Genomic DNA, 111,358 nt, shown 5'->3' on the forward strand with positions numbered 1-111,358 from the left:
CTCCGGCCAGAAGCGGCGCGAGGAACACTTCCTCGATGTCCGCCACGCGGGCTCGCAGTCTTTCCAGCCAGGCTGCCAGCGGACGATTGGACTCGATCTCGTTGCTCCTGTAGGCGCACAGGAGCAGCAGCTTCAGGCCTGACTCGGCAAGCAAGGCGTGGTCGATGGCTTCGAGCGTCGCACTGTCAGTCCACTGAAGGTCATCCAGGAACAGGATCAACGGCAGCGGTTCCGAGCCGAAGACCTTGAGAAACCGGCTCAGCGTCGTCTGGAACTGGACCTGATGGTCGCGCGGCGACAGCTCCGGGAGCGATGGCTGCGGACCGAGAAGCTCCAGCAGCTGGGGCGCCATGTTCGCGATGATTCGGCCGTTGGCGAGCACGGCCTCGTTCAGCCGTGCTTGCCAGGCTTCACGCTCGACGGGAGGCAGCGAAAGGAGCGGGTTCAGGAGGGCCTGAAGGGCCTGCGCCAAGGTGGCATGGGGTACGCCGGATTGGTACTGGTCCGCCTTGCCCGAAGCGAAGAATCCGCTGCCTGCAGGCATCGATCGCTGAAACTCGGCGACGAGGGCCGATTTGCCGATGCCCGAGTACCCGGACAGCAGCACGATCTTGACCCGGTCTTGCGATGCCGCCTGTGCGAGCGCGTTTCGCAGCGCTTCGAGCTCGCGATCCCGTCCATAGAGTCGCTCCGGCACACGCAGTCGACTGCGGCTTTCCGATGACGCGAGCGCAAACGCATCGATCTGCCTGCGCGTCGACCAGGCGTGCAAGGACAGCCGCAGGTCCGCTTCCACCCCCGCCGCGCTTTGGTATCGGTCCTCGGCTGCCTTGGACAGCAGCTTGAGCACGATGCGCTCCAGCATGGGCGGCACGCTGTCCACGATCGTCGTCGGCGCCGGCGGCGGCTTGGCGAGGTGCGCATGGATCAGCTCGCGAGCGTCCGCGGCCATGAAGGGCAGTCGCCCCGTCAACATTTGATAGAGCAGGACGCCGAGCGAATAGAGATCGCTGCGGGCATCGACGCCATGGTTGATTCGCCCGCTGATCTCGGGCGACGCGTGGGACAGCGCCGAGGTGCCGGGGCCTTCCCCCGCGGCCGTCGACGCATTGCCGTGCGAAGCGGCGGCGTTGGCAAAGCCGCTGAGCCAGGCGTGCCCACTCGACATGTCGACGAACACGTTGACGGGGCGAAGATCCCTGTGCACGAGTCCGGCGTCGTGAAATCGTCGAAGCGCTTCGGCGACCCCGACCGCAACGCGCAGAAAGCGGTCGATCTCCCAAGGCTCGCCGATGGCGTGCTCGAGCAGCAGGCCTCCGGGATCCGTCATCCGCAGTTCCTGCCGTTCCTCGGTGGCAACCAGCGCAGAGGGCACGGTGGCCCAGGACGTCTGCAGGCTCGCGCGCAACAGGAACTCATGCTGCATCCGCTGGAGCGATGCCAGGCTCGGATGCGCGCGCGTGCGGCGCGAGAGGTAGCGTCCCGCGGCGCCGCCCGAGTGCCGCATCAGGCGCGCGTCCCCATCGTCGTGCAGCTGAATCTCCGTCGCCGGGGCCGCGGCACCGCTCAGGATTTGAACGGGAGGATCGTCCATGCCCGGATTGGACGCGAATTTCCCGATGGATGGTTTGCCTGCCGCCGATTTCTCCGGACGACGGATGTCAGCTGACACAAAACGCGGTCAAGGCACCGCGGGACCGGCGCTCAGGGCTCTACTGACGCCCCCTGAACGACAGGGGGTAGGCGCTGGTACGGAGCGTGAGCATCGGGTCCGCGGCCTCTATGCCTGCATGCGGCACGCCCGGCAGGAAGAGTGTCTGCTTGTCGGTCGCTGCATCGTCCGCGAGCGTCACGACGGAAAGTGTCCCCAGCTTGACCAGCTTTCGTTCGTCGGGCCACGCGATCGAAGGATCCTCGATCCTGTCGCCGTCGCTGGCAATCTGGGCGAACCAGTCGAAGGCAATGGCGCCCTTGGCGAGCCGTTGGGACAATTCGTCGCGCAAGTAGCCCGGTCCTTTCGCCTTCAGCGCCTCCGTCGTCAGGTAGTGCTCGCCGTCGCGCGGCACGAAGCGGTATCGGACGAAGACCGACTTGCCGTCGCCGTTGGTGAACTTGAGCGAATTGACACCGTAGTAGGCCGCCGTCGCGTACGAAACCGGCGGTGGCTTCTGAGTGGTCAGGAAGGTCTTGGCGACCGGATGGTCCGCCAGGAACCGCTCCACCGCCGTGGGATGGGGGGGCGCATCGCCGCCCGAGGCACCGATGCTGCGCAGCAGGGCGGCGAACTCGTCGCTCGTCGACGTCGGGAAGCCGTTGAAACTGTGGGTGACGACATCGAATTCCTCACCGTCTTTCGCCTTCACCTTGACCGCGAAGCCTCGCGGGTTGGCTTCGGGGATGGTGTCCGGGATATCGGGAATGCCTGTGAAGTCGGAGAAGCGGACGGTCATCGGCAACGGGCCGCTCGCAAAGATCGTCGCCTTCGACAGCGACCTGGCATTCGCGTCCGGGCTGAAAGTTCCTTTCAGGATGACGCCCTTGGCATGGACTGCGCGGGCGTGGTGGACGCCGAAGGCCGCGTGCAACGCATCGACGAGGTCTCCAGGGGACTGGTTCGGAACCACGGATTCGGGGGCAGCGCCTGCCTCGGTCGGCGTGGCGACAGCCATGAGCCCCGCGATCGCCACGGCGGTCCCTGCACCCAGTTGCGCCGCGCGAAGGCAGAGCTTGTTCTCGGAGTAATTGACCTGGTCGCGCATGTGGGCTCCTTGCGATGGTTGATGACGTGACGACCATCTTCCCGGGGGCCCGCCCCTCCCGTCTTTGACGGAACGGGGTTCATTTGGCGAATCCGTGCGCAGGCCTGCCGTTCGAAGCGCTGCGGGTCAGGAAACTGTCGACGACCCCAGCCGCGCGCCGCCAACGATGGCGCGCTGGGCCCACCAGTTCCAGCATGCGCCCGCCGCCATCAGCACGCAGGTCGCAAGGAACACCGTCGGCATGCCGAAATGCCCGCCCACGAACCCGCCGACCAGCGGGCCAACCACCTGCCCGGTGTATTGCGCCGAGATCGAATAGCCCAACATGCTTCCGGCCACGCCCTCCGGCACGCTGTGGCGGATCACGCTCGCGATGCAAGGCAACAGTCCGCCGAGGGCCAGCCCCATCAGGAAGCGCAGCAGCACCAGTTGCCAGCCGGCGGTCACGAAGGCCTGCGGCACCAACAGCACGGCAGACACGGCCAGGCAGCCGATGATCACGTTCCAGTGGCCGACCCGGTCGGCCAGACGCCCCAGATGCGCGGCCGAAAGCACGCTCCCGAGCGCCGCGGCCGACATCACGAGCCCGGCCACCACCGTCACCCGCTGCGGATCGGCCACCAGTTGGGCGACATAGACGGTGATGATCGGCTCGATCGACATGTTGGCCAGCATCAGCAGCATGCCGGTGAGCAGCATGGCGGCCACCGGGCGCTTGTCCGGCACGCCGGCCCAGCCGCCGGGCGGCCGCCCGGCCTTCGCCACGCGCGGCGGCCGGCGCTCCTCGCGCACCAGAACCAGGGTCGCGAGGAAGGCGACGAAGATGACCGCGCCGGCGCCGAAAAAGGTCCAGCGGATACCGATCAATGGCGGCAGCACGCCGCCGATCAGCGGCCCGACCAGGCTGCCGGCCATGATCGCGGACGACAGCGTGCCAAGCGCCCAGCCCGATCGCTCCTTCGGCGTCTGGGTCGCGATCAGCACCGTCGAGCCCGAGGCGTAGCCGCCCAGCAATCCGGCAAGAAGGCGCAGCCCGACGAGTTGCCAGACGTCCTGTGCGAGGCCGATCAGGGCCATCGCCACCGCCATGCCGAGACTGGCGCGGATCAGCATCAGCTTGCGCCCGTAGCGGTCGGCGAGCCGTCCCCACAGCGGCGCCACCAGCGCTGCGCTCAGGAACGTGGCGCCATAGGCCGCGCCCGACCATTGCACGATCGCCGCGTGATCGTGCACGCCGAGTTGCTCGACATAGAGCGGCAGGAAGGGCAGCAGCAGCGTCATCGCCACGATGGTGGTGAAGGAGCCGAACATGCACACGGCCAGGTTGCGCCGCCAGTGTTCGGGAGCCGCGTCGGGGTGGGTGCGGACAGCTTGGGTGGGATCGTCGGATGTCGTGGCTGCCATGAGTCCCGAATTGTCCCGCCGCTGCCGCAGGCGCGCGCATGCCATGTGGCGATGGGAGCCATCGCGACTCGATCCGGGCAGGCAAACAGGCCAACCGTGACGGATTCCGCAAATCGACCGTCGGCGGCGAGTTCATGCGCCCGGGGCAAACCCCATCGGACATGCAAGCTACTGCCTCACGTGTCATGAGCCTTCGCTGGCCCTCCGAGAGTGCGCTTCACTTTGTCATTGCCGCCAAGCCTCGATTCATCCTCGGTGGCGCCGATCGATGATTACCTTTCGGCAGTTCATCTTCCTGGCCCTGCTCTTCTCAATTCAAATCGCGGTCTTCGGCTGGATCGAGTGGCGCTGGGGCGCACGGCGGATCGAATGGCGCAAGGTCTTGCTCGCGGACCTGATCACCGTGCTGTTCTTCGCCTTCGTGACCCGGCAGGCGGCCAGCTACCTGAATATCTGGACGGCTGTCCAAGGCCCTTGGCCCGCAGTCATAGGATCCTGGCCGCTCCCGGCGCGTGTGCTGCTCTACCTGCTGGTCGCGGATTTTGGCGCCTACTGGATGCACCGGCTGGTGCACCTCAAGCCCCTGTGGGGCGTGCACCGCTGGCACCATTCGCCAACCCACATGTACTGGCTGGCGGGCAACAGGACTTCCATCCTCCAGCAGACGATCTTCAATCTTCCCTACATCTTTGCCAGCCCGATTCTCGGCGTGTCGCCCTTCTGGCTGGCCAATGGCCTGTTCTTCTTCTATGCGATGGCCAACGGCTGGATGCACATGAACGTGAGCTGGCGCCTGCGCGGCGTCGACTGGATACTGGTCACGCCGCAAAGCCATCACATCCACCACAGCGACAACCCACTGCACTATGGAAGCAACTTCGGTGTCCTGCTGTCAATATGGGACAGGATGTTCGGCACGTTCACCAGTCCGAAGGACACGCATCCTGACACGCTGAGGTTCGGCATCGGTGAGAAGGTGCCCATCGCGAAGCTTACGATCGGGCTCTGACTGCCGACTCGATGATGACGGTGCGCACGAATCGGCGTCGTAGAGCGACGGTCACCGCTTCATTGGCGCAGGAGAAATCTCATGGACGGCAGCAGCAGCGACAAGCAACGACCCGACAAGAAGCAGCCCGCGAGTCTCTCGTTCGACAGCCAGGCCGTGCACGCCGGGAACAGCCCGGACGCCACGACCGGCGCGATCGTGACCCCGATCGTGATGTCCAACTCGTACGAGTTGCCTGACGACCCCTCGGGGCTCGACTGGTCGGATTCGCAGAGGCTCTTCTACACGCGCAATTCGGGCCACAACCAGCTGTGTCTCGAGCGCAAGCTCGCAGCGCTGGAGCGCGGCGAGGACGCCGCCGTGTTCTGCACCGGCGTGGCCGCCCTGCACGCGATCTTCTTCACTTTCCTGAAGAGTGGCGACCATGTGGTGGTCAGCGACGTGACCTACGAGGCCGTCGCCCGCCTATTCGGCGAACTGCTTCCGCAGCGCTACGGCATCGAGGCGACATTCGTCGACATCAGCGACCTCGCCGCGGTTCGGGCCGCGATGCGCCCCGGCACGAAGCTCGTCCACGCAGAGACGATCGCCAATCCGACCACCAAGGTCGCCGACGTCGCAGCGCTGGCCGCCATCGCCCATGCGGGCGGCGCCATGCTGTCGATCGACGCGACCTTCACGCCGCCCCCGATGTTCCGCGGACTCGAACATGGTGCCGACCTCGTCGCGCATGCGCTGACGAAGTACATCAACGGGCACGGCGATGCGATGGGCGGCGCGGTGATCGGCCGCGCGGAACTGATCCGACGACTGAAGAACGATGCGCTCGTCGACGTCGGCGGCGCCATCTCGCCCTTCAATGCCTGGCTCATCATGCGCGGCTCCATCACGCTGCCGCTGCGCTTGTCGAGGCACCTGTCCACCGCGCAGGTGGTCGCCGAGTTCCTCGACCAGGACGACCGCATCGCGTTCGTGGCCTATCCGGGACTGGCATCGCATCCGCAGCATGCCTTGGCGTCGCGCCAGTTCGGCGGCTCGGGCCATGGCGCGGTCATGGCTTTTGCCCTCGAAGGCGGGCCGGAGCTGCAGAACCGCTTCGTGGCGAGTCTGCGCCTCATCACCTCCGCGGTGTCGCTCGGCCACGATGAGACCTTGATCGTGCACGTCGGAAAGGATGCGCGTCGCGGCTCGAGAAGCTATCCGGAAGCGTTCCGGACGTATGGGCACCTGCGGCTATCTGTTGGACTGGAGGATCCGGCGGACCTGATCGAAGATATCAACGCCGCGCTCGACGAAGCGCTGGGGCCCGTTGGCACGCTTGTTGCAGTGCAGCAGGAAGGGCGCCCTGCGACTTGAGCGCCGTGGAGTGCGTCCATGCGATGGTTGCTGATGATCTGGATGGTCCTGGCCTGCGGTGCGGCCCGCTGCGAGGACGCTCGCCCGGTGCCCGACATCATCGGCGTGCTGCAGCTGTCGCAACAGAAGCAGCTCGACGCCATGACGCCCGCCGATGCGGCGAGTCCGCGCGCCCTGAAAGTGCGCGAGTCCTTCGACAAGCTCCTTCTCGGCCTCGCCGATCCCGCGCTCTCGAAGGCGGAGTTGCGCGTGGTGCGTGGCGAGGTCGTGGGCGAGACGCTTCAAGGCCACATCGTGGTGGCCAATGTGGCGCTGGCGGATTTGCCCGAAGGCGAGCGCATCTTCATCCTTGCGCATGAACTGGGGCACGTGGCGCTCGACCACTGGTCGCAGATGGGGCTCGTCTACGCGAAATGGGTGCCCGGCCTCGTCGAGCAGCAACACACCGATGCGGTCGCGGACCGCCTGGGCCGTGATGCTTCGGCACTGGCCTATCGGCAGGAATACGAAGCCGACGCCTTTGCCCTGAGAACCCTGCGCGCCCTCGGCCTGCCGGAGCAGCATATGGTCGCGGCCTTCATGGACCTCGGCCTGCGCAACGACACCGCGACGCACCCCGGCACGCGCAAGCGCCTCGCGGCCTTGCGTGCGTTGAGCTCGAACTGACGTTCGGCGCGGCCGTCGCAGCCCGCCGGATCGCTGCGGTCATGAATCCCCATCGGTCTCGGAACGCTTGAGTCCAAGCCAACGCGTGGCGTTCTTCCATCGAAGTGCCTCTTCGACGTCGTCGCCCAGACCCAGCGAGCGCACGCGCCCCGCCGGGTCCCGATCCATCACTGCGAAGGGGTAGTCCGTGCCGATCATCACCTGCGTATCACCCACCATCGCGACGAGCGCGCGGATGGCCGCCGCGTCGTAGAGCAGGTCGTCGTAGAACATCCTGCGGGCCGCCTCGTTCGGCGCGAGCGGAATCGCGTCGCGCAGCGCTTGCGTCGCCTCCCAGGCGAACTGCATCCGCGTCACCAGGGCCTGGATCGACCCCGCACCATGGCTCATCGCGATGCGCAGCTTCGGATGCCGCGCGAGGATGCCACCGGTGACGAGTGAGGCCGCGGCCAGGCCGATCTCCCCCGGAAAGCCGACGATCTGCTCCAGGAGCGGCGGACCGACCAGGCGATCCATGCCGGCCGGCCGCAGCGGATGCACGAAGACCGCCGCACCCCAAGCCTCGGCGGCGTCGAAGAAGGGCTCGAAACGCGGATCGCCGATGACCACGCCGTTCACGTTGCTGCCGAGTTCCACGCCTGCAAGCCCCAGCGTGTTGACCGCGTGATCGAGTTCCGCGATGGCGCGGCCGATGTCCTGCAGGGGTACCGCAGCGAGTGCGCTGAAGCGCGACGGGGCATCGGCCACCATCGCGGCCAGTGTCTCGTTGAGATAGCGCGCCAGCACGGCGCCGTCATCGGCGTCGAGCCAGTACGAAAGCAGCTCCGGCATCGGCGACAGCACATGGCGGTCGACGTCGATGCGGTCCATGTCGTCGCGCCGCAGCGCCATGTCCCAACTCTGCTGCGGCACGGTGCGATACACCTTGCCCGAGATCATCACATGCCGATGGCACGGCTGCGCCTGCGCCATCGAGGGCCATGGCGAGTCGAGCCGCTTGCCGACATAGGCCGGGAAATCGTGCGGAATGACGTGCGTGTGGATGTCGATGCAGCCGCAGCGCCAGCGTGGTTGGGCGGGTTCCATGTCTTTTCTCCAGGGTGAGCGATGTCGCAGGTGCGGACCAAGGGTTACTCCCTAGTTCGGGAGTTGCTTTCGATGATTGCAAAAGCAACTTTATTGTCTTCTAATCCGGTCACAGCAAAAGGTTGCTTTAACAACTTTCTTGGAGCAGACAATGACTGCAGACGCCGCCACCCTGACCCGCCCTACCCTTCCTCCGCGCACCCAGGAGGTGGGCCTCGTGCGAACCCCGTCGCTCGACGAGCTTCTGACGCGCGCCGCCGCGCTGGCCCCGGTGGTTCGCGAACGCGCACGACAGACCGAACGGGACCGCCGCGTGTCGGCCGAGGTCACCGACATGCTGCGCGATGCCGGGCTGTACCGCGTGCTCCAGCCACGCCGCTTCGGCGGCTACGAGTTGGACATCGAAGACCTTCGCCGCCTGGCCTTCGAGGTCGGCCGGGGCTGCACCTCGACCGGCTGGTGCTACGGGCTGAGCGCCGCCGTCTCATGGGTCATCGCCATGTTCCCGGCCGAGGCCCAGGAAGAGGTATGGGGCGACTCGCCCGACGCGGTGGCCGCTTCCTGCATCGCCCCCACCGGCAAGGCACGCCCCGTCGACGGCGGCTTCATGCTGAAGGGCCGCTGGGGCTTCGCGAGCAACTGCGACAACGCAAGCTGGCTTTCGCTCGGTGCCATGGTCGACACGGGTGAAGGCCAGCCGCCGCGGCCCATCTTCCTGCTGGTGCACGAGCGCGAGTACCGCGTCATCGACAACTGGCACACCGTGGGACTGGCAGGCACCGGCAGCAAGGACATCGGGATCGAGGACGAGATCTTCGTGCCAGCGCACCGCACCGTGGGTTTCCGGGAAGTCCTCGAGCAGGAAGCGCCGGGCGCGCAGGCGAACCGGGCGCCGTTGTACCGCGTGCCCTTCCTGAGCGGATTTCCGCCGCTGCTGGCAAACCCCGCGGTGGCTGCGCTGCGCGGTGCCATCGACGAGTTCGTCGAGACCGTTGCCGCACGTGCCACGCGTGGCGCCTTCGTCGGCGGCGGCCACACGATCGCCAACTTCGGCCACGTGCAGACGGCCGTCGCCGAAGCCGAAGCGGCCGTCGATGCGGCGCAGCTGATCCTGCAACGCGACCTGCGCGCCGTGTCGGACATGACGGTCTGCGACGACAGGCCCAGCGTCGAACAGCGCATCGAGTTCCGCCGCGGCCACGCCTATGCCGTGCGGCTCTGCGTGAGCGCGATCAACGGCCTGTACGACGTGGTCGGCGGCACCGGCATCCAGCTCGACAGCGGCGTGCAGCGCGCATGGCGGGACATCAATGCGGTGGCACATCACATCAGCGTCAACTGGCACACGGTCTCGACCATGTACGGCCAAATGCGCCTGGGCCTGCCGCCGCGCGGGCAGTACTGAATCACACGGAGCGACGAACATGATCCGTTACCAGAAACTCGGTCGCATCGAACTGAACGTGACCGACCTCGGGCGCTCGCGCCGCTACTACGAAGAAGTGGTCGGCTTGCAGTACGTCGGCATCGGCGCGGAAGGCGAAGTCCTGTTCCGCTGCGACCAGGACCACCACAGCCTGGCACTCCATTCGGCCGCCAGCGCCGGCCTCCGCTGCGCCGGCTTCATGCTCGAGAGCATGGCGCAGTTCGAACCGCTGCTGGTTCGCCTCGACCAGGCCGGCATCGAGGCGCACGAGATGCCCCCGCAGGCCTGCGAAGCACGCAAGCAGAAGCGCGCGGTCCGCATCTTCGAACCCCTTGTCGGCGCCGTCATCGAGTTCTATGTGCCCGAGGACGATTCAGCGCGCCCCTTCAAGCCGACCGTGGCGCGCATTCAGCGGCTCGGCCACGTGGTCTTCAACACGCCGCAGCCCGAAGCCGCGTTGCGCTTCTGGCGCGAAGTGCTCAACTTCAAGGTCTCGGATTCGGTCGGCGACATGATCACCTTCCTGCGCTGCTGGCCGAACCCCTACCACCACGGCATCGGCATCGCCAAGTTCAACCAGCACAGCCTGCACCACGTCAACTTCATGGTGACGGAGGTGGACGACGTGGGCCGCGCGCTGAGCCGGCTGCGCAAGGCCGATTCGGCGGTGGTCTTCGGGCCAGGGCGGCATCCGGCGTCCGACAGCCTGTTCCTCTACTTCCTCGACCCGGACGGACTCACGATGGAGTACAGCTTCGGCATGGAAGCCTTTCCCGAGACTTGCGCGCGCGAGCCGCGCGAATTGCCACTGGCGCCCGAGTGGCTGGACCAATGGGGTTCCATCAGGGATCCTCGCTGCTTCACGGGCGCCGGCGCCAATGCGCCCTTCGAAACCAGCGAGGTGAACTGAAATGCACACGATCCACACCGCACCGCAATCGGTCGATCCCCGCGAGTTGCGCAACGCCCTCGGTCGATTTGCTACCGGCGTCTGCGTGGTCACCACCATCGGCCAGGACGGCCGCGCCGCCGGGCTCACCGTCAATTCGTTCAGCTCCGTCTCGCTCGATCCGCCGCTCGTCGCCTGGTGCCTCGGTCGCAAGGCGCCGAGCCTGAATGCCTTCTCGGCCGCCGCGTACTTCGCGGTGCACGTGCTCGCCGCCGACCAGCAGCACATCGCCATGCATTTCGCGAAGCCGTCGGAGAACAAGTTCGCCCTGCTCGAAGGCGAATTGCAGCAGGGCATCGGCAACGTGCCGGTGCTGGCCAATGCGCTGGCACGCTTCGAATGTCGCAAGTCGGCAATGACGGACTGCGGCGACCACGTGATGTTCTTCGGCCAGGTGGAACGCTTCACCTACCAGAGCAGTGCGCCGCTGGTGTTCCACGCGGGCCGCTTCGTCGAAGACGCCCGCGCGGCCTGACAGCCACCGGCCGCCGCGTGCGGCCCTGGTCCACAACAACGATTCGGAGACTCGACATGCGCACTCAATTTCGCAACCCCTGGTGGATCGTGCTGGGCTCCGTGCTCGGCCTCGTCGTCGGCAACGTCACGGTGCTGCAGTTCTCGGCGTCGGTGATGATGAAGCCGATCATGGCGGAGTTCGGCTGGAACCGCAGCGTGCTCTCGGCCGCCGTGATGATCGGCTCGCTCTGCGCAGCCGCGTTCACACCGGTCATCGGGAAGCTGATCGACCGGCATGGCGTCAAGCCCATCACCCTGGCATCGATCACGCTGTTTGCGCTGTCCACCGCTGCGATGGCGCTGGCGCCGGGCGTGGCCGCCGTGTTCATCGGCATGTTCTCGGTGCTCGGTCTCTTCAGTGCGGGCCAGGCACCCCTGCCCTATGCCAAGTCGATCGCAGCCGCATTCGACCGCCGGCGCGGGCTGGCCATGGGCATTGCGATGACGGGCGTGGGCCTGGGTACCGCGCTGGTGCCGCGGCTCGCGCAGGTCTACCTCGACCAGTTCGGCTGGCGCGGCGCCTACGTCGCGCTGGGCGCGACCGTCTTCGTGATCGCGTTCCCCGCGGTGGCGCTGTTCATCGGCGAGCCCGCGCGCCAGCGCGATGCGTCCGCGGCGCCGTCGCTCGCCCTTCCTGGCCTCAACGCCAGAGACGTCGTGCGCACGCCCGATTTCTGGATCCTGGCGTTCGTCTTCCTCTGCATCCCGGTCGTGGCCAACGGCATCATCGTCCACCTGGTGCCGTTGCTGACCGATCGAGGCATTGCGCCGCAGCAGGCTGTGAGCATCTTCTCGAGCATCGGCGCTTCGCTGATCCTGGGCCGGCTCGTTTGCGGCTACTTCCTCGACCGCTTCTTCGCGCCCTATGTGGCGATCGCCTTCATCCTGATCCCGATGACGGGCGTGATCACCTTGCTCGCCAGTTCGGACCCCGCGCTCACGACCCTGGGCGCGGTGATGGTCGGCCTGGGCCTCGGCGCCGAGGTCGACTTGATCGGGTACCTGCAAAGCCGCTACTTCGGCTTGCGCGCCTTCGGCCAGGTGTACGGCTACCTGTTCGCGGTCTTCACTGTCGGCAGCGGCGTTGGTCCCTTCGTGATGGGCGCGACCTTCGATGGCACGGGTTCCTACCGTGTGGCCTTGATGGGCTTCGTCGTCGCACTGGCGCTGGCGGCGCTGGCCCTGCTTCGGCTGCCGAGGCGCTATGCATATCCGGTGCAACACGCCACGTCGACAGCCGCTGCGCCGTCCGGCGAATCCGCGCCGCTCGCCCGCACGGCCTGATATTTCTCTTGTTCCCAAGACTCATGAAACTGATCACCTACTCCCACGAAGGCAAGACCTCGATCGCCAGGCTCGAAGGCGACCTCGTCATCGACCTGCCCGCCAACGACGCGTCACTGCCCACGACCATGCTCGAACTGCTGAAGGCCGGGCCCGAGGCGCTCGCGAAGGCAAAGGCCATCGCGACAGATTCCGCCCGAACGCTGCCACTCGCGAGCGTCAAACTCCTTGCGCCAGTGCCCAACCCGTCCAAGTTCCTTGCCTTGGGCATGAACTACAGGAAGCACGTCGAGGAAGCGACCAAGGTCGGCGTGAAGACGCCCCCTACGCAGGTGTGGTTCAACAAGCAGGTGTCGTGCATCAACGGTCCCCACGGCGACGTGCACCTGCCGCGGGTCTCCGACAAGCTCGACTACGAGGTCGAGCTCTGCGTCGTGATCGGCAAGCGCTGCCGCCACGTCCGCCGCGAGGACGCGCTCGACGTCATTGCCGGCTACATGGTCTGCAACGATGTCTCGGTGCGCGACTGGCAACTGGCCGTGCCGACCATGACGGTCGGCAAGTCCTTCGACACCACCGGACCTACCGGGCCGTGGATCGTCACGCCGGACGAGATCGCGGACCTCGACGCGCTGCGCCTTCGGCTGTGGGTGAACGACCGGTTGCGCCAGGACGACGTGGTCGGCTCGATGATCCACCGCGTGGCCGACCAGATCGCCTACCTGTCGACGGCCTTCACGCTGGAGCCGGGCGACCTGCTGGCCACCGGGACGCCTTCCGGCGTCGGCGTGGCGATGGAACCGCCCTCGTTCCTCAAGGTCGGCGACGTCGTGCGTGCGCAGATCGACGGCCTCGGCACGCTCGTGAATCGCGTCGTTGCCGAGCCTGCATGACGGGTTGAAACCGCGGTCGTCGTCTCATCGATGCCACCGCCTGATCGGTGAGCGCTTCTTTGCATCTTCTGCATGCGGAGCCCGCTGCCTACGATCCCCATCCCTGAAAGCACAAGCTACGCGCACGACAACATGAAACCCAACTTGCAAGCCCTGGTCGCCGATGCACGCAACGCCCTGAACAGCGAAGGCGAACTGATCGGGCCAGACGAGCTGACCAGTCCACGCTTCGAGCTGTTCAGTGCGGCGAATTCCATCTGCTCGCAGAAGGTCCGCGCCGTGCTGGCGCACCACGGACAGGCCTACCGATCGCACGCGATGGACCTGTTCGGCGGGCAGACCTACCTGCCGGCCTATGTCCGGCTGCGGATCCTCGGATGCGACGACATGGGCGCCGCGCTGGTGAGCCGGCACGCGGGCAGCACGTCGGTGTCATTCGGAGGCGGTTGCGATGCCGCGGTGGTCCCGACGCTGATCGACTGGGAGACGGGCGAGATCGTGGTCGACTCCAAGCGGATCTGCAACCACCTCGACGCCGCCATGCGGGACGCCCCGACAAGGCTGCGCCCTGAACGCCTGGCGGCTCGCATCGATGAAGAAATCGACCTCATCGACAACCTGCCGAACTACCAGATGTTGAACGGCCTGCCGCCCGATCGGGACCAGAGGCCAGGGGCACTGCGCGGCAGGACGGGCGTCGCCTTCGCCATGGGCAAGGTCGAGCGTTGCGACCGCTACCTTGCGCAGTGTGCTGACGAGGAAGCCCTGGTGCGTGCCTACACGGCCAAACGGTCCAAGGAGCTCGATGCGGCGCAACAGCTCTTCACGGAATCCGCGATGCGCGATGCCTACGACCAGGCCGAGCTGGCCTGCCTCTCGCTCGAGCAGAAGCTCAGCGCATCGACGACCGCGTGGTTGCTCGCCGAGCACGTCACCATGGCCGATCTGTTCTGGGGCGTCGAGCTGATGCGCATGCACAACCTCGGCGCCGACACGTTCTGGAAGGACGGCGCCCGGCCGGCCGTCGCCAAGTTCGCCGAGCGCACGAGAAGCCTCGATGCCATCCGGCAGGCCATCGTCGACTGGCCCGGCGCCTTGTTCTGAGCCCGTGCCGGCAACACCATGCGATCGATGCCGCGCCGTGGTTTAAGCTTCCGGCCACTCCAGTTCATCTGGAGGGCAGTACCCCCGTCTCCGACATGCCGCGCAGCCCTTCCCCTCCATCCGCAGCCAAGCCACTCCCCGCCAAGCGCGTTCCCCAGCGCACCGGACACGGTGTGTTCTACGACCTCGACAGGTCGGTCGGCTACCTGCTCAATCGCGCGGCCAGCATCATTGCGGCCCGCTTCAGCGACGACCTCAAGGTGCATGGCGTCAACCTGCAGACGTGGCGGGTGCTGGCGGCGCTGAACTTCGAGAACAACCAGTCGCTCACCGACCTGGCCAACCACACCGGCGCGGAGCTGTCGTACCTGTCGCGATCGGTGGTCGCCGCCGAGAAGCGCGGCCTGGTAGAGCGCGTGGCGTCGAGCGCCGACAAGCGCGCGATGGTGCTGGCGCTGACGCCCGCCGGCTTGGCGCTCGTGAAGGAACTCTCACCCCACGGCCATCGGATCGAGGAAACATCGGTCAAGGGCGTGTCCAAGGCGGATGTCGAGACGACCCTGCGCACGCTGCACGCGATCTATCACAACCTGGTCGACAGCACCGAGGCGACGACCGACGTGAACCGGAAGCTGACGGTGGCGCGCCGGGTGAAGCGGCGCGGGGCGGCCGACTGACGCCCGAGGGGCGCCGCACTCGGCGCGGCAACGATGCCTCGCCCGAAGGCGGGCCGGTTCAATCCTTCGCCTGATCTACCAGGCGCATCAGCGAGAACGCATTGCCGCAGCAGACCTTGCGCAGGTCCGCGCTCGACAGGCCCGCTTCGCGCACGGACCGCATGCCCTCACGGATGAACATCGGGCCGCCTTCCGGATCGAAGGGACAGTCGCTCGCGAAGACGACGTGGTCGGGACCGAAGAAGTCCAGGCCGCATTTCAGCGCCGCGGTCGAGCCGTTGAGCACCGTGTCGCCGTAGAACATCTTGAAGTAGTCGATCGGCGCCTTGCGCAGGTTCTTCAGCACATCGGCCTCCGAGTTGTCCGCGCTGCGCGATCCGAGCTGCGCCCAGAGTGTCTCCGCCCGCCCCCCGAAATACGGCAACATGCCCCCGCAGTGGTGCGTGATCAGCTTGAGTTCCGGCAGCTTGTCGAACAGGCCCGAGAACACCATGCGCGACATCGCCACGCTGCTCTCGAAGGGCCAGCCCAGTACCTGCCAGATCTCGTACTTCGACTTCTCCTCGTCGATGTAGTCGGCCTTGGTCGCCGGCCGCACCGGGTGCATCCACACCGGCAGGCGATGGTGCTTCGCCATCCGCTCGAACACGGCAAAGAACTCCGGATGGTCGAGCGCCCGCCCGTTCACGTTGGTCAGCACCTGCACGCCCTTCGCGCCCAGCTCGCCGATGGCGCGGTCCATCTCGACCAGCGCGGCCTCGGGGTTGTTCATCGGCAAGGTGGCAGTGAACGCCGGAAACTTGTGCGGCCACTTCCGGCACATCTCGGCCATGCCGTCATTGGCGATGCGCGCCAGCGCCGGCGACGCGTCGGGTCCGGCCAGCATCTCGGGCGACGGCACCGCCAGGCTCAGCACCTGCTGCACCTGCGGGAACTGGTCCAGCATCTCGACACGCGCCTCGATGTCCCACAGCATGCGCAGGGTGGTCATGCGCTTGACCATGCCGGCGTCCTTGCCGAGCTGCTGGACCTTCTCGAGGTATTGCAGCGGCATGACGTGGTTGTAGATGTCGATGAAGACTTCGGGTTGACTCATGGTTTTCTCTTGCTTCCTTATTCGGCTTCGATGTGGGCGTCTGCCACCACCTTCTTCCAGCGCGCGATGTCCGAAGCCATCAGCTGGCGCAATTCGGCCGGACTGCTGGTCCTGACCGTCAGGCCCAGGTCGGCCAGCTTCCTGCGGACGTCGTCCTGCTGCATCACCTGCAGGAAGTCATGGTTCAGGCGTTCCACCAACGGCGCCGGCATCCCTGCGGGGCCGAACACGCCGTACCACGCGTCCACGCCTTCCAGCGCCGGGATGCCCTGCTCGCGAAAGGTGGGCACGTCCGGCACCAGCGGCGAACGTTCGGCCCCGGTCACGCCCAGCATGCGGACCTTGCCGGCCTGCACTTGCGGCAGCACCGACTGCACCGTCGCCAGCATCATCTGCACCTGCCCGCCCATCGTGTCCGTCAGCGCGCCGGAGAAGCCCTTGTACGGCACGTGGACCACCTCGATGCCGAGCGCGGACTTCATGAGTTCCATGCCCAGGTGATGCGGCGTGCCGTTCCCGGGCGATGCATAGTTCAGCGAGCCGGCCGGGTGGCTCTTGATGTACGCCAGCAACGAGCGCATGTCGTTCACCGGCAGGTTCTTGTTGACGATCAACGCGAAGCCTGCGGTCGCGAGCCGCGCGATGGGTGTGAAGTCGGTGGCCGGGTTGTAGGGAAGCGACTTGTACAGCGATGGCGTCGCCGCCAGGGTATTGATGGCCATCAGCAGCGTCTGGCCGTCGGGTGGCGCCTTGGCCACGCGGTCGGCGCCCAGGTTGCCGCTCGCACCCGGTCGGTTGTCGACCACCACGGGCTGCTTCCACAGCTCGCCCAGGCGCGGCCCGATGATGCGCGAGATCGTGTCGCTGCCGCTGCCCGCCGTGAAGGGCACGACCAGCGTCACGGCGCGTGATGGAAAGGCCGCCGCACCGGACTGGGCCATGGCCGGACCGCCACAGGCGATGGCCGAGGCCATGAGCATGGCCTTGCGTCGTGTGATCGCGTTCACCTGTTTCTGTCTCCGTCGTTCTTGGAAGGCGATGGTACGCAGCCGATCCTCATGTCGACAGATCGCATTTTCGGCAGGTCGATGCCGAAAACGAATCAGCAGCGCCGGCAAGGCGCTCGAGTCCGAACTGCGAACCCGGTTGTCGCCAATGCAGCACCGGGCCCTCGACCGAGGGCTCGCACGGAGATACAAAACGCGCGCCACAGCTTAGTCTTGCGCATCCATTCGACACGCACGCACAGCGCATGAAGCTCAATTCCCTCCGCGATTTCATGGCCGTTGCCGAACGCGGCAGCCTTCGGGCCGCCGCGCGCCAGCTCGACGTCACACAACCCGCCATCACGCGAAGCATCCAGGAGCTCGAGAAGGAGTTGGGCGTCGTGCTGCTCGAGCGCCGCGCCAAGGGCGTCTCGCTGACCAAGATGGGCGAGGTGTTCCTGCGCCGCACCCGCGCGGTGCACTGCGAACTGGAGCGCGCTCGCAGCGAGCTCGACCAGTTGCGCGGCGAGATGAATGGCCACATCTGCGTCTGCCTGTCGGGCGTGGCGCACATGGCGATGCTGCCCAGCGCGATGGCCGCGTTCCGCCAACGCTTTCCCAACGTGCAACTCAACATCATCGATGGCCTCCTGCCCAGCGTGGAAGCCGAACTGAAAGACGGCATCGTCGATTGCTATGTGGGCCCGACACTGGGCGAGGTCTCCGGCGAGCTGACCGCCGAGAAGCTGATGGACAGCTACCGCGTCATCGTCGGCCGGCACGGCCACCCGCTGGCCAACGCGAAATCGCTGCGCGACCTGGTGGACGCCGAGTGGGTGACGACCTCCGTCACCTACCGGGCCGAGGAAGAGCTCGCACCGCTCTTCGCCAGCCATGGCCTGCCGCCACCGCGCCTGATCGTGCAGGCCAAGTCGGCGCTGACCTTCCTTTTCACCGTCGCCTATTCCGACCTGTTGATGCTGTTGCCCATCCAGTGGACGCAGACGCCGCTGTTCCGCGATGCGCTGCAGCCCATCCACGTGGCCGAGCGGCTGCCCTCGCCGCCGATCTGCATCGTGCGACGCAACAGCCTCCCGCTCACGCCGGCGGCGGACTACTTCTGCGACATGATCCGGCGCGCGAGCCGGCACGTGGACGCCACGATCGAGATCCCGCCGCCGGGCCAGCTTGCCGCGTCGCGCCGCGCCGCCGCGTCCTTCACCTGACCTGTTGGCGCTGCGTGCCCAGCGGGCCGCCCGACAGCGTCATCACGTCGCCGTGCTGCAGGAAGCGCGGCGGCTTCATGCCCAGGCCCACGCCTTCGGGCGTGCCGGTGATGACCACGTCGCCCGGCAGAAGCGTCATGAAACGGCTCAGGTACGACACGATTTCGGCCACGCCGAAGATCATGTCGGCGGTGCTGCTGCGTTGCCGCGCTTCCCCATTCACGGCCAGCGCCAGTTCGATGCGCTGCGGATCGGGCATCTCGTCGGTGGTCACCAGCCACGGGCCGATCGGGCCGAAGCCGTCGAAGCTCTTGCCCTTGCCCCACTGACCACCGCGCTTGATCTGCCAGTCGCGCTCGGACACATCGTTGGCCAGCACATAGCCGGCCACATGGTCGAGCGCGCGCTCGACGCTCACCTGTCGCGCCAGGCTGCCGATGATCACGCCCAGCTCGACTTCCCAATCGCCTTGGACCGAACCTTCCGGCAGCACGACGTCGTCATCGGGACCCGCCAGCGAAGTGATGGCCTTGGTGAACACGACCGGTTCGGGCGGAAGGTCCAGCCCGGCTTCCATCGCATGCTTGCGATAGTTGAGGCCGATGGCCACGAACTGCCGCACGCCGGCCACCGGCACGCCGATGCGGGTGCCGTCCGGCACCAGGGGCATGCGCTTCAATTCGATGGCGGCCAGCGCCTGCAGCTTGTCGGGAGACAGCCAGTCGGGCGTCAGGTCGGGCACCAGCAGCGAGAGGTCGCGCATCCGGCCTTCCCCGTCCAGTGCACCCGCTTTTTCGTGGCCGGGCTGGCCGTGGCGAAACAACTTCATATCGTCAGCTTTCTTGAAAAGAAAAAAGGGCCGGGATCCATTGCGGGAAGTCCTGGCCCTGCAAGGCCCCGCGCGTGGTTGACGCGCAGGAGCCGAATCGGCGCGCCTTGGCCGCGCGCCACCTTGGATCATCAGAACGAGTGGCTGATGCCCAGGTCATAACCCCGGGCGGAGGCGGGCGCATAGCCGGCCGCGGCAACGAACGCACCCGTCGGTTGCGGCGGCACGCCCATCACCATCGGATCGCTCTTGCCGTTCTTGATGTTGGCGAAGGCCGCAGTCGCATAGAGCAAGGTTCGCTTCGACAGGCTGTAGGTCATGCCCAGGGAGAACTTGGAAATCGAGGCATCCTGGTTGATCGCGGACAACAGCGGCGCGTCGGTGCTGAACTTGACGTAGCCATAGCTGGCCCTCAGCCGCAGCGGGCCGAACGGCGCGGAGATGCCGACCATCGCGCCGTCGTAGTCGTTCGAGCTCGACGCGGCTGCGCCGGGCAGCGCGAACTTCGAGTCCACGGTCGCACGCGAGATCTCGCCGTAGAGCTTGACGTAGCCGAAGTCGTAGGTGGCGCCGAGATTGACCGTCGTGATCTTGGTGTTGGTCAGCGGGCTGGTGTAGGGCGCGACCGCGTCGATCGCGGTGCTGACCTCGTAGCTGGTGGAGACGTCGAGCTTGCCGTCGGCATAGCCGACGCGGCCGGCGGTGACCTGGCCGCGCTTGGAAGGTGTGTCGGGCTGGAGCGAGCTGTTCACGTTCTCGGCAAAGTTGGCCATCGCCTGGCCATAGAACCCGCCCAACGTGGCCGGCGTGAAGTAGCCGATGGTGTTGTTCGCGAAGATGTAGTTCGCTGGCCCACCGAACGGTCCGTTGAGCAGCCCGCCGCCCGGCAGCGCGGTGAACACGGCGATGCGCGCATTCACCATGCCGATCAGGTTGGCGCCAACACCGGCATTCAGGAAGGGGTCCGTTACCGTGTCGACCCAGAAGGTCGGCGTGATGTCGCGTCCGAGGCGCACCTCGCCGTAGGGGCCGGACAGGCTTACGGTCGTGCGCCGCGCATTGAGCGGCATCGTCCCGTCGTCGGCATTGAGCGAATACTCGAGCCAGAAGTTCGCGGCAAAGCCGCCCCCGAGGTCCTCCGTGCCGCGAAAGCCCCAGCGGCTCGGCACGAAGTTGCCGCTGGTCATCGCGGTCTGGCTGAGCGTGATGGATGGCGCCCGGGCCGGCGTGATGGCGCCGACGTTGTCGCTCTTCATGCTGTAGTAGCTCACACCCGTGTCGACGATGCCGAACAGGGTGACCGAGGACTGGGCGAGCGCAGCGCCCGCGAAGCCCAGGAATGCCAGTGATACCAATGTCTTCTTCATTTCCGTTGTCTCTCTTTTTTCTGATGGCTGTCGAAAGGAAGTCGCGACTCCGTTCGTTCTTCGGGCGCGAGCCGGCCCATCGCGTCCCGTCAGGGAGCGCGAGCGGTGTGCAGTTGCGTGCGGGTGGGGGGTGGCCCGGAGGCCTTGTCAGCTCACGCCGACCTCGTAGTCGATGTGGCTGAACTGGCCGTCGAACAGGGCGATCGCTTCAAGCACCTTCGGCCGAAACGCGGCGCGCTCCGGCGAGGCGAGCATGCGGTCGATGTCGGCGCGGCTTTCGAAGTCGACGACGATCTGGCAGCAGATGTCGGGCGGGTTGTCTTCGCGCTTCCTCGGCCAGAGCGCCCGTGCATTGCGCACGCCGGGCAGCGCGCGCAGCCCGGGAACCAGCGACCGGTTCATCAGCGCCTCGAATTTCTCTTCCATGCCGGGCCTGGCCTGGCCGACCCAGAACGCGGAGCGGATCCACATGGCGCTCAGCCCCCGAAAGCCGGACGGGCCGGAACGAAGCGCGTCATGCGCCGTGCGACGCGCTGGCGCCAGTCGCCGTAGGGCTCGTAGCCTTCGCTCTTCTCGCACAGCGACTTCGTCAGGGCGACGATGTCCTCGTTGCTCTGGCTGAAGTCCAGCGGGATCAGGAAGGGCTGCGTGATGTACCAGTCGGTGTCGACGAAGAACTCCAGGTTGTTGCCCTCGGGGTCGTGCGCGTAGATGCTCCACGCGATGCCGTGGTTGGCCGGGAACAGGTTGCCGCCGCCCGCGGCCTCGAGCCGGCCCAGCATGTCGCGCAGGTCGTCGAGCGAACCCATCTTGAAGGAGATCTGGTTGATGCTCGGACCGAACTGCGCGTTGGCGGTGTTGGCGGGCAACTGGTCCGGGCGGCCGGTGGCCAGCACGATCTGGTGATGGTCGTCGGGGCTGCGCGACAGGAACACCAGGTCCATGCCTTCGGCATCGCCGCGGTCGGTCACGGTGAAGCCGAGCACGCCGGCGTAGAACGCCTCCATGGCGGCGATGTTCTTCACGCTCAGCCCCATGTGGCTGAACATCAGGTTGGGGGCGGTTTTCGCGGTCAAGGTGTCTCCTCTATGTTGGGGTGACGCGATGGAAGCGTCACGGTCGGCGAAATGTATGACGGCGCTTACACGGCAACGAGATGGAGAAATGACGGGATTGATCAACTTCCGGCATCGCCTGCGCGCGCTCGTTCCCGTCAGTGCGCGGCCTCTGCCGCGCACTGCAAGGCGAAAGCCAGCTGCTGCAGTTGCAGCGCTCGGCCGACGTGATGGAAGTCCATGCAGTGGCCGGTGCCGCGCACCATCGCGGCATCCACGCGCGGGGACTTCGACAAGGCCCTGGCGAAGCTGTCGACCTCGCCCTGCCCGCAGATCCAGAGCCGATCGATCTCGGCCTGCCGGTAGTGCACCGGCACCGTGATCCTGCCCAGCGTCGTGGGCGCGTTGTGGCTCCATGTGCTCACGATGTCGACCAACTCGGCCTTCGGCGCGCCGGCGCCAGCCACGGCCGTCGAGAGGCCCGGCATCGCCGGATCGAAGCTGCCTTCGGGGCCGAACATGAACTGGGCCTTGGCCTCGGCCGGAAGCTCCACGATCGGGATGTCGGGCAGGCTTTCCCACAGCGGCTTGTGTTCGGGTGGCGTGTTCATGCACACGCCGGACACCGCAAGGCCGATGAGGGGCAGGCCGTCCGGCTCGCTGGCGATCGTCGCCGCGATGGCGCCGCCGATCGAATGCCCGACCAGCACGATGCCGCGCGTGCCGCCGCCGTAGCGCTCCCAGGCCTCCTTCAGCGCCTTCGTAAGCACGCCGGCCTGGCCGCGGATGGTGCCTTCGGCGGCCGGCAGGATGGGGCTGTCGACATAGCCCGGGCGGTCCGGCGCGATGATCGGAATGCCGTTGGCCGCGGCCTGCGCCATGAGCGAGGCGCCGGGCACATCGAAGTAGGCCGAGGTGTACGTGCCGCCGTGGATCGCGACGATGAGGGGCGTGTTCGCGGCCAACTGCCCCGCCACCAGCCGATGCCGGCCGGAGAGCCCGCCGAACAGCGATGCGGTGTGTTGCGTGGAACTCATGGTGTCTCCTTCTGGTTGTCGTGTCATGGCAGCGCGTCCGCCTGCAGCCTGCGCAGCGCCGCCGGCGAGTAGTAGTCGCCCGCACGCACCACGCCCGAGATCTTGTGCATGTTGGCCACGTCCGCCAAGGGGTTCGCGTCGAGCAGCACGAGGTCGGCGTGCTTGCCGGCCTCCACCGTGCCCATCGTGCTTTCGCGGCCGAGGAAGCGGGCGCCGTTCAGCGTGGCGATCTGCAACACCTGCAGCGGCGTGAGGCCGGCCTGCGCGAAGAGGTCGAAATCCTGATGCAGCGAGAAGCCGGGGACGACCCAGAGCGAGCCGCCGGTGTCGGAGCCTGCGAGCATCGGCACGCCGGCATCCTGCAGCAGTTTGGTGAACCTGAGTTGCAGCACGAAAAAGCGCTTGTAGACCTCGCGGTTGTCGGGCGAGATGCGCTGCGCGAACTGCGTTCCGAGCTCGTTCCACATCTGGCGCACCGGCGGCGGCATGAAGCGGTTGTTGAGGTCGTTCCTGTAGGCCGGATCGTCCGCGACCTGCATCGTGCGCAGCCGGATCAGCGTCGGCACCTGCCACGAGCCATCCTTGACGAGTTCGCCGGCCAGCTCCTTGCACCGGCCTTCGTCGAAGCTGTCGATGACGCGCTGCATGCTTTCGAACTGGTGCGGCTTGGTCATCATCATCGGGTTGGCGATCATGCGGGCAAGCATGGCCTGCATCGCCGGCGTGGTCGGCCCCACCTGCGGCGGCTCCGAATGCGTGTGCGCCACGAAGTCGCGGATGGGCGCCTCGTCGCGCGAGCAGCCGAGCAGCATCACCTCCAGCGGCCCGAGGTGCTCGATGGAATGCATGATCTTCGCGCCCTCGCGCACGTCGATGTCCATGTTCATGTGACCCGAATAGGTCAGGCCCTGCGCCTTCGCCTCCTTGCCCGCGGCATAAAAGTTCCTGCTCGACAGACCTACCGTCTTGATGAAGTCGGCCCCTTGGGCCTTCTGCTTGCGCACTTCGGCTTCGGCCGCTTCGGGTGTGGGCGTGAGCGTGTCGGTCAGGATGGTGCCGGGCAAGGCCAGAAGCTCCGGCGCCTGCGGGTAGTCCAGCTTGCCCGCGGCGCGGGCCTGCAGCAGTTCGGGCGAGCCCGACATTTGGCGATAGCCGGTGACGCCGTTGGACAACATCAGCTTGAGCGTGGGGCGCGGATCGGGTGCGTTCAGCGGATGGGCGTGCATGTCGAGGTAGCCCGGCACGACGAACTTGCCGCGTGCATCGACCGTGACGGCATTGCCACGGACTTCGATCGAGGAAGCACGCGCGATCCGGGAGATCTTGCCGTCCTGGATGACCACGCTCATGCCGGGTGCAAGGCGGCCGTCCTTGACGTCGACGACGGTCACACCTTCGATGACCAGGCCCTGGTCGACCACGGCCCTCGCCGGCGGCGCGGCAGCGACCTGGGTGCCCATGGCCATGAGCATCAGGCCGAGCCAGGTGGCGGGCGCGAAGGCGCTTCGATGAATCACACGATGTTTCCGAACTGGCACTGCTTGTCTCCTAGGGGTGTTGCGGGGCGATGGCATCGGCGCGATCACAGCGGGTACTGCCGCTTGTTCTGGCTCACCGTCACCAGGTTCAGGTCGGTGAACATGTCGATGGCCCACCGTCCGAATCGCGCCCAACCGCTGTCCTTCACGCCGCCGAACGGGATTTGCGGCTCGCCACCCATCGTGGGGCCGTTGACGTTGACCATGCCCGACTGGATCTGTCCGCCAAGCGTGATGCCCTTCCACACGTCCGCGGTCATGACCGAGGCGGACAGGCCGAAGTCGGTGCCGTTGGCCTTGTCGATGGCCTCCTGCTCGGTGTCGAAAGGCTCCACGATCACGACCGGGCCGAAGATCTCTTCACGGTAGATCGGCGCGTTCGGCGGCACATCGACCAGCACGGTCGGCTCGAAGCAACGACCCGCACACGCGCCGCCGGCCAGCACGCGTGCGCCCGCGGCCACCGCCTGCTCGACGCCCTTGCGCACGTTCGCGACGGCACGGTCGTTGATCAGCGGGCCGATCTTGTTCGCGGGGTTGGCAGGGTCGCCCGCCTTGATCGCCTTGGCACGTGCGACGAAGCGTTCCAGGAAGGCGTCGAACAGGGGACGTTCCACCAGGACCTTGCGCGTGTTCATGCAGATCTGGCCCTGATGGAAGAAGGCCGCGAAGATCGCCGTGTCCACGGCGTAGTCGAGCTCCGCATCCTTCAGCACGATCATCGGGTTGTAGCCGCCCAGTTCGAGGGCAATGCGCTTCAGGTGCTGGCCGGCGCGCGCCGCCAGCATCGCGCCGGTCGCGGAGGAACCCGTGAAGTTGTACGCGCGCACCTTGCGGCTTTCGAACAGCTTGTCTGCGATCGGTCCGACCTGCCCGGGTGCATGGGTGACGACGTTGAGGACGCCGGGCGGGAATCCGGCCTCGGTCAGGATCTCGCCCATCAGCAGGCCGGCACACACCGGGGCGTCCTCCGAGGGCTTGAGCACCACCGTGTTGCCGCACGCGAGCGGCGCGACGACGGTGCGGAAGCCGAGGGCGACCGATCCGTTCCACGGCGAGATGCCGCCGATGACGCCGAGCGGCTTCCGCAGTGCCATGGCGAACACGCCGGGTGTGTCGGACTGGACGATCTCGCCGCCCGGCAGGTACGGATAGCCGGCCGCCTGGCGCAACAGGCCGACAGCCCACTGGATCTGGAAGCGCGCGAAAGGCGCGGCGGCCCCTGTCTCCTGCGCCATCAGCAGCACCACTTCGTCCGCACGGCGCTCCAGGATGTCGGCCGCCTTCAGGAACAGCGCCTGGCGCGCGCGCGCACCCATCGCCGCCCATGCGGGGAATGCCTTGTCGGCGGCATCGATGGCACGCTGTGCATCCGCGGCGCCGGACGCCGGGATGCGGGCGAAAACGTCACCGTTGAAGGGGTTCAGATCGTCGAAGGTGCGGCCCCCTTCTGCGTCGATCCACTCCCCTCCGATCAGTTGGCGAAAGTGGCGGGGCGTCCCGGCTGCGGTTTCTGTCATCGCTTGCTTCGTCCTTTGTTGACCGTCATGCCGCGCGCCTGGCGTCGGCTTCTTCCATGAATTTCGCGAGGTTCTGGTTGAACTCGTCGGATACGAGTTGCGGAAAGTGATGAGGCGACGCGATGTCGAGTCGCGAGCCACCGCCAAGCTCGGCCACCGTGTCGCACACGGCATCGAATGCCGGACTCCATCCGCCGGAGATCACGAGGAGCGGGATTCCGGCCCGCCTGACCGTTTCGAGCTGGCGGGCGAGCGTGTCCTTCGACGGCAGCCTGAGCCTGCGGATGGCGATGCCCATGCGCCGGAGTTCCTCGGGGTCGGAGCCGCCGCGCAATTCGGGCGGGATGTTCACGAGCTTGATGAAGCGCTGGATCCGCGTGGTCGGCGAGAAGCTCAGGAACAGCGCGTGGACCATGCCGAACACGAAGCGCCGCACGGCCGGCTTGCCGATCGCGAGCGCGGCCATGGCGGGTTCGATCACGGTCAGCGAGCGGACGGCTTCGGGGCGCTGCGCCGCGGCGGCGAGCGCGACGCAGCCGCCGAAGGAATGGCCGACGAGGTGCGCGCCGTCGCCGAGCAAGTCGGCCACGAGGGCGCCGTCGAGTTCCGCGTCGTCCGGCCGACCAGGGTCCGGACTCCGGCCATGGCCGGGCCGGTCCGGCACCACGACTTGCCAGCCACGGCTCGCCAGGCGCTGCTGCGCGGCGAAGTGGGTGTCGCCGCCCAGGCGGCTGCCTTGCGCACTGCCGTGCACCATCACGACCTTCGGGCCCGAATCGCCCCAGCGGGTGAGGTGCATCATGCTGCGCCGCTCATCATGTCGTTGAAGCGCTTCGTCACGCCGACCTCGTCGGCCCGCTGCGCGTCGCGGCGCACGCGGGCGCGTTCCACCAGGACCTCGACCGCATCGGTGCCGAGCACCTGCAGGGTCTCGTCGATGAACTCCTTGAGCGGCATCGCGCGCGGGTCGGTCATGTTGACGTCCATGAGCTGCGTCTGCACGTAAGGCGGCGCAATTTCCAGCACCGCGACCTTGCTGCCCTGCAGCCGGTAGCGCAGCGAGAGCGTGTACGAATGCAGCGCGGCCTTGGTGGCCGAATACAAGGCCGACGATGCGAGCGGCGCATAGCCCAGCATCGACGAGACGTTGATGATGGTGGCCGCCTTCTGCCGCTTCAGATGCGCGATCAGCGCGGAGTTGATGCGCATCGGGCCGAACAGGTTGACCGCGACGATGTCGGTCAGCCGGCCGTCGTCGATCGGCTCGGCCACGTCGTCGCCGAACATGATGCCGGCGCAATTGATGACCACGTTGAGCGACGGGAAGTCGGCGATCAGCCTCGGGATGACGCGTCCGATACTGGCCGCGAGGGATACGTCGAGTTCGATGGCGTGCACGCCCGGGGCGGCCTCGGTCACTTCCTTCAATGCCGCGGCGCGCCGGTCGGCAATGATGATCTGGTTGCCCTGTCGGTGCAGGGCCTCGGCCAGCGCGCGGCCGATGCCGCTACCCCCGCCCGTGATGAGGATGGTGTTGCCGGAGAGTTTCATGTCGTCGGTCGCCTGTGGTTCATGGGGTTCGGGCATTCACATCCCTACGTATTCGCGCAGCAGCTCGGGCTTCGTGCGCAACGCATCGGAAGAACCGTGCCAGACGACGCGGCCCTTCTCGACGATGAAGTGCCGGTCGGCCAGCCGGAGCAATGGCGCGATGTTCTTGTCGATGACGATCAGCGACAGCCCCTCGGCCTTGAGTCGCGCGAGGCACGCCCAGATCTCGCCGCGCACGAGCGGCGCGAGGCCCTCGGTCGCTTCGTCGAGGATCAGAAGCGTCGGGTTCGTCATCAACGCGCGGCCGATGGCGAGCATCTGCTGCTCGCCGCCGGAGAGGTTGCTTCCGAGGTTGCGCTCGCGCTCCTGGAGACGCGGGAACATCTCGTACACGCGCTGCAGGGTCCACGCGGGCTTGCGTGCATGGCGGTTGTCGGCCGTGGCCACGAGGTTCTCGCGCACCGTGAGGTTCGGGAAGATCCGGCGGCCTTCGGGCACGAGACCGATGCCGGCGCGGGCGACGCGGTGCGCGGGCGCGCCCGTGATGTCGACGCCGCCGATGCGCACGGCCCCGTGGCGCGGTGCCAGCATGCCCATCACCGTCTTCACCGCGGTCGACTTGCCCATGCCGTTGCGCCCGATCAGCGTGACGACCTCGCTTTCGCGCACATCGAAGCTCAGGCCGAACAGCGCCTGGCTGGTCCCGTAGTGCGTCTCGACGGATTCGACTTCCAGCAGTGCGTTCATAGGGCCTCGACCTGGTCGCCCAGATACGCCCGGCGCACTTCTGGGTCGTTGCGGATCTCGTCGACCGTGCCGCAGGCGATCGGCCGGCCGTAGACCATCACCGTGATGCGGTCGGCCAGCGCAAACACGGCGTCCATGTCGTGCTCGACCAGCACGATCCCGTATCGGCCCTTGAGCCCGCGCAGCAATCGGACCATCTCCTGCGATTCCTGATGGCTCATGCCGGCCATCGGCTCGTCGAGCAGCATCAACCGGGGCTTCAGTGCCATCGTCATGGCGAGTTCGAGCTGGCGGCGCGCGCCGTGCGCCATCTCCGAAACGGGCGTACCCGCCTGGGGGCCAAGGCCGACCTGCTCCAGCAAGGCCCGCGCGGGTTTGACCAGGCGCGCATCGCTTGTCACCGGCTTCCAGAACGAGAAGCTGCCGCCGCTGGCGCCCTGCACCGCCAGCATCACGTTCTGCAGCGCGGTGAACTCCTGAAACACCGAGGTGATCTGGTAGCTGCGCGAGATGCCCCGATGCACCCGACGTTGCACCGGCTCGTGCACCACGTCCTCGCCATCGAGTCGGATGCTGCCCTCGTTCGGCAGCAGCTCGCCGGAGAGCTGGTTGATCAGCGTCGTCTTGCCGGCGCCATTGGGGCCGATCACCGCGTGGATCTCCCCGGGACGGACATCGAGGTCGAGGTGATCCGTGGCGAGCAGGCCGCCGAAGCGCTTGACCAGGCCTGTCACCTGCAACACGGGTTTGACGTCCTGCGTCATGGCCGATGCCTGCCGCGCGCTGCGATGGCGCCATACAGACCGTCCTTGAGCTTCAGCGCGACCAGCACCGCCAGCACGCCGAGGATGCCGAGCCAGTGGTTCCGCACCAGTTCGTCGAGCACCGGCCAGCCGGTGTGGAAGGACGAGAAGGCCTCTTCGAGCGAGAGCCACAGCACCGCGCCCGCCACGGGGCCGATCAGCGTGCCGAGGCCGCCCAGCACCACGATGACCACGAGGTCGCCCGACACCGTCCACTGCATGTACGAGGGCGAGACGAAGCGCGTCATGTTGGCGAGCAGCACGCCGGCCAGCACGCACACCAACGCGGAGACGACATAGGCCGCGAGCTTGACCTGCAGCGTCGGAAAGCCCAGCGCCCGCATGCGCCGCTCGTTCGACCGGCAACCGCGCAGCACCATGCCGAATCGCGCATGCACCAGCCGATGAAAGGCAAACAGCACGGTCACCAGCGTCGCGAAGATCACGTAGTACAGCACCACGTTGTCGCCGAGGTCGACGGCGCCGAACTGGCTGCGCGCGTCGAGGTTGAAGCCGTCGTCCCCGCCGTACTGCTTCAGGCTGACCGCGAGAAAGTAGAACATCTGCGCGAAGGCCAGGGTGATCATGATGAAGCCGACACCCTTCGCGCGCAGGCACACCAGCCCGATGACCGTCGCGAGCAGGGCCCCCGCACCGAGTGCCGCGGCCAGATGGGCCCAGCCGTTGCCGATGCCATGGAAGGACAGCACGCCGACCGCATAGGCGCCCACACCGACGTACAGCGCATGGCCGAAGCTCACCATCGCGCCGTAGCCCATGATCAGGTTGAGACCCGTGGCGGCCAGCGCGAAGATCATCATGCGCGACACCAGCGTCACGTAGAAGCTCTGCCCGATGACGTGCGAGAGCACCGGCACCAATGCCAGCGACAGCAAGAGCCCCCCTGCGATCCAATGCCGCGCAGAGACGGTGCTGACACCACCGAACAGGTTCCGGCGATTTGCTGGCGTGGTCTCCGGCGAGGGCGTCGGCGGCCACACGAAATGGGCAAGCTTGGATGTGTCAATCATGATTCGGGAACAGCCCCGCGGGCTTGACGGCCAGCACGATCGCCATCAGCAGATAGATCAGCATCGATGCGATCGCCGGGCCGGCGGCTTGCGCAAACGAGCGCTCCATGAACTCTCGCATCAGGCCCGGCAGGAACGCGCGGCCGATGGTGTCCACGACACCGACGATCAATGCGCCGTAGAAAGCGCCGCGAATCGAGCCGATGCCGCCCGTCACGAGCACCACCAGCGCAAGGATCAGCACCGGCTCGCCCATCCCCGGCTGCACCGAGAGGATCGGCCCCGCCATCAGCCCCGCCAGACCCGCGAGCGCGGCACCCCCTGCAAACACCAGCGCGTTGAGACGATGGATGTTCACGCCCAGCGCATCGACCATGCCCGCGTCCGACGCCCCGGCGCGGATCAGCATGCCGACGCGCGTCGCATGCACGACCCAGTACATCGCCGCGCCGACCGCCAGTCCCACGCCGATGATGGCGAGCCGGTACGCCGGATACGTGAGGCCGAACAGGTCGACCGTGCCCGCCAGGAATTCCGGCACGGGGATGAAGATCGGCGACTGCCCCCAGCCGAAGCGTGCCACCTCGTTGAAGAACAGGATCACGCCGAAGGTGGCCAGCACCTGGTAGAGATGATCGCGGTCGTACAGCTTCGACACCACGATGCGCTCCAGGAGCAAGCCCAGCAGCATGCTGCCCGCCACCGCTGCAACGGCGGCGAGCTCGAACGACCCGCTCCAGCCGTAGACGGCCGCCGCGATGTACGCGCCCATCATGAACAGCGAGCCGTGCGCCAGGTTGATCACATGCATGATGCCCAGCACCAGCGTGAGGCCGGACGAAAGGAGGAACAGCAGCACGCCGAGCTGAAAGCCGTTGAGCAACTGTGTGAGCAGCAGGTGCAGACTCATCTGGCTACTTCATCGCGCACTGGGCGTGGTAGGCGTCCTGATGGTCCTTCAGGGGCGTGGCCACCGTCTTCAGGCTGATGCGGTCCTTCGCATCCTTCGCGACTTCGAAGGCATACCAGTCGTTGATCGGGAAGTTGTTGTTGCCGAACTTCAGCGCGCCGCGCACCGATTCCGGGCTGCCGGCCTTCAGCGCCGCCTGGAAGGCCGGCTTGTCGGCAACGTCGCCCTTGACGCGCGCGATGGCCACGTCGAGCAGCAGTGCCGCGTCATAGCCTTCCGCCGCGAAGAGTGACGGAATGCGGTTGTACTTCTTCTCGAAGGCCTCGACGAACTCGCGGTTCACCGGATTGTTGGTGTCGGGGCCCCAGAAGTGCGTGGCATTCAGGCCCAGCGCGGCATCCTTCAGGGCCGGCAGCGTGGTCGAGTCCAGCATCGCAGACGTCTGCAGCGGGATGGTCTTGCCCAGGCCGGCCTGCTGGTACTGGCGAATGAAGTTGACCGCGAGCGCCCCGGGGAAGAAGGCATACACCGCATCGGGCCTGGCGGCCGCGATCTGCGCAATCTCGGCCGAGAAGTCCGGCTGCGACATGCCGGGCGACAGCTCGTCGACCACCGTGCCCTTGAACTGGCGCTTGAAGCCCTGCAGCGCATCCTTGCCGGCCTGGTAGTTCGGCGCGACCAGCATCATCCGCTTGAAGCCCTTGTCGGTGGCGTACTTGCCGGCCGCTTCGGCGTGGAGGTCGTTCTGCCACGAGACGATGAACTGGTAGGGCGAGCATTGCGCGCCGGCGATGGCCGACGGTCCGGCATTGGTGCCGATGAGGAACACCTGCTTCTCGGTGATGGGCCGCTGCACCGCCATCATCACGTTCGAGCCGATCACGCCGACGATGATGGGCGTCTTTTCCTTCTCGATGAACTTCTGCACCATCTGCAGGCCGACGTCGGGCTTGAACTGGTCGTCCTCCTTGAGCACCTGAACGGGCACGTTGCCGAGCTTGCCGCCGCGCCGCTCGATGGCCAGCATGAAGCCGTCGTAGTTGTCCTGCCCGATGCTGCCGATGGGGCCGGAAAAGGTGCCGAGGTAGCCGATCCTGATCGGCGCCTGGGCGTGTGCGGGTGTGAACGCCAGGGCACCGATGCCCATGAGCGCCGCGATGACCGCGGTCCTGTATGTCGTCATGTTCGTCTCCGGTCTTCTTCTTGTTCCTGAACTAGTGCGCCGCGGCCCGGCCCGTGACGTGCCGCATCAGCTTCACGCCGTCCTGGGGCCACGTGTCGCCGCGCCAGGCCACGTGCTGGTCGGGGCGGATCAGCGTCAGGCGCGACAGGTAGAGACCGGGCAATCCGGGCTCGCGCGGCTGGATCACCTCCAGCGGCACGCCCGCCAGCTGGGCCGACCGGCGCGCCGCCTCGATGTCCTCCGGACTCGCCTGCCCGCTGTCGAGCAGCGTGAAACCCTGGCCGAAGTGGTCATAGAGCGAAGTGCCGTCGTGCAGCCACGCATGCGGCGCCAAGTGGCCGGGACGCGCGGACGGCACGTAGTTGAGGAAGTCCGGCGCGGGCGCCTCGCTGCCGTCGCTCACGATCACGGGGGAGTTCTCGTAGCGGTAGCCGAGCACCACGCCGAGCGTGTTGAACTCGCGCAGCTTGGCCGCCGCGACCCGCGCGCCCACCGCCGCGCGCAACGCCGCCCCGCCCTCGTTGTCGTCTTCCAGGCCGTCCTGCCAGAGCTGATGGCCGAGCGTGCCGTGGTTGGCAACCGCCTCGCCGATCACGTAGCGATGCACCGGCGCACGTTCGGCCGCGTAGCTGTCGAGCAGTGACGCACCGCCCCAGCCCTGCACGATGGCCGCCAGCTTCCATCCGAGGTCGACACCGTCGGCCACGCCCATGTTCATGCCGTATCCGCCCATCGGCGGGTGCAGGTGGCAGGCGTCGCCAGCGAGAAACACGCGGCGGTCGCGATAGCGGTCGGCGACCAGGCTGCTGGCCACCCATTCGTCCGAGCTCAGGACTTCATAGGGCAGGTCGATGCCGGTGGCCTTCCGGATGAGGTCCGGTGCCGTGCCGACGTCGAACCTGGCGTCCTTCGCCACGGCCGTGGGCATGAAGAACCATTTTTCGCCCCGGTCCATCGGGCCGATGATGCTGGGCACGTCGGCGTTGACCTGCCAGTACATGATGGCCGGCCCGTGCCTGTGCGCCTGCGCGAGCCCCGGCGCGCGGAACACGACGTTGTAGTTGCGAGAAAGGCCGTAGGTGCCTTCCATCCTGGCGCCGATGGCCTCGCGCACGAAGCTGCGGGCGCCGTCGGCACCGACCATGTAGTCGCTGCGCACGATGAAGTCGCGGCCCGAGGCGGCATCGCGGATGCGCGAGTTCACGCGCTGGCCGTCCTGCTCGAAGCCCAGCAGCTCGCAGTTGAAGCGGATCTCGACGCTCGGCAGCGACTGCGCATGTGCGCGCATCACCTCTTCCACCGTGTACTGCGGGATCCATTGCGAATGCTCCGAATACAGGGGGTTCTTGCCGGGCGCGCAGTAGAGCGCATTCTCGAAGCGCGCCAGCTCGTGGCCCGCCAGGCGCGTCACGAACAGCACGTTGGAGGGGTAGTCGATACCCAGCGGCGACAGCGCACGCAGCTTGTCCGCGATGCCCCAGCGGCGCAGGTGCTCGCGGGTGCGCAAGTTGGTGGTCTTGGCGCGCGGCGCATAGCCGACGCGGGCGTTGCGCTCGATCACCAGGCAAGGAATCGACCGGTGCCCCAACTCGATGGCAAGCGCCAACCCGGTCGGCCCCGCGCCGACGATCAGGACTCGCCTGTCGACTGCATCACTCACGTTGTCCCCATCTATCAGTTCGAATGTGGGGCGATCGTAGGGAGGCCAGGGTGCATCCAGAAGATGCAAAAAACGATGCACTGATCAGGCAAACGCATCACTGGCATCGCGCTTGTCCCGGCGACGCCGGGGCGTTCTTGCTGCGCGGGAATTTCGCAGCCCTAGGGGTGCTGACCCTCCGCAACCCGTTCGATGCCGGGCATCAGGCAAGCAGAAGCGGCATGCCGGGGTCGCCCTTCTGCATGGCGCGCTGGTACGCCTCCCGCCCCGAAACACGCTGCAGGTAGGCCAGGATGGCCGGATACGGCGTGAGGTCGAAGGGCATGAAGTAGCGCATCGTCGTCAGCGAGAAGAAGGTCATGATGTCCGCGGCGGTGAAGTTCTCGCCGGCCAGGAACGGGACATCGCCGAGGCGCTTCTCGATCAGCGCGAAGGCGCCCACGAGCCGGCCTTTCAGGCGGGCGGCGATGGGGTTGTCGATCGGCAGATCCAGCCGCCGCAGGATCATGTTGCGCCCCATGCTCGGCTGGAAATTCCCGTTGGCGTAGTGCCACCAGAAGATGTAGTCGACGTAGTCCGGATGGTCCGGTCCGAGCGTCAGCCGCCCCTGGCCGTACTTCGCGATGACGTATTCCACGATGGCGCCGGACTCCGCGAGCAGGACGTCGCCATCGCTGATCACGGGTGCCGTGCCGAGCGGGTGCAGCGCGACGAGTTCCGGCGGTGCCAACGCCGTGACGGGATCGCGCACATAGTGCTTGAGCTCGTACGTCAGGCCGAGCTCTTCGCAAAGCCACACGATGCGTTCCGATTGCGACTTGCCGAGATGGTGGACGGTCAGCACGGTGTTTCCTTGAAGGTGGCGATGCTCGATCATCGCACCCGCTTCGTGCGCGGCCAGCGCGACGGCTCCGCCGCGGCTTTGGCCCTGCCGATGGATAAACCCGCAGCGAACTGTTAGATTGCGCGCACGCGCCCCGCGTTGGAGGGAATTCGATGATTCACCGCCAGCCCGCATCCGCCGGATCGACCGTGATGCGCCTCGTGCTGATCGCAGCGATCGTCGTCGTGATCGCCGCTGCCTTCGGGTACACCGGGGGATGGTTCTCGCCCGCCCGCCTGACGCCTGACAAGATCGTGGACACCCTGGCGCCACCCGCCGGCGCAGCGCTGGGTTTCCGCCGCAATCACGCGAAGGGCATCTGCTTCACCGGCACCTTCGAGGCCAACGGCGCGGGCGTTGAATTGTCGAAGGCACAGATCTTTTCGAAAGGCGCCTATCCGGTGACCGGTCGATTCAATCTGGCGGTGGCCGACCCGAAAACCGAAGACGCCAACTCGCGCGTGCGGGGCCTGGGCCTGCGCATCCAGTCGCCGGACGGGCAGGAGTGGCGTTCCGCCATGATCGATGCGCCCTTCTTCCCGGTCGCCACGCCGCAGGACTTCTACGACCTGCAAATGGCATCGCACTCGAAGGATCCCGGCGCCATGAAGGCCTTCGCGGCCGCCCATCCCGGCCTCGGAGCGTTCGGCGCATGGGCGGGCAGCGCACCCTTCACCGCCTCCTACGCGGAGGACCGCTTCAACAGCCTGAACAGCTTCGTGTTCACCAACGCCCAAGGCCAGGACCAGACGGTGCGCTGGTCGTTCGTGCCCGCCGCGACGCCGGTGGCCGTCCCGCCCGATGAACTCAAGAAGCGCGGCCCGGATTTCCTGAGCGAGGACATCACCGAAAGGGTGGCCCGATCGCCCCAGCGCTGGACCTTGACGGTGGCGGTGGCCAATCCCGGGGATCCGACTGCCGACCCGACCAAGGTGTGGCCTGACGACCGCCGCAAGGTCGATGTCGGCTCGCTCGTGGTCCAGAAGATCGAGCCGGAACGCGATGGCCCCTGCCGCGACCTCAACTTCGACCCCGTCGTGCTGCCCTCGGGCATGCGCACTTCCGACGATCCCTTCCCGGCCGCGCGATCGGCCGCGTACTCGGTGTCGTACAACCGCCGGACGGCCGAAGAGAAGGACTATCCCCGCACCACTTCGGGAGCCAAGCCGTGACCCAGGATCTCCAGCGGTTCACGCCGGTGCAGCGCGCGCTCCACTGGCTCATGGCGGTCTGCATCCTGGCGATGCTCTTCATCGGCATCGGCATGGTCACGACGGTTCGCCCCGTGTACCTGACGCTGGTGGACATCCACAAGCCGCTCGGCATCGCCATCCTGGTGCTCGCGGTCCTGCGGCTCATCGTGCGCTGGCGCGTCGGCACACCCCCATTGCCACTCGACATGCCCGCACCGATGAAGCTTGCCGCGAAGCTCTCGCATGTCCTGCTGTACCTGCTGATGATCGCGATGCCGCTGATTGGATGGGGCATGCTCTCGGCTGCCGACTATCCGGTGGTGGTTGCCGGCTTGCGCCTGCCGGCCATCGTGCCGCCCAACGCCGCGGTGCACAGCATGCTGTGGGACGCGCACATGTTCCTGGCGATGTGCTTCTTCGTGCTGATCCTGATGCATCTGTCGGCCGCGCTGTTCCATGCGTGGATCAGGCGCGATGGCGTGTTCGAGTCCATGGCCCCCGTTTCCACCCCGGGGCGCGACTGACGCCGCAAGGCTGAGCGACTAAGTCGCGCGCGCCTCGAAGGTGCAGGTCGCGTGGTGCTGCGCCGCGCACCGCAGCTCGCTGCTCTGCGCCGGGCGGCCCAGCCAGAGGTCCGCCAGACCGCGCAGCATGCCCTTCACCGCATGGCAGACAGGCTGCTCCGAAGGACCGAAGGACTGCGCAAACGGGCTGTTGTGCACTTCCAGGCGCAATCGGTCTCCGTCCTTTTCGAAACGCCAGGTGCCCCAGCCGAGCTGCGGCGACGTGCGCTCGATGATCGCCAGCAGCATGTCGACATCGCCGCCGCCGTGCGCCAGATAGGCCCGCGCGCTGTCCGAGCCCTGCTCGTGCACCGCCTGTTCCAGCGCGCCCAGCGCGAGTGCGCGCGTCTCCGGCGGCAGCAGGCGAAACATCGTCATCAGGGCATCGGGCCGCAGCAGCAGATAGCGGCGAGGTCCATCGCGCAGCTCGCCCGCCGCATCGTCGAAGACGAGCCTGTCCTTGAACGCCGGCACCGGGTCGCCCGCATCAGCCATGGTTCAGGAACTCGTCCAGGGTCTTTTCGTTCGGCAGCGCGAACCCGGAGTGCGCGACGCGGCTCGTGACCCCGGCACCCAGGCGGCGGAGCCTCACGGCCATTTCGGCGGCCTTCAGGACCACGGTCACGCCGTTGACGATGGGTGCACCGTCCACGTGGGCGCCCGGTGCGCCGAACAGCATCATGGGAATGCCGCCGGTGGGCACGATGACGTCGGCGCCCATGTCCATCAACCGGCGGGCTTCGCGCACGAACACCTCTTCGAGTTCCGCCTTCTTCTCGGCGGAGGCGAAAGCCTCCATCCAGTCGGCCATCGAGGCGTTGACGGCGCGAATCCCGGCCACGCGCTGCTGCAGGCCGTAGCGCTGGACCTGGTCCGTGTGCGTCGGGATGAAAGCGTGATTGATGGCCAGCAGCCCCAGCCTGCGCCCGAGCGTGCAGGCATGCAGCAGGCTGGTCTCGCCCAGCCCCAGCACCGGGATGTTGACCGAGGCGCGCGCCTCGTAGAGGCCGACGTCCTGGAAGTGGTTCATGAAGAACACGTCGTAGCCCTCGCGCTCGGCGCGGATCGCGTTGCGGATCACCTCGCGCGAAAAGCGGAACTCGGACAGCGCGTGGACCGTCGTCACCGAGGGCGTGGTGGTGTGGAACTCCACCTCGAACTCCGGGTCGACGCAGGCCTGCATGTGGGGCAGCAGGCTTGCGAGATAGGTGCGATGGCCCGTCTGGTCGGTGGCGCCCTGCGCCCAGATGCGGAACCTGGTCTTCGATGCGTTCATGCTCAGATCACCTTGCCGGGGTTGAGGATGCCTTTGGGGTCCAGCGCGTGCTTCACGGCGCGCATCGCCGCGAGTTCCGCGGGGCTGCGCGTGTGGCCCAGCACCTTGCGCTTGAGCAGGCCGATGCCGTGCTCGGCGGAAACGGCGCCGCGATAGCGCCGTGTCAGGTCGTACACCACTTCCTCGATCTGCGCGCGGGTCTCGGGCCGGCCGCCATCGGCATGCGCGATCACGTGCAGGTTGCCGTCACCCAGATGACCGTAGACGAGGGCCGTGCCGTCCGGCCACCTTTCGCGCAGCAGGGCTTCGCACTCCAGCGCGGCACGGCCGATGTCCGCTATCGCGAAGCTCACGTCGAACGCCGCCATGCCGGGCAGCAGCATGGGGAATTCCGCGGTCGCATCGCGCACCGCCCACAGCGAGCGAGCGTCGGTGCTCGAGCGCGCCACGGCCGCATCCTCGATCACGCCTTCTTCCAGCATGCGGGCCAGGAACTCGTCGAAGGCCACCGGGTGGTGGACATCGTCGGCGCCCGCGCTCTCCATCAGCACGTTCATGGCGTGACGGTCCGGCAGGGGTGCGCGCAGGCCCTTGACCTTCTCCATCATGAAGTCGAGGTAGCTGGGCCACATCACCTCGAAGGCCGACACGCCGCCGGGCAGTTCCGCCTTCGCGCGCTGAAGCAGCGTGGTCACCGCGTCGTAGCTCGGCAGGCCGCACCAGGCGGTGGACACCGATCGCGGCTGCGGATGCAGCTTCAGCACCACGCGCGTGACGATGCCCAGCGTGCCTTCGGCGCCGCCCAGAAGGTGGCGGAAGTCGTAGCCGGTGTTGTTCTTCACCATCTTGTGGAGGCCGCCGACCACGCTGCCGTCGGCGAGCACCGCCTCGATGCCGAGCACCTGGTCGCGCATCGTGCCGTAGCGGATGACCCGGTTGCCGCCGGCGTTGGTCGAAAGATTGCCGCCGATGGTGCAGGTGCCGCGCGCACCCAGGTCCAGCGCGAACAGAAAGCCCGCTGCCGCGGCGGCTTCCTGCACCGCCTGCAGCGTGCAGCCGGCCTGCGCGGTGAGCGTGCCGGAGATCGCATCGACCTCCTCGATGGCATTCATGCGCTCCAGGCTCACCGCGACTTCGTCGGGTCCGCAGCAGGCGCCGCCGGCAAGGCCCGTCAGCCCGCCCTGCGGAACCACGGGCTGCCCGAACTCGTTGCAGATCTGGAGCATGCGCGCGAGTTGCTCGGTGGTGCGGGGGCGCAGCAGCGCGCGCGGCACGCTGGCCGGCACGCCGCTCCAGTCGCCGTGGCGCCTGTCGGGAATGGCCGCGCCGGTGGCGACGAGATCGGTGCCGAGCGCCTGGACCAGGGCATCGACGGCTTGTTCAGTACTCATGCGGAAGGTCTTTCTTCAGGAAGATCAGGACCGGGCCGCCTGCATCGCCTGGGCGAAGCCGCGTGCCGCGAGGCCGATGTCGTTGGCGACCACGGCCAGCTCGTAGCCGTCCGCGAAGGCCTGGCGGGCGGCTTCCGCGTCGGAAGTGAACAGGCCGCAGGGGAGACCCTGCTTGTGAGCGACGTCTCGGATGCGCGCGCAGCAGGCTTTCAGTTGCTCGGCGCTCGCATCCGTCATCGACAGCGCCAGGTCGCCGGTGCCGATGAAGATGAAGTCGATGCCGTCGACGGCGCAGATCGCCTCGGCGTTCTGCGCGCCCAGCGCGGTCTCGATCATGGCGCCCACGGCCACGTGCTGGTTGACGGCCCGCATGCTGTCGATGCCGGCCAGCAGTGGCCGCACGCCGCCGCCCGAGCGGCGGCCCTGCGGCGGGTAGCGGCCCGCGCTGGCCAGGACGCCCGCGTCCTCCGCGGTTTCGACCAGCGGCGCCATGACCGCGGCCACGCCTGCATCGAGCGCAGCGCCGACGGCTGTCGCGGAGAAATCAGCCGTCCTCGCGATGACGGAAGTGCGCGCCCCTGCGATGCCCGCGGCGGCCTCGAGCGGTCCGCGCTCCCACAGGCCATGCTGGAGGTCGACCACGATGGCCGCAGGCGCCGACCCGGCCGCGATCTCGGCCAGCGCGGCACTGCCGAGCGCCAACCACACCAGAGGCAGGACAGCGCCACGTTCCAGCCGGGGCTTGAAGGGATGCTGGAAGGGCGGTGCTTGCGAATTCATGGGTAGAAACGCTCCGCCGCTTTCGCCCCGGCCGAGGCGGCCGGGAAACAAGGATAAAAGCGGTTGACAACAGTATATTGTTCGTGCCACATTGAAGTCAATGTACTTTAAGCCTCAACTAAATTGGCAATCACTGGCGAAGCGCCGAAGCGGCTTTTCCAGAGAGGCGAATGCATTTCTTTCTCGTTTGGGCGATCAGCGCGGGCGAATCGGGAACGAAAATCCGACGGCGGATCGACGTCAAACCGTATACGGAAATTGACCGTGGCGCGCTCGACCTCACCCCTGAAGGCCCTGCCCGAAGCGCAGCCGCAGAGCCGCCAGAGCCTGAGCGCCATCGCCTACGACGCCCTGCGCAGCCGTCTTCGCACGGGCCTCGTCACGCCGGAAGATCGGATGGTGGATCTCGAGATCGCGGCGCAGTTGGGCATGTCGCGCATGCCCGTTCGCGAGGCCTTGCTGCAACTGGTGGCGGAGGGCGTGCTGGTCAGCACGGCGCGCGGCTATCGCATCCCCACGCTGGACCCGAAGGACGTAATGGAAGTCTTCGAGCTGCGCAAGCTGCTGGAGCCGCGTGCCGCGGCGCTTGCCGCCCGCGACCTGTCGCGCGCCGGCATCTCGAAACTGAGCGCGGCCTTGAGCGAGGCCAAGGCGGCCCAGGACTCGGAGGATTTCCCGCGCCTGTTCCGTGCCAACGTCGATTTCCGCGAGACCTGGCTGGGCGCGGTGCGCAACAAGCGGCTGGCGGCGGTAATCATGCGCTGCTCCGACCAGGTGCTGACGGTACGCATGTCCACCTTGCGCGGGCCCGAGATCCATCCGGTCGTCGTCGCAGGGCTCAAGGAACTGCATGCGAGCTTTGCGCGCCACGACTCGGTCGCGGCCCACGACAGCATGTTCCGGTTCGTGCTGGCTGCGGAGCGTGCCTACGCAGCCCTGAGCGAAACGGATGCGCCATGAACACCGTCCGTCGCACGCACCGCGCGCCGCCACTGAACGCCAGCTTCCCCTCCCCGTCCCTCCCCTTCATCGAGAAGAGAAACGCACCATGACAGACTTCCAATTCCCGCGCCCCCAGGATGCCGAGCTCCAGCGGGCGTTGCAGGACCCGGCCCGACGCCATCTGCTGCTCGGCGCGCTCGCCGCCGGTGCGGGCTCGCTCCTGCCGTGGCAGATGGCCGGCGCGCAGACCGTGGACAAGTCCACCCTGGCCATCGCCTACCCGGTGGACGTGCCGACGTGGGACCCGAACGCGCTCTCCATTCCCAACATCCAGAACCTCTACCAGTCGGTCTTCGATTCGCCGCTGCGCTACTCGCCGCAACTGAAGCTCGAACCGCGCCAGGTGAAGGAGTGGAAGTGGCTCGACAACAGGGCGACCCGGCTCGAGATCACCCTGCGCGACGACATCCTGTTCCACGACGGCACACGCCTGACGATGGACGACGTCCGCTACAGCCTGTCCGAACGCGCCAAGGCCGACAAGAAGCTGCTGGTCGGCGGCATGCTCAACACCCTGGGCGACGTCGAGGTGAGTGCGCCGACCAAGGGCGTGCTCGTGTTCAACCGGCCGACGCCGGCCGCGCCGATCTACCTGGCCTTCCTGGCCGTCTACGTGGTGCCCAAGGCCTACATGGAAAAGGTGGGCGCCGAAGGCTTCAACGCCAAGCCGATCGGCGCCGGGCCCTACCGCATGGTGGAGCACCAGCGCGGCTCGCGCATCGTGCTGGAGGCATTCGACAAGTACTGGGGCGGCGTGCCCGCCATCAAGCAGGTGGTGTTCCAGATCGTGCCGGAAGGCTCGGCGCGCGTCGCACTGGCCGAGTCCGGTCGGGTCGGCATGGCCACGCAGCTGCCGATGCGCGAAGTGCAGCGGCTGGCGTCGAAGACCGGCATCATGACCAAGGTCTATCCGGTCTCCGAGGTCTACATGATCCGGATTCCCAACTACGTGAAGCCGATGGACAACGACCACGTGCGAGCGGCCATGCACCTGTCCATCGACAAGGCGGCGCTGTCCAAGGCTTTCTACGGCGGCGTCGCGAAGCCGCTGTCGGTCATGACGCCCGAAGGCACACCCTCCTACGTGCCCGATTTCAAGTTCCCCTACGACAAGAACAAGGCCATCGAGGAACTGAAGGCCGCCGGCTTCAGCCCTTCGAACCCGGTGTCCTTCACGCTGCTGTCCACCAACGGCGTGTTCCCGAATGACTACGACATGGCGCGCGCCATCGCCGGCATGTGGAAGGCCGTCGGGATCAACGCCACCATCGAGGAAACCACGCCGGCCAAGCTGGTCGAGGCGGCGCAGAACGGCAAGCTCGCGGGTCCCCTCCTCTACAGCTGGGTCAACAGCACCGGCGACCCGGAGAACTATGCCGGGCGAATCTTCGATCCGCGCCTGCGCTTCTCGACCTGGAAGGACATGACGCTCGCCCCGCGCATCGATGCCCTGATGACCGAGGTCGACGAGACCAAGCGCATGGCCGGCTACAAGGCGCTGAACGTCGAATCGTCGCAGCAATCGTGGGCCATCCCGCTGCTGCAGGCCGTGGCCACCACGGCCTATTCGTCGGCGTTGCAACCCACCCTGTTCGACAACGGCTACATCCTGCCGGCGGACATGAAGTACCGCTGAGGCGCCTTCACCCCTGACAGACTGCGCGCAGGCTCCACAGCATGTTCCAGATCATTTCCGCGATCGTCCTGCGCCGGCTGCTGCTGGCCATCCCGACCCTGCTGCTGCTGTCGCTGGTGGTGTTCGTCGTGCTGCGCATGCTGCCGGTGGATCCGCTCGCGATGCTGCTGCCCGCATCGGCCACGCCGGCCGACGCGGCGGCGCTGCGGGAGCAACTCGGTTTCGACAAGCCCGTGCCGCAGCAATTCCTGATCTGGCTCTGGCAGGCCTTCAACGGCAACCTGGGCACTTCGATCAACTTCCGCCAGCCGGTCGCTCACCTGATGCTGTCGTCGCTCCCCGCCACGCTGGAGCTGACGCTGGCCGGCCTGCTGCTCGCGCTGCTGATCAGCGTGCCGGGCGGCGTGCTGGCCTATGCGCTCTACCAGCGCCAGCGCGAGACCGTGGCGGACCTCGCGGTCGCGCTGATGCAGTCGATCCCTTCCTTCCTTTGGAGCCTGCTGCTGATCCTGGCCTTCGGCGTGCTGTGGCCGGTGCTGCCCTTCAGCGGACGGGTCGGCGAAGGCGTCGTGCTGCCCGACATCACAGGGTTCGCCGTCATCGACCTCCTGCTGGTGGGACGCTTCGAGGCCTGGCTTACCGCGCTGTCGCACCTTCTGCTGCCGGCGCTCGCCCTGGCCCTGGGCTTCGCGCCGCTGGTGATCCGGGTGCTGCGCTCCAGCCTGATCGACGCCGCCAACGAACCCTATGTCGAAACGGCGCGGCTGCGCGGGCTGTCGGAAACGCGCATCGTGTGGCGCCACATGCTGAAGAACGCGGCATTGCCCACGATCACGATGATCGGCGTGCAGTTCGGTTTCCTGTTCGGCGGCGCGTTGCTGGTCGAGATGATCTTCGGCTTTCCCGGCGTCGGGAACCTGATGGTGCAGGCGGTGAAGGGCAACGACCTGCCCTTGATCCAGGGCATTGCGCTGATCTTCTGTGTGCTGATGCTGGCGATCACGGTGATCGTCGACGTTCTGTATGCCGTGTTGAACCCGCGACTGAGAACGCTATGACCGCCACTGCCATGATCACATCGTCGGCCCCGACCGGCCCCTCCGTTTCCGTCACCCGCGGCGCGTTGCGCCAGTTGGGTCGGCAGCCCCGCGTGTGGGTGGGCGGCGGCATTCTTCTGGTGGTGCTGTTGCTGGCCGTGTTCGCGCCTTGGGTGGCGCCGCACGATCCGCTGGACCAGGACCTGCTGCACATGCTGACGCCGCCGATGTGGTCCCCGGGCGGCGACGCCGCATTCCCGCTGGGCACGGACGGCCTGGGCCGCTGCGTGCTGTCGCGCGCGATCTACGGCGCGCGCGTGGCCTTGACGGTGGCCGTCGTCGCGGCGCTGGGCTCGATGCTGCTGGGAAGCACCCTGGCCATGCTGGGGGGCTATTTCGGTGGCGTGGTGGATCGCGGCATCAGCTACGTGGTCGACCTCTGGATGTCGTTCCCGCCGGTGGTGCTTTCGCTGATCCTGCTGGTCGGCCTCGGCACCGGCGTGGACAAGGTGATCCTGGCCGTGGTGCTGGTGGACTGGACCCGCTTCTGCCGCGTGATCCGGGCCGACGTGCTCGTCACCCGACGGCGCGACTACGTGCTGGCGGCGCGGTTGCTCGGCTTCGGCCATCTGCGCACCATGCTGCGCGAGGTGCTGCCGGCGGTCGTGCCGCTGATGATCACGCTGTTCTCCATCGAGATGGGCATCGCCATCGTGGTGGAGGCGACGCTGTCCTTCATCGGTCTCTCCGTGCCCGCGCAGGTCACGACCTGGGGGCAGATGCTGGCGGACGGCCGCACCGACATGCAGAGCGCCGCCTGGGTGATGCTGGTGCCGGTCGCCTGCATCATCTTCACGGTGCTCGGCTGCAACCTCTTCGGCGATGGTGTCCGCGTGGCGCTGGACCCGCGGCTGCGCCTGCGGAGCGAATGACATGCTCGGCATCTCCCATCTCACACTGACGGCCCGCCTCGGCGGCGCGAAGGTCGATCTGCTGCGCGACGTCTCGCTGACGCTGGAACGCGGCAAGGTCCTCGGGCTGGTCGGCGAATCCGGCGCCGGCAAGAGCATGATCGGCCGCGTGATCTCGGGCCACATCCCGGCCGGCTTCGAGATCACGCACGGCGACATCAAGTTCGACGGCATGGACCTGCTGACGCTGGGCACGCGGGCCTGGCGCCAATTGCTCGGACGGCGCATCGCCTTCGTGCCGCAGGAACCGCTGACCGCGCTGAACCCGGTGCTGACCATCGCCCAGACCTTCGACGAGCACCTGGCGCACCTGGGTGTGCCGCCCAAGGGGCGCCGACGTCTCATGCTGAAGCAACTGGAATCGGTGCACCTGCCGAAGCCCGACGAGCTGGCGGATCGCTACCCGCACGAACTCTCGGGCGGCCAATGCCAACGTGTGCTGATCGCGATGGCTTTCGTGGCCAACCCGGCGCTCATCGTGGCCGACGAGCCGACCACCGCCCTCGACGTCGTCAGCCAGGCGAACGTGCTGCAACTGCTCGCCGAGCAGCGGCGCATTCACCAGACGGCCATGCTGCTGATCACGCACGACCTGCGGCTGGCGGCCCACGTGTGCGACGACATCGCCGTGTTCTACGCGGGCGAGCAGGTCGAATACGGACCGGCGCGCGAAGTGCTGCGCCGCTCGCGCCACCACTACACCTGGGCGCTGGACCACGCCACGCCCGACGTGCATGGGCCGCAGCGCGTGCTGCCGACCTTGGGCGGACAGATGCCGGGCGTCGCCGCGCTGGGCGCGATCACCGGATGCCGCTTCGCCGCACGCTGCCCGCAGCGGCAACCTGCGTGCACGCTGCAGCCGCCTGCACTGGTCGAAGAGGCCCCCGGACATTGGGTCCGCTGCATCGCGCCTCGCGAGCATGCTGAAGGCCAGTCGGCTGAAGACGACAGTCGGAGTGCGGCCTGGAAAGCACCGAGCGGTGACCCCGGTGCGCCGCCGCTGGTGGAACTCCAGGACGCCACGTTGCGCTACACCGCGCGCCGGGGCCTGCTGGGTCGGCGCAAGGTGCACAACGTCGCAGTCAACCGGCTCTCGCTGAAGGTGCAGCCCGGCGAGTTCGTCGGCATCGTGGGCGAAAGCGGCAGCGGCAAGAGTTCGGTGGCGCGCCTGATCGTCGGCGCCGAATCGCTCACCAGCGGCCGGCTGCTGCTGGAAGGGCAGGAACGGTCGAGCGCCCAGGCCTTGCGGCTCACGCGCGAGCAGGTGCAGATGATCTTCCAGGACCCCCACTCCGCGCTGAATCCGCGCCGTTCGGTGTTCCGGTTGCTGACCCAGGCCTACGAGTCCGACCAGATGGCGGCGAAGCTCGAGCGCAACCCGCGCGAGCAGCAGGCCCGTCAGCTGCTGAACGACGTCGGCATGCCGGAGGACGCGCTCACGCGCTTTCCAAGCCAGCTCTCGGGCGGGCAGAAGCAGCGCGTGAACATCGGCCGGGCGCTGTGCGTGATGCCGAAGCTGCTGGTGGCCGACGAGATCGTCTCGGGGCTCGACGTGTCGGTGCAGGCCCAGGTGCTGAACCTGCTGATCGAACTGGGACGGCGCCACGGGATCGCGCTGGTGCTCATCTCGCACGACCTGTCGGTCGTGCGCTACCTCTGCTCGCGGGTGGTTGTCATGCAGCGTGGCGACGTCGTCGAGGAAGGCGAGACCGCGGCGGTCTTTGCCAACCCGCGCCATCCCTACACGCGCTCGCTGCTGGCCTCCGTGCCGCCGGCAGATCCTTCCGTTCCGTGGCCGCCTGCGCCGATGGCGCATTGAGCGCATTCGCCTGACGCCCCGGACGCACTGACCGGCCTGGGTAGCCGGAAACCACGTGCCGGTCAGGGTGAAGATAGGAAGCTAAACTTCGTAGTTCTCCTGTCCAATCCCCTGCACCGGTCATGACCGTTCAACTCGCCGAACCGACCACCGAAGCCGCCCATGCACTCGCGGTCGATCTGCGCATGCTCGCGTCGCAGTTGCGCCGGCGGTTGCGGCAGGAAGCCTCCGTCGCCGACTGGACCGAATCGCAGCGTGCGGTGCTGCTGAGACTGGAGCGCCAGGAGATCGCCACGGTGACGGAACTGGCGACGGCCGAAGGCGTGCGTTCGCAGTCCATGGGCGCCACGGTGGCCGCGTTGATCGAGGCCGGCTACGTCAGAGGCGGACCGGATCCCGCGGACGGGCGACGCACGCTGCTGTCGCTCACCCCACAGTCGCGCAAGGTGCTGCGGCAGGTCCGTGCCGCGCGCGAAGACTGGTTGCAGCGCACTATCTCCGCCCGCTACTCCCCCGCCGAACAGAAGCAGCTGGCTGCCGCCGTGCAGCTCCTGCAGCGCCTGCTCGATTGAACCCCTCCCACGACGACGAAAGATTCCCATGCCGCTGTCCAAGCTCGACCCCCATCCCGCCCTCGTTCTCATCGACCTCCAGAAAGGTATCGTCAGTCTCCCGACGGCGCATCCGACCTCCGACGTGGTGGCGCAGGCCGCGCGACTGGCCGCCGCTTTCAGGCGCCGCGGATGGCCGGTCGTGCTGGTGAACGTGGTGGGCGCCGCGCCCGGTCGCACCGATCCGCAACCCGCACGGCCCGCGCCCGGCGCCGACTGGGCCGAACTCGTGCCCGAACTCGACGCGCAACCGCAGGACATTCGCGTCAGCAAGAAGACTTGGGGCGCATTCACCGGGACCGGCCTGGAAACGGCCTTGCGCGAACGCGGCGCGACACAGGTGGTGCTGGCCGGTGTCGCCACCAGCATCGGCGTCGAATCGACGGCTCGCCAAGCGCAAGAGCTCGGCTTCAACGTAGCCCTGGTGGTCGACGCGATGACCGACCTCAACGAGCAGGCGCACGCGAACAGCCTGGCACGCATCTTCCCGCGGCTGGGCGAAACCTGTCGCACCGAGGACGTCCTGGCCTTGGTGGAGGCCGCTTGAGCGAGACCTTCCGTTCGCTTCGCATCCGCAACTACCGCTTGTGGGCGGCCGGTGCGCTGGTTTCCAACATCGGCACGTGGATGCAGCGCACCGCGCAGGACTGGCTGGTCCTGACGCACCTGACCAACCACAACGCCACCGCGGTGGGTATCGTGATGGCACTGCAGTTCGGCCCGCAGTTGGCGCTGTTGCCGTTCACCGGGCTCGCTGCCGATCGGCTGAACCGGCGCAAGTTGCTGATGTTCACGCAGGCCGCCATGGCGACGCTCGCGCTCGGCCTGGGGCTGCTCACCATCAGCGGCATGGCGCAGCTCTGGCATGTCTACGTTTTCGCGCTGCTGCTGGGTTGCGTGGCGGCGTTCGACGCGCCGGCGCGCCAGACCTTCGTGGCGGAGCTGGTGTCGGATGCCGAGCTCTCGAATGCGGTGGCGCTCAATTCCACTTCCTTCAATGCGGCCCGCATGGTGGGTCCGGCCGTGGCCGGCGTGGTGATCGCGGCCTCGGGTCCGGGCGAGGCCTTCCTGCTCAACGCACTGTCGTTCGTGGCCGTGCTGATCTCGCTCGCCTGCCTGCGAAAGAGCGAACTCTTCTCGCGCCACAGTGCGGAAGGGCGCAGGAATGCGAGCCTGATGGACGGCTTCCGCTATGTCTGGAACCGGCCTGACCTGCGCGCGGTGCTGTCGATGCTGTTCCTGGTGGCCACCTTCGGCTTGAACTTCCCGATCTTCATTTCCACCATGTCGGTCGGTGCCTTCCATGGCGGACCCGGACAGTACGGCCTGCTGTCGTCCACGATGGCCATCGGCTCGGTGACAGGGGCACTGCTCGCGGCACGCCGGTCGAAGCCGCACCTGGGCCTTCTCGTGGTCGGCTCGGCGGTGTTCGGCCTGGGCTGCCTTTCGGCCGCGCTGATGCCGCATGTCGTCGCGTTCGGCCTGGCCCTTGTCGTTACCGGTGTCGCGGCACAGACGCTCACCACCTCCACCAACAGCCTGGTGCAGCTTTCGACCGACCCCGCGCTGCGCGGCCGCGTCATCGCGATCCTGCTGGCAACGCTGCTGGGCAGCACGCCCATCGGCGCACCGGTGGTGGGATGGGTTGCCGACACATTCGGCCCGCGCTGGGCGATGGGCGTGGCCGCCGCCGCGGGGCTGGCGTCGGCGTGCATCGGGCTGCGTTACCTGGTGAGGTACCAGGGACTGCGGCTGCGCGTGGAGAGGCGTCGGCTGCGTTGGACTTTCCGGCCAGTGACGACGCCGGCGTCCGCAGGCGCGGGCGCAAGCGTGGCGGGGACGGTTCCGGGGCGCCCTGCGCCCTGAGCATTCCCGACGAGCCTATGGCGGCGTTGCCACGTTGAGCGCTTGCATCGCCCGACTTCGCAACACGCCTCCTCAGCCGCCAGCCTCGCTGGGCCTTGCAGCGGCCTGCCGCGCCGGGCGCACGAAGTCCGGGTGGAAGGAGCGCCTGCTTCCATCCGAAAACTCGATGTCGACCGCCAGCGTGTCCGCGGCGACCACCTGGCCGACGCCATATCGCCGGACGCGCACCATCGCCTCCGGCCGAAACCTGGACGTTACCGTGGCGCGTCTCTCCGACAGGGCGTCCGGCGCCTCTTCAGCCCTGGCCTGCGCGCTGGCGAGGGCGATGCGCCTGCAATTGTCGCAGCGCGTGCAAGGTGCCGTGCGAGGCTCGCCCTCCAGATGCGCCAACAGCACCTGCCACCGGCAGAGGCCGGTCTGCGCATAGAAGACCATGCCCTCCAGCGTGGCCTGGTCATGTTCGCGTTTTTCCCGGTATTGATCGAGCATGGCCGAGAGGTCGCCGGCCGCGACGGCCTGACGCACGACCGCAAGGCCGCCATCGGCGCTTTGGCGCACGATCCGCCGTTGGCGCAACAGGGCCAACGCGACGTGGACCTTCGTGCGAGGCGCCTGAAGCTTTTCCTGAAGCGCCTGCAGCGTCCATCCGGCCGCGTCGGGCGGCGCCGAACGCAACGCGGCATAGACGTCATTTAGCTCCTTTGCATCGGGATAGCGGCCCGCGAGGAAGAACTGCTGCACTGCACGGTCGCGCCGCTGAAACAGCAGGACGCAATGGGCCGGTGCGCCGTCGCGCCCTGCCCGACCCGACTCCTGGTAGTAGCTCTCGAGCCCGGACGGCATCTGGTAGTGAAGCACGAAGCGGATGTCCGGCTTGTCGATGCCCATGCCGAAGGCGTTGGTCGCCACCATCACGCGGACCTGGCCGCTCATGAAGGCGTCTTGCGCCTGCCGGCGCTCCTCGCCACCGAGCTTTCCGTGATACAGGGATACCGTTTCACCCGCGGCCTCCAGCGCCGCATGCACCGCTTCGGCCGACTTGATGGTGGCGGTGTAGACGATGCCACTGCCAGCGAAATCCTTGACCAGCGCCAGCGTGCGCTCGCGCTTTCGGTCTTCGGTCGCAAGCTGCTCGACGGCGTAGCGCAAGTTGGGCCGGTAGGTGCCCGTGTCGAGCAGGCCGGCCCTGGGAATGCCCAGGCGTGCCATCACGTCGCGGGCGACCTCGTCGCTCGCGGTGGCCGTGAGGGCCAGCACCGGCGGCCTGCCCAGGGCGCGAAGCGCAGCCTCGATCTCGAGGAAGGCGGGCCGGAAGTCGTGGCCCCATTGCGAGATGCAATGCGCTTCGTCCACGACGAGCAGCGCCGTGGCGCCGGTTTGCAGCAGGGCCATGAACGCCTTGTTGGCAAGCCGCTCGGGCGTGGTCAGGACGATCCGTGCCGAGCCGTCCTGGATGGCCGACTCCGCCGCTTCGATTTCTTCGGCCGGGCACTGGCTGTTGAGCTGCACCGCGTCAATGCCGTTCTCTCGCAGCTTCTCGCACTGGTCCTTCATGAGGGCGATGAGGGGCGACACCACGACCGTGCGCCCTTCGAGAAGAACGGCCGGCAGCTGGTAGCACAGCGATTTGCCGGCGCCGGTCGGCATCACGGCCAGGGTCGAGTGGCCGTCGAGGACCCGGGCGATGACTTCGCGCTGCCCGGCGCGCAACCTCCGCAGGCCGAAGACCTTCCGCAGCGTGCTTTCCACTTCACGGCCCATCGGAATGCCCGACAGGTGCTCGGGCACGCTCGCGCTGCTTTCAGCCATGGGGTCCCTTCGTTGACTGTTGGATCGATCACTCTATGGATCGCGCCGGCGGGCAACGTAGTCCCGGGCGCACCGGGCCGTGTAGGCGGTTTCTGCAGCACCTTGCGGCACCCCATGGCATCTGCTCTGCCATCCCGCGTGGCCTGTCACGGCGCAAGCGGCTGGGCTGGCGGTTCCGCGCGTTCGTGCAGCACCGCGTTGAGCTCCGCACCGAAGATCAAGGTGGTTGCGCTGATGTACAGGAACACCAGCGTCGCGACCACGCCCGCGAAGCTGCCGTAAACGAGGGCCAGTTTGCCCGCGTTGCGCAGCGTGTATGACAGGGTCGCGGCGGCCGCCACCCACAGCGCCGCTCCGACGAGGGCTCCGGGAAGCACGGTGCGCAGCCCTTGGCGAATGTCCGGCAGCCAGGCGTAGAGCAGCGCATACAGGACGGTCAGCGCCACGAACGCCAGGCCGTAGCGCACGCCGTTGTTCAGCCAGAGCGCCTCCTGCCCCACACCCACGTTGGCCTCCAGCAGCTGCCACACGAGCGGCATGATGATCACCGAACTGAACGCGGCCAGGATCCCGGCACCGACGACCACCGTGAACAGCGTGACCTTGAGGCGGGCCTTCCAGAACGGGAGGCCACGCTGGATGCCATACGAACGGTTGAGCGCCGTGCGCACGGCCTGCAGGCCCGACGAGGCGGTCCACAGGGTGGCTATCACGCCGATGGTCAGCAGTGCCTGGTTGCGCTGGGCCAGGACCTGATCGACGACCGGCTGCATCGCATCGCGCACCACCTGCGGCGCGTAGCCCAGGACGCGCGCAGCCAGCGCCGCGGCATCACCGGGCTGCCCGAGGAAGCCGGCGGCCGCGGACAGCAGGATCAGGAGCGGAAACATCGCGAGCACCGACGAAAACGCCAGGCTGCCGGCCTGGTTGGCGCTCTGGTGCAGGATGTAGTTGCGAATGGCCAGCACGACCACGCGAAGGCCCGGCGTGGCCATCGCGGCGCGCCACACATGGCCCCAGGCATTGCCAAGGCGACTCATGGACTGACGCTTCAAAGGTTCTTCACCGCGCGGCAGGCAGGTCGCCGAAACCGAAGCGACTGCCCGAGCGCGTCGGTGCGCGTTCGGAGTCGGCCGCTTCACGCGGCCCTTCGTCCAGGTCGCCGACCAGGCCTTGCAAGGCCAACAGGCCATCGGCCATTGCTTCGCGGTAGGTCGCCTGCGTCTTCGGGGAGACCTTGATTTCGGTCCACCGCGAAGGCTTCGACGCGTGCTCGATCAGGACCCATCGATATGCGCCCTCCCCCGTCGCATCGACGTAAATGGCTATTCGACGGATCGAGGCGGGCATGCGCTTCGGTCAGGCCGCTTTGCGCGCCTTCCTGGCAGGCGCCTTGCGCGGCGCTTTTTTCGCGACCGGCTTCGAGCCCTTGCCACCCTTGAGGCTCCGGGCCAGCAGTTCCGTCAGATCGATGATCTCGGCGCCTTCGGAAGGTGCCTCCTCTTCCGGCTGGATCACCGTTTCGGTATCCCCTGCCTTCACCTTCTTGTCCACGAGCTTCATGACCTCGTGCTTGAACTCGTCCTTGAAATCTTCGGGTTTCCACTCACCCGACATGTCCTTGACGAGTTGCTCGGCCATCTTCATTTCCGCGGCGCTGATGTTTGCGCCCTTGGTGCCGGCAGACGGCAGGTCCAAGCCTTCCAGCGATTTCACCTCATCGCCCCAGCGAAGCAGATTCAGCACGAGCGCCTTGTCGCTGGGTACGAGCGCCGCCAGATGCTGCTTGGTCGCGATCACCACCTTGGCCAGGCCGATCTTGCCGCTCTTGAGGAGGGCCTCCCTCAGCAGCGCATAGACCTTCTGACCCTTGTTGACCGGGGCCACATAGTAGGGCCGCTCCAGATAGACGAACGGGATCGCATTGGCGTCGACGAAGCGCTGGATCTCGATGGTCTGCGTCGTGCGCGGGTAGATCTTTTCGATCTCGTCGGGCGATATGACGACGTACTTTCCGTCCTCGTACTCGACACCCTTCACGATGTTGTCCTTGTCGATCTCCTTGCCGGTCTTCTTGTTGATCCGCTTGTAGCCCACCGGATCCATCGTCCGCTTGTCCAGCCAGTCGAAGTCCACGCCTTCCTCGGTGGTGGCGGTGTGGAGGCCGACCGGGATATGGACCAATCCGAAGGTGATCGCGCCCTTCCAGAGGGTTCTACTGCCCGTCGCCATCTCACCGCTTTCCGAGAAATTCGGCGACTCTGTCGGCCGACACGCCGACCTCGGCAACCGCCTTGCGGAGGTCTTCCTCGGTCACATCGAAACGCTGAACCCAGTAGCGGACTTCGTGCGCTTCGTTGATGTTGATGCGGCTGCGGTCCTGTGCGCCGCGGTTTTCCAGGTCATCTGCCATGACGATCTCCTTTTGATGCAACGTCAGAATCTACTGGCCTGAACTGGCGCCGATGGCGGACAGAAGTCTGCTTGCTTGCAGGACAGGATCGACGGACGTCCGAAGAATGGACCCACTGTTGATCAATGGCGTGAACTGCGTCACGGAAACCTCTGGAGCGCTATGACCGATAGGGAACTTAAAGTGGGGCTCGCAGCGGCGGCAGTATCATGAATCGAACCTGGTGGCCCCGTTTGATTCGGCGCCACTGCCATTTGCGTGAGCCCGCGGTTGATAAATTGATTGTTGACTGCCATTGATCCAAGCCGCCCCTTCACAGTGCAACGCACAACATGCAGCCTCTGGCGGCACGCTTGCCACGCTATTCGAAACCCGCTGCGGCGAGAGAGGCGATCTTCCAGCCTATTCGGTGTTGCGCGACGACCTGACGGTTGCTCATTGCCTGAGTTACGCCGAACTGGGTGAGCAGTCCCGCGCGCTCGCCGCGCGACTGGCCACGGTCACGCGGCCAGGTGACCGGGTCTTGCTGGCATTGCCGACCGGGCTGGACTTCGTGTGCGCCTTCTGGGCCTGCATGCTGTCGGGCCGTGTGGCCGTGCCGGTTCCGCCACCCGACCCGATCCGGCTGCTTCGCGCTGGACCCCGGCTGCGCCTCATCATCGAGGACGCGGGCGCGAGCCTGGTGCTGGTCGGCGAATCGATCCGGCAGCCGGTGGCCGATCTCCTCGGCGGGCAAGATGCTCCCGGCGCGCGCTTGCTCACGCTCGACGAACTGGTTGGCCTGGAGCCCGAAGAGCCGGCGCTGTCACCCACCGATGCGCCCGCCGGGCCGGATTCACTCGCCTACCTGCAATACACCTCGGGCTCCACTTCGGCGCCGCGCGGCGTATGCATCACCCATGGCAACGCGCTGGCCAACACGCGTGCGCTGATCGTCGCCAACGGGGGCGACGTAGACAGCCGGCCGCTCACCTGGCTGCCGCTGTTCCACGACTACGGGCTGGTGTTCGGCGTGCTCGCGCCGCTGGAACTCGGCATCGGCAGTTGGCTGATGTCGCCGTTGACCTTCCTGCGGCGGCCATTGCGCTGGCTGGACGCCATTGCCGCCTTTCGCATCACGCACAGCGGCGCACCGGACTCCGCCTATGCCACCTGCCTGCGCCACCTCGACGGGCAGCCCTACGCGGGCGACCTTTCGAGCCTGGTGTCGCTCAGCTGTGGCGCCGAGCCGATCCGAGCCGACACGGTTCAGCGCTTTCTGCAGGCCTGCGCGCCGGCAGGCTTGCGGCCCGCATCGTTTTCGCCGGCGTATGGGCTGGCCGAGTCGGTCCTCGGCGTGACCTTCGCCAGGCGCAGCGAACCGCCGCGCCTGCTCCACCTGGATGCCGCCGCGTTGCAGGCACATCGGGTGCGCAAGCAGGGCGTTGCGGGTGCCACGAGCCGCACCCTTGTCGGTTGCGGTGCGCCTGTGAAAGACACGGAGTTGGCCATCGTCGCGCCAGAGACTCGGATCCGTTGCGCCGCCGACGGCATCGGCGAGATCTGGGTGCGCTCGCCCAGCGTCGGCGCGGGCTACTGGCAGCAGCCCGAGCAATCGCGCCTCGTCTTCGGCGCCACGCTGGCGGACGGCTCCGGACCCTGGCTGCGGACGGGCGACCTGGGCTTCGTCGACGACGGCGAACTGTTCTTGACCGGCCGGCACAAGGATCTCATCGTCATCCACGGCGCAAACCACTATCCGCAGGACATCGAGCGAACCGCCGAGCGGGCGCATCCCGCGATTCGCGCCGGCTTCGGCGCCGCCTTCGGCATCGACGGCGAGCAGGGTGAGTCGGTCGTGATCGTGCTCGAAGTGGAGCGTCTCACGGCTGCGGCGGACGCAGCCGACATTGCGCGCACGGTGCGCCGAGCCGTGGCGCAGACGCATGACGTTCCGATCGAGACAGTGGCGGTGGTTCGGGCCGGCGCCCTGCATCGCACGTCGAGCGGGAAGATCCAGCGCCAGTCTTCGCGCAAGGCATGGTTGGCCGGCGAACTCGAAGTGCTGGCGGTGGAGCGGCAGGGCCACGGAACGGCGCAGGTTGCGCCGCGCGACGCCGGCGAGCAGGCGGTGTGGGACATCTGGCAGGAGGTGCTGAGCACCAGCGCCTTCGGCGTGCTGGAAACCTTCGCCGAACTCGGCGGCAATTCGCTCACGATGTCGCAGGTCGCTTCGCGGCTGCACGATCGGCTGGGCGTGCGGCTGCCGCTGGAGGCGTTGTTCGAGCACGCCACGGTTGCGGCGCTGGCCGGGCGCGTGGCCGAGGCCTTGCGCGACGATGCGCCCGCGCCCGCCGCGTCCATCGCCACCGTGCCGCGCGGCCAACCCCTGCCGGTCTCGCTGTCGCAGCGGCGCATGTGGGTCATCCAGCAATTCAATCCGGCTTCCGTGGCGTACAACATCGAAGTCTCGCTCCGGCTGCGGGGGCCGCTCGACCATGCTCTGTTCCAGCGCGTGCTCGACCGGCTGGTCGAGCGCCACGAGGGCTTGCGCACCCACTTCCGGATGGAGGGGACGGAACCGGTCCAGCTGATCCTGCCGAGCCTCCCGGTGCAGGTCGAGCACATCGACCTTCAGGCGCTTCATCCGGCCGAGCGATTGGGCCGAGCGCGTGCGCTGTTGCGCGAGCGCGCGGCCACGCCCTTCGACCTGGCGCATCCGCCGCTGCACCGCGTCACGCTGCTGCGCCTGGGCGAAGAGGACCATGTGTTTCTCTGGCTCATGCACCATGCGATCGCCGACAACTGGTCGATGGCGGTGTTGATGCGCGAAACGCTCGCCCTCTATGCCGCCTGGCGCGGCGGTCACGAGCCCCGCCTGGCGGCCATGCCTGTCGAGTACGCCGACTATGCCGTCTGGCAGCGCTCGCCCGAGACGGTGTTGCAGCGCCAGCGCCAGATGGCCTACTGGGTCGACCGCCTGCACGGACTGCGGCCCATGTCGCTGCCCATCGACTTCGTGCGTCCCCCGCACGGGGTCTATCACGGCGCCAAGGTGTCTGCGGCATTGCCCTTGCGGCTGCGCGATGCGGTGCGTGCCTTCTGTTCACGGCACAGCGTGACCCCCTTCGTGCTGCTGCTGGCCGCGTTCAAGCTCATGCTTGCGCGGCAGGCCGGCAGTACGGACATCGCTGTCGGCACGCCGATCGCCAATCGTCACCACCTGGCGACCGAGCAGCTGGTCGGCACACTCGTCAACACGCTGGTGATGCGCACCGACCTGTCCGGCGACCCGCCCTTCCTCCAACTGGTGCGGCGCGTGCGCGACACGGCGCTCGGAGCCTATGCCAACCAGGACGCACCGTACGACGAGCTCGTGGAAGCCCTGGGGCAAGGCGGCATCACGCAACCCGACGGCCTGGTGCGCGTGCTGTTCAACGTGCTCAACGCGCCGGTGGGCGGACTGGCGCCGGTGGACTTCCGCTACGAGGAATTCGACCACGAGCACACGGCGTCGCAGTTCGATTTCTCGATCCACATCGACACCGAGTTCGCGCATCGCATCCACCTCGAATACTCCACCGAGCTCTATGCGGCCGTGACCGCCGAGCGCATGCTCGAGAACTTCATCGCGGTGATCGAGCAGGTGCTGGCCGAGCCGGAGCGCCCCTTGTCGACCTACTCGGTCGTTGCGCCGACGCAGTTGGCCCTCCTGCGCAACAACTGGAATGCCACGCATCTGCAACTGCCTGTGCGGCAGGTGCTGCATCACCACTTGCGCACCGCCAACGAGGCGTTGCGCGACAGGGTTGCCGTGGTGGACGCGTCGGGCCGGGAGATGCGCTACGCGGAACTGGAGGCCGAGTCCAACGTGCTGGCCCGTGCGCTGCGCATGCGCGGCATCGCCCGCGGGCACCGCGTCGGGCTGTGCCTGCCGCGCGATGCCGGCATGCTGGTGGCCCTGCTCGCCGTGCTGAAGTCAGGGGCTGCCTATGTCCCGCTGGATCCGGCGTTCCCGGTGCACCGGCTCAGCTACATGGCCAACGATGCGGGCCTGTCCGCCATCCTGGTTCCGCCGGCCCTGGCCGCGCCTTTCGAAGGCGTCAACGTGCCGTTGCTCGATCCGGACGCGCCCGCGATGGCGGCCGACGCATCGCCGCTCGCCCTGGCGCCCGATGCGGCGCTGGACGCACAGCCGCTGGATGCCGCCTACATCATCTACACGTCCGGCTCGACGGGGCAGCCCAAGGGGGTCACCCTGCCGCACCGGGCGGTGGTCAACTTCCTGGTGGCGATGGCGCGTGAGCCCGGCCTGCTCGAAAGCGATCGCCTGGTGGCGGTCACTACCTTGTCCTTCGACATCGCCGTGCTCGAACTGCTGCTGCCGCTGGCCGTGGGTGCCCAGGTCATCGTCGCCAGCCGGGAGCAGGTTGGCGAGCCGACGCAACTGCGTGCGCTGCTGGAGCGCCACGAGGCCACGGTGATGCAGGCCACGCCGTCGGCCTGGCGTGGCCTCGTCGACACGGGCTGGACCGGCGGACCCGGCTTCCGCGCACTCATCGGCGGCGAGCCCTTGCAGCCCGCCCTGGCCGAGCAGCTCATGGAACGCAGCACGGCGCTGTGGAACATGTACGGCCCGACCGAAACCACCGTTTGGTCGACCTGCTGGCAGGTGCAATCCCCGACGCAAGGCATCAGCATCGGCCGCCCGATCGGCAACACCTCCGTGTGGGTGCTCGATGCCTTCGGCCAGTCTTGCGCCATCGGCGTGCCGGGCGAGGCATGCATCGGCGGGATGGGTGTCGCGCTGGGCTACCACCGGCGCGATGAATTGACGCGCGAGCGCTTCGTGCCGGACCGCTGGAGCGACGAGCCCGGCGCGCGCCTCTACCGTACGGGCGACCTGGTGCGCTGGCGCCACGACGGCCTGCTCGAACACCTCGGCCGGCTCGATCACCAGGTCAAGGTGCGCGGCTATCGCATCGAACTGGGCGAGATCGAAGCCGCGCTGTCGGAACATCCATCGGTTTCACATTCCGTGGTCGTCACGCGCGTCGAAGCCGAAGACGACGTGCGGCTGGTCGCGTACTGCGTGACGCACGCGCACCTGATGGACCCCATGGCACTGCGGGAATTCCTTCGCGAACGCCTGCCCGACTACATGCTGCCCCAGCACATCGTTCGACTGCAGGAATTGCCGCTGCTTCCGAACGGGAAGATCGACCGCAGCGCACTGCCAAAGCCTGTCAGCGAAATCATGACGACGCAGCAGCACCGAAGCGCCCGCTTGCAGACGCCCGAGGAAATCGCCATCGCCGAAATCTGGGCCGGCCTGCTTGGCGCGGACGACATTTCTCCGTTGGACAATTTCTTCGACCTGGGCGGCCACTCGCTGCTGGCCATGCGCGCAGTGCTCGGCATGCGCGAACGCCTGGGCTGGAACGTCGCGCCTGTCCGGCTCGTGTACGAGACGCTTGGGCAGATCGCGCGGAAGGAAAACCTGGCGAGGGGTTGATGCGGGTGTGCCCGGGACGACGCCTCTCATGGCATTAGTCGGCGGAACTGAACCCCCGCATGTCCTTGATTCTCCGGCGCAGTGCATCAATGAATGCAGTCACACGCGCCGGACGGTGGAGGTCGGGGGGGAGCGCCACGTGGATGCCCACTGGTTCCAGCCAGAGGCGTGGCAGCACGCGCTTCAATCGACCCGCGTCCAGGTCGCCCTGGCACATCCACGGCGCGGCCGCGCCAATGCCATCACCGTTGAGGATCGCCCGATAGCTCGACAGCAGGCTGTCGGTGCGCAGCGGCGTGTCGATCGACACCGTATGCGAGCGTCCTGACCGGTCGAGCAAGCGCACCGAATCCGCGAAGTACGGCACGAGGCCGACGCACGGCAGGGTCGGCAAGTTGGCTGGCGTCACCTTTCCGATGCGACGCAGCAGCGCAGGATGGGCGACGAGGATCCGCTCCATCATGCCAAGGGGTCGGCAGACCAGTCCGGGGTCCCGCACTTCGCCCACGCAGACCCAGCATTCCGCGCCTGTCGCCACCAGGTCCACGACGCGGTCGGTCAACGTGAGTTCGACGCGCAATTGCGGCCATGCTGCGCGCAGGTCGGTCACGGCGTCCGTCAGGAAACCCGTCCCATAGCCCGACGGGCCGATCACCCGCAAGGTCCCCTCCGGCCGACTGCGGCCGCCGGAAATCCGTTCGGCAAGACTTGCCCATCGGTCGGACAAGGCCCGGGCCTCGACCAGCAGGAGACGTCCCTCGTCGGTCAGCGAGAAGCTCGCGGTGGTCCTGAGGGCCAACTTGCAGCCCAGTAGGCGTTCGAGTTCCAGCAGGCGCCTGCTGGCGGTAGGCTGGGTGATGCCGAGCAGGCGGGCCGCCTTGCTCAACGAGCCGGTTTCGGCGATGCGCAGGAATGTAGTGAGCAGATCGAGGCGGTCATGGACGAGCTTCATGCGCCTAGCGTATAGGACTTCATCCTTCCATGCGCCTTCTGCTGCCGCCGCGATCTCCGTATCGTTGCGCCATGAATCCTTCCACTGACAGTCCTTCCGCGACGTCTTCCGCACCGCGCCTGCTCGGCGACACCCGGCAAGGCGGCTCGGTGCTCGCCTTCTACAGCCCCAAGGGCGCGCCAAGGCCGCCACGCTTGGGTCGCGGTGAAGGCGTCTACCTCTGGGACGCCGACGGCCGGCGCTACCTGGACGCGACCGCCGGTGCCGTGGTGGCCAACATCGGACATGGGAACCCGCACGTGCTTGCGGCGATGCAGGAACAGGCCGCGCGGGTGAGCTTCGCCTACCCCCGCTTCTTCGAGAGCGAACACAACATCGCGCTGGCCGATCGCGTCTGCGCGCTGGCCGGCGAGGGCTTCGACCGCGCCTTCTTCGTCTCGGGCGGCTCCGAGGCCAACGAGTCGGCGATCAAGCTCGCGCGCCACTATGCCGTGGTGAGCGGGCAGGCCAGTCGCTGGAAAGTGATCTCGCGCCACCCGAGCTACCACGGCTCCACGCTCGGCGCCGTGGCGATCACCGGGGACGAGCACACGCTGTCGATCTACGGCCCCATGGTCAAGCCGATGCCCAAGGTGGCCGCGCCGCTGTCGTACCGACTGCCCGAGGGCCACACGCAGGAGAGCCACGCGATGGCCTGCGCGGAGGAGTTGGCCCGAACCATCGAGCGCGAAGGGCCGGAGACCGTTCTTGCCTTCATCATCGAGCCGATCGGCGGCCTGTCGACCGGCGCGGTGGTGTCGTCGGCCGCGTACTTCGAACGTGTGCGGCAGATCTGCGACCGCTACGGCGTGCTGCTGATCTACGACGAGATCATGAGCGGGGCCGGCCGCACCGGCGAGTTCCTCGCCGCTCAACACTGGCGTGCGGCGCGACCCGACCTGGTGACGCTGGCAAAGGGCCTGGCGGCGGGCTACACGCCGCTGGGCTGCCTGCTGGCGCCCGACCGCATCGTCGATGCCGTGGCCAGCCACGGCGGCTTCGTGCACGGACACACCTATTTCACGAACCCTTTGTCCTGTGCCGTCGCCAATGCCGTGATGGACGAGGTCGAACGCCTCGACCTCGTGGCACGCGCCCGCGAGCGCGGCGTGAGCCTGCGCCGACGGCTCGAGGCGCTCGCCGAGCGCTCGCCGCTGGTGGGCGACGTCCGCGGACTGGGGCTGCTCAGTGCCATCGAACTGGTCGCCGACAAGGCCACACGCCGCGCACTTCCACCCGAGTTCAACGCACCCGCGAAGCTCACCGCGCATGGGCTGCGCCATGGCATTGCCTTGTACAACCGCCGGGCCAACCTGGGTGCGTTCGGCGATTTCCAGATGATCACGCCGCCGCTGACCATCAGCGAGCCCGAGCTCGACGAACTGGTCGAGCGACTCGAGCGGGCCCTGGCCGACCTCGCTGACGAGGTGGTTCGCTGCGAGCTGGCCTGAGCTTCGCGTGCGGCTCACGTCATGCGCGTGCCGCGCTTCTTCCGCCCCTTCTTCACGCTCCATCGAACTTTCCCGAGGATGACACCATGACGCTGCGCGCCCTGCTTCGCTTCACGCTCGCCTGCACGAGCCTTGCCCTCTCCTGCGCGGCCTCCGCCCAGCTGCCCACCGGAAGGGGGCCGTTGCGGCTGATCGTCGGCTATCCGGCGGGCGGGTCGGCCGATGTCCAGGCCCGGACGCTGGCCGACAAGCTCTCGGCGGAACTGGGCGCGCCGGTCGTGGTGGAGAACCGCACGGGCGCGGGCGGCCAGATCGCCGCCGACTATGTGCGCGCCGCGCCGGCAGACGGCCTGACCGTGCTGCTCGCCAACATGCACATGATGGTGATGCTGCCGCTGACCTCGAAATCGGTGCACTACGACCCGGTGAAGGACTTCCAGGCCGTGGGCCGCATCGCGACCTTCTACGAGGGCATCGCGGTGCGGGCGGCGCTACCGGTGCGCGACGTGCGCGAATGGCTCGCGGTGGCCGGCAGCGACAAGTCGAAGGCCAGCTACGGCGTGCCGGCGGCCGGGAGCGTGGCGCAGTTCATGGGCTATCGCCTGGGCAGCGAAGCCAAGGTCGAGTTGACGTCGGTCCCCTATCGCGGCGCGGCGCCACTGGTCCAGGATCTGCTGGGCAACCAGGTGGCGGCAGGCATCACACCGATCGCGGATCTCGTGCAGTACCAGCAGGCCGGCAAGCTCAAGGTTCTCGCGGTCAACGGCGTCAAGCGCACCGCGCTGCTGCCCGACGTGCCCACGCTCAAGGAGCTGGGCCAGCCCCATTTCGACAACCTCGAGTGGACCGGCCTGTTCGTGCCGGCCGCCACGCCGCGCGCCACCGTCATGCAACTGCATGCGGCGCTCGGCAAGGCGCTGGCCCTGCCCGAAGTGCAGCAACGGCTCGCCAAGCTCAGCAGCGATGCGAACCCGAGCACGCCCGAGGAGCTGTCGACCCTGATCGCGGATGACCTCAAGCGCTGGGGACCGGTGGTCAAGGCCTCGGGCTTCACTTCGGAATGAGCCGACCGATCCCGCCGCACCGCCCGCTGGCCGTGCCGGGCGTGCATGGCTACACCAGCGCGAAGACCGTGCACGCCGGCGAGCCCATCGACTTTCACATCAGCAGCGACCGACCCTACCGCCTCACGGTGTGTCGCCTGGGTCACGACGCGGACAGCCGGCGCGACGACGTCGTGGTTGCGGACCTCGGCACCTCGGCCACTCAGGTGCAGCCGATCCACCCCGGCTCCTACGTGCATATCGACAAGGGCCTGCCCGCGGCGCTGCCGCTGCCCGGGCTGACGCTGGAATGCTGGGTCATGCCGTGGCGTTGCACCGGTGCGCGGCAAGCCCTGATCACGCAATACGATGCGCCGGCGCGCTGCGGCTTCGGGCTGTTCATCGAGGCCGATGGCGCCCTGGCGCTGTACCTTGGCGACGGCGGCGAACGACGCGATGCGGCCCTGCAGGTCGGGGGCCGTCTGGACGCACGGCGTTGGCAGCACGTGGCCGCGACCTGGGACGGCCATTCGGCGGCCCTGTGGATCGACGGCGGGTGCGCCGGCCGCTGGCCCTTGGCCGGCCCGGTGCGCCCGGGCCCCGCGCCGCTGCGCCTGGGCGCGGCCGGCGAGCCGCACGGGGCCGATGCGCTGGCCGATGTGGACCTGGCGCTGCCCGTGGTCTACGAGCGCGCCCTGTCGGCCGGCGAGATCGCCGCGCGCGCGACCCAGCGTGCACTTCGACTGCCGGCCGATCCTGCCGTTCGCGCCTGCTGGCCGCTGCGCGAGGGCCGCGGCGACCGCGTGGCCGACACCAGCGGCCACCAGCGCGGCGGCCGCATCGTCAATCACGGGACCTGGATGATCCGCGGCCCGGCCTTTGACGAGGATGCTGCCGAGGCCCAGGAACCTTTCGCCGCGCACGGCCAGCGCCAGGGGCTGCGCCTGGCCAGCGACGACCTCCATGACTGCCGCTGGGCGGCCACCCACAGCCTGAGCTTGCCGGCCGAAGCGCGCCCCGGGCTGCACGTGGCGCGGCTGCACTTCGATTGGGAGGGACGCGAGGCGGTCTACGACATCACGTTCCTCGTCAAGCGTCCGGCCCATGCGCGCCCGGCGCCGTTGCTGGTGCTGTGCGCGATGAGCAGTTGGCTGGCGTACGCCGCCACGCCCTTCGCGCGCAACCAGGTGGAAGACCCCGTGTGGCCGCGCCGCTCCACCGGACTGCCCAACAGCCATCCGCAAGCGCCCGCGTTCTGCAGCTACACCTACCATCACGCGGGGCAGCCCAGCTACTTCACCGGGCTGCACATGCCGTGGCCCAACGCCAGCCCGGCAGCGCTCTACGACCCTGCGGGCAGCGGCTTCGCGCAATGGACCCGGCTGGAGCGCCGTCTGCACGCCTGGCTCGAGCGCGAAGGCTACGAGTTCGACCTGCTGGCCGACCTCGACGTGCACGCCGACCCGGCGTTGCTCGCGGCCTATCGCACGGTCGTGGTCAACGGCCACAGCGAATACTGGTCGACGCCCGTGGTGGATGCCTTCGACGCCCTGCTGCGACGCGGCGGACAGGCCCTGGTGCTGTCGGGCAACACCATGTACCTGCGGGTCAGCTTCGACGAGGACATGGGCGTGATGGAGCAGCGCAAGAACGACGAGCGCGGCGCCGATGCGGCCGATGCCAAACTGCGGCCGCCAGCCGGGCCCTTCGGTGAGGAGTTCCACAGCCAGGACTGGGCACGTGGCGGGCAACTGCGCGCGGTCGGCCGCGCCGCCGCGAGCATCATCGGCCTGGAAACCGCAGGATGGGGCTTCGCCGATGCGGAGGACTTCGGCGTCTACCACGTGGCCGAGCCCGCCCATCCGCTCTTCAACCACCCTCACCCGCTGGGACTCGAACGCGGCCAGACCTTCGGCCATGCGCCGGGCGGCGGACTGCCGCGCGCCATCGGCCACGAGTGGGACCTGAGCACCGCGACGCTGCTTCGCATGACGCATCAAGCGCCGCCGGGCGCCACGCTGCCCACGCCGCCGGCCGGCCTGAGCGTGATCGCACAAGGTATCCGTCGCGTGCCCGGCGCAATGGACACCTACCTCGACTGGTACTCTCGCGTCACCGACTCGCTCGAAGGACTGTCCGCGGAAATGATCTACTGGGAGCGCCCCCAGGGCGGTCGCGTGTTCCACGCCGGGGCCGTCGGCGCCGCATGGATCGTCGGTCGCGATCCCGTGTTCGACAGGCTGTTGCGCAATGTGCTGCATCACTTCGGATCCGATCCCCGGTAGGTCTGTCTTCGTATCGACTTCCTTTTTTTGAATCCTGTTCAAGGCCTGCAGATGCAACCCCAGTCCCTTCCGGCAGGCCATGGCGAACTGCTGTGGTCGCCCTCGCCAGAGCAGGCCAGCGCGAGCCGCCTGCACCACTACCAGCAATGGCTCGCCGACGGCCGCGGCGTGCAGACCTCGAACTACGAGGACTTGTGGCGCTGGTCGATCGACGAACTCGAAGCCTTCTGGCAATCGATCTGCGACTACTTCGACGTGATCGCCGAAGGCGAACGCGAGCCGGCGCTTGCGAGGCGGCAGATGCCCGGTGCGCGCTGGTTCCCGAACCTGCGGCTGAACTACGCCGAGAACGTGATGCGCAACGCCACGACCAAGCGGCCCGCAATCCTCGCCCGGACCGAGAATGCGCCGCTGCGCGAGGTGAGTTGGGCCGAGCTGGAGCGAGACACTGCCGCGCTGGCGGCGCGCATGCGTGCCTGGGGCGTCGGTCCGGGCGACCGGGTGGCGGGCTACCTGCCGAATCGACCGGAAACGGTCGTGGCCTTTCTCGCCTGTGCCAGCATCGGCGCCATCTGGTCCGGCTGCGCGCCCGACATGGGCCCTTCGGTGGTGCTGGATCGCCTGCGGCAGATCGAGCCCTGCCTGTTGCTCGCGTCGGACAGCTACACCTATAGCGGCAAGCTGCACGACCGCGCTTCGCAGGTTGACGCATTGCTTGCGCAACTGCCCACCGTGCGGCGCGTGGTCCATGTGCCAGGGCCTCTGGCCGGCGAGCGAACGGTCGGCTGGCGCGATCGCGTGGACTGGGACGACGCGCTGGCCGAAGACGCGCCACCGCGCTATGAACGACTGCCCTTCGACCATCCCCTGTGGATCGTGTATTCGTCGGGCACGACCGGGCTGCCCAAGGCCATGGTCCACAGCCATGGCGGCATCGTGCTCACGCACCTGAAGACCATGGCGTTGCAACACGACCTGCGCGACGGCGACCGCCTGCTGTTCCTGGGCAGCACCGGATGGATCGTCTGGAACCTGCAGGTGGGCGCACTCCTCACGGGCGCGAGCATCGTGCTCTATGACGGCAACCCGGGCTGGCCGGAGGCCGGCGCGCTGTGGCGCTTCATCGACGCGCAGGGCGTCACGCTCTTCGGCTGCGGCGCGGCCTACCTGATCAACTGCATGAAGGACGGTCTGCGTCCACGAGAGCAGGTGTCGCTCGAAAAGCTGCGCGCCATCAACGCGACCGGCTCGCCCTTGCCCGTCGACGCCTATCGCTGGGTCTACGCCGCAGTGAAGCCAGACCTCTGGCTGGCCTCCATCAGCGGCGGCACCGACATCGCCTCCGGCTTCGTGGCTTGCGCGCCGACGTTGCCGGTGCATGCGGGCGAGATCCAGTGCCCGGAACTCGGCGTCGCGGCCTTCGCATTCGACGAGGCGGGGCAGCCGGTGGTCGACGAGGTCGGCGAACTCGTGATCACGCAGCCCATGCCCTCGATGCCAGTGCGCTTCTGGAACGACCCGGGCGACAAGCGTTACCTCGAAAGCTATTTCGACACCTTCCCCGGCGTCTGGCGCCATGGCGACTGGATTCGCTTCACGCCGCGTCGCAGCTCGGTCATCTACGGACGCTCCGACAGCACCATCAACCGCCACGGCATCCGCATGGGAACGGCCGAGATCTATCGCGTGGTCGAAGAGCTGCCCGAGGTGCGTGACAGCCTGGTGGTCGACCTCGAGTTCCTGGGCCGCCCGTCGTTCATGCCGCTGTTCGTCGTGCTCCAGCCTGGCGCGACCCTGGACGATGCGCTGAAGGAACGCATCTGCGCCCAGATCCGCACCAAGGCCTCCGCGCGCCATGTGCCAAACGAAGTGCTTCAGGTCGATGAGGTCCCGCGCACGCTCAGCGGCAAGAAAATGGAAGTGCCTGTGCGCAAACTGCTGCTCGGCGCGCCGGTGGAGAAGGTCGCCAGCCCCGACGCCATGCTGAATCCGGGCAGCCTTGGATTCTTTGTCGACTACGCGAAGCGGGTACCTGGCTAGCTGCGCCGTTGCTAGCGCTCCAGGAGGATGCGGAGCATGCGTTCCGGGTTCGCCAGGAAGTCGCGAGTGACCTTGAAATGCTCGGTGTCCTCGTAGATGATCTTCGCGACCCCGTCCTTGCTGCATTGGTAGATGCATGCATCGGGATAAGCCATGAGGATGGGCGAGTGAGTCGCGATGATGAACTGTGACGCATCGAGTACGAGGTCATGCATGCGAGACAACACCGCGAGTTGCCGCTGGGGCGATAGCGCAGCCTCGGGCTCGTCCAGTATGTAGAGGCCCTTCCCCCCGAAGCGCTCGGTCACCAGCGCCATGAAGGACTCGCCGTGCGACTGCTCATGCAGCGAGTGGCCGCCATAGGAGTCGATCGCGGGCGGTCCGAACGAAGGCTCGGCGTCGAGATTCTCGATTTCCGTGGCCACGTTGAAGAAGCTCTCCGCACGCAGGAAGTACCCGTCACGCGGTCGCTTGACGCCCTTGGACAGGCGAAGGTACTCGTGCAGTTCGGAGTGTGAGCGCCGGGTCTTGAATCGAAAGTTCTTGCTGCCTCCCTCGGCGTTGAAGCCAAGCGACACGGCAATCGCCTCGAGGAGTGTCGATTTGCCGCTCCCGTTCTCCCCCACGAAGAAAGTCACCTTGGGGTGAAGCTCGATACGGTCGAAAGTCCGCAGCGCCGGCAGGCAGAAGGGATAGCGATCGAACGACGGGACCCTGTCCCGCAACAGAGCGACTCGACTGACGTACTGAGTTGAAGTCATTGCTCCCACCGTAGCAGCCTGATTGAAAACCCTTATCTTACATAACCAAGCAAATAGTTACATTTGGATGTCAGATGCTGGTCAGGTGGCCAGGTCGGCAAATACGACAACAAGCAGAAAGGGTTCGAGATGACGCGTTGGGTGAAGTTGACTGGACTGGCAGTATGGATAGCCACAGTGGCAGGCTGCGGCGGCGGCGGCGGTGGTGGCGGTTCTTTTCCCGTCCTTCCGGCGGCAACGCTGACAACGACCGTTTCCGTCAATGGCACACCGGCCACCGCGGACGGCGCCGGCCAGTACGCCGTCAAGCCGGGCGACACAGTCGAGATCACCGCGAGTTCCGATTCGAACTGGAGTGGGACCAGCGCGCAGTCCGGCGCGGTGACGCTTCGCAGCCCCTCCGTCACTTCCACGAAGTGGGCCGCTCAACTGGTCAACACGCAGACCAGCCAGGGCACATACACGGTGACCGCCAAAGCGAGCGCCAATGCAGCTCTCACCAAGGACACGGTGTTGAAGCTCGCGGGCGGCGATGCGCGCAATGGCGACTACAAGGTCTTCGCCACCAATGGAACCCAGTTGACGCTCGCGCTGAATCTCGACACGCAGACCTACGACATGACCGACCCGACGGGCGCGGTGACGTCGGGCGCCTTCACCGCGGACGCGACCGAAAGCGGCACGTACGTCTTCAAGAACCCGCGCATCGGCGCAGCGGTCAACACGGCACGGTTCAGGATGACGACGGACACGGTCGTCGGCTCCTTCCCGTTCGCGACGCTTCCCTCGTCGACGACCTACGCGGTCCAGCCCTTCATCGCATCGCGCGCGCTCGTCACGCAGCAAAGTGCCCTCGACGGCACCTACAACCGCTTCGGCATCCAGGTCAACGCAAGCACTCGCAACTCGAACATCCGTCAGGCCCAGGTGACCAACGGCGGCACGGTCTTCCTGCTGTGCAACGAAGTCGGCATCCATGCGATTGCCAAATGCCCCAGCGGCTCGGTGCTGACCTACACCGTGAGCCCCGGCGCGAGCAGCACGAGCTGGAACATCGTCAACGTCGCGGACCCTACCGACAAGGGCGCCTTCTCGATCGCGATGGTCGCCGGCCAGAACGTTTACCTTTCGGCTGGCCTGAACACTGTGGGCGACAACGTTTTTCGGGTCGGGTTGCCCGAGACCAGCGCGTGGGCAAGCAGCACCGCGCGCGGCGCCGACACGAATGGCACATGGGGCACGCTCACGCTCGATGCGACCACCGGCGCCTCCAGCTTCCTCAAGCCCGATGGCTCCTCAGCCAGCGTAGGTTACGGCCTTGGCACCATGGGCTTGATCGGCCCGCTCGGGATGCGGGGGGCCGGCACTGCGCCCAACGCCTACTTTCTGATGCAAGGCAACAAGCTGTCGATGGTGGTCGGCGCGATCGGCAACAACGGCGGATATGTCCAGCTCGGGCTGGTGGACTGAAGGCGCTTCAGAATGGCCGAGCGCGGGCACTCATCCTGACGTGCGACCCGCCGTCCAGAATGGGTGACGCCCCACGCGATCGCTTGGCCGCCGCCTACGGTCACTGCCGCAGGCGCGGTCTTCAATGCGGTCAGGATGCCGCCACGGAGGTCGTGACGGACTCTTCGTCCGGATCGTCAACCGCCTGCGTGGCTCACAGTGGATCAATGATGGAAGGCATGGGATGGTTAGGCGTCTGGCTCGTGTTCGGTCTGTTGGCCGCGCAAGAGATCGGCGGGCTCGCGACGCAATCCGCGAGCGACCCCGCGATGGTGGTCTTCTATGGCGTGGCTGGGCTGTTCGGACTCGGGATGATGGTCTGGCGCTCAGTGCGCCGGAGCGAGCCTGCGCGTCTCTATCCACCCCTCTTGCTGAGCCTGGTGGCTCTGGGAGGTCTCGCCTTGCTCCTCTATGTGAGGAAGGTTCCGCCGGGATGGATCAACACCTTGGTCGCTGCCTCCGGCTTTCTCGCCTTCTCTGCCTGTGTCATCTCCGTTGGCGCGGTCATCGCATGGCGCCGGCGCGAGGCGGACAGCGATCGACGCACCAGGGAGACCCTGGCCTGGGAACGACGAAGCCTGCTTGAGCGAACATCATCGGGTCCAACTCAGCAGTTCATCGCCGAGCTCGAAAATCCTCCGATCGACGATGACGCCGACCTGCTGCCGCCGCGACCGCCGCGACGGTGAAGGACGCATTGCGTCAGGGTGCTGTTCAGCTTCCTTGAAGCTCCTGGAATGAAGTGGTGCCCGAGTGGTCGCGCGTGCACCAGTCGTCGATGAAGTCGCGGGCCTTTGAACACAGCGCCAGTTGGGCGCTCGGGAGATCCATGCGGGAGGTCGTCAACACGACCCGGCATCGGTGCACGCCATCGCAGAGCAAGTCCGCGTGACCCGAGTAGACCTGATCGGCGAGGGTGGTCTCGACGCGTACCAGCCATCCCCGGTATTCGAAGTCGGAATCCGGCGACAGCGGTCCGGGAAGCCTGCGTCTTGTGTCTTCCATCGTTTGTTCACTCGAAGGTGACGGTCTGTGCCGTCAGCACACCGTCGACGACCTGCGACCCGTGAATGTGCACCTTCACGCCGTTGCCCAGGTTCGCCGCAGTGCCGTTGGTGAACAGCACGCCGGGGCCGCCGGCGTCCACGGGCTGCCCCTTCACCCGGAAGTCGGAAGCGGACCTGAAGGCGCCCACGGTGCCGATCAGATCGAACGACGCCGGGCCGCCGGTACCCGGCGCGTGCCGGATCTTGAGCTTCGTGGCCTTGAGGACGCCGCCCGACACTGTGCCGCCGACTTCCACCTTCACGCCATTGCCGAGCGCACGGGGCTGCCCGCCGGTGACCTGCGCGGAAGTCGCATCGACAGGGAATCCGAGCACTCGCAACGAACCCTGTCCCGCGTAGTCCGTGATGATTCCTGCGAACTGCGCCGTCGTGCCGTCTGCGGTCGGCAAGGGGTACCACCACTCCACCTGCACGGCGGCAAGCCGGCCGGCGGAGACGATGTTTGCGCGCACACGCACAATGGTTCCATTGGCGAGCGGCCGGCCGTCCGGGCTGCCGCTCATCGCCGCGACGCTGTAGTCGACCACCACGCCGCCGAGCGTGAAGGTGTGCGCCGAGGCGTCGAGGTTCTGCACCGTGCCCGAAAGAATCGGCGTGGAAGGGTCGCGCTGCTCCACGCGCGTCGCTCGCAGCACCCCCGGCGACGCCGGCAATCCCCACACCTGCAAGGTGCGTCCCGCCGGAATCGCGGCCAGGCCGGATGCATCCGCCCACACCGTGGCCTCGTCGGTCGTGACCGTCGTGCCGAAGATGACGAAGCTGCCCTGCGACAGGTCGACCTGTCCCGCGGTGCCGCGGAGGTCGGCGGCGGATTCGACCCGTCGTGCGATGCCGCTCGTGAAGTCCGCGTTCACGGGTCCGGTGACTTTCGCGGTCATGCCCAGTTGCAATCCGGCGGGCGCGTCCTGGATGTTGCCGACGGCGCTTGTCGTGTCGTAGCGCAGACCGTTGACGATGACGCTTCCGGCGCCATCGACCGCGCCGACGCCGGTGGCGTCGGCGGTGCTCACGCCGGTGCCTCCCGAGCCCACACCCGACGCGTCGTCCCCGCCCGCGGTGGTGGTCGAGCTCCCGTCATCGGCGGCAATACCGCCAATGCCGCCGCTGCCACCACTGCCCCCGTTCACGCTGTTCGCAGCAGTCGCGCCGCCCGGGCTTGCACCGCCGACAGGGACGGCCGCTGCGAGCGTCCCCGCTGCAGTTCCGACGACCGGTGCGAACGCGCCGCCGCCACCGCCACCACCTCCGCAGGACAGGAGCAAGGCGGTCCCTAGCGACAGAAGCGCAGTGCGCATCAGGTTTCCGATCATTCACTTCTCCCTGATAACTTGCTGGACGACGCCGGCGCGACCGTTCTTTCGGCCCTGGCCTTGGGTTCCGCGTCTTCGTAGTAGGTATAGATGCCAACGCGGATGCGGCCCGAAGCCTTCTCGTCGGCGGCCTCGTAGGCGTGTCTCATCTCGCGCGACAACTCGTCGTGAAGGCCACCCCAGCGCTCCCGCGCAAGTCGGTGAATGCGCTCGCATTCCTCGAGCGACAGGCCGGCCGCGAACACCGATCGCTCCAGAAGAGGCGGCTTCGGCCCCATGGTGTTCGAGACGCCCGCCAAAAGGTGATCACGCGCGTTGTCGCCCAGGAACGAAAGCATCCCCTTGAGGTCGCTCGCCGGCACGAAGCCGGCCACGGCAAGTTCGGCCGTGCCATCGACTTCGGTCGCCATGCGAAGGCGCACCAGTTCATCGAGGATGGCCCGGTGGTGTACGTTGCCTCGGCTGGCGCGTCGCGCGACGGCCTCGAAGGACGGCACGGATTCCTGTTCGGACACGATCGGCAACGAGCGATGGGCCGGGTTGTCCGCGAACATCTGGAGCCACAAGGTCAAGGTCTTGGCTTCTGCCGACATCTCCGTGTGCGGCAGCGAAGCCACGCCTTCGCGCACTTTCGTGGTCACGACCTTGCGGTTCAGTCCGGTGGTCACCGACAACTGGCTGATGTTGGGTTCGGTGCCCTTGTCGAGCCACGCACGACGTGCCTCATCCAGCAGGATGTCACGGAGCAAATCCTCCAGTTGCGCGTGCTTGACGCCGAACGCCAGCGCGAGCCTCACCAGGGGACGCAACACGCGATCGCAAGCCCCGATGACCCACACCAGCTGACCTTCCCTGCCCAGCGCCATGCTTTGACGGAGCGATGGCTGGCCACGGTCGTGCTTGGCGTTCTTCGATCTGGGGTGGTTCGTTGCCATTGGGTCTGTTTGCGAACGCTGCAGTCCGGAAGCGCCGCGCGGTCGCATGAAAGTCGGCTCCTGAAGACGGTCCATTAACCACCGGTTACCAGCGGGACAGCGCTTTCAGCCCCTGTCTTACATGCTCTCCGCAGCCACTATAAGACAAGAGCGTTACTGATGTGAAAGTTTCACATGTGTTTGAGGAGAATGCGATGGCTACCCCCACCAACCCTTGTCTGGTCCTGGGCACATCGACGCGAGGTATTGCCTTCGGAACGCTGATCGACCTTGCAAGGCTGCAGGTGGGCGCTCCGTCTGCCGAGATCTGCGACGCGTGCAACACGATCAACATGGGGTCCGCTCGCCATTGCAAATGCTGCTCGCGCCAGCTCCCGGCGTTCTACGGGACCACCGGCGACAACGTGAAAGGCCCTGCCTTGCGCAACGCGGTGTTTCCATGGCGCCTGCGGGAGACGCCGGACCGGGCGTCCGCCATGGACTTCGTGGCCTTCGCGGTGGTGATCAACCTGCTCGTGGTGATCACCGCCTCCATACCGATTCCGTGAGTCCCACGCCTCGCCTCATTGCCATGACGAAGTTCTGCGAGTCCTGCCACACCGCCAACAGAGATCCCGCAAGGTATTGCCGGGGATGCGCGGGAAGATTCACCGGCATTCGCACGGCAGCGAATGTCCCCGCGGGGCCCCTGCCTGAAGGGAGGGTTCAGAGACCCGCGAGGATGCCCAGGGTGCCGCGGCCCGCGCCCACGACGGCGCCCGCACGAATGCCTGCTGCAATGGCGAACAACCCGTTCGTCGTTGTGCGCACCACCGAAAAGCGAGAGATCGCCAGGAAGCCGATGCTCCCCGGTGCACTCGACCTGCCCGTCATGCTCCTCCTGACGGTGGTCTTCCTGTTGATCGCGGCGTTCGTGTTCTGGTACTGGAACCGCACGATGGAGCGCGGTCCGGCGCCCGCTCTCGAGCCGGTGGCGATCCGTGGGCAACCCTCCAAGGTGCAGGCTGCGTCCACGCCGGATCCGCACATGGAACCGCGAGCACCCGCAGCGCCGGCCGCGCCGGCCGAGGTCGAGGCGATCGATCAACCTGCCGAGCCTCTGGCCGCGGAGGCACGAACCACGGAGCCACAGGTCGCCGATGCCCAGGCCGCAGAATGGGCGGAGCAATCCCCGCGGGCACCACAGCCGGTCCAGCAGGCCGAGGCAGTTCCTCCCATCGAAGACGCACGGGTTCCTCCGGCACCGACACCAAGAGCGACGACAGCATCGCAATGGGCTGGTGCAGGCACACTGCAGCGCGACCGGGGCGCGGCGAGGACTGTCAGCGTGCCGCGCGCCATCGCAGGTGGCCGCCAAAAAGCGGCACCGCCCGTCGTCGCCGAGGTCCAGCGTTCGACTCGAACGGAGCAGCCAAGGGCCGACAGCCCCGCGTCGGTAGCGCGCCCGACCGGGCCGGCTCTCGTCGGCAGCGCGACGAGTGTCGCGACCCATTGCGATCGCTACAACCCCTTCGGTGAAGCCCCCTGTTTCAGCACGCCGATCCGAGGGGCGCAAGCGGCGAACTCTCCAAGCGGGGTTGCCCCGGGCGCATCGATCGGTCAAGCCGCGACTGGGATCGCGATATCCAAGGGCTCGGCGCCGGTCGGAGGTTCGGCGATCGCCAGCAGCGCACCCGACCCGGGGGGTAGCACGAATGCGGGCAATGGATCAGTCGGCGGTGCCGCAGCAGGTGTTGCAAGCGGCGCTGCTGCCGGTTCCGCCAGCGCAGGTACAAGCAGCGGAGCGGGCGCAGGAGCCGGTGCTGGTGGAGGCGGCGCAGGAGCCGGTGCTGGTGGAGGCGGCGCAGGAGCCGGTGCTGGTGGAGGCGGCGCAGGAGCCGGTGCTGGCGGAGGCGGCGCAGGAGCCGGTGCTGGTGGAGGCGGCGCAGGAGCCGGTGCTGGTGGAGGCGGCGCAGGAGCCGGTGCTGGCGGCGGCGGTGCAGGAGCCGGTGCTGGTGGCGGCGGCGCAGGAGCCGGTGCTGGTGCCGGCGGCGGACCTGGTGGCGGCGGCGGACCTGGTGGCGGCGGCGGACCTGGCGGTGGCGGCGGACCTGGCGGTGGCGGCGGACCTGGCGGTGGCGGCGGACCTGGCGGCGGCGGCGGACCTGGCGGTGGCGGCGGACCTGGCGGTGGCGGCGGACCTGGCGGTGGCGGCGGACCTGGCGGTGGCGGCGGACCTGGCGGCGGCGGCGGACCTGGCGGCGGCGGCGGACCTGGCGGCGGTGGCGGACCTGGCGGTGGCGGACCTGGCGGCGGCGGCGGACCTGGCGGCGGCGGAGGTGGCCCCGGTGGCGGCGGTGGACCCGGCGGCGGCGGAGGTGGCCCCGGTGGCGGCGGTGGACCTGGTGGCGGCGGTCCCGGCCGCTGACCGGCCGCGCGACTCTTCTTGCGGACTCTTTCAACTCATCAAAAGACGATCATGTTTCCACCTCAGCCCGACACAAGCTCGCCAAGCTGGCCGTACCTCGTCGCCCTTCACACGAAAACGCTTCCCGATCCCTGCTGCCTCACCTTCTCGCAGCGCACGCTCAAGCGTTCGATGGACATCCTCGGCGCGTTGATGTTCTTCGTGTTGCTCGGGCCGCTTTACCTGTTCATCGCCGCGGCCGTGCGCATCGGAATGGGGGGTCCGGTGCACTATTGGCAGACTCGCCTGGGTCAGGGCGGCCGCGCCTTTCGCTGCTACAAATTTCGCTCGATGGTCAGGGGCTCGGATGACGTCCTTGCGCGGCATTTGCAGAGCGATCCGGCGGCGCGAAGTCGATGGGAAGAGTTCCAGAAGCTGGACGACGATCCACGCGTCACGCGCGTGGGGCGGGTGATCAGAAGACTGAGCCTCGACGAACTGCCACAGTTCTTCAACGTGCTGAAGGGCGACATGAGCCTGGTTGGTCCTCGTCCCTGCATGGTTCGCCAGCGCAGCATGTACGGCCCCGGATGGGTCTACTACTGCCACATGCGGCCCGGCATCACAGGCCTGTGGCAAGTGAGCGGCCGGAACCGACTGCCCTATGCGGCCCGGGTCGCCCTCGATGCGCGGTACGTGTCCGAGTGGTCGTTGCTGCTGGACGTCAAGATCATCGCGCGCACCTTCTGGGTGGTCCTGACCGGCGACGGGTCGTCCTGATCGGGTCAGCGCCTCGGGTCATGCATAGGCATTGGTTGTCGAGCCGACCTTGGCGAGACCGGGCGGATTTCTCTTCGTCAGTTTCTCCAACGCCTTGCGCAATCGGGGTGCGGCGAAGTCGATGAAACAACGGGACTTGGCCGGCAGCCTGCCCTGCCCTGCATGCACCAGGCCCACAGGCACAGGATTGGGGTCGAACTGCCGCAGTATCACGATGGGTGCAGCGATCACCAACTCACCCCTGGGTTTGCTGAACTCCCCCGCCGCGGCCCGCTTGGCAGGCCATCCAGTTCGAAGCGGGCTGCCAGACTTTCCGGAAGCCGGTGGACCCGTTGCGTGGGCGCGACCTCGAGGCGCGTAATCTCGGCCGTTACGACTGACTTCCGAGTCCAAACCATGAAGCGAGAAATCATCCGCGTCGAGCCGCTGTCCACCTACCTGGAGAACTGGAAGGCGCCAACTTCCGTCGTCACTCGGCATGGAGACACGGTCTACGTGTCGGGCCTGCCGCCCTTCGATCCGGCGACCGGCCAGGTCATCGATGCGCCGATCGAGCGGCAGACCGAGATCGTGCTGGAGCAGATGAAGCTGTGCCTGGAAACCGCGGGCTCATCGCTGGAGCTCGTGCTCAAGTGCAACGTGTACTGCACCTCGATCGAACACTTCGCGACGGTGAACGAGATCTACAGGCGTTTCTTTCCGAAGGACCCGCCGGCGCGAATCTTCGTGAACGTGCCCGCCTGGCCGGGCCGTTTCGACATCGAGATCGATTGCATCGCGGCAGTCTCGGCGTCCGGCCAGGCGTGACAACAGCGGCGCCGGCAGGCGTCAATGGAAGAACAACGCGATCAGGATGATGATGGGGATGGGTACCCCGAGGAAGAGAAGCAAGAGTGAGCGCATGAGGGTTCTCCTTGAGTTTGATTGAATGAATCAGAGGTCCCGACGCCGACCGCCGTAGGTCGCTGCAAAGCTCGCCACGAAGGCGCCGATCAGCATCGAAACGACGAGCCAAAGGGAGGCATAGGCCGAGGCCTTGCGCGCCGCATCTGCCGCCTCCTGCGCCTTCGTCTTCGCGTCGTTGAGCGCCGCCTGCGCCTTGGCGTAGGTGTCGTTCACGCGCTTCTCGGCGTCCTGCTGGCTCATGCCTGTGCGCTGCGCCACGACGCGCGCCACGTAGGTCGTGTCGGCGGCCGGCAATGCACCGGTGCGAATGCCATTCATGAAGATGCGGCTCACTTCAGCCGTGGTCGCCGCGTTGCTGCGCTCGGGGGTGCCGGACGTGTCAGCCGGTGCGCCCGGTGCCGCTGCGGCGGTGCCGTCGTTCGGGGCCGGAGAGCCTGTGGCAGCGCCGGCGTCGCGACGGAACAATGAGTCGATGAAATAGCCGACCGGGCCGCCTGACGAGTCACTGGCGGAGGCTCCTGCAGCGCCTGCAGCGCCAGCGGCGGTGCCTGCGGCAGCCGTCGCCGCACCGCCCGCAGCCGTCGCGCCCGCCTGGGCACCGGCGCCAACGATCGACCCAACGGCCGAGGCCAGGAGCGCGGCGCTCAACAGCGTTGCGACAGCCCACGCCAGGAAACCATGCGCGGTGTCACGGAAGTACACCTCGTCGGTGTGCGCGCCCGCCCATTTGGTGCGAAGCCGGCCAGCGAGATAACCGCCCATGCCCGATGCCGCAATCTGGGTGAACGAAAGCCAGAGGATGGAAGCGAAACCGAGAGCGGCCGCGCTGGCACCCCGGGACGCCCAAGGACTGGCTGCCGAGAGTCCAAGGCCAGTACCGAGCAGGAGAAGAACCAGCGACAAGGCCGCGGCCCCGGCCGCCCCCGCGAAGATGGCGCCCCATGAGACGCCACTGCCGCTGCTGACGGCCACATCGCGCGTGGACAGATCCGTCACGCGGGCAACGCCGGGCGGCGATAGGGAGGGATTTGCGCTGTAGGTGTCCATGGCTGCTCCTAGTTCGTGAAGGCTGCAATGTTTCATTTCGGTGCGCACGCTTTTGGTCATCCACTCGCCACTCGTCGAGTAGGCGACGGGCTTGCATGGGGGAGCGACGCTCGGGTGCATTCGCGTGCGCGGATGAGGCCGCGACTGACAAGGCGACCCTGCGAACGAGTGCAAGGTGCGGAGCCTGAGCAGGTGCCCTCTATCGCAGTGATCCTACGAACGATGCCCCAGAAGAGATCCCATGGTTGACGATGCCGAGCACAACAAAGACCGCCCACAGACAGACCCCTGCGTCCGCGTCCGCGGCGCGCGCGAACACAACCTGAAGAATGTGGACGTCGACTTGCCGCGCGATGCACTGGTCGTGTTCAGCGGCGTTTCCGGCTCGGGCAAGTCCTCGCTGGCCTTCGGCACGCTCTACGCCGAGGCGCAGCGGCGCTACCTCGAATCGGTCGCGCCCTATGCACGCCGTCTCATCGACCAGGCCGGCGTGCCCGAATTCGATTCGATCACAGGCCTGCCGCCCGCCGTGGCCTTGCAGCAGCAGCGGGGCACGCCCAGCGCGCGTTCCTCGGTTGGGAGCGTGACGACGATTTCGAGTTCGTTGCGCATGCTCTATTCGCGCGCCGGCACCTACCCGGCGCGCCAGCCGATGCTGTACGCCGAAGACTTCTCTCCCAACACCGTGCAGGGCGCGTGCCCCACGTGCCACGGGCTGGGGCGCACCTACGAAGTGACGGAACGAACGATGGTTCCGGACGATTCGCTGACGATTCGCGAACGCGCCATCGCTGCCTGGCCGCCCGCGTGGCATGGGCAGAACCTGCGCGACATCCTCGTGACGCTCGGCCATGACGTCGACACGCCGTGGCGCGACCTGCCGAAGAAGGTGCGCGACTGGATCCTCTTCACGGACGAGCAGCCGACGGTGCCCGTGTACGCGGGGTTCACGCCCGCAGAGACCCAAGCCGCACTGCGCAGCAAGATGGAACCGAGCTACCAGGGAACGTTCACGGGCGCCCGCAAGTACGTCCTGCACACCTTCGCAACCACACAGAGCGACCTCATGAAAAAGCGCGTCGCCCGGTTCATGGAGCCGAGCGCATGCCCCACCTGCAAGGGACGCCGGCTGAAGCGCGAGGCCTTGTCGGTGACTTTCGCGGGGCATGACATCGGCACGTTGTCGCAACTGCCGCTCTCGGAACTGGCCGAGGTACTGGCACCGGCGGCGGGTGGATCGTTTTCCGGGAAGCCCGATGCCAACGTGCTCAGCCGCGATGCAGCCAGGCGTGCCACGGCAAAGCGCGTAGCCGCTGGCGGGTCGGCGCATCTTGCGGCCCCGGACGTTCGGCACACGCCGGCACTCTCGGAAGAAAAGCGCATTGCTGCACAGCGCATCGCCCATGACGTACTCCAGCGCGTCACGACCCTGCTGGAACTCGGGCTCGGCTATCTGTCGCTCGACCGCCTCACGCCCACGCTATCGCCTGGCGAACAGCAACGGATGCGACTGGCCACCCAGATCCGCTCGAATCTGTTCGGGGTCGTCTACGTCCTCGACGAACCCTCCGCCGGCCTGCACCCCGCAGACAGCGAGGCCCTGCTGACTGCGCTGGACCGGCTCAAGGCGGCCGGCAATTCGCTCTTCGTCGTCGAGCACGACCTCGACCTCATGCGGCGTGCCGACTGGCTCGTCGATGTCGGCCCCGACGCGGGCGAAAAGGGAGGCCAGGTACTCTTCAGCGGCCCACCGGCCGGACTTCGAGCCGTCAAGGCCTCGCATACCGCGCGCTATCTGTTCGACACGGCGCCCCTGCCGCCCCGCACGCCGCGCGAGCCCGCGGGCTGGCTCGCCCTCGCGCAAGTCAGCTGCAACAACCTGACCCGACTCGACATCGAGTTTCCGCTCGGCGTGCTCACCGCCGTCACCGGGGTCTCGGGCTCCGGCAAATCCAGCCTGGTCACGCGGGCCTTGACGGAACTCGTCGCCGCGCACCTCGGCCACGAGGCCCCACAGGACGAGGAAGACCGCATCGAGGCCGCGGCGCAAGACCGCGTGACGGGCCACATCGCGCGTGGCGCGGAATCGCTGCGCAGGCTCGTGCATGTCGACCAGAAGCCGATCGGCCGTACACCGCGGTCCAATCTCGCCACCTACACCGGCCTGTTCGATCATGTGCGCAAGTTGTTCGCCGCCACGCCCGCGGCCAAGGCGCGGCGCTTCGATGCAGGCCGCTTCTCCTTCAACGTGGCCAAGGGGCGGTGCGAGACCTGCGAGGGCGAGGGCTTCGTCAGCGTGGAGTTGCTATTCATGCCCAGCGTCTACGCGCCCTGCCCGACTTGCCATGGCGCACGCTACAACGAGAAGACACTCGCCATCACCTGGCGGGGTCAAAGCATCGCCGACATTCTCCGCATGACCGTCGACGAAGCCGTCGGATTCTTCGTCGACGAGCCCGCGGTGGAACGTCCGCTGATGCTCTTGCAGGCCATCGGACTTGGCTACCTGCGGCTGGGCCAGCCCGCCACGGAGCTTTCGGGCGGCGAGGCCCAGCGCATCAAGCTCGCGACCGAGCTGCAGCGCGCGCAACGGGGCAACGGTCTCTACGTGCTCGACGAACCGACGACGGGACTCCACCCCTCCGACGTCGACAAGCTGATGCTGCAACTCGACAGCCTGGTCGCTGCGGGCAACACGGTGATCGTGGTGGAGCACGACATGCGGGTCGTGGCCGCGTGCGATTGGGTGATCGACATGGGGCCCGGCGCAGGCCAGGAAGGCGGCCGGGTCGTGGTGGCCGGAGCGCCTGCAGAGGTGGCCGCTTCGGCGGGCAGCCTCACGGCGCGGTACCTCGCGCCGGTGCTGCACGGTCGGTCGCAGAAGCGCTAGCCGGTCGCTCGACGACCGCGCGGCACCGCGAGCGTTCATGCTCGACACGTCCCACGAATCACTCTAGATTTGTCGAATGGCCGACCGCGACAATTCCGCCGATCCTCTCGAGAGGTACTGGAGCAAGCGCGACTTCGCGATCACGTCCGAGCCGCGCGGAGAGCGCAAGGCCGGCAAATCGCGGGCCCTGTCCTTCGTGATCCAGAAGCATGCGGCCAGCCGCCTGCACTACGACTTCCGCCTCGAGCTCGACGGCGTGCTGCTGTCATGGGCACTGCCCAAAGGTCCGAGCTTCGACCCCAGCGAGAAGCGGATGGCCATCCACGTGGAAGACCATCCCCTGTCGTACGGTTCCTTCGAAGGGACGATTCCGCCGAAGCAATACGGCGCCGGCACCGTCATCGTCTGGGACAACGGGACGTGGGAGCCCGTCGGCGATCCTCGCGATGGTCTCGCCAAGGGCAAGCTGCTCTTTCACCTGCACGGCCAGAAGCTGGCGGGCCTGTGGGAGCTCGTCAAGATCGCGAAGGGCGGCGAGAGGCAGGAGCCGTGGATCCTGTTCAAGAAGCGCGACGGGTTCGCGCGGCCGAAAGCCGAGTACGACGTCGTCTCCGCCCTGCCCGACAGCGTGATTGCCAAGCCGCTGAAGAAGGCCTCCGCAAGTGCGGAAGCGATCTCGACCTCTCGCAAGCCACGGCGGAAGGTGCAGGCCGACAAGGGGCTGCCGGGCGCCGTCACGGCCCCTCTGCCCGCGAAGATGGACCCGCAGCTCGCCACGCTGGCCACCGGGGTACCGGCGTCGGGCGACTGGATCTACGAGATCAAGTTCGACGGCTATCGCCTGATGACGCGGATCCAGGACGGAAAGGCGACGCTGGTGACCCGGGGCGGCCACGACTGGTCGGCGAAGATGCCGACGCTCGCGCGCGAACTGGAGCAGCTCGGCGTTCGATCCGCCTGGCTCGATGGCGAGATCGTGGTGCTCGACGAAAAGGGCCTGCCGAAATTCAATGCCCTTCAGAACGCGTTCGACCGCAAGGCGAGCACGGAGCAGATCGTCTACTTTCTGTTCGACCTTCCCTATTTCGAAGGCTACGACCTGCGGGAGGCGCCCCTGGGTGCGCGCCGGCAACTCCTCGAGGAATTCCTCAAGGAGCGCGGCACCGATCGGATTCGCTTCAGCGCGGCCTTCGACGCCGATCCGGCGTCGATCCTGGCTTCCGCACAGCGCATCGGTCTGGAAGGCGTGATCGCCAAGCGCACCGACGCGCCCTACGCCTCGCGCCGCACCGAGGCATGGTTGAAGCTGAAGTGCCAGTTGCGCCAGGAGTTCGTGATCGCCGGCTACACCGATCGGGCGGGTTCACCGTCGCAGATCGGGAGCCTGCTGCTCGGCGTGCATGCGCCCAACGGCGACCTCGTCTCGGTGGGAAGCGTCGGTACCGGATGGGACGCCAAGGAAGCCGCATCGCTGAAGAAGCGGCTCTCGAAAATCGAAGCCGACAGGGCGCCGTTCGCCGCGGGCGTGGCGAAGCCCGGTCGCTGGTCGAAGCGTGCAGCCGGCAGCGAACGGTGGGTGGTGCCGAGCCAGGTGGCCGAGGTCGCCTTCTCGGACTGGACGCCGGATGAACAGATCCGGCACGCGTCGTACGTCGCGCTGCGCATCGACAAGCCCGCAGGCGCCATCGTGCGCGAGACCGCCACGCAGATCGGCGCCGGGCCGATCAAGACGGCGGGCAAGTCAGCCGTCGGCGGGATCAAGGTCAGCAACGCCGACCGGGTGATCGATCCCGGCTCAGGGCTGACGAAGCTGGACCTCGTGCGCTATTACGAGTCGATCGCGGAATGGATGCTTCCGCACCTCAAGGGACGGCCCTGTTCGCTGGTGCGTGGACCGTCGGGCATTCAGGGCCAACTGTTCTTCCAGAAGCATGACGAGAAGATCAGCATCCCGGGCATCAAGGAACTCGACCCGGCACTCTGGCCGGGGCATGGCGCCCTGCTGGAAGTCGGGTCGGCGCAGGCGATGGCCAGCGCTGCGCAGATGAACGTGATCGAGTTCCACACCTGGAACTCGACGGCAAAGGCCATCGACAAGCCCGATCGCATGATCTTCGACCTCGATCCGGGCGAAGGCACCTCCTGGCAGCACGTGCAGGATGCCGCCGTGCTGGTGCGCGCGCTGCTGTCCGAGCTCGGCCTCGAAGCGTGGCTGAAGACGAGCGGCGGCAAGGGGCTGCACGTGGTCGTTCCACTCGCGCCCCGTTTCGACTACGAGACCGTCAAGGGTTTCTCGCAGGCGATCGTGCAGCATCTGGCGCGGGCCATTCCGACCCGCTTCGTCGCGAAGAGCGGGCCTTCGAACCGGATGGGAAAGCTGTTCGTCGACTATCTTCGCAACGGGCACGGTGCCACGACCGCGGCTGCTTTCTCGGCACGGGCTCGTGCCGGCCTCGGTGTGTCGATGCCGGTGTCGTGGGACGACCTGGGCAAGCTCAAGAGCGGCAGCCAGTGGACGATCGCAACCGCGCGCGAGCACCTGTCCTTCCAGATGGAAGATCCGTGGAAAGGCTACTGGGCGAAAAAGCAGAGCCTGAACGCCGCGATGAAGGTCCTCGGCTTTTCGGCGCGCCGGCCCGGCTGACCTCGCTCCACACGATGAGGATCGCCACCTACAACATCAACGATGTGCGCAAGCGCATCGGGCCCCTGCGTGCGTGGCTCGATGTCACGGCCGCGGATGTGGTGTGCCTGCAGGAACTCAAGTGCACCGAGGCCGAGTTCCCCTTCGATGCGATCCGGGAGATGGGCTATGAGGCGTTGGTCCACGGCCAGAAAAGCTGGAACGGAGTCGCCATTCTGGGCAAGGGCGTGGCACCCATCGAGATCCGCCGACGTCTGCCCGGCGGACCTGATGACCGACAGGCGCGATACCTGGAAGCTGCCGTGCACGGCCTGGTGATCGCCTCCCTGTACATGCCGAACGGCAACCCCCAGCCCGGCCCCAAGTTCGACTACAAGCTCGATTGGTTCGACAGGTTCGACCGGCACGCCGGCTCGCTGCTTTCCTCGGGGCATCCGGTCGTGCTCGCCGGCGACTACAACGTGGTGCCGACGGACGCCGACATCTATGCCACCCGATCTTTCAAGGACAACGCACTGTTGCAGCCGGCACCGAGAGCGGCATACCAGCAACTCCTCGATGCTGGCTGGGTCGACGCATTGCAGCGCCAGTTCCCGACAAAGCCGGCCTACACGTTCTGGAGCTACCTTCGCAACCGATGGCCGCGCGACGCCGGCATGCGCATCGACCATCTGCTGTTGAGCCCGTCTGCGAGCCGACGGATGCGGCTGGCCGGTGTCGATCGCGCGGTGCGCGGACTGGAAGGCGCGAGCGACCATGCGCCGGCGTGGGTCGAATTGGAATGACGGACGCGCCAAGCGAGCGTCCGCGCGGCGAATCGATCAATGCTTGAAACCAGACTCTCGTTGCGCGCGAACTGCCAATACAAAAACCGTATCGATTTCGGCCAGGTAGCGATACAACGCGACACAGCCCCGCACGCCCTTGCCGATCACCAATTCCCGTTTGCCCTCTTTGACCGGCCTGCCGATTCGAGGACTGTGGGCGAGGACCTGGATAGCCTCGATGACTTCTTCGACACGCTTCGCGATGTCCACCGCGTCGAACTGCGTCATGTGCTCCAGGAAGCGGTCAAGATCATCAAGAACTTCGGGCGCAAGCTCGACTCGAGCCATGACCCGATCAAGGCGCCGGCTGTCGGGCTGTGGGCCGACGCGCTTTCTTGCCGCTCGCTCGGGCCTGCAAGTATTCCTTCGCGTCCGACCAGGCCACCGATTTGCCGGTCCGCTTCAATGCGACCCACCGCTCGTCGGCAATTCGATGCAACTCGTGATCCGTCTCGACGCGCTCCACCGTCTCGGACAGCGCATCCAGGATAAAGGCGTGTGAGGACTTTCCGGCTCGGTCGGCAGCAGCGGCGATGCGCGCCTTCAGGGCATCGTCCATCCGGATCGTGGTCGTGGACATGGGCTTCCTGGATCTAGTGAGTGTCTTGACCGGAATGTAGCACATTTGTGTCACAGCCACATCGCCATCCGCAGCCCACCCACTCGCTGCCCTCACACGCCCATCAGAATGCCCGCCCACAATTGTTTCCGCCACAGAAAAACCGCGGTTCAAAGGACTACGGGTTTTCACCAGGTTTTCCCCGCAAACTTCGTCCCACAGGCCAGCCGACAAGCTGATCTGGGTGAACAGGGCACCGAGCGAGGTGGCCGCCAAGACGGCGGTGACCCACCCAAGACCGGTTCGACTTCGTCCAAATCATTTGAAGGAAATCACCATGAACACCGCATCCAAGCTTCTCTCCGGTTTCGCCCTCGCGATCATTGCTGCGGCCGGCGTCCACGCCGAAACCTATGACGGCGTCCACGCGCCGGTGTCGGCCAACAACCGTGCGGACATCAAGTCGCAAGCCGTCGTCGCGGCTCGCAGCGAAAACCCGTACGCGGAAGGCGCTTCGGCCGGCGTGCCGCAGGTGACCGCCAGCGTGGTCGATCGCTCCAGCGTGCGTTCGCAAGCCGTCGTGGCGGCCCACAGTGCGGACCCGTATGCGGAAGGCGCCTCGGCAACAGTCGCTCCGATCCTGGCCAGCACGGTCGACCGCGCGAGCGTTCGCGCCGAAGCGCGCGCAGCGGCCCGCAGCAACGAGCTCGCGCTCTGAGGCAAACCGGGCGCGTTCGCTAGCGCTCGACCCGCCGTAGCAGCGCCAGCACATCATCGAGCGCAACGGGCTTGACGACGTGATGGTCGAAGCCCGCGTCGCGCGTGCGCTCGCGGTCGTGCTTCTGGCCCCAGCCGGTCTGCGCGACGACGAGGGGACGAAAACCCCAGTCCGTCGCGCGCAGGCGCCGGCAGACCTCGAATCCGTCCATCTTCGGCATGCCAAGGTCCAGCAGCACGACCTCCGGCCGCACGGATTCGGCCAGGCGCAACGCCTGCTCGCCGTCGTAGGCGACATCGACCGCGTGGCCCTCGGCGCGCAAGGCCTCGGCGAGGCTGTCGGCCGCATCCTGAAGGTCGTCGACGATCAGCACACGGCGTGCGTCCTGGCGCACCACCGGTACGGTTTCCGAAGGACTTGAAGGCGGCGGCGCCCGACGCGCGGCCAGCAGCGGCAGCCGCACCTCGAAGCTGCTGCCCCGGCCCAGGCCTTCGCTGCGCACGAGGATGCTGCCACCGTGCATCTCGACCAGGCCCTTGGCCAGCGCAAGCCCGATGCCTTGGCCGCCCTGCGAGCGGTTGGAAGCCGATTCCACCTGGCCGAACATCTCGAAGATCTGCGGCATGTGCTGCGTCTCGATGCCGATGCCGTTGTCCGTGATCGTCACCACCGCCTGCGCGCCCTCACGCACGCAAGCCAGCGACAAGGTGCCGTGCGGCGGTGTGTACTTGGCCGCGTTGATCAGGATGTTCGAGAAGATCTGTGCGAGCCGCGTCAGGTCGCCTTCCAGTTCGAGCGCCTGCCCAGGCATCGAAACGTTCAGGGTGTGATGAGCAGCCTCGACGTGCGGCGCCGCGATCTCCATCGCGTGCTCGATCGCCGTCGCGAGGTCGAGGACCTTGGGACGCAGGCGAAGCTGGCCGCGGCTGAGCCTGGACGCGTCGAGCAGGTCATCGAGCAGATGGGTCATCTGCTTGACCTGGCGCGCGATGATGTCCTGGCACCAGGCGGCTTTCGGCGCGGCCGGGCCGGATCGGCGCAGCACCTCGAGCGCATTGGCGATCGCCGCCAACGGATTGCGCAATTCGTGGGCCAGCACGGCAATGAAGCGGTCCTTCTTGCGGTCCGCCTCGCGCAGCAGCACTTCGGATTGCTTGCGCTCGCTGATATCCATCGTGATGCCGAAATTGCGCAGCACCCGGCCTTCGGCGTCGTACTCCGCCTGACCCCGATGGGCCACCCAGGCTTCGGTCCCGTCCGGACGCACGATGCGGAACTCGTGCACGAAGGGCCGGCCCTCGGCGATCGCCTCGTCGCGAAGCCGGAGAAAGGCCTCCCGTTCGTCGGGGTGGAGCAGGTCCAGCACGCTTTGCGGCGTCGGCACGAAGCTGTCCGGGCTGACGCCGAAGATCTGGTAGGTCTGGGCCGACCACCACAACTCGCCGTTGCGGAGGTTCATGTCGTAGGCGCCCATGCGGCCGACGTTCAGTGCCAGTTCCAGCCGCTCGTGCTCGATGCGCAACTGCGCCTCGGCCTGCTTGCGCTCGGTCGCATCGGCCATGATGCTGATGAGCCGTTGCGCCCGCCCGTCAGGACCGCGCGCCACCACCAGGCCCCGGCCGGACAGCCACAGCAGCGTGCCGTCGGAGCGCACGATGCGATAGTCGGCGCCAAATGAATCCTGTCGGTCGGCGAGCTTCCGAAAGTGCCCGGCAAGGTGCCGGTCTTCGGGGTGCATCGTGGCCACGTACTCGTCCTGCGCGCCGCCGACCTGCCCGCGGCCCTCCGGCAGCGCGAGGCCGAACAGCGCCATGCCTTCGGCCGTCCAGTGGCGGGTCATGGACTGGTAGTCGGTCTCCCAGGAGCCCATCCGGCCCGCTTGCAGGGCCGAGCGGAATCTCGCCTCGCTCTCGCTCATGGCCTGCTCGGCCAGGGCCCGCTCGGTGACGTCCACCCCATTGACGAAGATGCTGGTGACCTGGCCCTCGGCATCCTTGAGGGGCTGGTACACGAAGTCGACGAAGCGATCGACCGCCGGATGGTCCGATGTCTGGCGTGTCTCGAACCGGGCGCCGTTGGCCACGAAGGCCTCTCCGGTGGCGAACACCTGGTCCAGCAACTCGACGTAGCCTTGCTCGACCGCTTCCGGCAAGGCTTCGGCCACCGTCCTGCCAAGCACGGGCCGCCCGCCCACGAGGGCCAGATAGGCCGGATTCGCGAGCTCGAAACGGTGCTCGGCCCCGCGCAGCAGTGCCATGAAGGTAGGCGACTGGTCGAACAGCTGGGCCAGCTGGTTGCGCTCATCGGCGAGCTGACGCGCGGTCAGCACCTGTTGCGTGGTCTCGGTGCACACCACCAGCACCCCGCCGATGCCGCCAGGGGCGCTTTCATCGTCGATCGGGCTGTAGCTGTACGTCCAGTACACGTCCTCCACGTGCCCGTATCGGGTGATGGGAACCAGCTGGTCGATATGCCAGGTCGCGCCGCCCCCCGACATGACCTGCTCGATCTGCGGATTGATGATGTCCCAGATCTCCGCCCACACCTCGCGCGCCGGGCGTCCGAGCGATCCCGGGTGGCGCTCCGGGCCGATCGAATGGCGGTAGGCATCGTTGTAGAGACAGGCCCGCTCGGGACCCCACCAGATGTACATCGGGTGTCCGGTGTTGAGCATCAGCCGCACGACGGTGCGCAGAGACTGCGGCCACGAATGCAGCGCGCCGAGGGCCGTGCCAGACCAGTCGTGTGCACGCATCAGCGCGCCCATTTCACCGCCGCCGCGCAGGAAGTCCGGCACCTCGGCTTCGACGTCCGGGTTTTCTTGCTGCGCCCACGCACTGGTCTTGCTCATGAGAACGGGCCTCGGTCGGCCTGGAGTTATGACTCAGAATACGATGGTTGCAAGGGGCGAGGCAAAAAAAGAGAGCCATGCGAGGGGTGGTCCACTCGAATGGCTCTGGAGACGCGCCGATCGGGAACCGGCGCACTTGCAACCGACCTCCCATTTTGTCCGTTGGACCGGCGCGCGTCCGACGCGTTCCCGGCGCCCCGGCGATTCCGGTTCGCTTTCTGTATCTTGTGTGAACTTCGGGATCGCGCCCGATTCGCCCCTGCCGGAGTCAGGCGCAACGTGCGTAGACCAGCGCCAGATAGTCCGAATGCTTCCGGATCGCCTCCAGTTGCTGGAGCGTGGATCCCGTCACGCGGTCGGTCGGGTCGAATTTCAGGCTGCCGTCCGGTAGCAGGATGAAGTGGGTCGTGCCCTGGACCCCGCCGGCAATGCTTCCGGCGTTGACGAAGCCGCAACCGGCGCCGGTCGAACGGTTGTACTTGACCCCCGAGAACGTCGCCGCGCCTGCGGGGAGCTTCTCCCGCACATGCGCCTCGACTTTCCAGACCGGCCAATAGAACCACCAGGCGGCGAGACAGCCGACAAACAACGCGATTCCGACCACGATGGAAACCAGGGCCCGCATGTTTTTCTCCCCGTCTGAAGGACGGGCTCCAGTATATTTTCAAATGAGTACTTTGGTTTCCTTTTGGCCTCCGCGCTTTCCCGAAGCGGCCCACCGCGTTGGCGCGCCGGCCTGATCCCTGCTTGACGCCTCGATGGCCCGGCGCGCAACATCGTCGCCGCAACTTCGAGCGGGACCGATGAAAGTACAGCGAGCGGATTTCCCTGGCGCCGAAGGTCAACGCCTCGCAGCGCGGATGGACGTCCCGGACGGGGCGGTCCGCGCCTATGCGCTGTTTGCGCACTGCTTCACCTGCGGCAAGGACATCTTCGCCGCGAGCCGCATCGCCCAGACCTTGACCGAACACGGCATCGGGGTCCTGCGCTTCGACTTCACCGGCCTCGGTGCGAGCGAGGGGGAGTTCGCGAACACCAATTTCTCCTCCAACATTGCCGACCTGGTCGCTGCCGCGGACTATCTGCGCCAGGAGCATGAAGCCCCTCGCATGCTGATCGGTCACAGCCTCGGCGGCGCTGCCGTGCTGGCTTCCGCTTCGCAGATCCCCGAGGCGCGCGCCGTGGTGACCTTGTGCGCGCCCAGCGATCCCTCTCACGTGACCGGACTGTTTCGCCAAAGCCTCGACACGATCCAGTCGCAGGGCGAGGCCGAAGTCCAGTTGGCGGGCCGGCCCTTCCGCATCCGGCGCGACTTTCTGGTCGACGTTGCGGCGCACAAGCTGGAAGAGAAGGTCGGCGCCCTGCGCAAGGCGCTCCTGGTGATGCACTCACCGTCCGACACGACGGTGGACATCTCGAACGCGACGGGCATCTACCTGGCGGCCAGGCATCCGAAGAGCTTCATCTCGCTCGACAACGCCGATCACCTGCTGAGTCGAAAGGACGACGCCATCTATGTCGCCAACCTGATCGCGGCCTGGAGCCAGCGCTATCTCTGACGACTAGGAGGCGGACGCCGCGTGCACGGCCTGCAAGCCGGTGGGCAGCAGGCCGCCACGCAATTCGTCGATCCGCTCCGCCAGAAACTCCGCATCGCGCGCGACGCCCGAGAAGCGTCCGGAGCCCCAGGTGTGCAGCCACGGAAGCCCGAGGAAGTAGAGCCCGGGCACACCCGTCACCCCGCGCAAGTGCACCGGATCGCCGCGGCCGTTGAAGACGGGCGCATCGATCCACGCGAAATCCGGCAGGAAGCCGATGCACCACACGACGCCCGTGATGCCCGAGGCACGCAGGCTCAGCGTGCTGCGCTCCTCCTGCGGCTCCCACACCGGCTCGTAGATGCTCGCCGCCGGCGCATCGATGCCGTTGGCCGCGATGAACTTGTCGATCGAGGCGTTGATGCCGTTGTAGATCTGGTCCGCGTGGTCGAGGTTCGCGCGCAGGTTGGGCTGGAACTGCAGCGTGTCCCCGTCCAGCCCGGTCATCTGGCCGAAAAGCGCCATGCCTTCGACGGCGAAGCGGCGCAGGTCGATGTCGCGGCCGCCGTCGCGACCGGTGACGTAGTGGTTCGTGTTGTCGCGAACACCCTCGCGCAGCGGGTGCGCCGTGACCGGCATGTCGTAGTAGTTCATGTCGGCGAGCCAGTCGACCACATCCTTGCCGCGGTAGAAGCGCGCGCAGCGCGGCGCGTTGCCGGTGGCGAGGTAGACCTTGCGACCGGCCAGATGCAGGTCCTCGGCGATCTGGGCACCGGACTGGCCACAGCCAACGACCAGCACCGCACCGTCCGGCAGTTGCGCCGGGTTGCGGTACTGGGCCGAGTGGTATTGCACGATGCCCGCGGGCAGCCGCTCGGCCATGCGCGGCACGACCGGCTTGTGATAGCCCCCCGACGCCACGACCACCTGGTCCGCCGTGTAGCGTCCCGCGCTGGTGTCGATCGTGTAGTGATCCCCTTCACCGGCACGGGACACCTTCTCGACGGTCACGCCGTCGATCGCAGGCGCCTGCACCTGCTCGACGAAGCCGGCCAGCCATGCGTTGATCTCGTCCTTGACCATGAAGCCGTGCGGATCGTTGCCGGTGTACGACCAGCCGGGCAGGTTGCACTGCCAGTTGGGCGTGACCAGGCAGAAGGAGTCCCAGCGCTGGCTGCGCCAGCTGTGGACCAGCGTGCGCTTCTCGATCACGAGATGGTCGATGCCTCGCTGCTGCAGGCAATGGCTCAGCGACAGGCCGGACTGGCCGCCGCCGACGATGACGACGCTGTAGTGGGTGGGTCGGGTGGTCATGATGGGAGGCTTTCAGGAGTCAGGTGGGTCCGTCGAAGCGCAGGATCACGACCTGCGCGTCGGGCTTGGCGTCGAATCGGCTCGCGATCTGCTCGATCTCCGAAAGCTGATCCATCGCCTGCGAGCAGGCGAATCCGTACTTGGCGCGCACGCGCTCGGAGGCGATGCCGAGCGCCTCGCGCGCGCGCCCCACGAAGTCGGCCAGCGCATAGCGCTCGCCGGGAACGAGGAAGTCGCGCACGACCAGCGACGGCGAATAGCAGCGGGTTTCGCTGTCGTCCGGCCAGCGGACGTGGAAATGCATGACGGGCATCGCGGTTCCTCAGTGGGTGGCAAGGGCATCGGCACGCGCGGCGGCGGCACGAAGTCCCTCGCGGTAGAGCTGGACATGGCGCGCGGCGCTGGCGGACCAGCTGAAGCGCGCGCAGAGGCGGGCGGCAGAAGCTGCGACGCGCGTCGGCTCGCGCTGCGTCACGGCCGCCAACAAGGCATTGGCAATGGCGCCGGCATCCAGCGGATCGGCCCAGTGCACATCGCCCTCTTCCAGATACTCCGTGAACGGCGCGATGCGCGACGCCACGACCGGCACGCCGCTGGCCAGGGCCTCCAGGACGACGAGGCCGAAGCCTTCGTTGAGCGAAGGCATCGCCACCACGTCGGCCAGTCGGTAGAGCGCGGGGATGTCGGCATCGGGCAGCGGCCCGGTCAGCACGATCGGCTGGCCCGGTCCGATGGCGAGGCCGCTGGCCTCTGCCGTCGCTGCGAACGCGACGTGGTAACGCGCATGGTCGAGCAGGCTCGCGCCGCCGGCGATGACCAGTTGCGCCGCGGGCATCGCCTTGCGGAGTTGCACGAAGGCCTCCAGCAGCCGAAGCGTGTTCTTGCGCTCCTCGACACCGCCGACCGCGAGCACGATCGGCGCGCCATCGCGCAAGCCCAAGCGCTGCGCCACCGCGACATCTGCCGCAACGGCTGTCGGGCTGAAGCGTTCGCGGTCGATGCCGTTGGCCACTTCGGATGCACTCACACCGTGCTCGTCCGAGAGCCGATCCCGCCACATCTGGCTGACGCAGAAGACCTGCCGCGCGCTGCGAAAGCCGCGCGACTGCCATTGCATGAGTTGCGCGGCCTCGAAGACCTCCAGGTGGTGCACGGTGCGGACGAACCCGTCGATGAACCCGCCGGCCTGCAGGTCGGCCAGGGCATTGGCGCCGATCGGGTCCTGCGCGTGCAGCACATCGAAGCGGTCGCGCTGGAGCAGGCTGCCGATCGACGCGCGAAAGGCCGCGATGCGCGAAGCCACCATCTCGATCATGTCGCGCGGCGAGGCCTGAACAGGGACGAGGTGCGTGCCGCAACGCACCGGACGGAAGAAGCGCTGACCCTGCGCGGCGGGCGCCATGACCGTGACTTCGTGGCCGGCGTCGTGCAGCGCATGCGCCAGTTCCAGCGTGTGGACCACGCCGCCACGCGGGTTCACCGAATGGGTCAGAAGGCCGATGCGCAGCGGTCGGTGGTCGCACTCATGCATGGATCACCTGCGCTTCGGCAGCCTCGCGGATGAACGCATCACGGCGCAGGTCCCACAGCATCTCGCGCTCGCGGCCCTGGCTCAGCGTGAGCGTCCTCGAATCATCGACCTTGCCGATCACCTGGCAGGCGATGTCGCGCGCGGCGAAGCGCGTGAGCACCTCGCCCAGCTTGTCCGGGCGCACGCTGAGGATGAAGCCGAAGCTCGGGAAGGCGCCGAGCCATCGCACAAGCGGCGCGCCCTCCGGCCGCGGGATCGCATCGAGGTCGATCGTTGCCCCCACCTGCGAGCACTCCAGGAGCATCAGGGCCGTCCCGATCGCGCCGGCCATGCTGATGTCCTTGGCGGCATCGCAGAGGCCCGCCTCGGCCAGCGCCGGCAGCACTTCGAGGTCGGCCCTCAGGCGCGCACCGGGTGCCGTGCTCGACGCATCCCAGAACGGAAAGGGGTCCCGGTAGACACCGCGCAAGTCGACCGCCATCAGCAGCAGGTCGCCAGGGCGCGCGGAGAAGCTCGTCAGCAGCTTGCGCGCCCGCCCGAGGATCGCCACCGCCAGTTGCGGCCGCAGGCTGCGCTGGTTGCTGTGGCCGCCGACGATCGGCACGCCGTACCGCGCGGCGGCATCCGCCATGCCGGCGAGCATCTGGTCGGCATGCTGCATGCCGTCGCTCCAGATCGCATCGACCACCGCCGTCGGGCGACCGCCCATCGCGTAGATGTCGCTGACGTTGACCATCACGCCCGAGTAGCCGGCGAAGCGCGGCATGCGTTCGATGAAGTCCTCCACCAGGCCCTCGATGGCGAACAGCAGGTAGCCGCCCTGCCCGTCCGGGATCGCAGCACAGTCGTCGCCGACCGGCACCGCCTGCGCGAGTGCTGCCGAGCCGCCGGGCAGCGAATGGCCGAGCGCCGCGACCACGCCGCTGATGTCGCGCTTGTGGGCGAAACCGCGGCTCTCGCGCAGCGCCGTTGCGATGTCGGACAAGGTCACGCCGCTCTCCTTGCCCGCGAGACGAAACCGCTCGCGGCGTCGTGGCACGGTGGATAGAAGGCCAGGTCCGCCTGCATCTCGGTATGCGGCCGGCCGTGGATCGACAGCTCCGCAAGACTGCGCCAGTGCAGCTTGTGGAACAGCGGCACGTTCTGCGATTGCACGTGCGCGAGAAAGGTCCTGCAGCCCTGCGCATGCGCGCGCGTCACCGCCAGCCGGATCAGCGTCGCGCCCAGGTGCCCCTGGCTGCGAAAGGCCGGATGCACCGCCAGCCGCGAGCCCCACCACAGGCCCGGTTCGGGCTCGTGGGTGCGCACGGTGCCCACCACCTGGTCGGGCATGCCGCCGATGCAGGACATCGCGACCAGCAGCTGCGACCGGTCGTCGATCGCGTCACGGTCATCGCCGGCAAAGATGCCCTGCTCGATGCAGAACACCGCGCGCCGCAGCGCGAAGGCCTCGTCGCGCTCCCATTGCTGGACCGCTTCGCGCACCAGGAACTCGACCGGCGCATAGGCGACCACCGGCTCGACGACATCATCGATGCAGCTCATGACGCGCTCTCCTTCACGATTCGTAGACGGACAGCGATGAGCAGGCGCCGCACTTGCCGCAGCCGGCCTTGATGTCGCTCGACCGCAGGTTCGCCGCCGACACGCGCTGCCCGAGCGGCTGCAGGATGGACTTCATGAACTCGGGCGATGGCGCGGGATGGTCCTCCAGCGGCGTGCCGCTGATTGGCACGAAGGGCACGACGAAGGGATAGACGCCGAGCGCGAGCAGGCGGTCGCAGATCTCGAGGATCGCCTCGCGGCTGTCGCCGAGACCCGCCAGGATGTAGGTGCTGACCTGGCCGCGTCCGAACACGCCGACGGCTGCCTCGAAGGCGCTCATGTAGCGCGAGATCGGCACCGCAGCCTTGCCCGGCATGAGGCGTTCGCGCAGCGCCGGCGTGACCACTTCGAGGTGCATGCCCAGCGTGTCGATGCCGGCCGCATGCATGCGGTGGAACCACTGGTCGTCATCAGGCGGCTCGCACTGGCCCTGGATCGGGATGTCGACGGCCGCCTTGATTGCGAAGGCGCTCTCGCACAGGATCGCGGCGCCCCGGTCGGTGGCGTTGGGCGTGCCGGTCGTCATCACCATGTGCTTCACGCCGTCGAGCAGCACGGCCGCACGCGCCACCTCGGCGAGTTGCTCGGGCGTCTTGCGCGCGATGGTGCGGCCGGCCGCGAGCGACTGCCCGATCGCGCAGAACTTGCAGCTCTTGCGCCGGCTCTCGTAGCGGATGCAGGTCTGCAGCACCGTGGTCGCGAGCACGTCGGCGCCATGCAGCGTCGCAATGTGCGAATAGGGCACGCCATCGAAGGTCTGCATGCGGTAGAAGCGAGGCTGCTTCGGAAAGCTGATGTTCGCGATCGGAATGCTGCCGCGCATCACGCGGCTCACGCCCAGCGCATCGGGCGCCTCGGCGGTGAAGGGCGAACTCCAGGCCGTGGAGGTGTGGACCGGCACCATGATCGTGTGCCCGTCGACCGTGACGGCCTTGTGGTCCGACGGACCGGCCCCGCCGCGACGGCTCGAAGCGCCCGCCGAAGGGTCAACCAGCCGCAACCCGAAGGACTGCAACTCGGTCATCAGTTGCCGGCTCGTTGGGATTTCCGTGGTGTTCATGGCGAAGGCTCTCGGGGTCGGGGGTGGAAAAAGCGAGGGCGCTGGGCACTGCGGGCATCTGCAGCGTGGTGGTGGCCGGTCGGTCGTTGATGGCAAGGCTCAGCAGTTCGGGGCGCGCGTAGTGCCCGACCGAATCCATCATTCGCTTGCGCTTGGTGATGAGCGCCATGTCGAGGTCGGCGATGACCATGCCTTCGCCCTCGGTCAGCGGCGGCGCGAGATGCCTTCCCTCGGGCGAGACGATCGCCGTGTGGCAACCGCCGCGCAGCGCCTTCTGCAGGCCCGCATCGGGCGTGATCGCGGCGATCTGCGCATCGGTCAGCCAGCCGGTGGCATTGATGACGAAGCAGCCCGACTCCAGCGCGTGATGACGGATGGTCACCTCCATCTGCTCGGCGAAGATCGGGCCCACCAGCGAGCCCGGGAACTGCGCGCAGTGGATCTCCTCGTGCTGGGCCATGAGGCTGTAGCGCGCGAGCGGGTTGTAGTGCTCCCAGCAGGCCAGCGCGCCCACACGCCCGACCTGCGTCTCGACCACCTTGAGGCCCGCGCCGTCGCCCTGGCCCCAGACCATGCGCTCGTGATAGGTCGGCGTGATCTTGCGGCGCTTGAGCACCAGCGCTCCGTCGGCGTCGAAGACCAGTTGCGTGTTGTAGAGGCTGCCATGGTCACGCTCGTTGACGCCCAGCACGACGACCACGCCGCGCGCGCGCGCCCGCTCGGCGACCGCCAGCGTCACCGGCCCCGGCACCACGACCGCGCGCTCCATCAGCCGGATGTGGGCCGGCCCCTGCAGCACCGGCGGCTGCACGAAGGAGAAGTACGGGTAGTAGGGCACGAAGGTCTCGGGGAAGACCACGATCTGCGCGCCCTTGCCGGCGGCCTCGTCGATGGCCTCGCAGACGCGGTTCAGCGTGCCGTCGGGCGCCTCGAAGTCCGGTGCGATCTGCACCGCGGCGGCGCGGACGATGCGTTGGGAAGTCATGGCCGCCCTCGCCTCACAGCGTCCAGGTGTCGAGGATGAAGGCGTTGGCCTTGCGATGCAGCAGCACGATGTCGAGCACGTCGAGCGGGCTGATCGGGCGGATGCCCTCGATCAGCGCGCCTTCGCCATGCCCGTACAGCGCCTGGAGTGCGAAGCGGCAGGCATAGACCTTGCCGCCCTCCTCCATGAACTTGACGATCTGCTTGTTGAAGTTCTGGTGGCCCGGGAAGGCCTCGTCGCCGAGCGTCGGGAAGCCACGCTGGACGCCCAGCGTGACGCCGGGGCCGTAGAGCAGGATCGTCGTGTCGAAGCCCTTGCGCTTGAGCCGGGTGGCCTGCAGCAGGTTGACGAAGCCGATCGACCCTTCGAACGCGACCGTGTGGAAGGTGACCAGCGCTTTCTCGCCGGGCTCGGCCTTCACGTCCTCGAAGACTTTCTCTTCGTAGTCGACGAGGAAGTCGCCGGGGGCATTCTTGGGTTTGGTGACGGTGGGCATGGAAGGACTCCGCGTGAAAAAGTTGAATGGATGGTGTTGCGCGCCCCTTCTCATTCGCATGCGATGTGCCACCCGCGACGGGCCGCGATGCAATCAATGCGCGATCAATCGCCGTGCGCATGGCCTGCGGGAGGTCGAAAAAGTTTGCAGCCCGCGTTAGAGCGCTCGCCGGGCTTCCTGAAAGCCTGCTTTCGCACTTGAATGGCGCGCCTTCGATGCAATCAATGCACCCGATCAATGGTCATTCGTGCACGCGATCCATGCATCGGCGATCGCAGGGGCCGGCATGCTTCATGCGTCCATCCATGGCCATCGATGCAATCAATGGATGCAATCAACTCACCATGGACAAGAACACCCAGCGCTGGCAGAAGCGGCTCGAAACGAGCGATCGACCGGCCTACCTGTTGCTGGCCGATCTGCTGGCCGAGGACATCCGCACCGGCCGCATGACGGCGCGAGACAAGCTGCCGACCCTGCGCGACCTGGCCGCCGACTTGCGCCTGAACTACACGACGGTCGCGCGCGGTTACGCGGAAGCGCGCAAGCGTGGCCTGATCGATTCGCGTGCCGGCACTGGCACCTTCATCCGCGGCACGAGCCCCGCCTTGCCGCTGCGCGGCGGCGGCACCGCCGAGATGACGATGAACCTGCCGCCCGAGCCACGGGACGCCGCGCTGCTCGACCGCATGAAGGAAAGCGCCACGCGCGTGATGGCCGAGACCGACCTGTACGACCTGCTGCGCTACCAGGATTTCGGTGGCTCCCAGCGCGACCGCGAAGCCGCGATGCAATGGCTGCGTCCGCGCATCCCCAACTGCGGCATCGACCAGTTGCTCGTGTGCCCCGGCATCCACAGCGTGCTGGCCGCGCTGTTCTCGCAGCTCGCGCGGCCGGGCGAGCTGATCTGCGTCGAGGCGCTCACCTATCCCGGCGTCAAGGCGATTGCCACGCAGCTCGGCATCCAGTTGCATGCGCTGCCGCTCGACGAGGAGGGTCCGATGGGCGAGTCGTTCGAGCACGCCTGCAAGACGCTCAAGCCGAAGGCGCTCTACATCAACCCGACGCTCAACAACCCGACCACTGCCACGATCTCGCGCGCACGGCGCGAGGCGCTGGCGGACATCGCGCTGCGCTTCGCCATTCCGATCATCGAGGACGATGCCTACGGCTTGCTGCCGCGCCAGTTGCCGCCGGCGATCGCCACGATGGCGCCCGACCTGACCTACTACATCACCGGCTTCTCGAAGACGCTGGGCGCCGGCCTGCGCAATGCGTACGTGCGCTCGCCGAGCGCGCGACAGTCACAGCGCCTGGCCGGCGCGTTGCGTGCCACCACCGTGATGGCGTCGCCGATCACCAGTGCGCTGTCCACGCTCTGGGTCGAGGACGGCACCGCCGAAGCGATGCTGCAGGCCGTGCGCAACGAATCGAATGCACGGCAGGTGCTGGCGATCAAGCACCTCGGCCAGCACGGCGTGATCGCGCCCAGCGACTGCTTTCATCTCTGGCTGCCGCTGTCGTCGGCCTGGAGCATGGTCGAGTTCGCCTCCTTCCTGCGAACGCGCAACGTGGGCGTGGTCGCGAGCGCGGCGTTCTCGACCGACGGCATGCCGCCGGAGGCCGTGCGCATCTGCCTCGGTGGACCGATGTCGCGCGACGAGTGCGATCACGCGCTGCGGCTGATCGCGGACACGCTGGCGCACCCGACGCATCCGCACGCCACGGTGATGTAGCGAGGGACCGGTCGGTCCCCGGCGTCCTAACCCGGCTGCTCGCCCGTGGCGCGGATTTCCACGCGCCGGTTCGGCTCGTAGCAGGCGATGAGCGCCGTGCGCGTCCTGGCCTTGCCCTGGGCCCTGCAGTCGGCTTCGGTGACCTTGAGTTGCGAGAAGCTGCGGCCCTCGGTCGTGATGATGTTGGCCGGCACTCCCTGGCTGACCAGGTAGTCGCGCACGGAGTTGGCCCGCGCCAGCGACAGGCGCTGGTTGAACGCGTCGGTGCCGATCGGATCGGTGTGCCCGACGATGGAGATCGCCCGCAACCGGATGCCGGAGGCCTTGAGTTCCGTCAGCGTGCTGTCGATGCGGGCGCGGCCGGTCGGTGTCAGGTCCGACTTGGCGAACGCGAACGTGCCGTCGGCCTTCAGCTCGAAGTTGCGCGCCGCCGGGGGTGGTGGCGGTGGCGGCGGTGGCATGGCCGCGGGCGGGGCCGGCGGCGGCGCAGGCCGTGCGACCTGAGGCGCAGGCCCGAAGGGAATCTGCAGGCCGACCGAGAACACCCAGTCGTTCATGTTCTGCCGGTTGCCGGTGAAGCTGTTGGTGGCGTTGTCGACGTAGCGGTAGCGTGCGTCGGCGACCATGCGGCCCCAGGAGGAGAACGGCCAGACGATGCCCACGCCCGCGTTGGCCATGAAACTCGTGTGGCTGTCGTTGATGCCGAACGTCCTCTCGATCTTGTTGTCGATCGCGCCGATGCCGCCCACGAGATAGGGATGCACGTTGCTCGATGTCCAGCGGTTGACCCCCTCGCGGCCCAGGAAGAACCACTGTGCGTCCAGCGAGCCGCTCCAGTTCTTGTACTTGTTGGTGCTGTTGAACACGCCGAAATTGGTGCCGAACTTGCCATCGAGCTCTTCGTACTGGAGACGCAGCTCGAGGTTCCAGTTGGGGCTGATCGGCTTGCCGATGGCTGCGCCTCCACCCCAGCCGTTGTCGGCGTTGCGGTCACTGTCAGGATGGATATAGGCGCCGTAGGGCGTGATGTACCAGCGGTTGTCGTAGTACTGTTCCGGCGCGAAAGTGGTCTGCGCAAGACAGGCGCCAAAGGGAATGGCCAGCACACAGCAAGCCGCGAGAGTGCGACGGTCGAACATGAAAATCTCCTCACTTGTTGACGTTGATGAGAGAGCCTCAGCCGAAGCCGGTCGAGGAAGACGATAGATGCGGGCAAGCCCTAGGTCCTGTTGATGCGCAACCGGGTGTGTCTCCCCGGTGTGACAGCCATCTCCGGTTTCACATCTTTCAGCGAAAGGCGGCGCGATTTGCGCCCCAGCAACGCACGGCCCGAAATGGGAAATTGGGAGAGGAGAACTAAGGTTCTCTTCGTGGCCGCGCCTACTTGCTGGACTGGTCCCAGTACGTCTCGATCTGCCGAACCAGGGTGTCCGGCAGGGGCACATAGTTGAGCCCCCGCGCATCGGCCTTGCCCTGCTCCAGGGACCATTTGAAGAAGCGCAACCCTTCCTCCGTTTGCCCCGAGTCCCGGGCCCTTCGCGGCATCAATGCGAAGGTCGTGGCAGTGATCGGCCAGGACTGTTCGCCGGGTGCATCGGTCAGCAGTTCGTAGAAGTCCGGCGTCGTCCAGCTGGCGCTGGCCGCGGCGGCCTCGAAACTTTCGGGCGTCGGACCGACGAACGATCCGTTCTTGTTCCTGAGCATGGGCCACGTCATCTTGTGTTCGAGCGCATAGGCGAGTTCGACGTAGCCGATCGATCCCTTCACGTAGTTGACGTAGCGGGCAACGCCGTCGTTGCCGCTGCCGCCGGCGCCGCCGGGCCACTTGACCATCGTTCCCTCGCCGACCTGCGTCTTCCACGTCTCGCTCACCTTGGAGAGATAGTTGACGAAATTGAAGGTGGTGCCCGAGGAATCCAGTCGATGCATGGCCGTGATCTTGAGATTCGGCAACTTGAGGTCGGGATTCAGGGCGGCGATCGCCTCGTCGTTCCAGTTGGTCACCTTGCCGAGATAGATGTCGGCCAGCAGCTCGCCCGTGAATTTGAGGCCCCCGGGCTTGATCCCGTCGAGGTTCACGACCGGCACCACGCCGCCGATCACGATGGGGAACTGCATCAGGTCGGCCGCCTTCAGTTCATCCGGGGTCAGCGGCTTGTCGGACGCGCCGAAGGCCACCTGTCCCGCCTTGACCTGCTGGATGCCGCGCCCGGATCCGATGGCCTGGTAGTTGACCTTGACGTCAGTCTTGGTGTGGTACCCCGCAGCCCATTTCAGCATGACCGGATAGACGAAGGTCGAGCCGGAACCGGCAATGTCCGTCGCGATTGCCGGTTGCGCGAATTGCATCGTCGCCATCATCACTGGCACTGCCAGGTGGGCTCGGATGCCGATGGGTGTTGCCATGGTGGGGGTTCTCCCAAGCGAGGCGCGAGTATGTGCGATGCTCCATCCATTGCCAACACACCGAATGGCCGAGGCTCCCGATGGTTCAGCCTTCCCAAGGAAACTGACGGGCGCGACTCTTGCAAGTTCATTTCACCCTCACCGCCCCTGGAGTGCCCATGAAACCCGTGTCTGAACTCCTCAAGCGTCGCAACTCCGCGCCCTGGCGGATTGGTCCCGAGGCCACCGTGATCGAGGCCCTCCAGCTCCTGGCCGACTACGAGGTCGGGGCGCTCATGGTGGTCGAGGGCGACGCCCTGGTGGGCGTGGTCTCCGAGCGCGACTACACGCGCAAGGTCGCGCTCCAGGGCAAGAGCTCGAAAGAGATGAAGGTGGCAGACATCATGACGTCCAACGTGATGACCGTGACGCCCACCACCCAGACGGGCGAATGCATGACGCTGATGAGCCAGAAGCGCATCCGGCATCTGCCGGTGGTCGAGGGCGCCCGCATCGTCGGCATGATCTCGATCCGCGACCTGATGGACGACATCATTGCCGACCACGAGCAGACCATCGACCAGCTGCGCACGTACATCCAGAGCTGACGCGATCCGCGCACGCTGTCCGGCTCTGATAGAATCCGCCCTCCCTCGATATGGCTTGACCTTTCGAGGTGCCTGCGCAGGCAACGCCGAATCTCACGGCGGCACGTCGGACAAGAGCCACCACGACGAGAAAAACGATAGGTGACTCCTGCATGTGAATGTGCCGTAACGTGGGCCGCGTAAGTGCCCACGACCATTTCCAGACGAAGCCCGCCGCGAGCGGGCTTTTTCGTTGGCGCGATGCGCTGGCCCGCCGGGAGAAACTCTCCACGCAGACCGTGGACAGACCTGTGGACAACCGCATGCGAAACCCCGGGAAACGGCTCCAGCATTGCGTCCGGACGCGATGCTCACCAAATAGGCACCCGCAGCGAACGCAAGGCGATCCCTCTCGCTGCACCGGCACGACATCGTCAGAACGCGTCGGCCGGTCAAGCTCCCAGGCTGCCAGCCGCGGCGACGATCTGCGTCGCGTTCGGAAAGACGGAGAGGCTGTTCGGCCCGTCGAGCGCCTCGATCTGCACCCAGCGGACGACGCCCGCCGCGTCGACGAGGAAGTGTCCGACGAGCTGCGCCGCGTGGCCTGCCAGGATCGCGCTGTCGATGTCGTCCATTTCGAAGCCGTCCAGGAGGTTGAGGGCCGTGTTGGCTTCGATCGGCTGCGTGGGCTCGGGCAGTTCACCGGTGGGGTTAATGCGCGCCGCCGCGAACTCCGCCATGCTGGCGCGATAGGGCCATTGGGACTCCCCGATGTCGTCGGGCAGGAACTCGAGATGCGGCACGCCGAAGGCCCGGTGTGTATGGCAGTCCGGATCGCACAGAAGCGCGACCGGCGTCGGCCGGTACCGGAAGTAAAGGCGGGCGCGGTCCTGCTGCGTGTTGATCACGGCGAGGGTCTCGACCCCCATGGCGCGCAAGGGTGGCTCCACGCTGGCAAGCTGCAGCACCTGGCGACGGCAGAACGGGCAATGCAGACCGCGGTAGAAGCCGATGAAGAACGCGCGACCGCGCAAGCTGTCGAGGGAGACCAGTTCCTCGCGGTTCGCCGCCGGAAGCGAGAACGGCGGTGCGGATTCTCCCGGCCGCAGCGGACGCTTCTGTTCTCCCATGGGATGTCTCCTTCGGGTGTCCGCCCGGTCGAGCGGCGGAAATCGAAGCTAGCACTTGTTGCCGGCAAGCACAACGCCCGGGCTGGCGTGCTGCATTTGCTTACAAATCATCCCCTTCGCGGCTATCATCCGCAGAAATGACGAACTGACGGTCACTGCAGACCCAACCCCGCTCCGGCGGGGTTTGCTTTTTGGCGAATTCATTTCTGAGTAGAAAAGTATGAGAGAGCCCGCCACATCATGAAGGTCCTTGTCTGCGGTGGCCGCAACTACGACGACTGGGCATTCATCGTCCACGTGCTCGACCGCCTGAACGCCCGTCATCCGATCACCCAGCTCATCGAAGGCGGCGCATCGGGGGCCGACGAGTTCGCACGCCGCTGGGCCAGGGCGCGCGGCATCGAGGTCGCCACGTTCACGGCCGAGTGGGATCGCTACCAGGGTCGCGCCGGGCTCATCCGGAATGCCCAGATGCTGCGTGAAGGGCGTCCGGAACTCGTCGTCGCCTTCAGAGGGGGGCGATTGACCGCACACATGGTCACCATCGCGTCGGCAGCGCTGGTGCCGGTGTTGAAGACCTGGCGAATGGAAGGCGAGACTCGACCGACTGACGCCTAGCGACGGGGCCGGACGGCATGCTGACGCGTGGCGGACAACGACTGCATGCGCGACCAGCGCACTGGCCGCCGGCGACAAGCGCTCGTCGTCATAGCAGCAGATGGCAAAGCTGCGCCGGGCCCAGGGGTCCGCTAGCGGAACCGCCTTGAGCCCATAGGTCGTGGCCGAGTGAGCCTCGACGCCCCGTTGCGCAATCGACGGCCCGCGCTGCACACTATCCCCCCACTTTCAAGGTCCCATGCCATGTCCGATCTGTTTGAAAACCCGATGGGCCTGATGGGCTTCGAGTTCGTCGAATTCGCCTCGCCCACGCCCAACACGCTGGAGCCCTTCTTCGAGAAGCTCGGCTTCACGCTCGTCGCAAGGCACCGGTCGAAGGACGTGGTCCTCTATCGCCAGGGCGACATCAACTTCATCGTCAACCGCGAGCCGAACAGTCCCGCGGCGTACTTCGCAGCCGAGCACGGCCCCTCGGCCTGCGGCATGGCGTTTCGGGTCAGGGACTCGCACAAGGCCTATGCACGGGCGCTCGAACTCGGCGCGCAACCGATCGAGATCGCTACCGGCCCGATGGAACTGCGCCTGCCGGCCATCAAGGGCATCGGCGGCGCGCCGCTCTACCTCATCGACCGCTTCGAGGACGGCAAGTCGATCTACGACATCGACTTCGAGTTCCTCGAAGGCGTGGCGCGTCATCCGGCGGGCCACGGCCTGAAGCTGATCGACCATCTGACCCACAACGTCTATCGCGGCCGCATGACCTTCTGGGCCAATTTCTACGAGAAGCTCTTCAACTTCCGCGAGATCCGCTACTTCGACATCCAGGGCGAATACACGGGCCTGACCTCGAAGGCGCTGACCGCGCCCGACGGCAAGATCCGCATCCCGCTGAACGAGGAGTCCTCCAAGGGCTCGGGCCAGATCGAGGAGTTCCTGATGAAGTTCAACGGCGAGGGCATCCAGCACATCGCGCTGTTGAGCGACAACCTGATCGACACCATCGACCAGTTGGGCCTTGCCGGCGTTCCGCTGATGACCGCCCCCAACGACGTGTACTACGAGATGCTCGAGACCCGCCTGCCGGACCATGGCGAGCAGGTTGGCGAACTGCAGGCACGCGGCATCCTGCTGGACGGCACCACCGAGGGCGGCACGCCGCGCCTGCTGCTGCAGATCTTCTCGGAGACGGCGTTCGGCGGCCCGGTGTTCTTCGAGTTCATCCAGCGCAAGGGCGACTACAGCGAGGGCTTCGGCGAAGGCAACTTCAAGGCCCTCTTCCAGTCGATCGAGCGCGACCAGGTGCGCCGCGGCGTCCTGCAGGCGGACTGAGGGTCCGGCTCAGGCCGCGCGGCGCAACTACGCGCGGGCTTCGGCGGCCCGGTCGGGTTGTGGAACCGGCCCGGCCGCAAAGATCAGCTGTCGCATCTGCGCCGCGATGGCTTCGCCGAGCGCCTGCGACCCTTGCGCTGCTGCGTCCGCCGGACGGCCGAATGTGACCCTGGCGACCAGATCGCGGTAGCGCGGCAGCGTCACCTGCAGCGCCGCAGCGAGCTTCTCCTTGTCGCGCGCCGTGCGGCGCAACAGCGTGAGCGGATGCCGTTGCGCATCCGGCGAAATGACATGGCTGACGAGCGCGGGCACGAAGCGCGTCCTCGGGGCCAGCCGGGCGAACAGGGCGTAGCCGCTGGTCCAGTTGAGCAACGACGCCGCTGCCCGCTGCGCACCGAAGGTCGCCGGATCGGGCTCGATCGCTCCCGCAGGGAAGGTCAGCAGGGCACCGCCTTCCTGCAGATGCCTGGCGGCAGCGCGTACGACGGCCATGCGCCCGCCTTCCTCCTCGGGCAAAAAGATGAGCTGCCGCGCGACGTTGGGCAAGGCGCGAAGGAACGGTCGATCGAGCGCGATCACGCGCAGGTCGGGACGGGATGCAAGGCTGGTGAAGAGCGCAACCGTGTCCGTCATGCCGGGGTGGTTGGCCAGGATCATCACTGGCCCTTCCGCAGGAACGTGTTCCAGGCCCGAGGTGACGATGCCGGCGGTCATCCGGCTCATCAGCCAGGCGCTGCCTTGTGCCAGGCCATGCGCGCCGACATGGGTGTCGAACTCGTGCGCAGTCCGGGCGAAGCGGCCGGCCGCCGGCCTCAGCAATCGGCACAGCGGGGTGCCGCGCAGACGCATCAGGCCGATCGAATCCAGCAGGTCGATCAGGTTGACCTCGGTGAGTGTCTCGACCAATGGTGACGCCGTGGTGGTCATCTGCAGGCTTGCATCCGGAGTTGCACGGGCTGGGCTCGGGCGCTCATTCTTCCAGATCGGCGTCGGCCGGTGCGTGCGGCGTTCCGGTCTCGTCACCCGGATGCGCCATACTGCCCTCCGCCCGAAGAGCGCTCGATTCGATCCGACGATGGTCTCGTTCTGCCTTCCGGGCCCCCACTGGTCCCTTTGTAGCCACAGCGATTCACCAAGGAGAAACCCGATGCTCAAGTTCCTGTTCCGATGGCTCGCCGTCGCCCTGGTTGCAGGCGCCGCGTACGCGGATGTGCCGCCCTTTCCACCAGGCTTCCGGACGCAGGAGCTGGCCGTGAACGGGACCACGCTGCATGTCCGCGTGGGCGGCAAGGGACCGGCCGTGACACTGATCCACGGGTACGGCGAGACCGGCGACATGTGGGCGCTGCTCGCGGCCGAGCTCATGAAGGACCACACCGTGGTCGTTCCCGACCTGCGCGGCATGGGCCTCTCGGCGCACCCGGCCGGCGGCTTCGACAAGAAGAACCAGGCGGTCGACATCGCGCAGGTGCTCGACACGCTCAAGATCGGCAAGACCGATCTCGTCACGCACGACATCGGCAACATGGTCGGCTTCGCCTTCGCGGCGCAGTACCGCGACCGCGTCGGGCGCTTCGTGCTGATCGATGCACCGGTGCCGGGCGTCGGACCATGGGAAGAGATCCTCAAGAATCCGCTGCTCTGGCACTTCCGCTTCGGCGGCCCCGACATGGAGCGCCTGGTGGCCGGTCGCGAGCGCATCTACCTGGACCGCTTCTGGAACGAGTTCTCGGCCGATCCGAAGAAGTTCGACGAAGCCTCACGCCGGCACTACGCGAAGCTCTATGCGCGCCCCGGTGCGATGCACTCGGGTTTCGCGCAGTTCGCGGCCTTCGACCAGGACGCGGTCGACAACAAGGCCTTCCTGGCGCAGGGCAAGCTCACGGTTCCGGTCCTCGCGGTCGGCGGCGAGAAGTCCTTCGGCCCCACCATGGCCGTCGTGATGCGCGCCGCGGCCGACAACGTCACCGAAGGCATCGTCCCGGCCTCGGGGCACTGGATCATGGAAGAGAACCCGAAGGCGACGGTCAAGCTCGTGACCGCGTTTCTCGGCAGCGCGAGCTGATCGCGCCGGCCCCGCGCCTTGCCGGGTCAGGACAGGCCGGAAGCCGGCGCCAGGCGAACGCTCGGGGTTGCGAACTCGCGGCCGACCATCGCCTTGGCGAACAGGTAGTTGCGACGGGCGCGCTCGGGGAGTTCGTCCACGTTCACCCGCCCTGCCGGGTCACACGCAAACGCGAAGCCGCGCCCTTCATTGAACAGAGAACGGAACCAGAGCTCGAAGCGCCGCATGGGGGTGGACGGGGTGGTCATGATGGCCTCTGCACGGTGAGATCGAGACTGAGCGTGGTGACGATGCCCGAGCGACGCAAGGTCGGGGAGCCCGTTCGACGGGCCAGCGTCAGCATCCCCACATTGGTCGCGAGTACCTGCCCGCTCAACTTGCGAAGCCCGTAGCGGCGCGCCGCATCGGTGAGGCGTTCCATCAGGGCACGTCCCACGCCCAGCCGCTGCCAGGCATCGGCGATCACGATGGCGAAATCCGCTTCATGCGGCGACGACTCCACGACGAAGCGGGCGACGCCGATGAGCTTCTCCTGGTCCTGCGCACCCGTCACCGCGACCACTGCGCACTCGGTCGCCGGATCGATGGCCGACCAGCGGCGGAGCTCGTCGTCCGTGGGCATTCGCGGGGACAGCAGTCGCTTGTAGCCCGTTTCGGGGGATAGGCCATGCACGAAGGCATGCAGCATCGGGAAGTCCGCGGCGCGGATGCTGCGATACCGGACCTGAGACAGTTCGAGGCTGGCAGCGCGCGCGGCGGCCGTTGCCACGTCGCTGCGGACAGGTGCTTCGAAGAGTGCTGCTTCCGTCATGGCCAATCTCCCGGTTGAAAGGTCGATGTGCCCAATGTAGAGACGACGGCATCGCGAACCAAGACCGCGGCCAACAACGCGGTATTGAGCGGAAAGAAACAATGCGCCCTGCGCGGCGCTGACCCTTCGGAGGTAGTCGCCCTTGCGCTTTGGTCGGAGCCGACGGTACCCATCGCGCCGATGCGCACGGCGGTGCAGGGGGAGATGCTTGTACGCGGCGCTGCTGCAAGGGCAAAGCGGGCGATTTGCTCCCCGGCTACGTCTGCCACAGAATTCGACCCCCACCACTCATTTGCTCGATGCAGGAGATCTCCATGGCCAACGAATCGAATCAGGCGAAGTGTCCGTTCAGCCAGGCCGGAGGCGGCGGCACGACCAACCACGACTGGTGGCCCAATCAGCTGCGGGTCGACCTGCTGCACCAGCATTCGGCCAAATCGGACCCCCTGCGGGGAGGCTTCGACTACGCCGCGGCGTTCAAGAGCCTCGATCTGGCCGCCGTGAAGGCCGATCTCGCCGCCTTGATGACGGACTCGCAGGAGTGGTGGCCGGCGGACTTCGGGCACTACGGGCCGCTTTTCATCCGCATGGCATGGCACAGCGCCGGCACCTATCGCATCGGCGATGGCCGCGGAGGCGCCGGCCGCGGCCAGCAGCGCTTCGCGCCGCTCAACAGTTGGCCGGACAACGTGAGCCTGGACAAGGCGCGGCGCCTCCTGTGGCCGATCAAGCAGAAGTACGGCCAGAAGATCTCCTGGGCCGACCTCATGATCCTCGCGGGCAACGTCGGGCTCGAAACCATGGGCTTCAAGACCTTCGGCTTCGCCGGTGGGCGACCGGACACGTGGGAACCGGACCAGGACGTGTACTGGGGCCGCGAGACGAACTGGCTCGGCGGTGACATGCGCTATTCGAAGGGCTCGCCGGGCGTCGAGGAGGACCATGCCGTCCTCGTGAAGGACGACGACAGCCAGGTGCCACACACGCGCGATCTCGAGAATCCGCTCGGCGCCGTGCAGATGGGCCTGATCTACGTCAATCCCGAAGGTCCGGACGGCAAGCCCGACCCGATCGCCGCGGCCTTCGACATCCGCGACACTTTCGCACGCATGGCAATGGACGACGAGGAGACCGTGGCGCTGATCGCCGGCGGCCACACCTTCGGCAAGACCCATGGCGCCGCGGAGGCGTCGAACGTCGCGCACGAACCCGAAGCGGCCGGCCTCGAGGATCAGGGCCTCGGGTGGAAGAACAGCTTCGGCACCGGCAAGGGTGCCGACACGATCACCAGCGGCCTGGAGGTCACCTGGACCACCACGCCGACGCGGTGGAGCAACAACTTCTTCTGGAACCTGTTCGGCTACGAATGGGAACTGACGAAGAGCCCGGCCGGCGCCCAGCAATGGGTGGCCAAGGGCGCCGGCGCGACGATCCCGCATGCCTTCGATGCCTCGAAGAAACTCGTGCCGACGATGCTGACGACCGACCTGTCGCTGCGTTTCGACCCGGCCTACGAGAAGATCTCGCGGCGCTTCATGGAGAACCCCGACCAGTTCGCCGACGCCTTCGCCCGGGCCTGGTTCAAGCTCACGCATCGCGACATGGGGCCGCGCGCGCGCTACCTCGGGCCGGAAGTGCCGGCGGAAGAACTCATCTGGCAGGACCCGATTCCTGCGGTCGACCACCCGCTGGTCGACGGGCAGGACGCCGAGTCGCTCAAGAAGAAGGTGCTGGCGTCGGGCCTCACGGTCGCGCAACTCGTCTCGACGGCCTGGGCCTCGGCTTCCACGTTCCGTGGCTCCGACAAGCGCGGCGGCGCGAACGGTGCGCGGATCCGCCTGGCGCCGCAGAAGGACTGGGCCGTCAACCAGCCGGCGCAACTCGCCAAGGTTCTGCAGACGCTCGAAGGCATCCGCGACGAGTTCAACGGGGCCCAGGCGGGCGGCAAGAAGATCTCCCTGGCCGACCTCATCGTGCTGGCCGGCGGCGCCGGCGTCGAGCAGGCGGCGCGCGCTGGCGGCCGTGAAGTCAAGGTGCCCTTCGCGCCGGGCCGCACGGATGCCTCCCAGGACCAAACGGACGTGCCCTCCTTCACGCCGCTCGAGCCGATCGCGGACGGTTTCCGCAACTACGCGAAGACGAATTTCGGCGTGCCCGTGGAAACGCTGCTCGTCGACAAGGCCCTGTTGTTGACGCTGACGGCGCCCGAGATGACGGTCCTCGTCGGCGGCCTGCGCGTGCTGGGCGCCAATGCCGATGCCGGCCGGCACGGCGTCTTCACGAAGCGGCCCGGTACGTTGAGCAACGACTTCTTCGTGAACCTGCTCGACATGGGCACGCAGTGGAAGCTGGCGGCCGACGCCAAGGACGGGTTCGAGGGCTCCGACCGCAAGTCGGGCGAACTGCGCTGGACCGCAACACGCGCCGACCTGGTCTTCGGCTCGAACTCGCAGCTGCGCGCCGTCGCCGAGGTCTACGGCAGCGCGGACGCGCAGGAGCGGTTCGTCGATGACTTCGTCGCCGCGTGGACCAAGGTCATGAACCTCGACCGGTTCGACCTCGCCTGAGTCGTTTGTCGCTCAGCCGGCCGGCGGCATCTTGTCGAAGGCCGGCAACTCGGGATCGAGAAGGTCCCACGCCAGCGCGCGCGCCCGATAGGTCACCACCTGCGGCTTGAAGCGGCTCGGGTCGTCCAGGCTGGCCGCGTGGACGGTGAAGATCTGCGGCATGGCCGAAAAGCGCAGGTAGACCGGCGAACCGCAGCGCGGGCAGAAGCCGCGGGTCTTCACATGGCCGCTGTCGGCGACGATGTCCCATTGCGTCGCCTCGCCGCTGAGCTTCACGCCCTCGGCCGCGAAGGTCAGGTAGGACCCGTGGCCGGTACCGCTCTTGTGCTGGCAGTCACGGCACTGGCAGTGGTTCATGAAGACCGGCTCGCCGGGGATCTCGTAGCGGATCGCGCCGCAGGCGCACCCGCCGGCGTAGGCATCGCTCATGTTGTCGCTCCTGTCTCAAAAATTGTGTTCGCGGTCGCCCGCCGGTCAGTGCGGGCCATCGATGAAAGTGGCCAGGCTCGGGACGACCTTGCGCCAGCCATCGCTCATGTTCCGGAATGCCGTGTCGTTGACCGGCGTCAAGAAACCCGAATGGACGAGCCTCAATCGCGTGCCTTCCGGCACCTGGGTCAGCGTGAACGTGACGACCGTGTCCAGGGGCGAACCGTAGCCCTCGTTGCCCTCATGGCCGCCCTTCCAGGCGTAGACGAAGCGCTCGTTCGGCACGACCTCCAGGACTTCGCACTCGATGGTGCCGTCCCATTCGCCGGCCGGCTTGGTCTGGTAGGTGAAGCGCGTGCCCTTCACGGGTGCGAAGCCGCGCGGCTCCATCAGCCAGCGCGCCATCAGCGCGCCGGAAGTGAGGGTCTTCCAGATCGCCTCGGGCGCGTGGGGGAAGACTTCATCCACCACGATGTCTTGCGTGGCGGATTTCAATGCGCTGTCGTTCATGGGTCGATTTCCTTCAGGAGGGTTCGGAGGTCGGCAAAGCGCTTGCGCCAGAACACGCCGTAGTGGCCCATCCAGTCGGCAAGCGGCGCCAGGCCCTTCGGGTCGGCGCGATAGAAGACGTTGCGGCCTTGCGCGCGGTCGACGACCAGGCCCGCGCGCTTGAGCGAGGCCAGGTGCTGCGAGACGGCGGACTGCGTGACGCCGCTGCCCTCGGTCAGCTGCACGACGGTGATTTCATGCGCGTGCACGATCCGCTCGAAGACGGCACGCCGCGTGGGATCGGCGAGCGTGCGCATGACAGTGTCGAGAGGGGCGGCTTCCATGGTGCGGCTCATATTAGCCGTCACTGATTGATCAGTCAATGCTAATTGATTGACCCACGCAGAGACCGTCGGGGCTGCACCCGGACGGCTCGCCCGATCAAGGACGCCGGACGTCCATTCGCTGGCGCGACCAGTACGGTCCGTCGAGGCGGTCGAGCCGCACCTCTCCGCCCGTCGAGGGCGCGTGCACAAAGCGGTTCTCACCGACGTAGATCCCCGCGTGCGTGGGCCGCGCTCCGCCGAACACCACCAGGTCGCCCGTGCGCAGCCCGTCGCGCGGTATCGGCTCTCCGAAGCCCGCGAGCTGCGCCACGGTGCGTGGCGTGGCCAGCCCCGCACTCTCGCGGTACACGAACGCGATCAGGCCGCTGCAGTCGAAGCCGCCATTGACCGTGTTGCCGCCGTAGCGGTAGGGGGTGCCCACGAGTCCCATCGCGTGGATCGCCGCATCCGCGGATTGCTCGGCCGAGATCAGCGATGGCCGCGCACTGCGCGTCGACTGCACCGGCGCGCTGCCGCAGGCCGCGAGCATCAGGCAAACAGCGAGGATGAGGGGGAGACGGCCTCTGCGACCCGTCCCCGATGTCATTGGCAAGGCGCAATGACGACGCACACCGCGATTCACGCCGCGCCGAGGATCGATGGCAGTTCCGGCACAAGCGCCTCCGGCGCACGCTCGAGCGCCAGCGCGAGGGTCGCCAGCACCGCGGCCGCCACGTCCTTGTGCGAACCCGCGTCCGCGGCCATGGTGTTGTAGTAGTCCAGATCCTTGCGTGCGTTGGCGATCGAGAAGCGCAGTCCGGAACTGTCCCCGGCCAGCAGGAAAGGCTTGAGGCGCTCCAGCGCGATGCCGCCGCCGCCGCCCTTGGCCAGCACGTCCACGAAGGCCTCGGGCGCCACCTTGCTGCGCACCGCGCAGGCGGCCGC

105 protein-coding genes (2 of these 105 only partly in view) are annotated in these 111,358 nt (G+C 67.2%); 43 read left to right on the plus strand and 62 right to left on the minus strand.

Features of this window, described 5'->3' with window-relative positions:
- The 3 genes from ACSFBL_RS00820 to ACSFBL_RS00830 form a co-directional block, all read right to left on the minus strand.
- Positions 1–1,594: the 5' end (the start) of a PAS domain-containing protein gene (locus ACSFBL_RS00820; protein ID WP_435513833.1), read on the minus strand. The gene continues 4,835 nt to the left of window position 1, outside the view; 1,594 of the gene's 6,429 nt are visible here — the first part of the coding sequence; it begins with the start codon at positions 1,592–1,594; its stop codon lies off the left edge, out of view.
- A 118-nt stretch (positions 1,595–1,712) separates the two neighbouring features.
- Positions 1,713–2,759, minus strand: coding sequence for a catalase family peroxidase (locus tag ACSFBL_RS00825; RefSeq protein ID WP_435513834.1), 1,047 nt, complete (start codon positions 2,757–2,759; stop codon positions 1,713–1,715).
- Positions 2,760–2,885: 126 nt separating this feature from the next.
- Positions 2,886–4,163: an MFS transporter gene (locus ACSFBL_RS00830; protein WP_435513835.1), complete on the minus strand. Its 1,278-nt coding sequence runs from the start codon at positions 4,161–4,163 to the stop codon at positions 2,886–2,888.
- A gap of 268 nt (positions 4,164–4,431) precedes the next feature.
- On the opposite strand from ACSFBL_RS00830, the gene ACSFBL_RS00835 reads away from it, so the two are divergent.
- The 3 genes from ACSFBL_RS00835 (at position 4,432) to ACSFBL_RS00845 (ending at position 7,194) form a co-directional block, all read left to right on the plus strand.
- Positions 4,432–5,172 (plus strand): sterol desaturase family protein, encoded by a 741-nt coding sequence (locus tag ACSFBL_RS00835; protein WP_435513836.1) that lies wholly within the window; start codon positions 4,432–4,434, stop codon positions 5,170–5,172.
- A gap of 81 nt (positions 5,173–5,253) precedes the next feature.
- Positions 5,254–6,528 (plus strand): trans-sulfuration enzyme family protein, encoded by a 1,275-nt coding sequence (locus tag ACSFBL_RS00840; protein ID WP_435513837.1) that lies wholly within the window; start codon positions 5,254–5,256, stop codon positions 6,526–6,528.
- A gap of 18 nt (positions 6,529–6,546) precedes the next feature.
- Positions 6,547–7,194 (plus strand): M48 family metalloprotease, encoded by a 648-nt coding sequence (locus ACSFBL_RS00845; RefSeq protein WP_435513838.1) that lies wholly within the window; start codon positions 6,547–6,549, stop codon positions 7,192–7,194.
- 39 nt (positions 7,195–7,233) lie between these two features.
- On the opposite strand, the gene ACSFBL_RS00850 is transcribed toward ACSFBL_RS00845, so the two are convergent.
- On the minus strand, positions 7,234–8,280 hold the full coding sequence (locus ACSFBL_RS00850; RefSeq protein WP_435513839.1) for an amidohydrolase family protein: 1,047 nt from the start codon (positions 8,278–8,280) through the stop codon (positions 7,234–7,236).
- A 151-nt stretch (positions 8,281–8,431) separates the two neighbouring features.
- On the opposite strand from ACSFBL_RS00850, the gene ACSFBL_RS00855 reads away from it, so the two are divergent.
- The 7 genes from ACSFBL_RS00855 to ACSFBL_RS00885 all read left to right on the plus strand — a co-directional run bounded on the left by ACSFBL_RS00855 (position 8,432) and on the right by ACSFBL_RS00885 (position 15,129).
- Positions 8,432–9,685, plus strand: coding sequence for an acyl-CoA dehydrogenase family protein (locus ACSFBL_RS00855; RefSeq protein ID WP_435513840.1), 1,254 nt, complete (start codon positions 8,432–8,434; stop codon positions 9,683–9,685).
- 19 nt (positions 9,686–9,704) lie between these two features.
- Entirely contained in the window at positions 9,705–10,616 is a 912-nt protein-coding gene (locus tag ACSFBL_RS00860; protein WP_435513841.1) for a VOC family protein, read from the plus strand.
- Between the two features lies 1 nt (position 10,617).
- Positions 10,618–11,130, plus strand: coding sequence for a flavin reductase family protein (locus ACSFBL_RS00865; RefSeq protein WP_435513842.1), 513 nt, complete (start codon positions 10,618–10,620; stop codon positions 11,128–11,130).
- Positions 11,131–11,186: 56 nt separating this feature from the next.
- Positions 11,187–12,455, plus strand: a complete 1,269-nt coding sequence (locus ACSFBL_RS00870; RefSeq protein WP_435513843.1) for an MFS transporter — start codon at positions 11,187–11,189, stop codon at positions 12,453–12,455.
- A gap of 23 nt (positions 12,456–12,478) precedes the next feature.
- The gene (locus ACSFBL_RS00875) at positions 12,479–13,348 is read left to right on the plus strand and encodes a fumarylacetoacetate hydrolase family protein (protein WP_435513844.1); all 870 of its coding nucleotides are present in this window, start codon (positions 12,479–12,481) and stop codon (positions 13,346–13,348) included.
- A gap of 132 nt (positions 13,349–13,480) precedes the next feature.
- A complete protein-coding gene (locus ACSFBL_RS00880; protein ID WP_435513845.1) occupies positions 13,481–14,452 on the plus strand; it encodes a glutathione S-transferase family protein in 972 nt (323 codons plus the stop codon).
- A 173-nt stretch (positions 14,453–14,625) separates the two neighbouring features.
- Positions 14,626–15,129, plus strand: a complete 504-nt coding sequence (locus tag ACSFBL_RS00885; protein WP_435513846.1) for a MarR family winged helix-turn-helix transcriptional regulator — start codon at positions 14,626–14,628, stop codon at positions 15,127–15,129.
- A 58-nt stretch (positions 15,130–15,187) separates the two neighbouring features.
- Here ACSFBL_RS00885 and ACSFBL_RS00890 read toward each other — a convergent pair whose 3' ends face one another.
- Positions 15,188–16,225, minus strand: coding sequence for an amidohydrolase family protein (locus tag ACSFBL_RS00890; RefSeq protein WP_435513847.1), 1,038 nt, complete (start codon positions 16,223–16,225; stop codon positions 15,188–15,190).
- A 17-nt stretch (positions 16,226–16,242) separates the two neighbouring features.
- Positions 16,243–17,232 (minus strand): Bug family tripartite tricarboxylate transporter substrate binding protein, encoded by a 990-nt coding sequence (locus tag ACSFBL_RS00895; protein ID WP_435513848.1) that lies wholly within the window; start codon positions 17,230–17,232, stop codon positions 16,243–16,245.
- Between the two features lie 245 nt (positions 17,233–17,477).
- Between ACSFBL_RS00895 and ACSFBL_RS00900 the strand changes: the two genes are divergently transcribed.
- On the plus strand, positions 17,478–18,437 hold the full coding sequence (locus ACSFBL_RS00900) for a LysR substrate-binding domain-containing protein (protein WP_435513849.1): 960 nt from the start codon (positions 17,478–17,480) through the stop codon (positions 18,435–18,437).
- On the opposite strand, the gene ACSFBL_RS00905 is transcribed toward ACSFBL_RS00900, so the two are convergent.
- The 16 genes from ACSFBL_RS00905 to ACSFBL_RS00980 all read right to left on the minus strand — a co-directional run bounded on the left by ACSFBL_RS00905 (position 18,430) and on the right by ACSFBL_RS00980 (position 34,512).
- Positions 18,430–19,266 (minus strand): fumarylacetoacetate hydrolase family protein, encoded by an 837-nt coding sequence (locus ACSFBL_RS00905; protein WP_435513850.1) that lies wholly within the window; start codon positions 19,264–19,266, stop codon positions 18,430–18,432. The genes ACSFBL_RS00900 and ACSFBL_RS00905 overlap by 8 nt on opposite strands.
- A gap of 131 nt (positions 19,267–19,397) precedes the next feature.
- Complete coding sequence (locus ACSFBL_RS00910; RefSeq protein ID WP_435513851.1) at positions 19,398–20,633, minus strand: porin; 1,236 nt, start codon at positions 20,631–20,633, stop codon at positions 19,398–19,400.
- 147 nt (positions 20,634–20,780) lie between these two features.
- Entirely contained in the window at positions 20,781–21,104 is a 324-nt protein-coding gene (locus tag ACSFBL_RS00915) for a putative quinol monooxygenase (protein WP_435513852.1), read from the minus strand.
- Between the two features lie 5 nt (positions 21,105–21,109).
- Positions 21,110–21,709 carry a VOC family protein gene (locus ACSFBL_RS00920; protein ID WP_435513853.1) on the minus strand — a complete coding sequence of 200 codons (600 nt, stop codon included), beginning with the start codon at positions 21,707–21,709 and terminating at the stop codon, positions 21,110–21,112.
- Between the two features lie 137 nt (positions 21,710–21,846).
- Positions 21,847–22,725 (minus strand): alpha/beta hydrolase, encoded by an 879-nt coding sequence (locus ACSFBL_RS00925; protein ID WP_435513854.1) that lies wholly within the window; start codon positions 22,723–22,725, stop codon positions 21,847–21,849.
- A gap of 23 nt (positions 22,726–22,748) precedes the next feature.
- The gene (locus ACSFBL_RS00930) at positions 22,749–24,242 is read right to left on the minus strand and encodes an amidohydrolase family protein (RefSeq protein WP_435513855.1); all 1,494 of its coding nucleotides are present in this window, start codon (positions 24,240–24,242) and stop codon (positions 22,749–22,751) included.
- A gap of 65 nt (positions 24,243–24,307) precedes the next feature.
- On the minus strand, positions 24,308–25,783 hold the full coding sequence (locus ACSFBL_RS00935; protein WP_435513856.1) for an aldehyde dehydrogenase family protein: 1,476 nt from the start codon (positions 25,781–25,783) through the stop codon (positions 24,308–24,310).
- Between the two features lie 25 nt (positions 25,784–25,808).
- Complete coding sequence (locus ACSFBL_RS00940; RefSeq protein ID WP_435513857.1) at positions 25,809–26,585, minus strand: alpha/beta fold hydrolase; 777 nt, start codon at positions 26,583–26,585, stop codon at positions 25,809–25,811.
- Positions 26,582–27,334, minus strand: coding sequence for an SDR family oxidoreductase (locus tag ACSFBL_RS00945; RefSeq protein WP_435514509.1), 753 nt, complete (start codon positions 27,332–27,334; stop codon positions 26,582–26,584). Before ACSFBL_RS00945 ends, ACSFBL_RS00940 begins: the two co-directional genes overlap by 4 nt.
- A 36-nt stretch (positions 27,335–27,370) precedes the next feature.
- Entirely contained in the window at positions 27,371–28,081 is a 711-nt protein-coding gene (locus tag ACSFBL_RS00950; protein ID WP_435513858.1) for an ABC transporter ATP-binding protein, read from the minus strand.
- Positions 28,078–28,845, minus strand: a complete 768-nt coding sequence (locus ACSFBL_RS00955) for an ABC transporter ATP-binding protein (protein WP_435513859.1) — start codon at positions 28,843–28,845, stop codon at positions 28,078–28,080. Before ACSFBL_RS00955 ends, ACSFBL_RS00950 begins: the two co-directional genes overlap by 4 nt.
- A complete protein-coding gene (locus tag ACSFBL_RS00960; protein WP_435513860.1) occupies positions 28,842–29,915 on the minus strand; it encodes a branched-chain amino acid ABC transporter permease in 1,074 nt (357 codons plus the stop codon). Before ACSFBL_RS00960 ends, ACSFBL_RS00955 begins: the two co-directional genes overlap by 4 nt.
- Positions 29,908–30,825: a branched-chain amino acid ABC transporter permease gene (locus tag ACSFBL_RS00965; protein ID WP_435513861.1), complete on the minus strand. Its 918-nt coding sequence runs from the start codon at positions 30,823–30,825 to the stop codon at positions 29,908–29,910. Before ACSFBL_RS00965 ends, ACSFBL_RS00960 begins: the two co-directional genes overlap by 8 nt.
- Positions 30,826–30,829: 4 nt before the next feature.
- Positions 30,830–32,008: an ABC transporter substrate-binding protein gene (locus tag ACSFBL_RS00970; protein WP_435513862.1), complete on the minus strand. Its 1,179-nt coding sequence runs from the start codon at positions 32,006–32,008 to the stop codon at positions 30,830–30,832.
- A gap of 31 nt (positions 32,009–32,039) precedes the next feature.
- The gene (locus ACSFBL_RS00975; protein ID WP_435513863.1) at positions 32,040–33,668 is read right to left on the minus strand and encodes an FAD-dependent monooxygenase; all 1,629 of its coding nucleotides are present in this window, start codon (positions 33,666–33,668) and stop codon (positions 32,040–32,042) included.
- A 202-nt stretch (positions 33,669–33,870) separates the two neighbouring features.
- A complete protein-coding gene (locus ACSFBL_RS00980) occupies positions 33,871–34,512 on the minus strand; it encodes a glutathione S-transferase family protein (protein ID WP_435513864.1) in 642 nt (213 codons plus the stop codon).
- Positions 34,513–34,664: 152 nt separating this feature from the next.
- On the opposite strand from ACSFBL_RS00980, the gene ACSFBL_RS00985 reads away from it, so the two are divergent.
- Complete coding sequence (locus ACSFBL_RS00985) at positions 34,665–35,723, plus strand: catalase family peroxidase (RefSeq protein WP_435513865.1); 1,059 nt, start codon at positions 34,665–34,667, stop codon at positions 35,721–35,723.
- 50 nt (positions 35,724–35,773) lie between these two features.
- Positions 35,774–36,268 (plus strand): cytochrome b, encoded by a 495-nt coding sequence (locus ACSFBL_RS00990; protein ID WP_435514510.1) that lies wholly within the window; start codon positions 35,774–35,776, stop codon positions 36,266–36,268.
- Positions 36,269–36,286: 18 nt separating this feature from the next.
- On the opposite strand, the gene ACSFBL_RS00995 is transcribed toward ACSFBL_RS00990, so the two are convergent.
- From ACSFBL_RS00995 to ACSFBL_RS01010, 4 genes are read right to left on the minus strand one after another with little or no spacing between them, the layout of a single operon-like run.
- A complete protein-coding gene (locus tag ACSFBL_RS00995) occupies positions 36,287–36,802 on the minus strand; it encodes a V4R domain-containing protein (RefSeq protein WP_435513866.1) in 516 nt (171 codons plus the stop codon).
- Complete coding sequence (locus ACSFBL_RS01000; protein WP_435513867.1) at positions 36,795–37,583, minus strand: aspartate/glutamate racemase family protein; 789 nt, start codon at positions 37,581–37,583, stop codon at positions 36,795–36,797. The genes ACSFBL_RS00995 and ACSFBL_RS01000 overlap by 8 nt, the downstream gene beginning before the upstream one ends.
- A 2-nt stretch (positions 37,584–37,585) precedes the next feature.
- A complete protein-coding gene (locus tag ACSFBL_RS01005; RefSeq protein ID WP_435513868.1) occupies positions 37,586–38,974 on the minus strand; it encodes an FAD-binding oxidoreductase in 1,389 nt (462 codons plus the stop codon).
- 24 nt (positions 38,975–38,998) lie between these two features.
- Positions 38,999–39,754, minus strand: a complete 756-nt coding sequence (locus tag ACSFBL_RS01010) for an HpcH/HpaI aldolase family protein (RefSeq protein WP_435513869.1) — start codon at positions 39,752–39,754, stop codon at positions 38,999–39,001.
- A gap of 264 nt (positions 39,755–40,018) precedes the next feature.
- Here ACSFBL_RS01010 and ACSFBL_RS01015 point away from each other — a divergent pair, with 264 nt between their 5' ends.
- The 8 genes from ACSFBL_RS01015 to ACSFBL_RS01050 all read left to right on the plus strand — a co-directional run bounded on the left by ACSFBL_RS01015 (position 40,019) and on the right by ACSFBL_RS01050 (position 48,696).
- Positions 40,019–40,714, plus strand: coding sequence for a GntR family transcriptional regulator (locus tag ACSFBL_RS01015; protein ID WP_435513870.1), 696 nt, complete (start codon positions 40,019–40,021; stop codon positions 40,712–40,714).
- A gap of 88 nt (positions 40,715–40,802) precedes the next feature.
- A complete protein-coding gene (locus ACSFBL_RS01020) occupies positions 40,803–42,392 on the plus strand; it encodes an ABC transporter substrate-binding protein (RefSeq protein ID WP_435513871.1) in 1,590 nt (529 codons plus the stop codon).
- 41 nt (positions 42,393–42,433) lie between these two features.
- A complete protein-coding gene (locus tag ACSFBL_RS01025; RefSeq protein ID WP_435513872.1) occupies positions 42,434–43,450 on the plus strand; it encodes an ABC transporter permease in 1,017 nt (338 codons plus the stop codon).
- The gene (locus ACSFBL_RS01030) at positions 43,447–44,361 is read left to right on the plus strand and encodes an ABC transporter permease (RefSeq protein WP_435513873.1); all 915 of its coding nucleotides are present in this window, start codon (positions 43,447–43,449) and stop codon (positions 44,359–44,361) included. The genes ACSFBL_RS01025 and ACSFBL_RS01030 overlap by 4 nt, the downstream gene beginning before the upstream one ends.
- Before the next feature lies 1 nt (position 44,362).
- A complete protein-coding gene (locus ACSFBL_RS01035) occupies positions 44,363–46,219 on the plus strand; it encodes a dipeptide ABC transporter ATP-binding protein (RefSeq protein ID WP_435513874.1) in 1,857 nt (618 codons plus the stop codon).
- A gap of 122 nt (positions 46,220–46,341) precedes the next feature.
- A complete protein-coding gene (locus tag ACSFBL_RS01040) occupies positions 46,342–46,791 on the plus strand; it encodes a MarR family winged helix-turn-helix transcriptional regulator (RefSeq protein ID WP_435513875.1) in 450 nt (149 codons plus the stop codon).
- Positions 46,792–46,819: 28 nt separating this feature from the next.
- The gene (locus ACSFBL_RS01045; protein WP_435513876.1) at positions 46,820–47,377 is read left to right on the plus strand and encodes an isochorismatase family protein; all 558 of its coding nucleotides are present in this window, start codon (positions 46,820–46,822) and stop codon (positions 47,375–47,377) included.
- Entirely contained in the window at positions 47,374–48,696 is a 1,323-nt protein-coding gene (locus tag ACSFBL_RS01050) for an MFS transporter (protein WP_435513877.1), read from the plus strand. The genes ACSFBL_RS01045 and ACSFBL_RS01050 overlap by 4 nt, the downstream gene beginning before the upstream one ends.
- 72 nt (positions 48,697–48,768) lie before the next feature.
- Here ACSFBL_RS01050 and ACSFBL_RS01055 read toward each other — a convergent pair whose 3' ends face one another.
- The 5 genes from ACSFBL_RS01055 to ACSFBL_RS01075 form a co-directional block, all read right to left on the minus strand.
- Positions 48,769–50,505, minus strand: coding sequence for a RecQ family ATP-dependent DNA helicase (locus ACSFBL_RS01055; protein WP_435513878.1), 1,737 nt, complete (start codon positions 50,503–50,505; stop codon positions 48,769–48,771).
- A gap of 146 nt (positions 50,506–50,651) precedes the next feature.
- Entirely contained in the window at positions 50,652–51,545 is an 894-nt protein-coding gene (locus tag ACSFBL_RS01060; RefSeq protein WP_435513879.1) for a YihY/virulence factor BrkB family protein, read from the minus strand.
- A 22-nt stretch (positions 51,546–51,567) separates the two neighbouring features.
- Positions 51,568–51,855, minus strand: coding sequence for a hypothetical protein (locus tag ACSFBL_RS01065; RefSeq protein ID WP_435513880.1), 288 nt, complete (start codon positions 51,853–51,855; stop codon positions 51,568–51,570).
- A gap of 9 nt (positions 51,856–51,864) precedes the next feature.
- Positions 51,865–52,737, minus strand: a complete 873-nt coding sequence (ku, locus tag ACSFBL_RS01070) for a non-homologous end joining protein Ku (RefSeq protein ID WP_435513881.1) — start codon at positions 52,735–52,737, stop codon at positions 51,865–51,867.
- Position 52,738: 1 nt separating this feature from the next.
- On the minus strand, positions 52,739–52,918 hold the full coding sequence (locus ACSFBL_RS01075; RefSeq protein WP_435513882.1) for a DUF3606 domain-containing protein: 180 nt from the start codon (positions 52,916–52,918) through the stop codon (positions 52,739–52,741).
- 295 nt (positions 52,919–53,213) lie between these two features.
- On the opposite strand from ACSFBL_RS01075, the gene ACSFBL_RS01080 reads away from it, so the two are divergent.
- Positions 53,214–58,412, plus strand: a complete 5,199-nt coding sequence (locus ACSFBL_RS01080; RefSeq protein WP_435513883.1) for an amino acid adenylation domain-containing protein — start codon at positions 53,214–53,216, stop codon at positions 58,410–58,412.
- 34 nt (positions 58,413–58,446) lie between these two features.
- Here ACSFBL_RS01080 and ACSFBL_RS01085 read toward each other — a convergent pair whose 3' ends face one another.
- Positions 58,447–59,364, minus strand: coding sequence for a LysR family transcriptional regulator (locus tag ACSFBL_RS01085; RefSeq protein WP_435513884.1), 918 nt, complete (start codon positions 59,362–59,364; stop codon positions 58,447–58,449).
- Positions 59,365–59,435: 71 nt separating this feature from the next.
- Here ACSFBL_RS01085 and ACSFBL_RS01090 point away from each other — a divergent pair, with 71 nt between their 5' ends.
- The 4 genes from ACSFBL_RS01090 (at position 59,436) to ACSFBL_RS01105 (ending at position 66,222) form a co-directional block, all read left to right on the plus strand.
- A complete protein-coding gene (locus ACSFBL_RS01090) occupies positions 59,436–60,854 on the plus strand; it encodes an aminotransferase family protein (RefSeq protein WP_435513885.1) in 1,419 nt (472 codons plus the stop codon).
- A gap of 86 nt (positions 60,855–60,940) precedes the next feature.
- Positions 60,941–61,918, plus strand: a complete 978-nt coding sequence (locus tag ACSFBL_RS01095) for a Bug family tripartite tricarboxylate transporter substrate binding protein (RefSeq protein ID WP_435513886.1) — start codon at positions 60,941–60,943, stop codon at positions 61,916–61,918.
- Positions 61,915–64,182, plus strand: a complete 2,268-nt coding sequence (locus tag ACSFBL_RS01100) for a N,N-dimethylformamidase beta subunit family domain-containing protein (RefSeq protein ID WP_435513887.1) — start codon at positions 61,915–61,917, stop codon at positions 64,180–64,182. The genes ACSFBL_RS01095 and ACSFBL_RS01100 overlap by 4 nt, the downstream gene beginning before the upstream one ends.
- A 51-nt stretch (positions 64,183–64,233) precedes the next feature.
- Positions 64,234–66,222, plus strand: coding sequence for an acetoacetate--CoA ligase (locus ACSFBL_RS01105; protein ID WP_435513888.1), 1,989 nt, complete (start codon positions 64,234–64,236; stop codon positions 66,220–66,222).
- Positions 66,223–66,233: 11 nt separating this feature from the next.
- Here ACSFBL_RS01105 and ACSFBL_RS01110 read toward each other — a convergent pair whose 3' ends face one another.
- On the minus strand, positions 66,234–66,983 hold the full coding sequence (locus ACSFBL_RS01110) for an AAA family ATPase (protein ID WP_435513889.1): 750 nt from the start codon (positions 66,981–66,983) through the stop codon (positions 66,234–66,236).
- 177 nt (positions 66,984–67,160) lie between these two features.
- Between ACSFBL_RS01110 and ACSFBL_RS01115 the strand changes: the two genes are divergently transcribed.
- Both ACSFBL_RS01115 and ACSFBL_RS01120 read left to right on the plus strand, forming a co-directional pair.
- Positions 67,161–68,453 carry a hypothetical protein gene (locus tag ACSFBL_RS01115; protein ID WP_435513890.1) on the plus strand — a complete coding sequence of 431 codons (1,293 nt, stop codon included), beginning with the start codon at positions 67,161–67,163 and terminating at the stop codon, positions 68,451–68,453.
- A gap of 209 nt (positions 68,454–68,662) precedes the next feature.
- The gene (locus ACSFBL_RS01120; protein WP_435513891.1) at positions 68,663–69,181 is read left to right on the plus strand and encodes a hypothetical protein; all 519 of its coding nucleotides are present in this window, start codon (positions 68,663–68,665) and stop codon (positions 69,179–69,181) included.
- Between the two features lie 25 nt (positions 69,182–69,206).
- Here ACSFBL_RS01120 and ACSFBL_RS01125 read toward each other — a convergent pair whose 3' ends face one another.
- From ACSFBL_RS01125 to ACSFBL_RS01135, 3 genes are read right to left on the minus strand one after another with little or no spacing between them, the layout of a single operon-like run.
- The gene (locus ACSFBL_RS01125) at positions 69,207–69,497 is read right to left on the minus strand and encodes a hypothetical protein (protein ID WP_435513892.1); all 291 of its coding nucleotides are present in this window, start codon (positions 69,495–69,497) and stop codon (positions 69,207–69,209) included.
- Positions 69,498–69,504: 7 nt separating this feature from the next.
- Entirely contained in the window at positions 69,505–70,869 is a 1,365-nt protein-coding gene (locus ACSFBL_RS01130; RefSeq protein WP_435513893.1) for a DUF5666 domain-containing protein, read from the minus strand.
- Positions 70,866–71,804: a DUF6502 family protein gene (locus tag ACSFBL_RS01135; RefSeq protein WP_435513894.1), complete on the minus strand. Its 939-nt coding sequence runs from the start codon at positions 71,802–71,804 to the stop codon at positions 70,866–70,868. Before ACSFBL_RS01135 ends, ACSFBL_RS01130 begins: the two co-directional genes overlap by 4 nt.
- Positions 71,805–71,998: 194 nt before the next feature.
- Here ACSFBL_RS01135 and ACSFBL_RS01140 point away from each other — a divergent pair, with 194 nt between their 5' ends.
- Positions 71,999–72,352 (plus strand): hypothetical protein, encoded by a 354-nt coding sequence (locus ACSFBL_RS01140; protein WP_435513895.1) that lies wholly within the window; start codon positions 71,999–72,001, stop codon positions 72,350–72,352.
- 157 nt (positions 72,353–72,509) lie between these two features.
- On the opposite strand, the gene ACSFBL_RS01145 is transcribed toward ACSFBL_RS01140, so the two are convergent.
- Positions 72,510–72,677 carry a hypothetical protein gene (locus ACSFBL_RS01145; RefSeq protein ID WP_435513896.1) on the minus strand — a complete coding sequence of 56 codons (168 nt, stop codon included), beginning with the start codon at positions 72,675–72,677 and terminating at the stop codon, positions 72,510–72,512.
- 830 nt (positions 72,678–73,507) lie between these two features.
- On the opposite strand from ACSFBL_RS01145, the gene ACSFBL_RS01150 reads away from it, so the two are divergent.
- Both ACSFBL_RS01150 and ACSFBL_RS01155 read left to right on the plus strand, forming a co-directional pair.
- Positions 73,508–74,404, plus strand: a complete 897-nt coding sequence (locus ACSFBL_RS01150) for a hypothetical protein (RefSeq protein ID WP_435513897.1) — start codon at positions 73,508–73,510, stop codon at positions 74,402–74,404.
- Positions 74,383–74,970, plus strand: a complete 588-nt coding sequence (locus tag ACSFBL_RS01155) for a sugar transferase (RefSeq protein WP_435513898.1) — start codon at positions 74,383–74,385, stop codon at positions 74,968–74,970. Before ACSFBL_RS01150 ends, ACSFBL_RS01155 begins: the two co-directional genes overlap by 22 nt.
- Before the next feature lie 18 nt (positions 74,971–74,988).
- Here ACSFBL_RS01155 and ACSFBL_RS01160 read toward each other — a convergent pair whose 3' ends face one another.
- The gene (locus tag ACSFBL_RS01160) at positions 74,989–75,204 is read right to left on the minus strand and encodes a hypothetical protein (RefSeq protein ID WP_435513899.1); all 216 of its coding nucleotides are present in this window, start codon (positions 75,202–75,204) and stop codon (positions 74,989–74,991) included.
- 162 nt (positions 75,205–75,366) lie between these two features.
- Here ACSFBL_RS01160 and ACSFBL_RS01165 point away from each other — a divergent pair, with 162 nt between their 5' ends.
- Positions 75,367–75,777, plus strand: a complete 411-nt coding sequence (locus tag ACSFBL_RS01165) for a RidA family protein (protein WP_435513900.1) — start codon at positions 75,367–75,369, stop codon at positions 75,775–75,777.
- A gap of 126 nt (positions 75,778–75,903) precedes the next feature.
- On the opposite strand, the gene ACSFBL_RS01170 is transcribed toward ACSFBL_RS01165, so the two are convergent.
- The gene (locus tag ACSFBL_RS01170) at positions 75,904–76,923 is read right to left on the minus strand and encodes a hypothetical protein (protein ID WP_435513901.1); all 1,020 of its coding nucleotides are present in this window, start codon (positions 76,921–76,923) and stop codon (positions 75,904–75,906) included.
- A 241-nt stretch (positions 76,924–77,164) separates the two neighbouring features.
- Here ACSFBL_RS01170 and ACSFBL_RS01175 point away from each other — a divergent pair, with 241 nt between their 5' ends.
- From ACSFBL_RS01175 to ACSFBL_RS01185, 3 genes are all read left to right on the plus strand, one after another.
- Positions 77,165–79,813 carry an excinuclease ABC subunit UvrA gene (locus ACSFBL_RS01175; protein ID WP_435513902.1) on the plus strand — a complete coding sequence of 883 codons (2,649 nt, stop codon included), beginning with the start codon at positions 77,165–77,167 and terminating at the stop codon, positions 79,811–79,813.
- A 76-nt stretch (positions 79,814–79,889) separates the two neighbouring features.
- Positions 79,890–82,457, plus strand: coding sequence for a DNA ligase D (ligD, locus tag ACSFBL_RS01180; RefSeq protein ID WP_435513903.1), 2,568 nt, complete (start codon positions 79,890–79,892; stop codon positions 82,455–82,457).
- A gap of 14 nt (positions 82,458–82,471) precedes the next feature.
- Complete coding sequence (locus ACSFBL_RS01185) at positions 82,472–83,242, plus strand: exodeoxyribonuclease III (RefSeq protein WP_435513904.1); 771 nt, start codon at positions 82,472–82,474, stop codon at positions 83,240–83,242.
- A 36-nt stretch (positions 83,243–83,278) separates the two neighbouring features.
- Here the strand turns inward: ACSFBL_RS01185 and ACSFBL_RS01190 are convergent, their stop codons facing one another.
- Both ACSFBL_RS01190 and ACSFBL_RS01195 read right to left on the minus strand, forming a co-directional pair.
- A complete protein-coding gene (locus ACSFBL_RS01190) occupies positions 83,279–83,572 on the minus strand; it encodes a type II toxin-antitoxin system RelE/ParE family toxin (protein WP_435513905.1) in 294 nt (97 codons plus the stop codon).
- A gap of 7 nt (positions 83,573–83,579) precedes the next feature.
- The gene (locus tag ACSFBL_RS01195) at positions 83,580–83,864 is read right to left on the minus strand and encodes a ribbon-helix-helix protein, CopG family (protein ID WP_435513906.1); all 285 of its coding nucleotides are present in this window, start codon (positions 83,862–83,864) and stop codon (positions 83,580–83,582) included.
- Positions 83,865–84,180: 316 nt separating this feature from the next.
- Between ACSFBL_RS01195 and ACSFBL_RS01200 the strand changes: the two genes are divergently transcribed.
- Positions 84,181–84,561 (plus strand): helicase SNF2, encoded by a 381-nt coding sequence (locus tag ACSFBL_RS01200; protein ID WP_435513907.1) that lies wholly within the window; start codon positions 84,181–84,183, stop codon positions 84,559–84,561.
- Between the two features lie 19 nt (positions 84,562–84,580).
- Here the strand turns inward: ACSFBL_RS01200 and ACSFBL_RS01205 are convergent, their stop codons facing one another.
- Complete coding sequence (locus ACSFBL_RS01205; protein ID WP_435513908.1) at positions 84,581–87,412, minus strand: hybrid sensor histidine kinase/response regulator; 2,832 nt, start codon at positions 87,410–87,412, stop codon at positions 84,581–84,583.
- 268 nt (positions 87,413–87,680) lie between these two features.
- Positions 87,681–88,037, minus strand: a complete 357-nt coding sequence (locus ACSFBL_RS01210) for a hypothetical protein (RefSeq protein ID WP_435513909.1) — start codon at positions 88,035–88,037, stop codon at positions 87,681–87,683.
- A gap of 178 nt (positions 88,038–88,215) precedes the next feature.
- Here ACSFBL_RS01210 and ACSFBL_RS01215 point away from each other — a divergent pair, with 178 nt between their 5' ends.
- Positions 88,216–88,971: an alpha/beta hydrolase family protein gene (locus tag ACSFBL_RS01215; protein ID WP_435513910.1), complete on the plus strand. Its 756-nt coding sequence runs from the start codon at positions 88,216–88,218 to the stop codon at positions 88,969–88,971.
- Positions 88,972–88,974: 3 nt separating this feature from the next.
- On the opposite strand, the gene ACSFBL_RS01220 is transcribed toward ACSFBL_RS01215, so the two are convergent.
- Genes ACSFBL_RS01220 through ACSFBL_RS01255 form a run of 8 tightly spaced genes read right to left on the minus strand, consistent with a single transcriptional unit; the run spans position 88,975 to position 95,941 of the window.
- Positions 88,975–90,264: an MSMEG_0569 family flavin-dependent oxidoreductase gene (locus ACSFBL_RS01220; RefSeq protein ID WP_435513911.1), complete on the minus strand. Its 1,290-nt coding sequence runs from the start codon at positions 90,262–90,264 to the stop codon at positions 88,975–88,977.
- Positions 90,265–90,283: 19 nt separating this feature from the next.
- Positions 90,284–90,577 carry an MSMEG_0570 family nitrogen starvation response protein gene (locus ACSFBL_RS01225; protein WP_435513912.1) on the minus strand — a complete coding sequence of 98 codons (294 nt, stop codon included), beginning with the start codon at positions 90,575–90,577 and terminating at the stop codon, positions 90,284–90,286.
- Positions 90,578–90,586: 9 nt separating this feature from the next.
- A complete protein-coding gene (locus ACSFBL_RS01230) occupies positions 90,587–91,795 on the minus strand; it encodes an MSMEG_0565 family glycosyltransferase (protein WP_435513913.1) in 1,209 nt (402 codons plus the stop codon).
- Positions 91,788–92,786, minus strand: coding sequence for a sll0787 family AIR synthase-like protein (locus ACSFBL_RS01235; RefSeq protein WP_435513914.1), 999 nt, complete (start codon positions 92,784–92,786; stop codon positions 91,788–91,790). Before ACSFBL_RS01235 ends, ACSFBL_RS01230 begins: the two co-directional genes overlap by 8 nt.
- The gene (locus ACSFBL_RS01240) at positions 92,783–93,340 is read right to left on the minus strand and encodes an MSMEG_0567/Sll0786 family nitrogen starvation N-acetyltransferase (RefSeq protein ID WP_435513915.1); all 558 of its coding nucleotides are present in this window, start codon (positions 93,338–93,340) and stop codon (positions 92,783–92,785) included. The genes ACSFBL_RS01235 and ACSFBL_RS01240 overlap by 4 nt, the downstream gene beginning before the upstream one ends.
- A 13-nt stretch (positions 93,341–93,353) precedes the next feature.
- The gene (locus ACSFBL_RS01245) at positions 93,354–94,424 is read right to left on the minus strand and encodes an MSMEG_0568 family radical SAM protein (RefSeq protein WP_435514511.1); all 1,071 of its coding nucleotides are present in this window, start codon (positions 94,422–94,424) and stop codon (positions 93,354–93,356) included.
- Complete coding sequence (locus ACSFBL_RS01250) at positions 94,387–95,445, minus strand: Nit6803 family nitrilase (protein ID WP_435513916.1); 1,059 nt, start codon at positions 95,443–95,445, stop codon at positions 94,387–94,389. Before ACSFBL_RS01250 ends, ACSFBL_RS01245 begins: the two co-directional genes overlap by 38 nt.
- Before the next feature lie 13 nt (positions 95,446–95,458).
- On the minus strand, positions 95,459–95,941 hold the full coding sequence (locus ACSFBL_RS01255) for an MSMEG_0572/Sll0783 family nitrogen starvation response protein (protein WP_435513917.1): 483 nt from the start codon (positions 95,939–95,941) through the stop codon (positions 95,459–95,461).
- A gap of 344 nt (positions 95,942–96,285) precedes the next feature.
- Between ACSFBL_RS01255 and ACSFBL_RS01260 the strand changes: the two genes are divergently transcribed.
- Positions 96,286–97,677, plus strand: a complete 1,392-nt coding sequence (locus tag ACSFBL_RS01260; protein WP_435514512.1) for an aminotransferase-like domain-containing protein — start codon at positions 96,286–96,288, stop codon at positions 97,675–97,677.
- Between the two features lie 26 nt (positions 97,678–97,703).
- On the opposite strand, the gene ACSFBL_RS01265 is transcribed toward ACSFBL_RS01260, so the two are convergent.
- Positions 97,704–98,816, minus strand: a complete 1,113-nt coding sequence (locus ACSFBL_RS01265) for an OmpA family protein (RefSeq protein WP_435513918.1) — start codon at positions 98,814–98,816, stop codon at positions 97,704–97,706.
- Positions 98,817–99,057: 241 nt separating this feature from the next.
- Entirely contained in the window at positions 99,058–100,083 is a 1,026-nt protein-coding gene (gene pstS / locus ACSFBL_RS01270; protein WP_435513919.1) for a phosphate ABC transporter substrate-binding protein PstS, read from the minus strand.
- A gap of 158 nt (positions 100,084–100,241) precedes the next feature.
- On the opposite strand from pstS, the gene ACSFBL_RS01275 reads away from it, so the two are divergent.
- Positions 100,242–100,670 carry a CBS domain-containing protein gene (locus ACSFBL_RS01275; RefSeq protein WP_435513920.1) on the plus strand — a complete coding sequence of 143 codons (429 nt, stop codon included), beginning with the start codon at positions 100,242–100,244 and terminating at the stop codon, positions 100,668–100,670.
- A 431-nt stretch (positions 100,671–101,101) separates the two neighbouring features.
- Here ACSFBL_RS01275 and ACSFBL_RS01280 read toward each other — a convergent pair whose 3' ends face one another.
- Positions 101,102–101,779 (minus strand): redoxin domain-containing protein, encoded by a 678-nt coding sequence (locus ACSFBL_RS01280; protein ID WP_435513921.1) that lies wholly within the window; start codon positions 101,777–101,779, stop codon positions 101,102–101,104.
- 240 nt (positions 101,780–102,019) lie between these two features.
- Between ACSFBL_RS01280 and ACSFBL_RS01285 the strand changes: the two genes are divergently transcribed.
- Together ACSFBL_RS01285 and hppD are read left to right on the plus strand one after the other, a co-directional pair.
- Positions 102,020–102,397, plus strand: coding sequence for a DUF2493 domain-containing protein (locus tag ACSFBL_RS01285; protein WP_435513922.1), 378 nt, complete (start codon positions 102,020–102,022; stop codon positions 102,395–102,397).
- A 243-nt stretch (positions 102,398–102,640) separates the two neighbouring features.
- A complete protein-coding gene (hppD, locus tag ACSFBL_RS01290; RefSeq protein ID WP_435513923.1) occupies positions 102,641–103,726 on the plus strand; it encodes a 4-hydroxyphenylpyruvate dioxygenase in 1,086 nt (361 codons plus the stop codon).
- A gap of 27 nt (positions 103,727–103,753) precedes the next feature.
- Here hppD and ACSFBL_RS01295 read toward each other — a convergent pair whose 3' ends face one another.
- Positions 103,754–104,653 (minus strand): 1-acyl-sn-glycerol-3-phosphate acyltransferase, encoded by a 900-nt coding sequence (locus tag ACSFBL_RS01295; protein ID WP_435513924.1) that lies wholly within the window; start codon positions 104,651–104,653, stop codon positions 103,754–103,756.
- A 220-nt stretch (positions 104,654–104,873) separates the two neighbouring features.
- Here ACSFBL_RS01295 and ACSFBL_RS01300 point away from each other — a divergent pair, with 220 nt between their 5' ends.
- Positions 104,874–105,791: an alpha/beta fold hydrolase gene (locus tag ACSFBL_RS01300; RefSeq protein ID WP_435513925.1), complete on the plus strand. Its 918-nt coding sequence runs from the start codon at positions 104,874–104,876 to the stop codon at positions 105,789–105,791.
- Positions 105,792–105,817: 26 nt separating this feature from the next.
- Here ACSFBL_RS01300 and ACSFBL_RS01305 read toward each other — a convergent pair whose 3' ends face one another.
- Both ACSFBL_RS01305 and ACSFBL_RS01310 read right to left on the minus strand, forming a co-directional pair.
- Positions 105,818–106,039: a hypothetical protein gene (locus ACSFBL_RS01305; RefSeq protein ID WP_435513926.1), complete on the minus strand. Its 222-nt coding sequence runs from the start codon at positions 106,037–106,039 to the stop codon at positions 105,818–105,820.
- Positions 106,036–106,602 (minus strand): GNAT family N-acetyltransferase, encoded by a 567-nt coding sequence (locus ACSFBL_RS01310; RefSeq protein WP_435513927.1) that lies wholly within the window; start codon positions 106,600–106,602, stop codon positions 106,036–106,038. Before ACSFBL_RS01310 ends, ACSFBL_RS01305 begins: the two co-directional genes overlap by 4 nt.
- 314 nt (positions 106,603–106,916) lie before the next feature.
- Here ACSFBL_RS01310 and katG point away from each other — a divergent pair, with 314 nt between their 5' ends.
- The gene (katG, locus tag ACSFBL_RS01315; protein WP_435513928.1) at positions 106,917–109,169 is read left to right on the plus strand and encodes a catalase/peroxidase HPI; all 2,253 of its coding nucleotides are present in this window, start codon (positions 106,917–106,919) and stop codon (positions 109,167–109,169) included.
- A 12-nt stretch (positions 109,170–109,181) separates the two neighbouring features.
- Here the strand turns inward: katG and ACSFBL_RS01320 are convergent, their stop codons facing one another.
- The 5 genes from ACSFBL_RS01320 to ACSFBL_RS01340 all read right to left on the minus strand — a co-directional run.
- Positions 109,182–109,598: a GFA family protein gene (locus tag ACSFBL_RS01320; RefSeq protein WP_435513929.1), complete on the minus strand. Its 417-nt coding sequence runs from the start codon at positions 109,596–109,598 to the stop codon at positions 109,182–109,184.
- A gap of 45 nt (positions 109,599–109,643) precedes the next feature.
- Positions 109,644–110,108 (minus strand): SRPBCC family protein, encoded by a 465-nt coding sequence (locus ACSFBL_RS01325; RefSeq protein WP_435513930.1) that lies wholly within the window; start codon positions 110,106–110,108, stop codon positions 109,644–109,646.
- Positions 110,105–110,431: an ArsR/SmtB family transcription factor gene (locus ACSFBL_RS01330; RefSeq protein ID WP_435513931.1), complete on the minus strand. Its 327-nt coding sequence runs from the start codon at positions 110,429–110,431 to the stop codon at positions 110,105–110,107. The genes ACSFBL_RS01325 and ACSFBL_RS01330 overlap by 4 nt, the downstream gene beginning before the upstream one ends.
- Before the next feature lie 97 nt (positions 110,432–110,528).
- Positions 110,529–111,020 carry a C40 family peptidase gene (locus tag ACSFBL_RS01335; protein ID WP_435513932.1) on the minus strand — a complete coding sequence of 164 codons (492 nt, stop codon included), beginning with the start codon at positions 111,018–111,020 and terminating at the stop codon, positions 110,529–110,531.
- Positions 111,021–111,052: 32 nt separating this feature from the next.
- Positions 111,053–111,358, minus strand: partial view of an NAD(P)-dependent oxidoreductase gene (locus tag ACSFBL_RS01340; protein WP_435513933.1) — the 3' end only. 564 nt of this gene lie beyond the right edge of the window; the window shows 306 of its 870 coding nt (coding positions 565–870); its start codon lies beyond the right edge, outside the window — the gene reads right to left on this strand; the stop codon is at positions 111,053–111,055.

This window comes from Variovorax glacialis (assembly GCF_051216375.1).
Classification (GTDB): domain Bacteria; phylum Pseudomonadota; class Gammaproteobacteria; order Burkholderiales; family Burkholderiaceae_C; genus Variovorax.

Bases quoted from the DNA above. Each gene is read 5' to 3' on its own strand.
- ACSFBL_RS00825 (WP_435513834.1), bottom strand. From the start codon at position 2,759: ATGCGCGACCAGGTCAATTACTCCGAGAACAAGCTCTGCCTTCGCGCG.
- ACSFBL_RS00830 (WP_435513835.1), bottom strand. From the start codon at position 4,163: ATGGCAGCCACGACATCCGACGATCCCACCCAAGCTGTCCGCACCCAC.
- ACSFBL_RS00835 (WP_435513836.1), top strand. From the start codon at position 4,432: ATGATTACCTTTCGGCAGTTCATCTTCCTGGCCCTGCTCTTCTCAATT.
- ACSFBL_RS00840 (WP_435513837.1), top strand. From the start codon at position 5,254: ATGGACGGCAGCAGCAGCGACAAGCAACGACCCGACAAGAAGCAGCCC.
- ACSFBL_RS00845 (WP_435513838.1), top strand. From the start codon at position 6,547: ATGCGATGGTTGCTGATGATCTGGATGGTCCTGGCCTGCGGTGCGGCC.
- ACSFBL_RS00850 (WP_435513839.1), bottom strand. From the start codon at position 8,280: ATGGAACCCGCCCAACCACGCTGGCGCTGCGGCTGCATCGACATCCAC.
- ACSFBL_RS00855 (WP_435513840.1), top strand. From the start codon at position 8,432: ATGACTGCAGACGCCGCCACCCTGACCCGCCCTACCCTTCCTCCGCGC.
- ACSFBL_RS00860 (WP_435513841.1), top strand. From the start codon at position 9,705: ATGATCCGTTACCAGAAACTCGGTCGCATCGAACTGAACGTGACCGAC.
- ACSFBL_RS00865 (WP_435513842.1), top strand. From the start codon at position 10,618: ATGCACACGATCCACACCGCACCGCAATCGGTCGATCCCCGCGAGTTG.
- ACSFBL_RS00870 (WP_435513843.1), top strand. From the start codon at position 11,187: ATGCGCACTCAATTTCGCAACCCCTGGTGGATCGTGCTGGGCTCCGTG.
- ACSFBL_RS00875 (WP_435513844.1), top strand. From the start codon at position 12,479: ATGAAACTGATCACCTACTCCCACGAAGGCAAGACCTCGATCGCCAGG.
- ACSFBL_RS00880 (WP_435513845.1), top strand. From the start codon at position 13,481: ATGAAACCCAACTTGCAAGCCCTGGTCGCCGATGCACGCAACGCCCTG.
- ACSFBL_RS00890 (WP_435513847.1), bottom strand. From the start codon at position 16,225: ATGAGTCAACCCGAAGTCTTCATCGACATCTACAACCACGTCATGCCG.
- ACSFBL_RS00900 (WP_435513849.1), top strand. From the start codon at position 17,478: ATGAAGCTCAATTCCCTCCGCGATTTCATGGCCGTTGCCGAACGCGGC.
- ACSFBL_RS00905 (WP_435513850.1), bottom strand. From the start codon at position 19,266: ATGAAGTTGTTTCGCCACGGCCAGCCCGGCCACGAAAAAGCGGGTGCA.
- ACSFBL_RS00910 (WP_435513851.1), bottom strand. From the start codon at position 20,633: ATGAAGAAGACATTGGTATCACTGGCATTCCTGGGCTTCGCGGGCGCT.
- ACSFBL_RS00915 (WP_435513852.1), bottom strand. From the start codon at position 21,104: ATGTGGATCCGCTCCGCGTTCTGGGTCGGCCAGGCCAGGCCCGGCATG.
- ACSFBL_RS00925 (WP_435513854.1), bottom strand. From the start codon at position 22,725: ATGAGTTCCACGCAACACACCGCATCGCTGTTCGGCGGGCTCTCCGGC.
- ACSFBL_RS00935 (WP_435513856.1), bottom strand. From the start codon at position 25,783: ATGACAGAAACCGCAGCCGGGACGCCCCGCCACTTTCGCCAACTGATC.
- ACSFBL_RS00940 (WP_435513857.1), bottom strand. From the start codon at position 26,585: ATGATGCACCTCACCCGCTGGGGCGATTCGGGCCCGAAGGTCGTGATG.
- ACSFBL_RS00945 (WP_435514509.1), bottom strand. From the start codon at position 27,334: ATGAAACTCTCCGGCAACACCATCCTCATCACGGGCGGGGGTAGCGGC.
- ACSFBL_RS00950 (WP_435513858.1), bottom strand. From the start codon at position 28,081: ATGAACGCACTGCTGGAAGTCGAATCCGTCGAGACGCACTACGGGACC.
- ACSFBL_RS00955 (WP_435513859.1), bottom strand. From the start codon at position 28,845: ATGACGCAGGACGTCAAACCCGTGTTGCAGGTGACAGGCCTGGTCAAG.
- ACSFBL_RS00960 (WP_435513860.1), bottom strand. From the start codon at position 29,915: ATGATTGACACATCCAAGCTTGCCCATTTCGTGTGGCCGCCGACGCCC.
- ACSFBL_RS00965 (WP_435513861.1), bottom strand. From the start codon at position 30,825: ATGAGTCTGCACCTGCTGCTCACACAGTTGCTCAACGGCTTTCAGCTC.
- ACSFBL_RS00970 (WP_435513862.1), bottom strand. From the start codon at position 32,008: ATGACGACATACAGGACCGCGGTCATCGCGGCGCTCATGGGCATCGGT.
- ACSFBL_RS00985 (WP_435513865.1), top strand. From the start codon at position 34,665: ATGATTCACCGCCAGCCCGCATCCGCCGGATCGACCGTGATGCGCCTC.
- ACSFBL_RS00990 (WP_435514510.1), top strand. From the start codon at position 35,774: ATGGCGGTCTGCATCCTGGCGATGCTCTTCATCGGCATCGGCATGGTC.
- ACSFBL_RS00995 (WP_435513866.1), bottom strand. From the start codon at position 36,802: ATGGCTGATGCGGGCGACCCGGTGCCGGCGTTCAAGGACAGGCTCGTC.
- ACSFBL_RS01000 (WP_435513867.1), bottom strand. From the start codon at position 37,583: ATGAACGCATCGAAGACCAGGTTCCGCATCTGGGCGCAGGGCGCCACC.
- ACSFBL_RS01005 (WP_435513868.1), bottom strand. From the start codon at position 38,974: ATGAGTACTGAACAAGCCGTCGATGCCCTGGTCCAGGCGCTCGGCACC.
- ACSFBL_RS01010 (WP_435513869.1), bottom strand. From the start codon at position 39,754: ATGAATTCGCAAGCACCGCCCTTCCAGCATCCCTTCAAGCCCCGGCTG.
- ACSFBL_RS01020 (WP_435513871.1), top strand. From the start codon at position 40,803: ATGACAGACTTCCAATTCCCGCGCCCCCAGGATGCCGAGCTCCAGCGG.
- ACSFBL_RS01025 (WP_435513872.1), top strand. From the start codon at position 42,434: ATGTTCCAGATCATTTCCGCGATCGTCCTGCGCCGGCTGCTGCTGGCC.
- ACSFBL_RS01030 (WP_435513873.1), top strand. From the start codon at position 43,447: ATGACCGCCACTGCCATGATCACATCGTCGGCCCCGACCGGCCCCTCC.
- ACSFBL_RS01035 (WP_435513874.1), top strand. From the start codon at position 44,363: ATGCTCGGCATCTCCCATCTCACACTGACGGCCCGCCTCGGCGGCGCG.
- ACSFBL_RS01040 (WP_435513875.1), top strand. From the start codon at position 46,342: ATGACCGTTCAACTCGCCGAACCGACCACCGAAGCCGCCCATGCACTC.
- ACSFBL_RS01045 (WP_435513876.1), top strand. From the start codon at position 46,820: ATGCCGCTGTCCAAGCTCGACCCCCATCCCGCCCTCGTTCTCATCGAC.
- ACSFBL_RS01055 (WP_435513878.1), bottom strand. From the start codon at position 50,505: ATGGCTGAAAGCAGCGCGAGCGTGCCCGAGCACCTGTCGGGCATTCCG.
- ACSFBL_RS01060 (WP_435513879.1), bottom strand. From the start codon at position 51,545: ATGAGTCGCCTTGGCAATGCCTGGGGCCATGTGTGGCGCGCCGCGATG.
- ACSFBL_RS01065 (WP_435513880.1), bottom strand. From the start codon at position 51,855: ATGCCCGCCTCGATCCGTCGAATAGCCATTTACGTCGATGCGACGGGG.
- ku (WP_435513881.1), bottom strand. From the start codon at position 52,737: ATGGCGACGGGCAGTAGAACCCTCTGGAAGGGCGCGATCACCTTCGGA.
- ACSFBL_RS01075 (WP_435513882.1), bottom strand. From the start codon at position 52,918: ATGGCAGATGACCTGGAAAACCGCGGCGCACAGGACCGCAGCCGCATC.
- ACSFBL_RS01085 (WP_435513884.1), bottom strand. From the start codon at position 59,364: ATGAAGCTCGTCCATGACCGCCTCGATCTGCTCACTACATTCCTGCGC.
- ACSFBL_RS01090 (WP_435513885.1), top strand. From the start codon at position 59,436: ATGAATCCTTCCACTGACAGTCCTTCCGCGACGTCTTCCGCACCGCGC.
- ACSFBL_RS01095 (WP_435513886.1), top strand. From the start codon at position 60,941: ATGACGCTGCGCGCCCTGCTTCGCTTCACGCTCGCCTGCACGAGCCTT.
- ACSFBL_RS01100 (WP_435513887.1), top strand. From the start codon at position 61,915: ATGAGCCGACCGATCCCGCCGCACCGCCCGCTGGCCGTGCCGGGCGTG.
- ACSFBL_RS01105 (WP_435513888.1), top strand. From the start codon at position 64,234: ATGCAACCCCAGTCCCTTCCGGCAGGCCATGGCGAACTGCTGTGGTCG.
- ACSFBL_RS01110 (WP_435513889.1), bottom strand. From the start codon at position 66,983: ATGACTTCAACTCAGTACGTCAGTCGAGTCGCTCTGTTGCGGGACAGG.
- ACSFBL_RS01120 (WP_435513891.1), top strand. From the start codon at position 68,663: ATGGAAGGCATGGGATGGTTAGGCGTCTGGCTCGTGTTCGGTCTGTTG.
- ACSFBL_RS01125 (WP_435513892.1), bottom strand. From the start codon at position 69,497: ATGGAAGACACAAGACGCAGGCTTCCCGGACCGCTGTCGCCGGATTCC.
- ACSFBL_RS01130 (WP_435513893.1), bottom strand. From the start codon at position 70,869: ATGATCGGAAACCTGATGCGCACTGCGCTTCTGTCGCTAGGGACCGCC.
- ACSFBL_RS01135 (WP_435513894.1), bottom strand. From the start codon at position 71,804: ATGGCAACGAACCACCCCAGATCGAAGAACGCCAAGCACGACCGTGGC.
- ACSFBL_RS01140 (WP_435513895.1), top strand. From the start codon at position 71,999: ATGGCTACCCCCACCAACCCTTGTCTGGTCCTGGGCACATCGACGCGA.
- ACSFBL_RS01145 (WP_435513896.1), bottom strand. From the start codon at position 72,677: ATGACGGGCAGGTCGAGTGCACCGGGGAGCATCGGCTTCCTGGCGATC.
- ACSFBL_RS01150 (WP_435513897.1), top strand. From the start codon at position 73,508: ATGGATCAGTCGGCGGTGCCGCAGCAGGTGTTGCAAGCGGCGCTGCTG.
- ACSFBL_RS01155 (WP_435513898.1), top strand. From the start codon at position 74,383: ATGGACATCCTCGGCGCGTTGATGTTCTTCGTGTTGCTCGGGCCGCTT.
- ACSFBL_RS01165 (WP_435513900.1), top strand. From the start codon at position 75,367: ATGAAGCGAGAAATCATCCGCGTCGAGCCGCTGTCCACCTACCTGGAG.
- ACSFBL_RS01170 (WP_435513901.1), bottom strand. From the start codon at position 76,923: ATGGACACCTACAGCGCAAATCCCTCCCTATCGCCGCCCGGCGTTGCC.
- ACSFBL_RS01175 (WP_435513902.1), top strand. From the start codon at position 77,165: ATGGTTGACGATGCCGAGCACAACAAAGACCGCCCACAGACAGACCCC.
- ligD (WP_435513903.1), top strand. From the start codon at position 79,890: ATGGCCGACCGCGACAATTCCGCCGATCCTCTCGAGAGGTACTGGAGC.
- ACSFBL_RS01185 (WP_435513904.1), top strand. From the start codon at position 82,472: ATGAGGATCGCCACCTACAACATCAACGATGTGCGCAAGCGCATCGGG.
- ACSFBL_RS01190 (WP_435513905.1), bottom strand. From the start codon at position 83,572: ATGGCTCGAGTCGAGCTTGCGCCCGAAGTTCTTGATGATCTTGACCGC.
- ACSFBL_RS01195 (WP_435513906.1), bottom strand. From the start codon at position 83,864: ATGTCCACGACCACGATCCGGATGGACGATGCCCTGAAGGCGCGCATC.
- ACSFBL_RS01200 (WP_435513907.1), top strand. From the start codon at position 84,181: ATGAACACCGCATCCAAGCTTCTCTCCGGTTTCGCCCTCGCGATCATT.
- ACSFBL_RS01205 (WP_435513908.1), bottom strand. From the start codon at position 87,412: ATGAGCAAGACCAGTGCGTGGGCGCAGCAAGAAAACCCGGACGTCGAA.
- ACSFBL_RS01210 (WP_435513909.1), bottom strand. From the start codon at position 88,037: ATGCGGGCCCTGGTTTCCATCGTGGTCGGAATCGCGTTGTTTGTCGGC.
- ACSFBL_RS01215 (WP_435513910.1), top strand. From the start codon at position 88,216: ATGAAAGTACAGCGAGCGGATTTCCCTGGCGCCGAAGGTCAACGCCTC.
- ACSFBL_RS01220 (WP_435513911.1), bottom strand. From the start codon at position 90,264: ATGACCACCCGACCCACCCACTACAGCGTCGTCATCGTCGGCGGCGGC.
- ACSFBL_RS01225 (WP_435513912.1), bottom strand. From the start codon at position 90,577: ATGCCCGTCATGCATTTCCACGTCCGCTGGCCGGACGACAGCGAAACC.
- ACSFBL_RS01230 (WP_435513913.1), bottom strand. From the start codon at position 91,795: ATGCATGAGTGCGACCACCGACCGCTGCGCATCGGCCTTCTGACCCAT.
- ACSFBL_RS01240 (WP_435513915.1), bottom strand. From the start codon at position 93,340: ATGAGCTGCATCGATGATGTCGTCGAGCCGGTGGTCGCCTATGCGCCG.
- ACSFBL_RS01245 (WP_435514511.1), bottom strand. From the start codon at position 94,424: ATGACCGAGTTGCAGTCCTTCGGGTTGCGGCTGGTTGACCCTTCGGCG.
- ACSFBL_RS01250 (WP_435513916.1), bottom strand. From the start codon at position 95,445: ATGACTTCCCAACGCATCGTCCGCGCCGCCGCGGTGCAGATCGCACCG.
- ACSFBL_RS01255 (WP_435513917.1), bottom strand. From the start codon at position 95,941: ATGCCCACCGTCACCAAACCCAAGAATGCCCCCGGCGACTTCCTCGTC.
- ACSFBL_RS01260 (WP_435514512.1), top strand. From the start codon at position 96,286: ATGGACAAGAACACCCAGCGCTGGCAGAAGCGGCTCGAAACGAGCGAT.
- ACSFBL_RS01265 (WP_435513918.1), bottom strand. From the start codon at position 98,816: ATGTTCGACCGTCGCACTCTCGCGGCTTGCTGTGTGCTGGCCATTCCC.
- pstS (WP_435513919.1), bottom strand. From the start codon at position 100,083: ATGGCAACACCCATCGGCATCCGAGCCCACCTGGCAGTGCCAGTGATG.
- ACSFBL_RS01275 (WP_435513920.1), top strand. From the start codon at position 100,242: ATGAAACCCGTGTCTGAACTCCTCAAGCGTCGCAACTCCGCGCCCTGG.
- ACSFBL_RS01280 (WP_435513921.1), bottom strand. From the start codon at position 101,779: ATGGGAGAACAGAAGCGTCCGCTGCGGCCGGGAGAATCCGCACCGCCG.
- ACSFBL_RS01285 (WP_435513922.1), top strand. From the start codon at position 102,020: ATGAAGGTCCTTGTCTGCGGTGGCCGCAACTACGACGACTGGGCATTC.
- hppD (WP_435513923.1), top strand. From the start codon at position 102,641: ATGTCCGATCTGTTTGAAAACCCGATGGGCCTGATGGGCTTCGAGTTC.
- ACSFBL_RS01295 (WP_435513924.1), bottom strand. From the start codon at position 104,653: ATGACCACCACGGCGTCACCATTGGTCGAGACACTCACCGAGGTCAAC.
- ACSFBL_RS01300 (WP_435513925.1), top strand. From the start codon at position 104,874: ATGCTCAAGTTCCTGTTCCGATGGCTCGCCGTCGCCCTGGTTGCAGGC.
- ACSFBL_RS01305 (WP_435513926.1), bottom strand. From the start codon at position 106,039: ATGACCACCCCGTCCACCCCCATGCGGCGCTTCGAGCTCTGGTTCCGT.
- ACSFBL_RS01310 (WP_435513927.1), bottom strand. From the start codon at position 106,602: ATGACGGAAGCAGCACTCTTCGAAGCACCTGTCCGCAGCGACGTGGCA.
- katG (WP_435513928.1), top strand. From the start codon at position 106,917: ATGGCCAACGAATCGAATCAGGCGAAGTGTCCGTTCAGCCAGGCCGGA.
- ACSFBL_RS01320 (WP_435513929.1), bottom strand. From the start codon at position 109,598: ATGAGCGATGCCTACGCCGGCGGGTGCGCCTGCGGCGCGATCCGCTAC.
- ACSFBL_RS01325 (WP_435513930.1), bottom strand. From the start codon at position 110,108: ATGAACGACAGCGCATTGAAATCCGCCACGCAAGACATCGTGGTGGAT.
- ACSFBL_RS01330 (WP_435513931.1), bottom strand. From the start codon at position 110,431: ATGGAAGCCGCCCCTCTCGACACTGTCATGCGCACGCTCGCCGATCCC.
- ACSFBL_RS01335 (WP_435513932.1), bottom strand. From the start codon at position 111,020: ATGACATCGGGGACGGGTCGCAGAGGCCGTCTCCCCCTCATCCTCGCT.